Source organism: Streptomyces xantholiticus (assembly GCF_014651015.1).
GTDB lineage: Bacteria > Actinomycetota > Actinomycetes > Streptomycetales > Streptomycetaceae > Streptomyces > Streptomyces xantholiticus.
In genome coordinates, this window is record NZ_BMWB01000019.1 from 71,793 (window position 1) to 169,643 (window position 97,851).

89 protein-coding genes and 3 pseudogenes are annotated in these 97,851 nt (G+C 71.6%); 40 read left to right on the plus strand and 52 right to left on the minus strand.

Annotated elements, in window-relative coordinates; genetic code table 11:
- Positions 1–30: 30 nt before the first annotated feature.
- Positions 31–2,784 (minus strand): FG-GAP-like repeat-containing protein, encoded by a 2,754-nt coding sequence (locus tag IE198_RS24660; RefSeq protein WP_189890223.1) that lies wholly within the window; start codon positions 2,782–2,784, stop codon positions 31–33.
- A gap of 430 nt (positions 2,785–3,214) precedes the next feature.
- On the opposite strand from IE198_RS24660, the gene IE198_RS24665 reads away from it, so the two are divergent.
- On the plus strand, positions 3,215–3,820 hold the full coding sequence (locus IE198_RS24665) for a hypothetical protein (RefSeq protein WP_189890226.1): 606 nt from the start codon (positions 3,215–3,217) through the stop codon (positions 3,818–3,820).
- 58 nt (positions 3,821–3,878) lie between these two features.
- Here the strand turns inward: IE198_RS24665 and IE198_RS24670 are convergent, their stop codons facing one another.
- Positions 3,879–5,000 carry an acyl-CoA dehydrogenase family protein gene (locus tag IE198_RS24670; RefSeq protein ID WP_189890228.1) on the minus strand — a complete coding sequence of 374 codons (1,122 nt, stop codon included), beginning with the start codon at positions 4,998–5,000 and terminating at the stop codon, positions 3,879–3,881.
- A gap of 134 nt (positions 5,001–5,134) precedes the next feature.
- Between IE198_RS24670 and IE198_RS24675 the strand changes: the two genes are divergently transcribed.
- On the plus strand, positions 5,135–6,304 hold the full coding sequence (locus IE198_RS24675; RefSeq protein WP_189890229.1) for a thiolase C-terminal domain-containing protein: 1,170 nt from the start codon (positions 5,135–5,137) through the stop codon (positions 6,302–6,304).
- A 37-nt stretch (positions 6,305–6,341) separates the two neighbouring features.
- On the plus strand, positions 6,342–7,022 hold the full coding sequence (locus tag IE198_RS24680; protein WP_189890232.1) for a pyridoxine/pyridoxamine 5'-phosphate oxidase: 681 nt from the start codon (positions 6,342–6,344) through the stop codon (positions 7,020–7,022).
- On the opposite strand, the gene IE198_RS24685 is transcribed toward IE198_RS24680, so the two are convergent.
- A complete protein-coding gene (locus IE198_RS24685; RefSeq protein ID WP_229834295.1) occupies positions 6,971–7,435 on the minus strand; it encodes a Zn-ribbon domain-containing OB-fold protein in 465 nt (154 codons plus the stop codon). The genes IE198_RS24680 and IE198_RS24685 overlap by 52 nt on opposite strands.
- Positions 7,432–7,884, minus strand: a complete 453-nt coding sequence (locus IE198_RS24690) for a DoxX family membrane protein (RefSeq protein ID WP_189890235.1) — start codon at positions 7,882–7,884, stop codon at positions 7,432–7,434. The genes IE198_RS24685 and IE198_RS24690 overlap by 4 nt, the downstream gene beginning before the upstream one ends.
- A 179-nt stretch (positions 7,885–8,063) precedes the next feature.
- On the opposite strand from IE198_RS24690, the gene IE198_RS24695 reads away from it, so the two are divergent.
- From IE198_RS24695 to IE198_RS24710, 4 genes are all read left to right on the plus strand, one after another.
- On the plus strand, positions 8,064–9,227 hold the full coding sequence (locus tag IE198_RS24695; RefSeq protein WP_189890236.1) for a flavin-containing monooxygenase: 1,164 nt from the start codon (positions 8,064–8,066) through the stop codon (positions 9,225–9,227).
- Between the two features lie 119 nt (positions 9,228–9,346).
- Positions 9,347–11,578: an acetate--CoA ligase family protein gene (locus tag IE198_RS24700; RefSeq protein WP_189890237.1), complete on the plus strand. Its 2,232-nt coding sequence runs from the start codon at positions 9,347–9,349 to the stop codon at positions 11,576–11,578.
- An 80-nt stretch (positions 11,579–11,658) separates the two neighbouring features.
- Entirely contained in the window at positions 11,659–12,375 is a 717-nt protein-coding gene (locus IE198_RS24705; RefSeq protein ID WP_308426851.1) for an enoyl-CoA hydratase/isomerase family protein, read from the plus strand.
- 58 nt (positions 12,376–12,433) lie between these two features.
- Positions 12,434–13,024, plus strand: coding sequence for a flavin reductase family protein (locus IE198_RS24710; protein WP_189890387.1), 591 nt, complete (start codon positions 12,434–12,436; stop codon positions 13,022–13,024).
- 99 nt (positions 13,025–13,123) lie between these two features.
- On the opposite strand, the pseudogene IE198_RS24715 reads toward IE198_RS24710, so the two are convergent.
- From IE198_RS24715 to IE198_RS24725, 3 genes and pseudogenes are all read right to left on the minus strand, one after another.
- Positions 13,124–13,264 (minus strand): annotated as a pseudogene (locus IE198_RS24715) (hypothetical protein); the annotation flags it as partial.
- 143 nt (positions 13,265–13,407) lie between these two features.
- The gene (locus IE198_RS24720; protein WP_189890239.1) at positions 13,408–14,457 is read right to left on the minus strand and encodes a Zn-dependent alcohol dehydrogenase; all 1,050 of its coding nucleotides are present in this window, start codon (positions 14,455–14,457) and stop codon (positions 13,408–13,410) included.
- A 108-nt stretch (positions 14,458–14,565) separates the two neighbouring features.
- Complete coding sequence (locus IE198_RS24725) at positions 14,566–15,477, minus strand: SDR family oxidoreductase (RefSeq protein WP_189890241.1); 912 nt, start codon at positions 15,475–15,477, stop codon at positions 14,566–14,568.
- 81 nt (positions 15,478–15,558) lie between these two features.
- Between IE198_RS24725 and IE198_RS24730 the strand changes: the two genes are divergently transcribed.
- Entirely contained in the window at positions 15,559–16,485 is a 927-nt protein-coding gene (locus IE198_RS24730; protein ID WP_189890243.1) for a cyclase family protein, read from the plus strand.
- 30 nt (positions 16,486–16,515) lie between these two features.
- On the opposite strand, the gene IE198_RS24735 is transcribed toward IE198_RS24730, so the two are convergent.
- The 4 genes from IE198_RS24735 to IE198_RS24750 all read right to left on the minus strand — a co-directional run bounded on the left by IE198_RS24735 (position 16,516) and on the right by IE198_RS24750 (position 20,598).
- Positions 16,516–16,971, minus strand: coding sequence for an ATP-binding protein (locus tag IE198_RS24735; RefSeq protein ID WP_189890245.1), 456 nt, complete (start codon positions 16,969–16,971; stop codon positions 16,516–16,518).
- Positions 16,972–17,348: 377 nt separating this feature from the next.
- Entirely contained in the window at positions 17,349–18,269 is a 921-nt protein-coding gene (locus tag IE198_RS24740; RefSeq protein ID WP_189890247.1) for an acyl-CoA dehydrogenase family protein, read from the minus strand.
- Positions 18,269–19,402: an acyl-CoA dehydrogenase family protein gene (locus IE198_RS24745; RefSeq protein WP_189890249.1), complete on the minus strand. Its 1,134-nt coding sequence runs from the start codon at positions 19,400–19,402 to the stop codon at positions 18,269–18,271. Before IE198_RS24745 ends, IE198_RS24740 begins: the two co-directional genes overlap by 1 nt.
- On the minus strand, positions 19,402–20,598 hold the full coding sequence (locus IE198_RS24750; protein WP_189890251.1) for an amidohydrolase family protein: 1,197 nt from the start codon (positions 20,596–20,598) through the stop codon (positions 19,402–19,404). Before IE198_RS24750 ends, IE198_RS24745 begins: the two co-directional genes overlap by 1 nt.
- Positions 20,599–20,729: 131 nt before the next feature.
- On the opposite strand from IE198_RS24750, the gene IE198_RS24755 reads away from it, so the two are divergent.
- Entirely contained in the window at positions 20,730–22,226 is a 1,497-nt protein-coding gene (locus IE198_RS24755) for a class I adenylate-forming enzyme family protein (RefSeq protein WP_189890253.1), read from the plus strand.
- A 93-nt stretch (positions 22,227–22,319) separates the two neighbouring features.
- On the opposite strand, the gene IE198_RS24760 is transcribed toward IE198_RS24755, so the two are convergent.
- Together IE198_RS24760 and IE198_RS24765 are read right to left on the minus strand one after the other, a co-directional pair.
- A complete protein-coding gene (locus IE198_RS24760) occupies positions 22,320–22,835 on the minus strand; it encodes an EF-hand domain-containing protein (RefSeq protein ID WP_189890255.1) in 516 nt (171 codons plus the stop codon).
- 157 nt (positions 22,836–22,992) lie between these two features.
- Positions 22,993–23,367, minus strand: coding sequence for an STAS domain-containing protein (locus IE198_RS24765; RefSeq protein WP_189890257.1), 375 nt, complete (start codon positions 23,365–23,367; stop codon positions 22,993–22,995).
- Between the two features lie 272 nt (positions 23,368–23,639).
- Here IE198_RS24765 and IE198_RS24770 point away from each other — a divergent pair, with 272 nt between their 5' ends.
- Both IE198_RS24770 and IE198_RS24775 read left to right on the plus strand, forming a co-directional pair.
- Positions 23,640–24,221 (plus strand): sigma-70 family RNA polymerase sigma factor, encoded by a 582-nt coding sequence (locus tag IE198_RS24770; protein WP_189890259.1) that lies wholly within the window; start codon positions 23,640–23,642, stop codon positions 24,219–24,221.
- Positions 24,218–25,591 (plus strand): maleylpyruvate isomerase N-terminal domain-containing protein, encoded by a 1,374-nt coding sequence (locus IE198_RS24775; RefSeq protein WP_373299959.1) that lies wholly within the window; start codon positions 24,218–24,220, stop codon positions 25,589–25,591. The genes IE198_RS24770 and IE198_RS24775 overlap by 4 nt, the downstream gene beginning before the upstream one ends.
- Positions 25,592–25,609: 18 nt before the next feature.
- Here IE198_RS24775 and IE198_RS24780 read toward each other — a convergent pair whose 3' ends face one another.
- Entirely contained in the window at positions 25,610–26,935 is a 1,326-nt protein-coding gene (locus tag IE198_RS24780) for an MFS transporter (protein ID WP_229834299.1), read from the minus strand.
- 55 nt (positions 26,936–26,990) lie between these two features.
- On the opposite strand from IE198_RS24780, the gene IE198_RS24785 reads away from it, so the two are divergent.
- The gene (locus IE198_RS24785; RefSeq protein ID WP_189890261.1) at positions 26,991–27,983 is read left to right on the plus strand and encodes an ArsR/SmtB family transcription factor; all 993 of its coding nucleotides are present in this window, start codon (positions 26,991–26,993) and stop codon (positions 27,981–27,983) included.
- Positions 27,984–28,008: 25 nt separating this feature from the next.
- Here the strand turns inward: IE198_RS24785 and IE198_RS24790 are convergent, their stop codons facing one another.
- Complete coding sequence (locus IE198_RS24790) at positions 28,009–28,305, minus strand: trypco2 family protein (protein ID WP_189890263.1); 297 nt, start codon at positions 28,303–28,305, stop codon at positions 28,009–28,011.
- A gap of 35 nt (positions 28,306–28,340) precedes the next feature.
- On the opposite strand from IE198_RS24790, the gene IE198_RS24795 reads away from it, so the two are divergent.
- From IE198_RS24795 to IE198_RS24805, 3 genes are all read left to right on the plus strand, one after another.
- Positions 28,341–32,015, plus strand: a complete 3,675-nt coding sequence (locus IE198_RS24795; protein WP_189890265.1) for a tetratricopeptide repeat protein — start codon at positions 28,341–28,343, stop codon at positions 32,013–32,015.
- 375 nt (positions 32,016–32,390) lie between these two features.
- A complete protein-coding gene (locus tag IE198_RS24800; RefSeq protein ID WP_189890267.1) occupies positions 32,391–33,515 on the plus strand; it encodes a hypothetical protein in 1,125 nt (374 codons plus the stop codon).
- Between the two features lie 7 nt (positions 33,516–33,522).
- Entirely contained in the window at positions 33,523–34,803 is a 1,281-nt protein-coding gene (locus IE198_RS24805) for an extracellular solute-binding protein (protein ID WP_189890269.1), read from the plus strand.
- 16 nt (positions 34,804–34,819) lie between these two features.
- On the opposite strand, the gene purU is transcribed toward IE198_RS24805, so the two are convergent.
- Positions 34,820–35,671: a formyltetrahydrofolate deformylase gene (purU, locus tag IE198_RS24810; RefSeq protein WP_189890271.1), complete on the minus strand. Its 852-nt coding sequence runs from the start codon at positions 35,669–35,671 to the stop codon at positions 34,820–34,822.
- Between the two features lie 45 nt (positions 35,672–35,716).
- A complete protein-coding gene (locus tag IE198_RS24815; RefSeq protein ID WP_189890393.1) occupies positions 35,717–36,163 on the minus strand; it encodes an SCO4402 family protein in 447 nt (148 codons plus the stop codon).
- 172 nt (positions 36,164–36,335) lie between these two features.
- Here IE198_RS24815 and IE198_RS24820 point away from each other — a divergent pair, with 172 nt between their 5' ends.
- Positions 36,336–37,649: an ABC transporter substrate-binding protein gene (locus IE198_RS24820; protein ID WP_189890273.1), complete on the plus strand. Its 1,314-nt coding sequence runs from the start codon at positions 36,336–36,338 to the stop codon at positions 37,647–37,649.
- Between the two features lie 80 nt (positions 37,650–37,729).
- Here IE198_RS24820 and IE198_RS24825 read toward each other — a convergent pair whose 3' ends face one another.
- Both IE198_RS24825 and IE198_RS24830 read right to left on the minus strand, forming a co-directional pair.
- Positions 37,730–39,562 carry a hypothetical protein gene (locus IE198_RS24825; RefSeq protein WP_189890274.1) on the minus strand — a complete coding sequence of 611 codons (1,833 nt, stop codon included), beginning with the start codon at positions 39,560–39,562 and terminating at the stop codon, positions 37,730–37,732.
- Between the two features lie 264 nt (positions 39,563–39,826).
- Positions 39,827–41,212, minus strand: a complete 1,386-nt coding sequence (locus IE198_RS24830; protein ID WP_189890276.1) for an NsdA family TPR-like regulatory protein — start codon at positions 41,210–41,212, stop codon at positions 39,827–39,829.
- A gap of 285 nt (positions 41,213–41,497) precedes the next feature.
- Here IE198_RS24830 and IE198_RS24835 point away from each other — a divergent pair, with 285 nt between their 5' ends.
- The 4 genes from IE198_RS24835 to IE198_RS24850 all read left to right on the plus strand — a co-directional run bounded on the left by IE198_RS24835 (position 41,498) and on the right by IE198_RS24850 (position 45,253).
- Positions 41,498–42,175, plus strand: a complete 678-nt coding sequence (locus tag IE198_RS24835) for a bifunctional DNA primase/polymerase (RefSeq protein ID WP_189890278.1) — start codon at positions 41,498–41,500, stop codon at positions 42,173–42,175.
- 90 nt (positions 42,176–42,265) lie between these two features.
- Positions 42,266–43,078, plus strand: a complete 813-nt coding sequence (locus IE198_RS24840; protein WP_189890280.1) for an ABC transporter ATP-binding protein — start codon at positions 42,266–42,268, stop codon at positions 43,076–43,078.
- On the plus strand, positions 43,075–44,673 hold the full coding sequence (locus IE198_RS24845; RefSeq protein ID WP_229834300.1) for a transporter: 1,599 nt from the start codon (positions 43,075–43,077) through the stop codon (positions 44,671–44,673). The genes IE198_RS24840 and IE198_RS24845 overlap by 4 nt, the downstream gene beginning before the upstream one ends.
- Before the next feature lie 49 nt (positions 44,674–44,722).
- On the plus strand, positions 44,723–45,253 hold the full coding sequence (locus tag IE198_RS24850; protein ID WP_189890283.1) for a hypothetical protein: 531 nt from the start codon (positions 44,723–44,725) through the stop codon (positions 45,251–45,253).
- Here IE198_RS24850 and IE198_RS24855 read toward each other — a convergent pair.
- From IE198_RS24855 to IE198_RS24865, 3 genes are all read right to left on the minus strand, one after another.
- Positions 45,243–45,653, minus strand: coding sequence for a resolvase (locus IE198_RS24855; RefSeq protein ID WP_189890285.1), 411 nt, complete (start codon positions 45,651–45,653; stop codon positions 45,243–45,245). The two genes, IE198_RS24850 and IE198_RS24855, sit on opposite strands and share 11 nt — an antisense overlap.
- Positions 45,654–45,959: 306 nt before the next feature.
- Positions 45,960–46,157, minus strand: coding sequence for a transposase (locus IE198_RS36680; protein WP_373299966.1), 198 nt, complete (start codon positions 46,155–46,157; stop codon positions 45,960–45,962).
- Between the two features lie 338 nt (positions 46,158–46,495).
- A complete protein-coding gene (locus IE198_RS24865; protein WP_189890289.1) occupies positions 46,496–47,191 on the minus strand; it encodes a hypothetical protein in 696 nt (231 codons plus the stop codon).
- A 1,466-nt stretch (positions 47,192–48,657) separates the two neighbouring features.
- Here IE198_RS24865 and IE198_RS24870 point away from each other — a divergent pair.
- Positions 48,658–49,521: a hypothetical protein gene (locus IE198_RS24870; protein WP_189890291.1), complete on the plus strand. Its 864-nt coding sequence runs from the start codon at positions 48,658–48,660 to the stop codon at positions 49,519–49,521.
- A gap of 40 nt (positions 49,522–49,561) precedes the next feature.
- On the opposite strand, the pseudogene IE198_RS24875 reads toward IE198_RS24870, so the two are convergent.
- The 4 genes and pseudogenes from IE198_RS24875 to IE198_RS24890 all read right to left on the minus strand — a co-directional run.
- Positions 49,562–50,244 (minus strand): annotated as a pseudogene (locus IE198_RS24875) (Tn3 family transposase); the annotation flags it as partial.
- Between the two features lie 135 nt (positions 50,245–50,379).
- Positions 50,380–51,240 (minus strand): hypothetical protein, encoded by an 861-nt coding sequence (locus tag IE198_RS36415; protein WP_308426850.1) that lies wholly within the window; start codon positions 51,238–51,240, stop codon positions 50,380–50,382.
- Entirely contained in the window at positions 51,237–52,100 is an 864-nt protein-coding gene (locus tag IE198_RS24885) for an alpha/beta fold hydrolase (RefSeq protein ID WP_189890397.1), read from the minus strand. Before IE198_RS24885 ends, IE198_RS36415 begins: the two co-directional genes overlap by 4 nt.
- Positions 52,101–52,721: 621 nt before the next feature.
- Entirely contained in the window at positions 52,722–53,414 is a 693-nt protein-coding gene (locus IE198_RS24890) for an iron-dependent transcriptional repressor DtxR (RefSeq protein WP_005316070.1), read from the minus strand.
- Between the two features lie 189 nt (positions 53,415–53,603).
- Here IE198_RS24890 and IE198_RS24895 point away from each other — a divergent pair, with 189 nt between their 5' ends.
- Positions 53,604–54,359 (plus strand): SIS domain-containing protein, encoded by a 756-nt coding sequence (locus IE198_RS24895; protein WP_189890292.1) that lies wholly within the window; start codon positions 53,604–53,606, stop codon positions 54,357–54,359.
- A 185-nt stretch (positions 54,360–54,544) separates the two neighbouring features.
- Here IE198_RS24895 and IE198_RS24900 read toward each other — a convergent pair whose 3' ends face one another.
- On the minus strand, positions 54,545–55,891 hold the full coding sequence (locus IE198_RS24900; RefSeq protein ID WP_189890294.1) for a PAS domain-containing protein: 1,347 nt from the start codon (positions 55,889–55,891) through the stop codon (positions 54,545–54,547).
- A gap of 399 nt (positions 55,892–56,290) precedes the next feature.
- Positions 56,291–56,914 carry a pyridoxamine 5'-phosphate oxidase gene (gene pdxH / locus IE198_RS24905; protein ID WP_229834309.1) on the minus strand — a complete coding sequence of 208 codons (624 nt, stop codon included), beginning with the start codon at positions 56,912–56,914 and terminating at the stop codon, positions 56,291–56,293.
- Positions 56,915–57,313: 399 nt separating this feature from the next.
- Between pdxH and IE198_RS24910 the strand changes: the two genes are divergently transcribed.
- Positions 57,314–58,414, plus strand: a complete 1,101-nt coding sequence (locus tag IE198_RS24910) for a citrate synthase 2 (protein ID WP_189890296.1) — start codon at positions 57,314–57,316, stop codon at positions 58,412–58,414.
- Between the two features lie 101 nt (positions 58,415–58,515).
- Here IE198_RS24910 and IE198_RS24915 read toward each other — a convergent pair whose 3' ends face one another.
- From IE198_RS24915 to IE198_RS24955, 9 genes are all read right to left on the minus strand, one after another.
- Positions 58,516–59,109, minus strand: coding sequence for a TetR/AcrR family transcriptional regulator (locus IE198_RS24915; RefSeq protein WP_189890298.1), 594 nt, complete (start codon positions 59,107–59,109; stop codon positions 58,516–58,518).
- On the minus strand, positions 59,097–59,828 hold the full coding sequence (locus IE198_RS24920) for an enoyl-CoA hydratase family protein (RefSeq protein WP_189890300.1): 732 nt from the start codon (positions 59,826–59,828) through the stop codon (positions 59,097–59,099). Before IE198_RS24920 ends, IE198_RS24915 begins: the two co-directional genes overlap by 13 nt.
- Positions 59,829–59,831: 3 nt before the next feature.
- Positions 59,832–61,469 carry a 4-coumarate--CoA ligase family protein gene (locus IE198_RS24925; RefSeq protein WP_189890302.1) on the minus strand — a complete coding sequence of 546 codons (1,638 nt, stop codon included), beginning with the start codon at positions 61,467–61,469 and terminating at the stop codon, positions 59,832–59,834.
- Between the two features lie 43 nt (positions 61,470–61,512).
- Positions 61,513–62,673, minus strand: coding sequence for an acyl-CoA dehydrogenase family protein (locus IE198_RS24930; protein ID WP_189890304.1), 1,161 nt, complete (start codon positions 62,671–62,673; stop codon positions 61,513–61,515).
- Positions 62,670–64,706, minus strand: a complete 2,037-nt coding sequence (locus IE198_RS24935; protein ID WP_189890306.1) for an acetyl/propionyl/methylcrotonyl-CoA carboxylase subunit alpha — start codon at positions 64,704–64,706, stop codon at positions 62,670–62,672. Before IE198_RS24935 ends, IE198_RS24930 begins: the two co-directional genes overlap by 4 nt.
- Positions 64,707–64,717: 11 nt before the next feature.
- Complete coding sequence (locus IE198_RS24940; RefSeq protein WP_189890308.1) at positions 64,718–66,316, minus strand: acyl-CoA carboxylase subunit beta; 1,599 nt, start codon at positions 66,314–66,316, stop codon at positions 64,718–64,720.
- Positions 66,313–67,938: an acyclic terpene utilization AtuA family protein gene (locus IE198_RS24945; RefSeq protein WP_229834313.1), complete on the minus strand. Its 1,626-nt coding sequence runs from the start codon at positions 67,936–67,938 to the stop codon at positions 66,313–66,315. Before IE198_RS24945 ends, IE198_RS24940 begins: the two co-directional genes overlap by 4 nt.
- Before the next feature lie 140 nt (positions 67,939–68,078).
- Entirely contained in the window at positions 68,079–68,948 is an 870-nt protein-coding gene (locus IE198_RS24950) for a TIGR03084 family metal-binding protein (RefSeq protein WP_189890312.1), read from the minus strand.
- A gap of 156 nt (positions 68,949–69,104) precedes the next feature.
- The gene (locus IE198_RS24955; RefSeq protein ID WP_373299962.1) at positions 69,105–70,112 is read right to left on the minus strand and encodes an EamA family transporter; all 1,008 of its coding nucleotides are present in this window, start codon (positions 70,110–70,112) and stop codon (positions 69,105–69,107) included.
- A gap of 104 nt (positions 70,113–70,216) precedes the next feature.
- Here IE198_RS24955 and IE198_RS24960 point away from each other — a divergent pair, with 104 nt between their 5' ends.
- Positions 70,217–71,074 carry a LysR family transcriptional regulator gene (locus tag IE198_RS24960; protein WP_189890314.1) on the plus strand — a complete coding sequence of 286 codons (858 nt, stop codon included), beginning with the start codon at positions 70,217–70,219 and terminating at the stop codon, positions 71,072–71,074.
- A 12-nt stretch (positions 71,075–71,086) separates the two neighbouring features.
- Here the strand turns inward: IE198_RS24960 and IE198_RS24965 are convergent, their stop codons facing one another.
- Complete coding sequence (locus IE198_RS24965) at positions 71,087–71,347, minus strand: hypothetical protein (RefSeq protein ID WP_189890317.1); 261 nt, start codon at positions 71,345–71,347, stop codon at positions 71,087–71,089.
- A gap of 45 nt (positions 71,348–71,392) precedes the next feature.
- Positions 71,393–74,275, minus strand: coding sequence for an FAD-binding and (Fe-S)-binding domain-containing protein (locus tag IE198_RS24970; protein WP_189890319.1), 2,883 nt, complete (start codon positions 74,273–74,275; stop codon positions 71,393–71,395).
- A gap of 231 nt (positions 74,276–74,506) precedes the next feature.
- Between IE198_RS24970 and IE198_RS24975 the strand changes: the two genes are divergently transcribed.
- Both IE198_RS24975 and serC read left to right on the plus strand, forming a co-directional pair.
- Positions 74,507–75,100, plus strand: coding sequence for a GTP-binding protein (locus IE198_RS24975; protein ID WP_189890321.1), 594 nt, complete (start codon positions 74,507–74,509; stop codon positions 75,098–75,100).
- A gap of 83 nt (positions 75,101–75,183) precedes the next feature.
- Complete coding sequence (gene serC / locus IE198_RS24980; protein WP_189890323.1) at positions 75,184–76,302, plus strand: phosphoserine transaminase; 1,119 nt, start codon at positions 75,184–75,186, stop codon at positions 76,300–76,302.
- A 75-nt stretch (positions 76,303–76,377) separates the two neighbouring features.
- On the opposite strand, the gene IE198_RS24985 is transcribed toward serC, so the two are convergent.
- Entirely contained in the window at positions 76,378–76,743 is a 366-nt protein-coding gene (locus tag IE198_RS24985; RefSeq protein WP_189890325.1) for a cupin domain-containing protein, read from the minus strand.
- 212 nt (positions 76,744–76,955) lie between these two features.
- On the opposite strand from IE198_RS24985, the gene IE198_RS24990 reads away from it, so the two are divergent.
- Entirely contained in the window at positions 76,956–77,579 is a 624-nt protein-coding gene (locus IE198_RS24990) for a Uma2 family endonuclease (RefSeq protein ID WP_189890327.1), read from the plus strand.
- On the opposite strand, the gene IE198_RS24995 is transcribed toward IE198_RS24990, so the two are convergent.
- Both IE198_RS24995 and IE198_RS25000 read right to left on the minus strand, forming a co-directional pair.
- Complete coding sequence (locus IE198_RS24995) at positions 77,569–78,438, minus strand: ABC transporter permease (RefSeq protein WP_229834302.1); 870 nt, start codon at positions 78,436–78,438, stop codon at positions 77,569–77,571. The genes IE198_RS24990 and IE198_RS24995 overlap by 11 nt on opposite strands.
- On the minus strand, positions 78,435–79,397 hold the full coding sequence (locus tag IE198_RS25000; protein ID WP_189890329.1) for an ATP-binding cassette domain-containing protein: 963 nt from the start codon (positions 79,395–79,397) through the stop codon (positions 78,435–78,437). Before IE198_RS25000 ends, IE198_RS24995 begins: the two co-directional genes overlap by 4 nt.
- Positions 79,398–79,488: 91 nt before the next feature.
- Here IE198_RS25000 and IE198_RS25005 point away from each other — a divergent pair, with 91 nt between their 5' ends.
- The gene (locus IE198_RS25005) at positions 79,489–80,256 is read left to right on the plus strand and encodes a TetR/AcrR family transcriptional regulator (RefSeq protein WP_189890331.1); all 768 of its coding nucleotides are present in this window, start codon (positions 79,489–79,491) and stop codon (positions 80,254–80,256) included.
- On the opposite strand, the gene IE198_RS25010 is transcribed toward IE198_RS25005, so the two are convergent.
- Complete coding sequence (locus IE198_RS25010; protein WP_189890332.1) at positions 80,253–81,230, minus strand: WD40 repeat domain-containing protein; 978 nt, start codon at positions 81,228–81,230, stop codon at positions 80,253–80,255. The two genes, IE198_RS25005 and IE198_RS25010, sit on opposite strands and share 4 nt — an antisense overlap.
- 30 nt (positions 81,231–81,260) lie before the next feature.
- Positions 81,261–82,103, minus strand: coding sequence for a class I SAM-dependent methyltransferase (locus IE198_RS25015; protein WP_189890333.1), 843 nt, complete (start codon positions 82,101–82,103; stop codon positions 81,261–81,263).
- 105 nt (positions 82,104–82,208) lie between these two features.
- Between IE198_RS25015 and IE198_RS25020 the strand changes: the two genes are divergently transcribed.
- The 4 genes and pseudogenes from IE198_RS25020 (at position 82,209) to IE198_RS25035 (ending at position 84,864) form a co-directional block, all read left to right on the plus strand.
- Positions 82,209–82,799, plus strand: a complete 591-nt coding sequence (locus IE198_RS25020; protein ID WP_189890403.1) for a TetR family transcriptional regulator — start codon at positions 82,209–82,211, stop codon at positions 82,797–82,799.
- A 79-nt stretch (positions 82,800–82,878) separates the two neighbouring features.
- On the plus strand, positions 82,879–83,562 hold the full coding sequence (locus tag IE198_RS25025; protein ID WP_373299964.1) for a GDSL-type esterase/lipase family protein: 684 nt from the start codon (positions 82,879–82,881) through the stop codon (positions 83,560–83,562).
- Positions 83,563–83,624: 62 nt separating this feature from the next.
- Positions 83,625–83,783: pseudogene (locus IE198_RS25030) on the plus strand (class I SAM-dependent methyltransferase); the annotation flags it as partial.
- A 73-nt stretch (positions 83,784–83,856) separates the two neighbouring features.
- On the plus strand, positions 83,857–84,864 hold the full coding sequence (locus IE198_RS25035) for a hypothetical protein (protein WP_189890337.1): 1,008 nt from the start codon (positions 83,857–83,859) through the stop codon (positions 84,862–84,864).
- Between the two features lie 120 nt (positions 84,865–84,984).
- On the opposite strand, the gene IE198_RS25040 is transcribed toward IE198_RS25035, so the two are convergent.
- Complete coding sequence (locus IE198_RS25040) at positions 84,985–85,401, minus strand: acyl-CoA thioesterase (protein ID WP_189890404.1); 417 nt, start codon at positions 85,399–85,401, stop codon at positions 84,985–84,987.
- Between the two features lie 161 nt (positions 85,402–85,562).
- On the opposite strand from IE198_RS25040, the gene IE198_RS25045 reads away from it, so the two are divergent.
- Complete coding sequence (locus tag IE198_RS25045) at positions 85,563–85,997, plus strand: CBS domain-containing protein (protein WP_189890340.1); 435 nt, start codon at positions 85,563–85,565, stop codon at positions 85,995–85,997.
- 42 nt (positions 85,998–86,039) lie between these two features.
- Here the strand turns inward: IE198_RS25045 and IE198_RS25050 are convergent, their stop codons facing one another.
- From IE198_RS25050 to IE198_RS25065, 4 genes are all read right to left on the minus strand, one after another.
- The gene (locus IE198_RS25050; protein ID WP_189890342.1) at positions 86,040–86,783 is read right to left on the minus strand and encodes an alpha/beta fold hydrolase; all 744 of its coding nucleotides are present in this window, start codon (positions 86,781–86,783) and stop codon (positions 86,040–86,042) included.
- A gap of 54 nt (positions 86,784–86,837) precedes the next feature.
- Positions 86,838–87,389: an HAD domain-containing protein gene (locus tag IE198_RS25055; RefSeq protein WP_189890344.1), complete on the minus strand. Its 552-nt coding sequence runs from the start codon at positions 87,387–87,389 to the stop codon at positions 86,838–86,840.
- A 65-nt stretch (positions 87,390–87,454) separates the two neighbouring features.
- Positions 87,455–87,916: a hypothetical protein gene (locus IE198_RS25060; protein WP_189890346.1), complete on the minus strand. Its 462-nt coding sequence runs from the start codon at positions 87,914–87,916 to the stop codon at positions 87,455–87,457.
- 141 nt (positions 87,917–88,057) lie between these two features.
- Entirely contained in the window at positions 88,058–88,567 is a 510-nt protein-coding gene (locus IE198_RS25065) for a carboxymuconolactone decarboxylase family protein (protein ID WP_189890347.1), read from the minus strand.
- A gap of 24 nt (positions 88,568–88,591) precedes the next feature.
- Here IE198_RS25065 and IE198_RS25070 point away from each other — a divergent pair, with 24 nt between their 5' ends.
- The 4 genes from IE198_RS25070 (at position 88,592) to IE198_RS25085 (ending at position 91,470) form a co-directional block, all read left to right on the plus strand.
- Entirely contained in the window at positions 88,592–89,134 is a 543-nt protein-coding gene (locus IE198_RS25070) for a MarR family winged helix-turn-helix transcriptional regulator (protein WP_229834304.1), read from the plus strand.
- A gap of 91 nt (positions 89,135–89,225) precedes the next feature.
- Complete coding sequence (locus IE198_RS25075; RefSeq protein ID WP_189890352.1) at positions 89,226–89,372, plus strand: hypothetical protein; 147 nt, start codon at positions 89,226–89,228, stop codon at positions 89,370–89,372.
- A 182-nt stretch (positions 89,373–89,554) separates the two neighbouring features.
- Positions 89,555–90,379, plus strand: a complete 825-nt coding sequence (locus tag IE198_RS25080; protein ID WP_189890354.1) for an endonuclease I family protein — start codon at positions 89,555–89,557, stop codon at positions 90,377–90,379.
- 101 nt (positions 90,380–90,480) lie between these two features.
- Entirely contained in the window at positions 90,481–91,470 is a 990-nt protein-coding gene (locus tag IE198_RS25085) for an aldo/keto reductase (protein ID WP_189890356.1), read from the plus strand.
- Between the two features lie 129 nt (positions 91,471–91,599).
- On the opposite strand, the gene thpR is transcribed toward IE198_RS25085, so the two are convergent.
- The 3 genes from thpR to IE198_RS25100 form a co-directional block, all read right to left on the minus strand.
- Complete coding sequence (gene thpR, locus IE198_RS25090; protein ID WP_189890359.1) at positions 91,600–92,172, minus strand: RNA 2',3'-cyclic phosphodiesterase; 573 nt, start codon at positions 92,170–92,172, stop codon at positions 91,600–91,602.
- Between the two features lie 446 nt (positions 92,173–92,618).
- Positions 92,619–93,968, minus strand: a complete 1,350-nt coding sequence (locus IE198_RS25095) for an MFS transporter (RefSeq protein WP_189890361.1) — start codon at positions 93,966–93,968, stop codon at positions 92,619–92,621.
- A gap of 27 nt (positions 93,969–93,995) precedes the next feature.
- Positions 93,996–94,445, minus strand: a complete 450-nt coding sequence (locus IE198_RS25100) for a MarR family winged helix-turn-helix transcriptional regulator (RefSeq protein WP_189890363.1) — start codon at positions 94,443–94,445, stop codon at positions 93,996–93,998.
- A gap of 132 nt (positions 94,446–94,577) precedes the next feature.
- Between IE198_RS25100 and IE198_RS25105 the strand changes: the two genes are divergently transcribed.
- The 3 genes from IE198_RS25105 (at position 94,578) to IE198_RS25115 (ending at position 97,721) form a co-directional block, all read left to right on the plus strand.
- Positions 94,578–94,760, plus strand: coding sequence for a ribbon-helix-helix protein, CopG family (locus tag IE198_RS25105; protein WP_189890365.1), 183 nt, complete (start codon positions 94,578–94,580; stop codon positions 94,758–94,760).
- 170 nt (positions 94,761–94,930) lie between these two features.
- Complete coding sequence (locus IE198_RS25110) at positions 94,931–95,212, plus strand: DUF2530 domain-containing protein (protein WP_189890367.1); 282 nt, start codon at positions 94,931–94,933, stop codon at positions 95,210–95,212.
- Positions 95,213–95,318: 106 nt separating this feature from the next.
- The gene (locus IE198_RS25115) at positions 95,319–97,721 is read left to right on the plus strand and encodes an HAD-IC family P-type ATPase (RefSeq protein WP_189890369.1); all 2,403 of its coding nucleotides are present in this window, start codon (positions 95,319–95,321) and stop codon (positions 97,719–97,721) included.
- Positions 97,722–97,851: the final 130 nt, after the last annotated feature.

Sequence of the window (97,851 nt, forward strand, 5' to 3'; positions counted from 1 at the left end):
CGGGCCGACGGCCCGGCCGGCTCCCCTGGGCTACGGCGTCAGCACCAGACCGATGCGGACACCCGTCGGCGTGCCCAGCGCCGACGTGCCGTAGAAGACGCCGGAGGCCGGCGTGATGCCGCTCGTGCTGCTGTTGTCCAGTTGCAGCACCGTGCCGTTGTTCGCGTCCTCGCCGTCCGCGCCGATCGCCACGTCCGCGCGCACGTAGCCGGACAGGTCGGCCAGCGTGACGGACGAGCCGAGGCGGTCGTTCGACTCCGTCGTGCCCGGCATGCCGGTCGTGTCCTGGTGGTACGCCACCGATCCCGTCGCCGTCGGCCCGGTCGAGGAACCGCGCAGCAGGATCACCATGCCGGCGTTCGTCTGTGCGACGCCGCCGCGGGTGATGTCCTCGCCGGGCAGGCCGGTGAGGATGTCGTCGTAGCCGTCGAGGTTCGCGTCGCCGACGGACACGGACGCACCCATGTCGTCGCCGGTCTCGCCCGTCTCCGGCACCCCGGTCGTGTCCTGGCCGAGCGACTTGCGGCCGGTCGACGTCAGACCCGTCGACGAACCGAACACGACGGTCACGGCACCGCCCTTGAGCGTGTGGCCCGACTCCGTGGTGCTCGGCTGGCCGACCGCGAGGTCCGCGTAACCGTCGCCGTTGATGTCGCCCGAGGCCAGCGAACGGCCGCCGCGCGCCTCCAGAATGCCGACGCGCTGCAGGCCGGTGGCCGAGCCCTTGAGCCACAGCAGACGGCCCACGCCGCCCGGGTCGCGGTACGAGATCGCCACGTCGCCGTAGCCGTCCTTGTTGAAGTCACCGGCCGCCGTGCTCGCGTACGCGACCGCTCCCGTGTACGCGGCGGTGTTCAGGTAACCGGAGCGTGCGACGCCGGTCGCACTGTCGAACACCCACCAGCGGCCGGGCTTGCCCGGCGCCACGGAGAACACGTCGGAGTTGCCGTCCGCGTTGAAGTCTCCGGTGGCCACGGCGGCGCCCAGCTTCTCGCCCGCCACGCGCGTCGTCTCGTTGGTCCAGTACGACTTGCCCGAGCTCAGGCCGGGACCGTGGAGCACGGTCACCTGGCCGGTGTCCGCCTGCGTGGAGGTGCCGTCCTCGCCGGGCGCGCCGACGAGCAGGTCGCCGTAGCCGTCGCCGTTGACGTCGCCCCACGCGCTGTCCGAGCCGAAGCCGTCACCGGCCTCGGAAGTGCCCGGCACGCCGGTGCTGTTCTGGTTGATCGTCCGGCGGGCCGCCGAGCTCGGGCCGTCGCCGTTGCCCGGGAGCACCACGACGCTGCCGTCGCTGCTGGAGACCCGGGGCAGGCCGACGACCAGGTCCGGCACGCCGTCCCGGTTGAAGTCGCTCGTCGGGATCGCGGAGTTGCGGCCGGCGCCGGCCGCGAAGTCGCGGATCGCGGTCATCTTCGCGTACAGGTTCTTGCCCGGGCAGGCCGTCGCGAACGCGTCCCGGTGACCGGAGATCACGCTCATGGTGGCCGACTGGCCCTCGGTGTACTTGCCGGTGTCGCCCTGGGCGACCAGCGTCACCGTGCCCTTGGGGTTGCCGCCGTACTGCCCTAGCTTCCATGCCGCGACGCGCGCGGTCGACTGCAGCGCGGCGGTCGTCGGACGGCCCGCCGCCTTACCGGTCGCCGTGTCGCCCTCGAAGTCACCGAGCAGGGCGATGCCGGTGGAGTAGCTGTTGAAGCCGTACGTGTGGGCGCCCTTGACCGGCAGGTCGGCGCCGCCGCCGCGGCCCTCGAAGATGCGGCCGCACTTGTCGACCAGGAAGTTGTAGCCCAGGTCGTTCCAGCCCTCGGTCGTGACGTGGTACGTCATGATGCCGCGGACCAGGGCGGCGGACTCGGCGCAGCTGTAGTTGTTGGAGCCGACGGTGTGGTGGACGTAGACGGCCTGCACCTTGTCGATGTACTCGGCCGGGTCGTCGACGATCGACTCGTCGGCGCCCCACTGGGCCCGCGGGATGATCGGCGGTCGCTTCACCGTCGACGGCGGCGCGGTCGGCCTGGTGGCGGTGGGGCTGGGGCTGGGACTCATACTCGGGCTCGGGCTCGCCGAGCCGCTCGGGGACGGCGGGACAGGGACCGAGTCCGCGGGCGTCGGCGTCGCGGAGTCCGTGGGGGTGCCGGTGTCCGACGGCGAAGCCGCGTCGGTGGGCGTGGCGGAGTCCGAGGGCAGCGCCGTCTCCGAGGCGAACGCGGCCGGTTCCATGTCCGTGCCGGCCGGGTTCTTCGCCTCGGCCCTGCTGACGCCCGGGTCGACCATGTGCAGCTTGAGGTTCTTGGGCAGCGCCTTGCTCGCCTTCACCCGCACCTGGACGGCGGTGGAGGGGCCGACCCACAGCGGCTCGGAGGCGCCGCGGGCCGTGCCCTCCGGGCTGTCGGGGCCGTGCGAGTCGAGCTCCAGGGCCTGCCAGGGCGACCACTTGCCCGACTTCTTCTCCCGCGTACGCACCTGCGCGGTGCCCTCGACCTCGGCCGACGGGCTGTCCCAGCCGATGCCGACGAGTGAGAACTGCTCGGTGTCGGTCGCCGGCAGCTCCCGGTCGGTGGCCGTTCCGCCGCCGAGCTGCATCGTGCGCAGGGCGGCGGCCCGCTCCTGCTGCTTCTGACCGCCGGGGGAGTCGGACGGGTTGGCCGTGGCGATCGTGACGATGCCGGCTCCGCCGAGAACGACGGCGCCGAGGGTCAACCACGCCCGGCGCTTCATGCTCAGTGGTCGGTACGCATGCGACGTACGCGGGCTCAAATGCCCCACCTCTCCAGAAATGTCCATGTGTGGCTCGCCTCCTGAGGCGGGCGGCCCACGCATCCCAGCGGCCCACGCCGCGCGGGCATCACGGGTTCGCACCGACTTGTGGCGCACCTCACACGGGGTGGCAGTCCCGGCAATGCCCGGAGCGCCCCGCCGGGCGGGGCACGGGCGCAGGGCGAAGCCCGAACGCCGGACGGAAAGCGGGACCGGGTCCGGCACGGAGCCCGGTCCGGGAAGGGCGGAGCCCCACCGCGCGGTGGAGCCGCAGATCGGTGCGGCAGCCAGGGGCCGGGCAGCGGACCGCGCCTTCGCGGCCGACCTCTCCCCCGCGGCGGGATGTGAGCGGAGGGGCACGTTCCGGATGGCGCTGGCGGGGTACCCGCCCCCGGCGTAGCGTCATGACACGAGAGTGCGTGTCACGACCCCGTGGGTGACACAAGGAGGCCCGGCGATGATCCGCAACGTCATCGGCTCGATCCTCGCTCTCGTCGGAGCGACGGCCGCCGTATGGAGCCCCTTCCGTGACTGGTACGACGGCCGTCACGGGCGCGATTACCGCATCCAGGACCTCTTCGGCGGAATCACGCCCAACGAGGGGGCGCTCTTCACTTCCCTCCTGCTCCCCATGGCTTTCGCCGCCGTGGTGACGCTGGTCGGCCTGCTGCTGCGCTCCCGCTTCATGGTGGCGCTGGCGGGCGTGATCGTGCTGGGGTTCACCGTGCTGTGGATGGTCCGCCAGGGTCAGGAGTCCGGCAGTCTCGCGGCGGGCGGTGACGGCGAGGGGCTCGGGCTCGGCGTGGGGCTCGCGTTCGGCGGCGGTGTGCTGCTCCTGCTGGCCGCCGCGGTGATGAGCGGCCGCCGCGCGCCGCGGCACAGGCGCGAGGAGCCGTACGAGGAGGAGCTGCCGGGCCAGTCGCCCGCGGACGACTGGGGGCCGTACGGGCAGGACCCGAACGCCCCTGCCCCCTACCGGGACAGGGACGCCGACACGGCGTCCTACCCTCCGTACGAAGAGCCCGAGGCCCCGCCGCGGCACTCGCGGTTCAGGCGCCACTGAGGCCGCGCCCGGCGGCCACAGGCGCAGGGCCGACCGCCGGAGCGGAGGGCGGTGGGCATCAGGCCGCCGTTCCCTGCGGATCCTCGACGGCGAAGAGCCCGGCCCGCTCGGCGGCGACGTCCCGCATCCGGTGCACGGGGCCGAGAAGCAGTTCGTCGGCCGCGGCACGTTCGCCGTACCGGCGCACCTGGGGGCCGGTACCGCCGGTGAGGCGGACCGCCTCGCCCGCGACGGTGCGCTGCGCCTCCAGGCCCGCCGCAAGCGCGAGGGCACCCGCGGCCGGGTCGCAGGCCGCGTAGTAGGCCGCGGCGCGGGCCGCCTGGACGTGGACGTACAGGTCGGCGAGCCGGTGCCCGAGAAGGGCCCCGCGGGCCCGCAGGTGCTCGACGGTCCGGGACAGTGCGCCGGCGGCCGCGCCCGCCGCTTCCGCAGCGAGCAGCGCGGCGGCCGCGCGGCCGGTGGCGGCGAGGACGCCAGGGACGCGGGCACCGTCTTCCGCACCGAGCAGCGCCGCGGGGCAGTGGCGGAGTTGGAGTGCGGCCCGAGGGCGGGTCCCGTCGGGCGTCGCGAGCCGGGCGCGGGTCAGGCCGGGGGTGTCCGCGTCGACGAGGAAGAGCAGGGCGCGGCTGCGCGGGAATCCGCCGGTGTGGGCGGCGACGATCAGCAGACCGGCGCTGTGGCCGTCGAGGACCTGTGGCGCCTCGCCGTACAGGGTCCAGCCGTCGCCGGTCCCCCGTGCCTGGATGCCGCCGGCCCGGCCGCCTCCCGCCCAGGCGCCCTTGGTGTTGTCGCCGGTCAGGGCCAGCGCGTCGGCGAGGCTGCCGGGGACGGCGAGCGTGCACGTGAGGGAGGCGTCCGCGATGCGCGGCAGGAGCCCGGAACGCTGTTCGGGGGTGCCGAGCGCGAGGATCAGGGGTGCGGCCAGGCCGGCCGTGGCGAGCAGCGGGGACGACAGCAGGGCCCGGCCGGTCTCCTCCTGGACGACTGCGAGGTCGGTGAGGGGACGGCCGGTGCCGCCGTACACGGCCGGAAGCGTGAGGCCGGGCAGGCCGAGCCGCCGGGCGAGACGGGCCCACAGGTCGCGGTCGTGTCCTTCGGGAGCGTCCGTGGCGACTCCGGTGAGCGCTTCGCGCAGGGCGCGGCGGAACTCGTCCTGCTCGGCGGTGAAGACGGCATCCATCCCGGGCTCCTCTCCACAGTGACCTGACGGACCGTCATATTAGGCCCCTGGCGCATGGATGCCCATGCCCATACGCCTTCGACGCTGCTTCGAGCAGCGCCCGGCCAACCGACATCTGATGTACCGTCAGGTGCATGCCCTCCACACCGCGCAAGGTCGCCGTCGTCGGCATATCCCTCTCGGACTGCGGCCGCCTCGACGGCCCCACCCCCTACGCACTGCACGCCCAGGCGGCCCGCCGGGCGCTCGCGGACTCCGGCCTGGACCGCTGCGTCGTCGACGGCCTCTGCTCGGCCGGTCTCGGCGTGCTCGCGCCGGTCGAGGTCGCCGAGTACCTGGGGCTGCGGCCGGTCTGGGTCGACTCCACCGCTGTCGGCGGGGCGACCTGGGAGGTAATGGCGGCCCACGCGGCCGACGCGATCGCCGCCGGTCACGCGAACGCGGTGCTGCTCGTCTACGGGTCGACGGCCCGCACGGACATCAAGGCGGGCCGCCGCACCTCCGACCTCTCCTTCGGCACCCGCGGCCCCCTCCAGTTCGAGGTGCCGTACGGCCACACGCTCGTCGCCAAGTACGCGATGGCCGCCCGCCGCCACATGCACGAGTACGGCACGACCCTGGAGCAGCTCGCCCAGGTGGCCGTACAGGCGCGGGCGAACGCCGCCGCAAACCCGGACGCCATGTTCCGCGACCCGATCACCGTCGACGACGTGCTCGGCGGACCGCTGATCGCGGACCCGTTCACCAAGCTGCACTGCTGCATCCGCAGCGACGGCGGCTGCGCGGTGCTGCTGGCGGCGGAGGAGTACGTACCGGACATCCCGAAGGCCCCGGTGTGGATCCTCGGCACCGGCGAGCACGTCTCCCACACCACCATGTCGGAGTGGGACGACTTCACCCTCTCCCCGGCGGCGGTCAGCGGCCGGCTCGCGTTCGAGCGGGCCGGGGTGCGGCCCCACGAGATCGACGTCGCGGAGGTCTACGACGCCTTCACCTACATGACCCTGGTCACTCTGGAGGACCTCGGGTTCTGTGCCAAGGGCGAGGGCGGCTCCTTCGTGGAGAAGGGGCGGCTGCTGCGGGACGGCGAGCTGCCCGTGAACACGGACGGCGGCGGCCTCTCCGCCTGCCACCCCGGCATGCGCGGGCTGTTCCTGCTGGTCGAGGCGGTACGGCAGCTACGGGGGGAGGCCGGCGGCCACCAGGTGCGGGGGGCGGGCGGCAAGCTGCCGGAGCTGGCGATCGCATCGGGGACCGGGGGCTGGTTCTGTTCGTCGGCGACGGTGGTGCTGGGCCGGGGGTGACGTGTCCGCACCAGGACCCGGGATGTTGAATGCGTCCATGGACCACGAAGAGCGCGACCCGCAGGTCGCCTTCCGCGCGCTGCTGCGCGCACAGCGGGTCTGGGACGTCCCGCTGCCCGTCTTCGACCCGGCCGGCGCTCCCGGCGAGCCGCTGCCGCTTTTCCACCGGTGGTTCGGCGAAGCCGTGGCGGCCGGGCAGCCCGAACCGCACACCATGACGCTGGCGACGGTCGACGCGCAGGGGTGCCCCGACGCGCGGATCGTGATGCTCCACGACGCGGACGAGCGCGGCTGGCACTTCGCCACCCATGCGACGAGCGCGAAGGGGCGGCAGCTGGCGGCCCGACCGGAGGCGTCGCTCGTCTTCTACTGGGCCGCTCAGGGCCGTCAGATCAGGGTGCGCGGCCAGGTGGTCCCCGCCTCGCCGGAGGAGAGCCGGGCCGATCTCGGCGCCCGTTCGACGGGGGCGCTGGCGGCGGCACTGACCGGGCGGCAGAGCGAAGTACTGGGCTCCGAAGAGGAGTTGTCACGAGCTTCGCAGGCTGCGTGGGAAAAGGCGCAGGCGGACCCGGACGCGCCGGCGCCGACATGGACGCTGTACGCGCTTCAGCCGCGCGAGGCCGAGTTCTTCCAGGGCGACGAGCGGCGCCGGCATGTGCGGCTGCGCTACCGGCGCTCTCCGGGCGGCGTGTGGCAGCGGGAGCTGCTCTGGCCCTGACCGGACCCTCCGGCGGGCCGGAAGAGGGGGACGGTGACGCCGTCCCCCTCCGCGCGGAAGACGGCCGTCAGCTCCATCCCGACGGCAAGGCGCTCCGGTGGGCAGTCCACCACCTCGGTCATCATCCGCGGCCCTTCCGCCAGCTCGACGAGCGCCGCCGTGTAGGGAACGCGGTCGCGATGGGGCGCCAGGTCGTTGCGGTGGACGACGGACCACGTGTAGAGCGTCGCGCGACCGCTCGCCCGTTCCCAGGCGACGTCCTCGCTCCAGCAGTGCGGGCAGAACTCGCGCGGATAGTGGTGCGGCTTCCGGCAGCCGCCGCAGCGGCGGATCAGCAGTTCGCCCGCGGCCGCCGCGTCCCAGTAGGGGCGGGTGAAGTCGTCGATCCCGGGGGTCGCCGGAGTGCCGGTCACAGGAAGAGTCCGATCGCGTTGTCGAGGGACCATGTCTGCCAGGACATGGCGAAGAGGGCGACGAGCGATATCAGGACCATCATGGCGTTCTGTCCCTGCTCGGCCCAGTCGTGGATCATGAGGACGAGATAGAGGAGATTGAGCAGCAGCCCGCCGACGAGTGCGATCGGCGTGAGGAAGCCGCTGATCAGACCCAGCCCGAGGGCGAGTTCGGCGTACACGACGATGCGGGCCGTCGCCCGGGGTCGCGGGGCCACGACCTTCTCGAAGCCGGTACGGACGGCCTGCCAGCGGTGCTCGGCGGCGACGCCTGCCGCCCAGGCGATGCCCGTGCCGCGCTCGAACCAGCCCTTCCTGTCCTTGTGGCGCCAGCTCTCCAGCCACCACAGGCCGAGGCCGATACGCAGGACGGCGGCCCATTCGGCGCCGGTGAGCCAGATCGTCTGCATGGCCCGGGACTCCCCTCACGCGCATTTCTGACGGTACGTCAGTTCAGCGGACGGAAGCGACCCGCGCAAGAGGCAGGGACATAGAGGGACGAGCAGGGCTGTCCGGTCGTGACCGATTCGCAACCGAACCCCCTCTTGACCGATACCCATCAATTCGGCCGGTCGTTACTCTCACGCTCATGACCGACGAAAAGGACAACGACAGATACCCGGGCATCGACCGGACGAACGACCGGCCCGTGTATGTCGTCGGCGGCGGCCCGGGCGGTCTCGCCGCAGCGGCCGCACTGCGGGAGCGGGGCGTACGGGCCGTCGTGCTCGAGAAGTCCGAGTCGGTCGGCGCCTCCTGGCGCCTCCACTACGACCGGCTCCATCTGCACACCACCCGCAGGCTCTCCGCTCTCCCCGGCCTGCCGATGCCGCGCTCGTTCGGCCGCTGGGTCTCGCGCGACGACCTCGTCCGCTACCTGGAGAAGTACGCGGAGTTCCATGAGCTGGAGGTCGTCACCGGCGTCGAGGTCTCCCGTATCGAACCGGCCGGGAGCGACTGGCTGCTGCACGCCACGGGCGGGCGCGAGCTGACCGGCCGGGCGGTCGTGGTGGCCACCGGCTACAACCACACCCCGCACCTGCCCGACTGGCCGGGCCGCGACACATACACGGGCGGACTGCTGCACGCGGGCGACTACCGCAACCCGGTGCCGTACGCGGGCAAGGACGTCCTTGTCGTCGGAGTGGGCAACACCGGCGCCGAGATAGCCGTCGACCTGGTCGAGGGAGGGGCCGCGCGAGTACGGCTCGCGGTGCGCACCGTCCCGCACATCGTGCGCCGCTCCACGGCGGGCTGGCCCGCACAGCGCACCGGCGTGCTGGTCCGCCGGCTGCCGGTGCCACTGGTGGACAAGGCCGGGGACCTCATGTGCAGGATCGCCGTGCCGGATCTGACCGAGCAGGGGCTGCCGCGCCCCGACACGGGCCTGTACTCCCGGGTCGAGCAGGGCGCGATCCCGGTCCAGGACGTGGGCCTGATCGACGCCGTCCGCACGGGCCGGGTGGAGCCCGTCGCAGCTCTTGACGCGTTCGACGACGGCAAGGCGGTGCTGGCGGACGGCACTCGGATCTCACCGGACGCCGTGATCGCCGCGACCGGATACCGGCGCGGGCTGGAAGGCGTCGTCGGGCATCTCGGCGTCCTCGACGAGCGCGGCCGGCCGGTGGTCCGTGGCGGCCGGACACCCGAGCAGGCACCCGGCCTCTACTTCACCGGCTTCACCAACCCGATCAGCGGCATGCTCCGCGAGATGGCGATCGACGCCCGGAAGATCGCGAAGGCGCTTTCCTAGAACCGGTCCGCCGCTTTGCGCGCACAACGGTTCCTGACTACCAGCCAGTTCGGTAATCTGACTATGCGTCAGTTACCTGGCCGGGCAGCTCGGCCATCGAGCAGGAGCGGAGACCAGCGATGCTCGGATCGACTCACGGCACACTCACCTCCGGCCTCCGCGCGCGCGTCGTCGCCTGCGGCGACCGGCCGAGAAACGCCGTCCACGAGGCGGCCGGACCCGCCGTCTCCGCCGGTGACCTCGATGTCGGCGGCCGTCCGCTGTACGCACCGGTGCCCGACCTGGACCGGTTCTTCCGCCCCTCCTCCGTCGCCGTCGTCGGCGCCTCGGACGCGGAGGGCCGGCCGCACACCGGCATCACCCGGCAGCTCGTCGACTGGGCGGCCCGCGTCGGCGCCCGTCTGCACCCCGTACACCCCACTCGCACGTCCGTCTTCGGCCTCGACTGCGTGCCTTCGGTTGCCGAACTCCCCGAACCGGTCGACCTCGCCGTACTGCTGGTCGGCGACCCGCTGCCGGTGATCGAGCAACTCGGCGAGGCAAAGGTGAAGTTCGCCGTCGCCTTCGCCTCAGGCTACGCGGAGACCGGCGACGAGGGCGCCGCCGCCCAGGCACGGCTGGCGTCCGCCGTGGAGCGCTCCGGCGTCCGGCTGCTCGGACCCAACACCAATCTGAACGCCTTCGAGAGGTTCCGCGACGACCTCGAAGGACCGGCCATCGCGCTGATCACCCAGTCCGGCCACCAGGGGCGGCCTGTCTTCACGATGCAGGAGCTGGGCGTACGGCTCTCCCACTGGGCACCCACCGGCAACGAGGCCGACCTCGAGACCGCCGACTTCATCTCGTACTTCGCCGAGCGCCCCGAGGTCGGAGCCATCGCCTGCTACGTGGAGGGCCTGAAGGACGGGCGCTCGTTCCTGCTCGCCGCCGACCGGGCGGCCCGCCGGGGTGTGCCGGTCGTCGCGGTCAAGGTCGGCCGCACCGACGCCGGGGCGCGCACGGCCGCTTCGCACACCGGCAAACTCACCGGCAGCGACCAGGTGGTGGACGCGGCGATGCGGCAGTTCGGCGTGATCCGCGTCGACGGCCTCGACGAACTCCAGGACACCGCGGCCCTGCTGGCCCGTGCCCGCCGACCGGTCGCCGACGGGGTGGCCGTCTACTCGATCTCCGGCGGTACGGGCGCCCACTTCGCGGACCTGGCCACCGCGGCCGGCCTGTGGCTGCCACGACTCGGCGACGCCCGGCAGAACGAACTGCACCAGTGGATACCGCCGTACCTGAACGTCTCGAACCCGATCGACAACGGCGGTCACCCCGTGGGCGACCGGCGCGGCCGCAAGATCATCGACTCGATCCTGGCCGACCCCGAGGTGGGCGTGCTGATCTGTCCGATCACCGGGCCCTTCCCGCCGATGAGCGACAGACTCGCCCAGGACCTGGTGGACGCGGCCGAGACCACCGACAAGCTGGTGTGCGTGGTGTGGGGCTCACCGGTCGGCACGGAGTCCGCCTACCGTGACACGCTGCTCGGCTCCTCCCGCGTCGCCACCTTCCGCACCTTCTCCAACTGCATCACGGCGGTTCGCGCCCATCTGTCCCACCACCGGTTCACCGCCCGCTACCGCTCCCCCTTCGACGAGGCCCCGCGCACCCCGTCCCCGTCCTTCCGTAAGGCCCAGGCGCTGATGCAGCCCGGCAGGCAGCTGAGCGAGCACGCGGCGAAGAGCCTGCTGCGCGCGTACGGGATCCGGGTGCCGCGTGAGCAGCTGGTGACCAGTGCGGCCGCGGCGGTACGGGCGGCAGCGCTGGTCGGCTACCCGGTCGTGATGAAGGCGTCGGCGCCGCAACTCGCGCACAAGACCGAGCTGGGCCTGGTCAAGATCGGCCTCACCTCCGCCAGCCAGGTACGTGACGTCTACCGCGAACTCACCGAGATCGCCCGCTACGAGGGCGTCGACCTCGACGGCGTGCTGGTGTGCCAGATGGTCGAGCGGGGCGTCGAGATGGTCGTCGGGGTCGCCCAGGACGAGCTGTTCGGCCCGACCGTGACGGTGGGGCTCGGGGGCGTACTGGTCGAGGTGCTCCACGACACCGCCGTGCGTGTCCCGCCCTTCGGCGAGGACCAGGCACGGGACATGCTCGGCGAACTGCGGGGCCGCGCACTGCTGGACGGCGTACGGGGCGGCCCGCCGGTGGACGTGGACGCGCTGGTGGAGGTGGTCCTGCGGGTCCAGCGCATGGCGCTGGAGCTCGGCGACCACCTCTCGGAACTGGACGTCAACCCGCTGATGGTGCTGCCCCGCGGGCAGGGCGCGGTGGCACTGGACGCGCTGGCGGTGTGCCGGTGACGGGCGAAGACGCCCCCGGCGACGTGCTCGGCGCCGTCACCGACGGCGTCTCCTGGATCACGCTCAACCGCCCCGAGGTGATGAACGCGGTGACATGGGCGCAACGGGAGCGGATCATCGGCCTGCTCGCCGCGGCCTCGTCCGACCCGGCGATCCGCGCGGTCGTCGTCACCGCGACCGGGCGTGGCTTCTGCGCGGGCGCCGACCTCGGCGACGCACCGGCGCGTGTCCCTGCCCCGGGCGACGTGGCCCGTACCATCCGGCTCGGCGCGCAGCGGCTGATCGGGGCCGTACTGGACTGCGAGAAGCCGGTGATCGCCGCGGTCAACGGCACCGCGGCGGGCATCGGCGCGCATCTGGCGTTCGCCTGCGATCTGGTCCTGGCGGCGGAGGGCGCGCGCTTCATCGAGGTGTTCGTACGGCGTGGCCTGGTGCCCGACGGCGGCGGAGCGTACCTCCTGCCCCGGCTGATCGGCCCGCAGCGCGCAAAGGAGCTGATGTTCTTCGGCGACGCCCTGCCCGCGCAAGAAGCCGCCCGCCTGGGCCTCGTCAACCGGGTCGTCCCCGCGGACGCCCTGGAGAAGACGGCCCGCGAGTGGTCCGGGCGCCTCGCCACGGGCCCGACCCGCGCGCTCGCCCTGACCAAGCACCTGATCAACACCTCGCTCGACGCCGACCGTGCGACATCCTTCGCCGCCGAGGCCACGTCCCAGGAGCTGAACATGGCGACGAGGGACGCCCGGGAAGGGGTGGCGAGCTTCCTCGAGCGCCGGACCCCACGGTTCGAGGGCGGCTAGCGGCTTCCCATCTGACGTACCGTCAGGTTCAATGGACGGCGTGATGGGACACGCAGCCATGGCCGCCACTGCCGTCCGCTACCTCCGGTCGGTCGGCGCGCCCGTCGGCGTCGAGAGGTACGAGGCGCTGCCGCCGCCCGTGCTGCGGGCGGTCGCCGAGGACGAGAGGCCGCCGGTCGCGGCCGGGGAGTTCCGGCGGGTGCTCGGGCACTTCGCGAGCGGGGTGACCGTCGTGACCGCGGTCGACGAGGACGGGCCGGCCGGGTTCGCGTGCCAGTCGTTCGCATCGCTGTCGCTGGAGCCGCCGCTCGTGGTCTTCATGGTGGGGCGTGCGTCCACGACCTGGCCGCGGATCGCCCGCGCCGGGCGCTTCTGCGTGAACGTGCTCGGCGAGGAGCAGGACGGATTGTGCCGGGGCTTCGCCGTGAGCGGGGCGGACAAGTTCGCCCGGGTGACCCACCGGCCGGCGCCCGCGACCGGGTCGCCGTTGCTGGACGGGGTGGTGGCCTGGATCGACTGCACGGTCCAGGCGGTGCACACCGGCGGCGACCACCTCATCGTGGTGGGACACGTCGAGGCGCTGGGCGCCGAAGAGGACCGCGTACCACTGCTGTTCCACCGAGGCCGGTTCGGACGGTTCGACGTCTGATTCCCTCCAGAGGCAGGGCGGACCGGCATCCGCCGGACAGCGGCCCGGGGTCTTTCATTCGACCAGGTCCGAACGAGAGACCCAGGCCTCTCGTTCGGATCACGCCCGGGTCGCGCGGCCCGATCCGGACGGCAGGCCCCTGACGGCGACCGGGGACGGCTTCGGCACCGGCTTGCGGCGGATGACCAGGGCCATCAGGGCCGCCGCCGCACACAGGGCGCCGGAGGTGTACCAGACCATGACATCCGGCGCTTCCCCAGCGCGCTCACCATGCCCGGCGCTCCCCCGGCGCGCTCACCATGCCCGGGCGCTGCCCTCAGGCCGGGCACGGCTTCGCGAAGGGGTGCCGATGCCCTCGACCGCTTGAACCGCGCCCGCGCCGCTCAGAAGGTGAGCACCCCGCGTGCCACCCGTCCGTGCTTCGCGTCGTCCGCCGCCTTCGCGAAATCCTCGACCGGATAGGTGGCGGTGACCAGTTCGTCGAGGAGGAGGCGGTCCTGCCGGTACAGGTCCGCGTAGAGGGCGATGTCGTGCTGCGGCCGGGAGGAGCCGTAGCGGCAGCCGAGGACGGACTTGTCCAGGAAGAGCGACGCCGGCAGGAACGACGCCTGCGCGGTCGGGGACGGCATGCCCAGCAGGACCGCCTGGCCACGGCGGTCGAGCAGTTCGATCGCCGCACGGATCAGCGCGGTGCTGCCCACGCACTCGAAGACATGGTCCGCGCCGGTGGGAAAGAGCCCCCGTACGCCGTCGACGGAGTCGAGGAAGTCCGTGGCGCCGAACTGCCGGGCCACCGCCTCCTTCGCCGGGTTCGTGTCGACGGCGACGATCGCCGAGGCGCCCGCGATCCTCGCTCCCTGCAGGACGTTGAGGCCGATGCCGCCGGTGCCGATGACGACGACGGTGTCGCCGCGGTCCACCCTGGCCCGGTTCAGTACGGCCCCGACGCCGGTCAGCACGCCGCAGCCGATCAGCGCGGCGGAGGTGAGGGGGATGTCGGCGGGGATCTTCACAGCCTGCACGGCCTTGACGATCGTCTGCTCGGCGAAGGCGGAGTTGGCGGCGAACTGGAACACCGGCCGGCCCGCACGGGAGAAAGGGCGGCCGGGGCGGCCGATGGTCCGCCGGCACATCGTGGGGCGGCCGCGGTCGCAGTCGGCGCAGGCACCGCAGTTGGCGAGGGTGGACAGCGACACATGGTCGCCGGGGGCGACATGGCCGACGCCGGGGCCGACCGCCGCGACGACGCCCGCGCCCTCATGGCCGAGGACGACCGGGACGGGGAACGGAATCGTCCCGTCGACGACGGACAGGTCGCTGTGGCACAGGCCGGCGGCGGCGATCTCCACCAGAACCTCGCCCGGACCGGGGTCGCGTATCTCCAGGTCGTCGACGACCCGGACCTGCTCCCCGTCGAACAGGACAGCCTTCACCGTGGCTCCTTCGGCAGGCCGAGCACCCGCTCGGCGGTGATGTGGGGCCGGCTCTCGTCCGGTGCACGCGCGCGCCGTTCACGCAGTGCGTGCTGTTCCCGGTGCCGTTCACGCATTGGGGCGGGCACCGCGCTGTGCCGCCGAGGACATCGCCTCCAACTGCGCCAGGAGCGGCATCGGGTCGGTGCCGACCGTGCCCGGAAGGAAGTCGGCTATCCGTTCCGGGGTCCAGGGGCCCTCGCCGTAGGCGGCGCGCAGTTCCCTCGGCTGGGCCCAGACCGCGATCTTGGGACCGGCGACCGTGTAGACCTGACCGGTGATCCCCTCGGCGCGTGCGCGCTCGGAGAGGAGGTAGACGACCAGCGCCGCGACGTCCTCGGGCTCGCCGATCTCCTTGAGTTCCATCGGGACGCCTGCCGACATGCGGGTACGGGCGACCGGGGCGACCGCGTTCGCCGTGACGCCGTACTTGTGCAGGCCGAGCGCCGCACTGCGCACCAGCGAGATGACGCCGCCCTTGGCCGCCGCGTAGTTGGCCTGGGACACGCTGCCCTGGTGGTTTCCGCTGGTGAAGCCGATGAGCGTGCCGGAGCCCTGCGCCCGCATCACCGCGGAGGCGGCGCGGAAGACGGTGAAGGTGCCTTTGAGGTGGGTGGCGAGGACGGGGTCCCACTCGTCCTCGGACATGTTGAACAGCATCCGTTCGCGCAGGATCCCGGCGACGCACACGACCCCGTCCAGGCGTCCGTACTCGGCGAGTGCCACGTCCACGAGCCGCTGCCCGCCCGCCATCGTGGCGATGTCGTCGGCCACGGCGACGGCCGTGCCGCCCGCCGCCTCGATCTCCTTGACGACGCCGTCCGCGATCTCCGACGTGGGTGAGGCCCCCTCGATCGAGACGCCGAGGTCGCCCACGACGACCCTCGCGCCCTCTGCGGCGCAGGCCAGCGCGACCGCCCGTCCGATGCCGCGGCCGGCCCCGGTCACGGCGACGGCCTTGCCTGCCAAGAAGTTCCCCACGACCGGCCCCTTCCCGCATTTTCTGACGGACCGTTAGATTCTCGGGAGTCGGATGCACGAACACAAGACCCGGGAGGCCCCATGTCACTGCCGGCCGCGTTCCACGACATCGCGAAACGCGTCAACAACTGGGGGCGCTGGGGTGATGACGACGAGATCGGCACCCTGAACCTGATCACCGAGGAGGCGGTAAGGGGCGCCGCCGCCGCGGTCCGCGGCGGACTGCGCATCCCCCTCGCACTCCCCCTCCGGCAGGACGGCGTGCAGACCGGCGTCATCCCGGGCCGGGTCAACCCGCTGCACACGATGGTCCAGATCAACCAGGAGCTGTTCGGTCCCGGCACCGTCGCCACCAGCGACGACACCGTGACGATGGGGCTCCAGTCGGCCACCCACTGGGACGCCCTGACCCACGCCTCGCACTCCGGCCGCCTCTACAACGGCCGCCCTGCCGACACCATCACGCCGCACGAGGGCGCCCGTTTCAGCGGTATCGACAAGGCCCCGCCCGTCGTCTCACGCGGCGTACTGCTGGACGTGGCGCGCGCCAAGGGCCTCGACCGGCTGCCCGGCGACCACGCCGTCACACCGGAGGACCTCGACGAGGCGGCGGAGTTCGGGCGTCTCACCGTCCGCGGCGGCGACATCGTCCTCGTACGGACGGGACAGATGCAGCTCTTCCTCGGCGGCGACCGGCACGGCTACGGATATCCGTCGCCAGGTCTGTCGGTGCGCACGCCCGAGTGGTTCCACGCCCGGAATGTCGCCGCCGTGGCGAACGACACGCTCACGTTCGAGATCTTCCCGCCGGAGATCGAGGACCTCTGGCTGCCGGTGCATGCGCTCCATCTGGTGGAGATGGGCATGCTGCAGGGCCAGAACTGGAATCTGGAGGCGCTGTCCGCAGCCTGTGCGCAGCAGCAGCGCCACGCCTTCCTGCTCTCCGCGATGCCGGAGCCCTTCGTGGGCGGCACCGGCACTCCGGTCGCCCCTGTGGCCGTGCTCTGACGCCCAAGGGCTCCGACACCCCAAGGACGGTCACGCCCCGCGTGCCACGACGGGCGCGCCGGTCAGCTGGGGCGTGGCCGTGGGCAGCCCACGGTCGACCTCGCACCAGATGGACTTGCCGGCGCCCTCGCGCTGCCAGCCCCAGCGGTCCGCGAGTCCGTCGACCAGTTCCAGGCCACGCCCACCGGTGTCCTCACTCCTGGAGTGCCGAGGTCTGGGCGGGCAGGCGCTGACGTCGGCGACCTCGACCCTGACCGTCCCTGCCTCCGCCACACCTCCGCCGAAGAGCATCCGCAGCACTGCCGGACAGCCGGTGTGCACCACGGCGTTGGTCACCAGCTCCGAGATCAGCAGGATCAGTGTCTCGGCCAGCGGCTCGTCGTCGCGCATCCCGGACTTCACGAGCCGCGCCCTGGCCCATCTTCGGGCCCGCCCCACCTCCGAAGGGTCGGACCCGATCTCCAACTGCACCTGAAGCACCTGCACCGCTCACACCACCCGAACCGGCGGACACATAGCCTCGCGCCTCACAGCCATAACGGAATGTGATTCCCTTACGGCCCAGCATGGTTGACTGTCAGTCACCGCAACAAGCGCTTCGGGCATATTCCAGCGCGAAGGAGTACGCATGGTGCATACTGTGCGACGCACCTCGCGGCGAGTCGAACACAGTGCCGCAGAACGCATTCGCACAGGCCGAACAGCGCGCGTCGACGAGCCCGGGACCGCCGTACCGGCGGCACCGTGAGACCCCGTCATCGCAGCGACTCGCATTGCACGGAGCGTACCGGAGTGCCACCCCGACTCCACCCTGTGACGAGTCGGCGTAAGGACACAACCCGATATCGACGCACAGTCACGGTTCACAGTGCTGAGGCCAACGCCTGTGCCTGAATCTCCTCCGCCTGCACCGTCGTGAGCCACATCTGCGCCCGCAGCAGGGACCGTTTGAGGTGGAGATGGACATCGGCCTCCCAGGTGAAGCCCATCCCGCCGAACACCTGCAGACAGTCCCTGGCACCCCGTACCGCCGCGTCGTCGGCCAGCAGTTTGGCCCCGGCGATCTCCGTGAGGTCCCCGGTGACGGCCGCCGCACGGACGGCGGCACGGGCCACCTCCGTGCGTACCAGCATCTCGGCACACAGGTGCTTGACGGCCTGGAAGCCGCCGACGGGTTGCCCGAACTGCACCCGGTCCCCGGCGTGGCGCACCGCATCCTCGGTGCTGCGGGCGGCGCTGCCCAGTTGTTCGGCGGCGGTGAGGAGAACGGCGGCACCCAGCAGCGGGCCCGACGCGGCGGGAGGCGGGTGCGGGAGCCGGTGCAGGGGCGTGAGCGGGTCGAGGGACCGTACGGCGGCCGCTTCCCCGGCCGCCACGACATGCGGAGCACCGGCCCCGATCGTGACGAGGACGTCTGCGTCGACCAAGTGCGCAACGAGGGAGGAAAGTTGTCCCGCGCAGGTGACGACCGCGGTGCCGTCCGCCGCCCCGGGCACGGACCCGGCCGCCAGCTGGGTCGCCACCAGCGGCCCCGGCAGCAGTGCCCGGCCCGCCTCCTCGAAGACCAGCGCCGCTTCGGGCAGGCCCAGTCCGGCGCCGCCGTCGCTCTCCGGCAGCCGCAGCGCGAAGAGCCCCGCCCTGCCCAGCTCGCGCCAGAGGTCCCGGTCGAGCCTGCCCTCACGGTCGACGGCGGCCCTCAGCGCCTCGCGTCCGAAGCGGCGGGTGAGCAACCTGCGCACACCGCTGCGCAGTGCCCGCTGGTCGTCGGTGAGCCGGAAGTCCATCAGCGCCCCTTCGGCAGGCCGAGGATGCGTTCGGCGACGATGTTCCGCTGGATCTGCGACGTGCCGGCGGCGATGGTGTACGAGAGGGAGGACAGCCGCTCGAGCGTCCACGGCCGGGACAGGTCGAGCGCGTCCGGCCCGAGGACCTCTGCGGCCGCGTCGTACAGCTCCTGGCGGGCGTGCGAGTAGCGGAGTTTGAAGACGGACCCGCCGGTGCCCGGGAGGCTGCCGTTCGAGGCCGCCGCGCTGACGTTCCACTGGATGAGCCGCCACAGCGCCGCGAACTCGGCGTACAGCCGGCCGAGCCTGCGGCGGACCGCCGGATCGTCCCAGCTGCCGTTGGCGCGCGCCTCGGCGGCCACTTCGGCGAGGGTGCGGCGGCAGGCGACGACCTCGCCGGCGAAGGCGGTGCCACGTTCGAACGACAGCGTGACCATGGTGACGCGCCAGCCGTCGTTCTCCTCCCCCACCCGGCACGCGACGGGCACCCGCACCTCGTCGAGGAACATCTCGGCGAACTCGGCCGATCCGGCGAGCGTGCGCAGTGGCCGTACGGTGATGCCGGGGGCGTCCATCGGCATCGCGAGCCAGGTGATGCCGCGGTGCCGGGGGGCGGCCGGGTCGGTGCGGACGAGGAGTTCGCACCAGTCGGCGACTTCGGCGTGCGAGGTCCAGATCTTGGAGCCCGTCACGACGTACGCGTCGCCGTCTCGGACCGCCTTGGTGCGCAGTGAGGCGAGGTCGGAGCCGGCGTCCGGCTCGCTGAAGCCCTGGCACCAGATCTCGTCGCCGCGCAGGACGGGCCCGAGCCAGCGTTCCCGCTGCTGCGGGGTGCCCTCGGCGGCGATCGTCGGCCCGGCGTGCAGCAGCCCGACGAAGTTGGCGCCGACGTAAGGCGCCCCGGCCCTCTCCGTCTCCTCGAGGAAGATCAGCCTGAGGGTCGGGGAGGCGTCCCAGTGCACCTCGCCGTATCCGGCGTCGTACAGCGCCCGCTGCCAGGCGGTGTCGTACGCCCGCCGCGCCGGCCAGTCGTCGGGCGGCGGCCGTGGGGGCAGTTCGGGCACGGCCACGGCCAGCCAGTCACGCAGCCGGGACCGGTACTCCTCTTCGGCGTCGGTGTACGCCAGATCCACTACGAGTCCAGGTCCAGGCCGAGCATGCGGATCGCGTTGCCGCGCATCAGCTTGTACACGGTCTCGTCGTCGAGGTCCTTCACATGGTCGAGGGCGACCTCCTTGGTGTGCGGGAAGGTCGAGTCGACGTGCGGGTAGTCGGTCTCGAAGGTGGCGTTGTCGCGGCCGACGACGTCGATGGAGTCGACGCCGTGCTTGTCGCGGAAGAAGCAGCAGAAGATCTGCCGGTAGTAGTAGGTGGAGGGCGGTTCGGGGATCAGGTCGCGCACCCCGCCCCAGGCCCGGTGCTCCTCCCACACGTCGTCGGCGCGCTCCAGGGCGTACGGGATCCACCCCATCTGGCCTTCGCTGTAGGCGAGTTTGAGGCGCGGGAAGCGGACGAGGACTCCGCTGAAGAGGAAGTCCGTCATCGAGGCCATGGCATTGTTGAACGACAGCGAGGCCTGCACCGCGGGCGGCGCGTCCGGCGAGGCTGCGGGCATCTGGGACGACGAGCCGATGTGCATGTTGACGACCGTTCCGGTCTCCTGGCAGACGGCGAAGAGCGGGTCCCAGTAGCCGGAGTGGATCGACGGCAGTCCGAGGTGGGTGGGGATCTCGGAGAAGGTGACGGCGCGCACGCCGCGCGTGGCGTTCCTGCGGATCTCCTCGACGGCGAGGCCGATGTCCCACAGCGGGACGATGCACAGCGGGACGAGCCGGCCGCCGCTGTCGCCGCACCACTCCTCGACCATCCAGTCGTTGTACGCCCGCACGCAGGCGAGTGCGACCTCCTTGTCGTGCGCCTCGGCGAAGGTCTGGCCGCAGAAGCGCGGGAAGGTGGGGAAGCAGAGCGAGGCCTCGACGTGGTTGAGATCCATGTCCTTGAGGCGTTCCACCGGGTCCCAGCAGCCGGGGCGCATCTCGGCGCGGGTGATGCCCTCGAGGGTCATGTCGTCGCGGTCGAAGCCGACGGCCGCGATGTTGCGTTTGTACGGGAACTTGAGGTCCTCGTAGATCCACCAGTCGGCCGGCGGGCCTTCGGGGTCCATGGTGATCCGGTACCTGCCGCCGACGTAGGCGAGCTCCCCGATGCCGGCGGTCAGCGGCTTGGGTCCGCGGTCGCGGTACTTGGCGGGGAGCCAGGTCTCGAAGAGGTGCGCCGGTTCGATCACGTGGTCGTCGACACTGACGATCCGGGGCAGTTCCTGTTGCATCGGGACCTTCCTCCGCTTCTGACGGTACGTCAGTTCTGATGTCAGGCTAGCCGCGCGCCTCTGGACCGACAAGGCGCGGAACCCTACGATCTGACGCATCGTCAGCTACTGCTGTTGCGGAGGTTCCGGCCATGAACGAGACCGCTCACGCACTGGGTGCCGCCGCCACCCTCTGGGAACTCGTCGAGCGCCGGGCCGCCCTCACGCCCCACCGGCCCGTGCTGCTCCAGGGCGAGCGCCGCCTCACCTTCGGCGAGCTGCGCGGGCACTCGGAACGGACCGCCGCAGGGCTGTACGCGATGGGCGTGCGTCCCGGCACGGTGGTCGCCTGGCAGCTCCCCACCCGGATCGAGACGGTCGTGCTGACGGTGGCCCTCGCCCGGCTCGGCGCCGTGCAGTCCCCGGTCATCCCCTTCTACCGGGACCGCGAGGTCGGTTTCGCGCTGCGCGAGTCCAAGGCCGCGTACTTCGCCGTACCCGGCGAGTGGCGGGGTTTCGACTTCACGGCCATGGCCGAGCGGGCCGGAGCGCGCGGCGTCTTCGAGGCGTACGACGCGCTGCCCGTCGGCGACCCGTCGGCCCTGCCGCCGCCGCCCGCATGCGGCACGGACGTGCGCTGGATCTACTGGACCTCCGGCACCACGTCCGACCCCAAGGGGGTGCTGCACACCGACCGTTCGCTGATCGCGGGCGGCTCGTGCCTGGCCCATGCGCTGCACCTGTCGGAGGACGACATCGGCTCGATCGCCTTCCCGTTCGGGCACATCGGCGGCCCGGACTATCTGGTGATGCTGCTGCTGTACGGGTTCCCCGCGGTCCTCTTCGAGAAGTTCACGCTGCCGGACGCGCTCGACGAGTACCGTCGGCACGGCGTGACCACCGCCGGCGGCTCGACCGCCTTCTACTCGATGTTCCTCGCCGAGCAGCGCAAGCGGCCCGGCCGCAGGCTCATCCCCACCCTGCGGCTGCTCGCGGGTGGCGGCGCGCCCAAGCCGCCCGAACTGCACCACGCCGTCGTCCGCGAGATGGGGTGCATGCTCACCCACGGCTACGGCATGACGGAAGTCCCGATGATCACCATGGGTTCGCCCGACGACACCGAGGACGACCTCACCCGCACCGAGGGCAGGCCGCCCGCCGGGATGGAGATACGGATCGTCGACGGCGAGGTCCGGTTGCGTGGCGAGGCCGTCTGCAAGGGCTATCTGGACCCGGCCGCGACGGCGGCCGCCTTCGACGCCGACGGCTTCCTGATCACCGGCGACCTCGGCCACCTCACCGACAGCGGGCACCTCGTGCTCACCGGGCGGGCCAAGGACGTCATCATCCGCAAAGGGGAGAACATCTCGGCCAAGGAGATCGAGGACCTGCTGCACGGCCACCCCGATGTGGGCGACGTGGCGGTCGTCGGCCTGCCGGACGACGAACGCGGCGAACGCGTCTGCGCGGTCGTCGAGCGCGCCGCCGATGCCGCGGACCCGACACTGACCGCGCTCACCGAGTACCTGCGCGCCCAGGGCCTGTCCGTCCACAAACTGCCGGAACAGCTCGAGGTGGTGGACGCGCTCCCCCGCAACGAGACCCTGCGCAAGGTGCTCAAGTACAAGCTGCGCGAACGGTACGCATGACGCGCCCTGCCGGCAGCCGGCGTCACCGGGCGAGGTCCGGGCAGGGGCCGCCCACGGGGGCGCGGGCCCCCGACCGGGCCCGGACCGGACCGGCTACTCGGGCTCCGGGGTGACGTAGTAGGCGGCGAAGGCCGTCAGGGCGTCCTCCTCGCCGATCCGGCCGTTCCCGTCCGTGTCCAGCGCCGCTCCGGCCGCCGCCGCGATGCCGTCGTCGACGCCGAGCGCGCGGAGCACGCGCCCCACGGCCGCGGGGGTCACGCCCCGGCCGTCCTCGTCGGCGACCCTGATCACGGCGTGCACGAACGGGCGGGCGATCTCACCGAACCGCTGCGGGTTGTCGCGGAGCCTCTTCACCGCGCTGGTCACGAACTCCTGACGGGTCACCCGCTGGTCACCGTCCACGTCGGCGATCCCGGCCATGCCCTGCCAGAACGCCTCCGCACCGCTGTACAGGTCCTGCCCCTTGTCGGAGCGTGCGGTCACGGAGAACTCGGCGAGCAGCTTGGCCGCGGCCGAACTGAAGTCCTCACGGTCGATGTAGCCGTTGCCGTCCTGATCGAAAGCGGCGAAGCGGGAAGCGATCTTCCGCTCGTACTCTGCGCTGTCCATGCGGGGAGCGTAGAGCCCCGGAGGCCGGGCTGTGTACGCACCCGGGCAATTGCACGGCGGCAACATCGGGGCGAAGTGCAGATGACGGGTGTGCGACGGGGCGTACAGGGGCGCGCGAAAGGGGCACGGGGGCACGGGGCCGGATGGTGCCGGCGGTTCACGCGGTGAGCGGCCGGGCGCCGTCGTCGGTGGCCGAGCCCGTGTCCGCGTAGACCTCGAAGAGGCGGCGAACGCCGAGGGCGCCCAGCACGCGGTTGACGTGGGAGCCGTCCTCCGCGCCGCGGGCCGGCAGTATCAGGCGCAGCCGGCCCCGGCACGAGCGCATCAACCGCCGGGCGGCGATCAGCACACCGACGCCGCTGGAGTCGCAGAAGAACACCCCGGAGAGGTCGAGCACGACATCGTGCTGTCCGGCCGCCACTGCGTCATGGACCCGCTGACGCACCACCGGCGAGGACACGAGGTCGAGCTCTCCGCGCACCTGCAGCACGGTCCACGAGCCATGCTGGGTCTCGGCCACATCGAGTATCACGTCTGGACCCCTCCTCGTACCGGTCACAGAAGACCGGAAGCTGCCCTTCCACTCCCGCTGCCCGACTGCCCGCCGCTGAAACGCGACATTCGTCACGGGTGCTTCCACGACTCCCCAGGGGGTCCTTCCCCGCGCCGGCCCCTACCATCCGCAATGCGGCAGAGGCGCACTTGACGCAAAGGCGCGTATGCAGTTCGCCCGGCGCACTACATTCGAATGAGCGACAGCACGAGGGCTTGGGCAGCAGCCACGGAGCGCAGCTTGGGGGCCGCATGGCGAGGGACGCACCACCGCGCTGGGACCGCAGGATGCAACAGCGGCTGGCGCGGGGCGAGGCCGCGGCGCTCGGTGAGCTGTACGACAGGTTCGCCGCGCTCGTACACAGCCAGGCCTACCGCGTGCTCGGAGACGAGGAGGCGGCCGACCAGGTCACCCGCGAGGTGTTCGGGTACATATGGGAAAATCCGGACGCCTACGACCCCAAGCAGGGCTCCATGCGGTCGTGGGTGGCGCGGCTCACCAACAGCCAGGCCGTGCACCGGCTGCGCCAGAGTGAGGCCGCGGCGCTCACCGAAGGGGACGGGGGCACGACGGAGGAACTGGAACAAAAGGTGCGCAGGGCCGCTGTCGCGGCCCGGGCCGACTACATCGTGACGTCCATGCCGGCGCCGCTGCGGGACGCACTGGAGCTGGCGTACTTCCAGCGCAGGGACTACCGTCAGACCGCCGCCGATCTCGGTGTCACGGAGGACGAGGCGAGGCGGCGGCTGCGGCTGGGTCTGCAACTGCTGTCCACCGCGAACCCCCGCGCCCTCGAGGACTTCTCCCCGCCCGACTACGGGCGCACCTTGTGAACGGGCCCCTGGACGGCGGCAGCAGCGACGGCCGTGGGCGCGACGACGGGTTCCGCGGAGTGCCGCGCATACCGTCCCCGCGCCCCGCCCCGGACGACCTCCACCCGCACGCGTACCGCCCGTCGGCGACGCAGCCGCCGACAGGAGACGAGCCCGGCCCCACACCGGACGCGAACGCGCCCGCATCGGACGGCGCGGACCGGGCCGAGGCGGACGGCGCGTACCCGGACCGGGCCGGGGCGGGCGCCCCGGAAACAGCGGACGGGGGCGACATGCGCTCACACCGGGTGTTGAAGTCGCTGCTCGGGGCGTGGGCGTTGGCCGCGTGTTCCGCCGAGGAGACCACGGCCGTCGAGGAGCATCTCGGCGAGTGCGCCCCGTGCGCGGAGGAGGCACTGCGGCTGCGGGACGCCGTCGGGCTGTTGCACACCGATCGTGACCTGGACCTCGACCCGCTGCTGCGCTTCCGGGTGCTGGAGAGCTGCCTGGGCCGGCGGCCCGCCCGTATCCCGGTGCCCGGCTGGGCCGACCCGTACGACGCGGAGACCGCCAGGCTGGACGCGCTGCTGCGGGACATAGGGGACTCGGAATGGCACGCGCCGGTGCGGCTCAAGTGGTTCGAAGGCAAGACCCAGGTGAACCGGCGTACGACCGTGGCCGGCGTGATCGGGCATCTGATGACCGTCGACGGTCTCGTCGCCGGTGCGCTCGGGCTCGACGACCCACTGGGTCCGCACGCGCCGTTGCCGCCGACCGCCCGTACCGAGTCGTTCTGGAACAGCGCGGACCTCCCGCCCACCGGCGCGATCCGTGAGCCGTGGCGCGACCAGAGCCACGCCCTCGTCCGTACCGTGTCCTTCGCGGGCCACGGGGTCGCCGAAATGCCCGTGTCTTACGGGACGTTCACGCTGCCGCTGCGGGACGCGCTGCTCGACCGGGCCTTCGAGTGCTGGATCCACGCGGACGACATCGCCGACGCCGTGGACTATCCGTACGCACCGCCGAGCGGTACCCATCTCAACCGCATGATCGACCTCGCGGCCAGGCTGCTGCCGGCGGCGCTCGCGGAGCGCAGGCGCGCCGGGCTCGCCGGGCCGCCACAGCACCTGGTGGCGGCGGGTGCGCCCGGACGCTCACTCCATCTGGAGGTCGAGGGCTCCGGCGGCGGTAGCTGGTACATCGCCCTGGACTCGCCGGCCGCCGCCGGGTCACCGGACCTGTCGATCGCCCAGGTCGCTCTGGACGGCGTGGAGTTCTGCAAGCTGGTGGCCGGGCACGTCTCCCCTGAGGAGGCCGCCGTCGGTCAGGACGGTGACCGGGAGGCGATCCGGGACGTGCTGTTCGCGGCCGCCGCGCTGAGCCGCCTGTAGCGACGAGGGGATGCCGGCCTACCGCGTGCTCTGCCGGGGCAGTTCCCGGCGGCGGCGGACCGGCGAGAGGAAGACGGGGAGGAAGGCGAGCGCGAGACAGCTCGCGCCCGTCCGGAGCGCGGCGTCCAGTCCCGCGAACTCGCCGAGCAGACCTGCCGTCGCGGAGCCGAGGGCGATCGCCCCGGTGAGCATGAAGCGGAAGGTCGCGTTCATCCGGCCGAGCAGCGGATCCGGCGTCAGCCGCTGACGCAGGCTCACGCCGAGGACGTTGTCGACGCCGACCTTGAACATGGTCAGCATCCATCCGGCCGCGGCGACCCACAGCCACACGCCCCGGTCGACGAGCGGCAGGAGCAGCGCCGCGGGCGCCATCCACAGGCCGGCGAGACCGAGTGTGCGGCCGTGTCCGAGGAACCGGCCGACGGGGCATGCGCAGCGGGCGCCGATGAGGACGCCGACGCCGCCGGCCGCCCAGTAGAGCCCGAGCGCACCCGCGGACAGACCCAGTTCCCGGACGAACAGCACGGGCAGCAGCGTATTGACGATCTGGGCACCGAAGTTGACGAGGGACGCCGTGAACGCCAGGGCCCGTAGCTCGGGATGGCGCAGGACGTGCCGCACCCCTTCCGCGATCTGCGCACCCAGCCGTCCGTCGGGCGCCTTCGGCACGGCGCCGGTGGCCTCGGCCGCCACGGAGCGGGGCGACACGGCCAGCCTGAGCGCCGATGCCAGGTACAGCAGGCCCACCCCGACGACGGCCACCGGCGCGGTGAACAGTTGCACGATCCCGCCGCCGGCGCCCCTGCCCGCGACATTGCTCGCGGCCTGCAGGCTCACCACCGCCGCGTTCGCCGGCACCAGCGCCTCACGGTCCACGAGCCGGGGAAGGACGCTCTGCGAACCCACGTCGAAGAAGACCGTCGCGCAGCCGTTCAGCAGCACGACGGCATAGAGCTGTCCCAGGGTGAGGGCGCCCAGCGCCCAGGCCAACGGCACCGAGACGAAGAGGACGGCCCGGGCCAGATCTGCGGCGATCAGCACCGGGCGGTGCCGCATCCGGTCCACCCAGGCCCCGGCCGGCAGGCCGATCAGAAGGAACGCCAACGTGCTCAGCGTGGCCAGCAGGCCGACCTCACCGGCGCTCGCGTCCAGCGCGGACACGGCGATCAACGGAACTGCCACATAACCGATGTTCGTGGCGAGGTGGCTGAAGACGGTGGCCGTGAACAGATTGCGGAACTCGCGGGACCGCCAGGGGCCGTCGCCGGACCCGGAGGTGGGGTCGGGCCCGGGCGCGGAGGTGGATCCGGGCGTGGACATGGGCGGCGGGGTGGGCGCGGACATGACCAGTACGCTGCCCCGACTCCGCCGCACGCTCCAATGATTTAGCCTCGGCCGAATGGTGCTCGAGAACCGCCCCGCGGGCGGCAGGCTGGAGATCGCCTTCTCGGCGGAGGACGTCGCCCGCACGCGCTTCGCCGTCTCCCCGCTGTGGGAGGTCGTCGCCAGCGTGCGGGTGCTCAAGGGCGCGGACACGCCGGGGACGCACCGCCGGTGGCTCGAGCGTGTACGCCCGCATCTCGCCGCGGCGAAACTGGACCTCACCCCGCTCTGCGCACTGATCGGCGCGCCGCCGGCCGGCGTCCCCGGCTTCCTCGTGGCGCCGCCCACCACCCCGCAGCCCTCGCTCGAGGTGGAGCTCGCGGCCCTGCGGTCCATGCCGCACACACTGCTCCGTACGACGACGCCCGCCGCCCGCGAAGGGGTCGCCGCACTGCGCGAGGACCCGGACCGCGGCCTCGACCGGCTGGTGGAGACGATCGCCACCTACTGGGAAGTGGCGATGGCCCCCTACTGGCCACGCATTCTGACCCTGGTCGAGGGCGACATCCTCTACCGGGCCAGACGGCTCGCGGAAGGCGGCGCCCGCCGCCTCTTCGACGATCTCGATCCGCGGGTCACCTGGGAGTCCGGCACCCTGCAGGTGATGCACCGCTGCGTGCGCGGTGCCCGCAGCCTGGACGGCCGGGGCCTGCTGCTGGTGCCATCCGTGTTCGGCGGGCAGCGGATCTTCTCCGACGTGGACAGCCCCGAGTGGCAGCCCACCCTGCGCTATCCGCCCCGGGGCACGGCCACGCTGTGGGAAGCACGGGCGGAGCCGCTGTCCGACGCCCTCGCGGGCGTCCTCGGGCGCACCCGCGCGCTGCTGCTGGCGGAGCTGTCGGCCCCCGCCTCCACCACGGATCTGGCGCGTCGCATCGGCCTGTCCGCGGGCGGAGTCTCGCAGCACCTGACGGCGCTGCGCGCGGCCGGCCTGGTCAGCGCGCACCGTACGGGACGTGTGGTCCTCTACGCCCGCACACGCGTGGGTGAGTCGCTGGTGGGCGGCTGACCCGCGGCAGGCCCGGGCGGGGCCGTCATTCGCCGCCGACGCTGAAGTTCGGTTGCCCCTGCGGCTTCAGCTCGACCTTGATGGTGTGGGTGGTGTCGCGCGCCGCGGTGGCACTGCCGCCGGCGGTCAGCACCCCGATCCGCAGCCCTGCCCGTCCACCGCCCTCCCGCCGTACCTGCACCGCGAACTCGAGGTTCACGCTCTCCACGCTGAACCGCAGATCCCTTCCCTCACCGGCCCGTTGGGCGGATTCCAGTTCGTCACGGATCTGTCCGATCACCTCCGCCAGGCCCACGACCGCGGTTTCGTCACGCTCAGCCATCGCGTCCCCCCTCTCCCGTAGTTATCGTGAGCAGTATGAGCGAGCCGATTCGCGCATCCAACTCCCCGGCACAGGAAGAAGGTTGGCGAGTACGACTGCTCCGTGGCCCGGACCGGACGGGCCGGCCGCTGGGTGCCGGGGTACTGCTCCCCGGCGGTCTGGTGCTCACCTGCGCGCATGTGATCCTTCTCCGCCCCGACTCCTCCGGTGTCCGGACCCCGTTGGAGGAGGTGTACGTCGACGTGCCGCGCATGTCCGTGGGCGGCGACGCGTCGCAGCCGCTGCGGGCCCGGCTGCTGAGGGAGTACCTGGTCATGCCGACAGGGCAGTTCGGCGGTGATCTGGCGCTGCTCAAGCTGGATCACGAGCCTGCGGTCCCGCACGCCGTCCTGCACCGCCAGATCCCGGCGCGCGGCGACATGGTGCACTTCACCGGGTATCCGGAGGACCTGCCCGGCGGTGAGCACCTGGACGCCCGGCTGATGGGGCGCGGCGGTCCCGCGCCGACGCCGGAGTGGGTGCAGCTCGACGCGCTCAACGCGCCGTACGTGGTGCGTCGCGGGTACAGCGGGTGCGCGGTCGTGCACAGCCGTTCGCGGCGGGTCATCGGCATCGTGGCGCACCAGTTCGGCACGCCGCAGGCGCGGGTGCGGCGGGACCACGCGTACATGATCCCGACGGAGACGGTGCTGAAGCATCTGCCGCTGGAGCGGCTGGGCCTGACGGTCACGGGAAAGCCGGCCGTCTCGCACGACGTCGCCGTGGCCCACGACAGGACCGCCTCCGGTCGCGTGCCCGGCCTGCACCTGCGGCTGACCCGGTGGCTCGACGGCGCGCCGGACACCGATCCGGTGGAGCCCGTGTTCGCCGGGGAGGGAGAGCACGAACTGCTGCACACGGTCAGGTCGGTGCTCACCCTCGCCGACCGCGAGCAGAGCCCGCCCGAGGCGCCGACGTCCCGGGCGAGCGGGGCGGGCGCGGCGGACGGGGCCGGCGCCCCCCAGGCGGGCAGCATCGACATCGCCGTCGACGCGACCAACCGGACCGTGGCGGAGCTGGCCAGGGACGCGGCGGACCGGATCGGGCTGGACCCGCTCGCGGACGGCCCCGACCGTTTGGACGGCGACGCCTCCCTTGGCGGTGACCTGATCTCGCGGATCGCAGCACACAGCCCGCCGCTGAGCGCCGCGTTCCTGTCCGTGGACCGGTCGGCCTCCACCGACGACGAGGTCCTGCGGCTCCTCTCCGCACTCCTCGCCCGCGGCCAGAGCCGGCTGCTGCTCGTCTTCAACGACCCGCGTTCACCGCTCCTCGCCCGGGTGCGCGAGGAACTCCTCGGCCCCGACTGGGCCGCCCGCCGCACCGAACGGCTCGGCACCCGGGTGAGCCGGCTCGAAGAGACCGAACAGCGGCTGCGCCGGCTCTCCGGCCGGCGGCCCGCGGCCCTGGCACCCCGGCTCCGGCAGACGCTCGAACAGCTCGGCCCCGACGGCCCGTTGCACGGAGTGGAGGACCAGCCGCACGCCCTGTTCCGCTGCGCCGTCGACATCGAGGCCGCGCTGCTGGACGCGGAGAGCGCAGTGCAGGAACTGACCGGCCCCGCCGGGCCCCGCGAGTTCGTCGTCGGCCCGCCGGGCGACGGGCTGACCGACCTGCCGTCCGTCGCCGTGCGCGACGCGGACGCGCTCGTCACCGAGCGGAGCGGGGACCGGCTCGCGGGAGGCGACCGGCTGCACCAGCAGTACGAGGTGGTGGGCCCCATCGGCCAGGGCAACCACGGCAAGGTCTACCTCGCCCGCGACCTGCTCCTGGAGAACCGCCCCGTCGCTCTCAAAGGCATCCTCGACCCGGGCGATCCGGCCGCCGTGCTCCAGGCCCACCAGGAACGACTACGGCTCGTCAGCCTCAACCACCCGTCGGTCATCCGCGTGGTCAACTACGCGCGGCACGAGCCGACGGCGTCCGAGTTCATCGTCATGGAGTTCGCCGACGGGGCGCCCCTGTCGTGGGTCGGCTCCCGGATCGCGAGACGGGTGGAGCCGTTCGCGGGGCCGCGGGTGCGTGAGTTCATCGTCGCGTACGGCCTGCTGATCCTGGAGGCGCTCGACCATCTGCACCAGGAGGAGCAGCTCGTCTACGGTGACCTGTCGCTGACCAACGTCCTCCACTGCGGCACCGGCATCAAACTCATCGACGTCGCGGGCGTACGCGAGCCGGGCGCGCCCGGGCCGGTCAGCCACCGGCCGCCGGAGAGCGGACCCACCGGTGGGATGACCACCGCGGGCGACCTCTACACGGTCGGCGCGGTCCTCGGGGAACTGCTCGCCAAGGACCCGTCGCCACCGTCCGACCTCGGCACCGAGTCGCTGCGGCGGGCACTGTCGCGCGCCACGGCCACCGACCCCCGGCGGCGCTATGCCTCCGCGCAGGAGATGGCCGTCCAGCTGCGCGGTGTGCTGCGGGAACTGCGGTCGCTGCGGCTGGACGAGGAGACCTTCGAACCCTCGCCGCTCTTCGACTCGGCCGCCATCGCGCTCGACGGCCGGCTCGGCAGACCCGCGCCCCTCGAACGCTGGCAGTCGGGCGGCACCGCCGACCGGCTCGGCGCGCACGTGCCGCAACCGGCGGAGGCCGCGGTGGCCCTGCCCGTTCCGAAGGCCGACGTGCAGGACCCCAACTGGAAGGAGCTGCAGCGCACCTCGCACGACGACCCTGCCGGTCTGCTGCAGCTCAGCAACGAGTGGCTGCCGTCGCCCGAGCTGCATCTGCTGCGCTGCCGGCTCCATCTGGAGCTCGCCGGCGCCCGGCGCCACGGCCGCGACAAGGAACTGGTGACCGCCGCGGTCGAGCTGGAGCGGGCCGGCCGGCTGCTCGGCGACCTGGCCCGGTACGACTGGCGCCTCGACTGGCACCAGGGCCTCGCCCAGCTCGCGCAGGGCCGGCTGCACCGGGCTCTGAGCTGTTTCGACACGGTGTACGCGGCGATACCGGGCGAGTACGCGCCCAAGCTGGTCCTCGGCTACTGCCACGAGAAGCTCGCCGACGAGTGGCGGACCGGCGAGCGGGCCGACGCGGCGGAGGCACCGGCGGCACGTGAGGCGCACGAGCAGCAGGCCATGCTCTTCTACGACGCGGTGTGGCGGCGCAACCACGCACTGGGCGCGGCCGCGTTCGGGCTGGCCCGTATCCATCTGGCACGGCACAGCCCGGACAGGGCGCTGGCCTCCCTCGACGGTGTCCCGCCGGACTCCCGGCACCGCACCGCCGCGCGTACGGCGATGGTCCGCATCCACGCCGGCACACCCACGGTCGCCTCCGCGATCCGCGCCCACGCCGCGCTGCACCGGCTCGCCGGCCACGAGGGGCTCACGGACCGGCAGGCGCAGGAACGGCTCACGGCGGAGCTGCGCGAGCAACTGCTGGAGCTGGTACGGGCGCAGGGCGCGGACGTGCTCGCGCTGTTGCGTACCGCGTTGCCGTCGATGGTGCCGCTGCCGTCGACGGAACGGGAACTGCGTGAGCAGTTGTCGACGAGTTACCGCCAACTGGCGAAGCAGGTACCGCGCACGGACCGCGCGGAGGGCGCGGCGCTGGCGGAGGCGCTGCTCGACAACGCGTACAGCACGCGTCCGCTCGGTCTGCGGCACGCCCGCGGACAGGCGGGCCGCGGGGCGTGGTTTCGGCGGCTGTCGCTGGGCGACCGCCGATGAGCGTCTGCGGCGCGCCCGTTCCCCCTCCCCGCCCCATCCCGCAACCGGAGCTCCGCGCAGTGTCCTCGATCTCTCCCTACGGCCTGTCGGCGGTGGACGGCGGTACTTCCCCCGCCGCCGGGCGCAGGGGGAGTACCCCCGGCAGGGCTGCCTGCGCAGCCTCGCCGTCGTTTGAGGCGTGGTGGTCCGATGAGGGGACGTCAGGCCTGGAAGCCCCGGCAGGACGGAGTCCCGGTTCCGGGACAAGGTGCCGCCCACGCCGCCAGGCGCAGGGGCAGCACGGGGAGGGGCGGGCCCGCCGCGGGCGTGGCAGGTGGCAGGGCTCGACGCCGGCCCGGGCGCCGCGCGGTCGGTCCGCAGACGGAAGGAGGCCGGATGAGACGCGCCAAGACGGCCGTGCGGCAGTGGGCCGCGACGTCGGCGCGATACGCCGCCGGGGCCGGGCCCGCCCTGTGGGCGCGGGCCGTGGGACGAGGGCCCGGCGGGCGACGGGCGACGGCCGCGTTCCTGCGGCGGCGCATGCTCCTCCTGCCCGCTCTCGCGTTCGTGGCGCTCGCGCTGTGCGCCGCCGCGTACGCCGATGTACACGACCGTTCCGAGCGGCTGCGCCACCGGTGCGTGCCCGCGCTGGAGGGGCTGGCGCAGGCGCGGACGTCGCTCGGACTGGCGCAGGCGCAGGCCGAGTTGCGACTGCTGACGGCGGTGCAGGCCGGGCAGGTCGAGCTGGGTGAGACGTACCGCTCGCGGTTGACCGAGGCGTCGCAGAGCCTGGGTCGGGTCGCCCGGTCCGGCGCCCTGAGCCGTGGGCAGGAGCAGGAGCTGCGGGTGGTCTCCGGGCTGGTCGTCGCGTACGGGGACAAGATCGCCTGGGCGGACCGCAACCGCGACAGCGACGTGCTGCGCGAGGCCGGCGTCGAGTACGCGGACGACCTGCTCAGCGGCCCCGTCACGAACTCGGCCGCGCCCGGCGAGCCGACCGCCGTGCTGGATCGGATCGAGGAGCTGGAGGTTCAGCTGCGCAAGGAGACCGGCGACCTCGCGGCCTGGAGCCCGCTGACCCTGACCGCCGCCGGTGCCGCCGTCCTGACGACCGCGCTGTTCGCATTCCTGGCCGTCGGCACGGCGGTGTTCCTGCGGGACCGGCTGCGGCTGGTCAGTGTGCAACTGGCGGCCGGCGCGCTGCCGGTGCTGCTGACGCCGGTGCTGCTGGCGTTCGGCGGCGCCCAGGAGCACGGTGCGCAGCAGGGGGCTCGTTCGGCCGTGGCCGAGCTGGCGGACGTCGGCGCGGTCCGGGCCGCCCCGCGTGCGATCGAGGACGCGACGGACACGGCGTATGCGCGTATCAGCGCGGCGAACCCGGACGGCTGGTCGCTCACGGCGGGAATCGTGGTGCCGGCCGCCGGGGTCGGGGCGCTCGCCTCGGGGGTCACGCTCTATCTCTACGGCAGGCCGTATCCGGCCGCCCGCACCACCCTCCGACGCAAGTACACCGAGGCGTGAGGAAGTCATGAGGAGACGCAGGGGTCTGCGGGTGCTGCTGGCCGGGTGCCTGATCGCCGTGGTCTCGGTCGTGGCCGGCTGCAGCGGCCCGCCCGAGGAGCGCACGCTGGTCGTGCTCGGGCCGTGGACGGACGGCGAAGAGACGCCGTTCGTGGCGGCGCTGGCCGCGATCGGGAAGCAGACCGGTCACCGTTACGTCTACAAGGGCACCCGTTCGCTGCGCGAGACCCTCGTCGCCCAGCTCCAGGCCGGCGCTCCGCCGGACGTGGCGATCCTCAACAGCCCCGGGGAGCTGGCCGAGTACGCGAGGGCCGGTGACCTGCACCCGTTGCCGGAGCAGGTGGTGGGCGCGGCCGTCCCGCCGTGGGCGCCCACGGTCACGGTCCAGGCGGCGGGCGGCGAGGCGCGGACCCGCGTCTACTGGGCGCCGATCCGGGTGGATCTCAAGTCGCTGGTGTGGAGCCGTACGGACGTGGCGGAGTCGGACCCCGTGTGGTGCGTGGGCCTCGGCTCGGGCGCCACGTCCGGCTGGCCGGGCACCGATTGGCTGGAGGACCTGATGCTGCAGCGCCGGGGCTCGGCCGCGTACGAGGACTGGGCGACGGGCCGGACGCCGTGGCAGCGGACGCGTCCGCTGTGGCAGGAGTGGGGCCGGATGCTCACCGCCGGGGGGCGTACCCCCGGCGCGCAGGAGCTGGCGGACTTCGAGCTGCTCGACGACGGCCGGTACGGGCTGCTGAACCGCGGCGACTGCACCCATGAGCACCAGGGTTCCTTCATCCGCCGGCACTACGGCGGCGGCGTACGGCCGACGCCGACGGCCCGCTATCTGGACGGGGTGCCGACGGCGGCGCAGGGCGGCGAGAACGCCTTCGAGGTGTCGGGCGACATGGCCGCGGTGTTCCGGGCGAGCGCCACTGCGTGGGACCTGCTCGGCCGGCTCACGTCCAAGGAGGCGCGCAGGAGCTGGGCGAACGAGGCGCTGCCGGATGAGCGGCCGTTCTTCCCCGGCGGCGCCACGGCGGCCTCCGTCCCTGCGTCGAGGGCCACGGCAGAGGTGCAGCGGCTGTTCGACGCGGCGGGCCGGATCTGTTTCGACGCCTCCGACGCGATGCCGCCCACGCTGCGCGACGCGTTCCACCGGGCGGTGCTGGAGTTCGTGGGCGACCCGCGCGACGAGGCGCTGCTGGACCGGCTGCTCGGGCAGTTGGAGGCGGAGCGTCTGCTGCAGCGCCAGGAGAAGACGTTCGTGCTGGACGACCTGTGCGACAACCCGCTCGCCGAGTAACCGGGCCGGGCTCGCGTCAGGCGAAGACGACCGTGCGGCGGCCGTTGAGCAGGATGCGGTGCTCGGCGTGCCACTTCACCGCGCGGGCCAGCGCCTGGCACTCCACGTCGCGGCCGATCGCCACCAGTTGTTCGGGGGTCACCTCGTGGCCGACCCGTTCGACCTCCTGCTCGATGATCGGTCCCTCGTCGAGGTCGGCAGTCACATAGTGCGCGGTCGCACCGATCAGTTTCACACCGCGGGCGTGCGCCTGGTGGTACGGCTTGGCGCCCTTGAAGCTCGGCAGGAAGGAGTGGTGGATGTTGATGATCCGGCCGCTGAGCTGCTTGCAGAGGTCGTCGGAGAGCACCTGCATGTAGCGGGCGAGGACGACCAGCTCCACGTTCTCCTCGTGCACCAGGTCCAGCAGCCGGGCCTCGGCGGCGCCCTTGGTGTCCTTGGTGACCGGAATGTGGTGGAACGGGATGCCGTACGAGGAGACGAGCTCCGCGAAGTCCGTGTGGTTGGAGACGACGCCCGCGATCTCGACGGGCAGGGCACCGGTGCGCGAGCGGAACAGCAGGTCGTTCAGGCAGTGCCCGAACTTGCTGACCATCAGGACGATCCGCATCCGCTCGTCGGCGAGATGGATCTGCCAGTCCATCTGGAAGGAGTCGCCGACGGCGGCGAAGCTCGCCCGCAGCTTGTCCACCGTGACCGGGGAGTCCGCGGAGAAGTGGACCCGCATGAAGAACAGACCAGTGTCCCTGTCACCGAACTGCTGGCTGTCCTCGATGTTGCAGCCGGTGATGAAGAGGTAGCTCGAGACTGCGTGCACAATGCCCTGTTTGTCCGGGCAGGAGAGCGTCAGGACGTACTGGTCGGTCATCCTCTCAGCCTGCCACATCCGCCAGGCGGGCCCGGCACGCGTCCGTCAGGCGGACCGCGTCATGATCCGCAGCACCTCGAGGGAGCGCGGCGGGGTGTCCGGGTCCTCGCCGTCGCTCGTCGCCAGCCGGACGTGCGCGTCGCGCGCCGCCCGTACGGCCTCCGGCCAGCCGTGGTGCTCCATGTACGCGGAGACCGGTGCGTCGGCACCGACCTGGTGCATGATCCGCAGCACTCGCAGCACGGCGACGTCCACGAGTGCGGCCTCACCGGAATCACGGAAGATCGTCCCGACGTACTTCTCCGCGGACCAGTTGTCCAGCCAGGTGTCCTCGACCAGGCGGTACACGGCATCGGTGACGTCGCCGTATCCCTCGCGTCCCGCCAGCCAGCACTCCTGATGGAAGACGGGGTCGGAAAGCATGTGCAGCGCCGAGCGCACGTTGCTGCGCCAGCGCCACCAGGGCATGTCATTGAGCGGCATGCCGCCCATGGTGGAGGAGCGACGGCCGCGACGGGAAGGGTTGACCGAACCTTGCTGCACGTCTTCGATCGTACGTTCCCTTTCCGCACACCTGGACCCACCCCTGCAATTCACCTCGACGTCACTTGGCGTTGATCCATGCTCACTGTGTCGTTACCTGGAACCGGAAACGTGCACAGTCATGACCGGTAGGCGTCGTACCTCCTTCCCTCGCCCCTCCAAGACCTTCTCAGTCCGTACCGCGTGTACGGCGGTGGTGGCGACCGGGGCGTCGCTGATCGCCGGATGTGGCGTACTCCCCGGAGATGCGGGGGGCTCCAAGGAGCCCGTCACCGTCATGACCTTCGCCCCTGAGGAGACCAAGGCCACCAACATGCCCGGTATGCCGGCGATGGCCGAGGCCTACGCCCGCTGGGCCGAGGCCAGGGGCGGCATCGACGGCCACGAGCTGCGCGTCATCACCTGCAACGAGCAGAACACCCCCAGGGGCGCGGCCACCTGCGCCCGGCAGGCCGTCGACAAGGGTGCCGACGCGGTGGTCGGCTCCTACAGCCAGTACGGCGACGCGTTCATGGCGCCGCTGGAGGCCGCCGGCATCCCCTTCATCGGCGGATTCGGGGTCTCCGACGAGGAGTTCACCAGCTATCTCTCCTACCCGGTCAACGGCGGCCAGGCCGCGCTGCTCGCCGGGAACGGCGAACAGCTGGCCGACGTCTGCGACAAGGTCGCACTCGTACGCCCGGACAGCCTCGCCGGCGACGACCTGCCCGACCTCCTCAACGCCGGCCTGGCCCGCGGCAAGGCGGGCGAATCGGCGGACATCCTCGCCGCCGACGACGCCACCGGCTACTCCGACGAGGCGCTGCGGGCGCGGGAGCGGGCGGCGGAGCCGACCTGGACGAAGACCGTGGCCGACGGCGAACTGCCGGGCTGCGTGACGGCCGCCCTCGGTGATCGCACGGAGACGTTCTTCGACTCGTACCGCCGGCTGCCCGAGGACGGCCGGCAGTTGCGGATCTCGTCGGTCATGGGCAGTGTCGGCCAGCCCCTCATCGACCGCACCGGCGGCCGCAACGGCCTCTACGAGGGCGCCTACATCACCGGCTGGTACCCGGACGCGGACGACGCCCGCTGGGACCGGATGCGCGACGTCATCCGCACCCACGCCTTCGGCGACGACAGCCTGGATCCGGCCGACGCCGGTGTGCAGACGACATGGATCGCGTACACCGTCCTCGACAAGATCATCCATGCGATCGGCACCGACGCCATCACCCCCGGCAAGATCTCGCACATCCTGGACCAGGGGCTGAAGGTGTCGACCGACGGTCTGACCCCGGACCTGCGGTGGGGTTACGAGGACATGCTCGGCGCCGCCCGCTATCCGCGGATCGTCAACAGCAGCGTCACCTTCCAAGTGGTGCGTGACGGACGGCTGGTGACGCAGCGCCAGGGATCCGTGGACGTCGGCCGCACCCTGGTGGACGCGTCGTAGACCCGGCGGGGCCGATCGGCCGCCGCCAGGACCTGCCGCCCCGGCTCCGGATCGATCCCGGCCGGGGCGGTCCGCCGCTCTCAGAGCTGACTGCTGCTGCGTTCCGTCAGACCGTACTTGCGGGCGATCACGTTCCACAGCTTCGACGCCTCGTTCTTGGCCGTGGTCGCCTCGCCGCTCGCCTGGTTGCCCTGGGCGGTCTGCTTGGTGACGCGTGCCTTGCCGTCCTTGCAGCCCTTCTTGCCCTTGGTCTGCAGCGCCCAGGCCGCGTAGTGGTCGTCGGCCGACGCCGACGCCTGCCACGCCTTGTTCAGCGACGCGGTCAGCGCGGCGTTGTCCGGCAACTTGTCCACGGACAGCGTGCCCAGCCGGGTCACCAGGTCGCGGCGCTGCTGGGCGGCGCCCTTCAGGTCGGTGGCAGCCTGGTCCAGGTTCTTGCACACCCTGATGTTCTCGACCGAACGGATCACCGCGGCACGGCTGTTGTTGCTGTCCGCGAGGAGCTTGTCGAGCTCCTGGGCCTGGGGCTCCGCCGGGTCGGCGGCCTTCGCGCTGGGACTCGCCTCGCCGGGCGCCGGGGAGTCGGCCGCAACGTTCCTGTCCGGGACCGGGTCCTTGTCGTCGTCACCTCCGCCGAACATCACGGCACCCAGGCCCAGGCCCAGTACGGCGCACCCGACGACCAGCGCGGCGATAACCGGCGCGGTGGAACGGCGGCCCGGCTCGGGCTCGGGGTCGTACCGCGGCTCCTGACGGCCCGGCTGCTGGTAGGACGACCGGGCCGCCTGCTGATGCGCGGGCGGCGACCCTTCGAAGCGGGGCATCTGCTGGGTGGCGTCGGCCGGTTCGGCCCCGCCGTGGCCCTCCGAACGGAAGAGGCTGTCGAACTCCGCGGGCGGCTGCCGGTCCCCGGGAGCGCCGGGCCTGATGCCGAACGGCGCCCCGTTGGGAGCGGGCGGCACGGGAGCGATGTACTGGGTGGCATCCGCGTCGGCTCCCTGCGGGCCGCCGGCGGCCAGGCGCCCCGTCCCGAGGAACGTCGTCGACTCCGCGGGCATCTCCGGCGGCAACGCGCCGGGCCCGACGGGCGCGATGTACTGCGTGGCATCGGAGTCGGCCCCTGGCGCGGGGGCGCCGCCTCGGGCGTCCGCCGCGTGCCGGCCCGGCGCCTGGCCGTGGTCGGCCTGCGGATACCGGCTTTGCGGGCCGGCGCCTTGCGCCGACTGCGGCGGCAGCGTGCCCGGCGCATCGAACTGCCCTTGCGAGGCAGCTTGCGCGTATCCGCCCTGCGCCGCCTGCGGGGGCAGCGCGCTTCCGGGGGCGCCCGGTGCCGCGAAGTCGCCATGGGGGCCTGCCCCCTGGGCCGTCTGCGGCGGCAGCGCACCTGCAGACGCGCCCGGCGAAGTGAACTGCCCCTGCGCAGCGCCGCCTTGGGGCGCCGCCTGCGCATATCCGCCCTGCGGGCCGGCACCTGCGGGTGCGCCCGGTGCGTCGAACTGCTGGGAGCCGCCCTGCGGCGCAGGCGCGTAACCGCCCTGTGGGCCCGCGGGCGTACCCGGAACGGGGAACTGGGCCGGCGCCCCCGGCTGCGGGGGTGACGACGTCGCGACCTGGCCGGCGTGCGCAGCCGGCTGCGCGGGGTAGCCGTAGCCACCGGCCTGGGCCGGGGCCGCGGCCGGGTAGCCGTAACCACCGACGGGCGCCGGGTAGCCGTACCCGGGCGGCGCCGCCTCCGGCGACTGCGGCGGTGGCTGCTGGGGACCCCACGGCTCACCCCAGGGCTGGCCACCCGCGGGAGCCGCCTGCGCGCCGGGTATGAGGGGCTCGCTTCCGTCGGCGGGCAGCACGACGCCTTCGTGCGCGGGCCGCGCGGCCGGCAGCCGCTGCTCGTCACCCTGTCCGCTGTGCGTCACCGGGACTCCTACGTGTGGACCTACGGAATCGTCGGTTCACGCTACCGGGTGCCCCCAGCGGTCCGCACACACGTGCCGAAGCGGTAACAAGATGCGGACACAACTCGCTGTTGAAGCCCGCCGGAAAGCCCTTGCCCCCGCGCCCCCTTGCCCCGCTCTGTGCCCTTCACCACAGGGCGGGTCCACGAAATGGTCACCGTCCGCGCGGAGGACGGGCCCGCTGCGGCCTGTGCCGGAGCGGGCCGGGCCGGACTTTACGGGGATCTACGCCGCCGTCCGCTGCTCCAGCCGCGTCGCGAACTCCCGCACCGGTGGCTCCTGCGCGTACGGCTCGAGCCGCAGCTGGAGATCGTCCAGATACTCCGCGCCCCTGCTCGAGCGCAGCGTATCCAGCAGCTCCACCGCCCGCGTGCCGGTGCAGCAGGCCTGTTCCACCTCGCGCTGCTGGACCTGCGCGGATGCCAGCAGGACCAGGCCGATCGCCCGGCGGCGGGCCCGCGACTCGGGCAGGCCCTCCAGCGCGTCGCTCGCGTACCGCGCCGCGGTTTCGGCCCGGCCGAGGTCTCGGTAGCAGTGCGCCAGCTCGTCGGCGAGATACGCGTGATCGAAGTGGGCGATCCAGTCAGGATCATCCCCTTTCTCCGGATCTGTCCGTTCCAGCGCGGCGACCGCCTCGGCCGCCACCTCGTCACAGGTGCGGCCGTCCCCCAGCAGGGCGTGCCCGCGGGCCTCCGCCGCGAGGAACATGGCCTGCACGCGGGGCGTGACCCGCCCCCGCGCGCCTTCCTGTGCGGCCCGGGCGAGCTGAGCGATCTCGCGAGGGGTGCCCAGTTCGGCGGCCAGGTGGCTCATGGAGGCGGCCAGCACATAGCCGCCGTAGGCGCGGTCGCCCGCGGCCTGCGCGAGGCGCAGGGCCTGGATGTAGTACCGCTGGGCGAGCCCGGGCTGGCCGGTGTCCACGGCCATGTAGCCGGCGAGCTCCGTCAGCCGCGCGACGGCCGCGAACAGCTCCCGGCCGACGGCCTCCCGGTACGAGCCGGACAGCAGCCCGGAGACCACACTGTTCAGGTAGTGCGCGACGACCGGCCGCACATGGCCGCTGCCGAAGCGGTGGTCCATCTCCGTCAGCGCCGCGGTCATCGCACGGACCGCTTCGACGTCCGAGAGGCCGACCCGCGCCCCGGCGGTGCGCGCCACCTGCGCGTCCGCGCCGGTGATCAGCCAGTCCCTGCTCGGTTCGACGAGGGCGGAGGCGGCGACCGCCGAGCCGGAGAGGAAGTCGCGCCGGCCCACGTCGCTGCGCCACAGCTCACAGACCTGCTCGATCGCGCCGGGGACCGTCGGCGCGAACTGCAGGCCGACGCCGGTGGCGAGGTTCTTGCCGCCCGCCATGCCGATCTCGTCGATCGTGACCGTACGGCCGAGTTTGCGGCCCAGCGCCTCCGCGATGACTCCCGGGGCCCGGCCCCGCGGCTGCTGCCCGCGCAGCCAGCGGGCCACGGAGGTCTTGTCGTAGCGCAGGTCGAGGCCGCGCTCCACGCCGACCATGTTGACGCGCCGGGCCAGCCCGGCGTTCGAGCATCCGGCTTCCTGGATGAGTGCCTGAAGCCGTTCGTTAGGCCGGCGGACGACGAGAGGCCTGGCTGCCATGAACTACCCCCTGATGCCGCGTTGATCAATGAGCTGATCAATGCCCGGCTGATATACGGAGAATGCAGAGTTGGTCTGGTTGGTTCCTTTTGCCGTCGCGCCCCGTTGTTTGCCTTTCCGTACGCGTCCCCGCACTGCCTACCCGCCCCAGCGGCCCGCGGCCCGTGCGCGCCCCCGGCCGTGCACCCGTGCGCCCCACATGCAGGATCGATGCTCCACCGCCCACCGCATCACGCCCCGTAACCCGGGGTTGCGGCGGCAGTTGAGTGTGTCGTGGAAGAGACCATGGGAGTCACGGAAGCCGCACGGATCCCCCAGCAGCGAGGCGAGCAACTGCTGGACAGCGCCGTGCGGTACGCGGAAGAGCGGCACTGGGACGTGTTCCCCGGCACCTGGCTGGAGGCGGTCGAAGGCACGCAGCGCTGCTCGTGCGGCGATCTCCGCTGTTCTCTGCCGGGCGCCCACGCGGCGCGGCCGGACTGGGCGAACCAGGCGACCGGCAGCGCCACGGCCGCCCGCCGGCTGTGGTCGATGCAGCCGACGGCCTCGATCCTGCTGCCCACCGGCCGCACCTTCGACGCCATCGACGTCTCGGAATCCTCCGGGTTCCTTGCGCTCGCGCGCATGGAGCGGATGGGCCTCCCCCTCGGCCCGGTGACCTGCACCCCCGACCGCCGGATGCTGTTCTTCGTCCTGCCTGGCGCCGCCCTCAAGGTCCCCGACCTGATCAGCAAGCTGGGCTGGGCCCCGAGCTCCCTCGATCTCGTCGCCCGCGGCGAAGGCCATTACGTCGCCGCTCCACCGACGAGGGTCGGCGGCCACGGCGCCGTGCAGTGGGCCCGCCGCCCCACGCCCGCCAACCGCTGGCTACCGGACGCCGACGAGTTGATCAGCCCGCTCGCGTACGCGTGCGCCAGGGACCCGGCGGCGGCGCGGATGCGCCAGGGCCGGGGCGGGGGCTGAGACTGCACACCCTTCACCCGCGTCCGTAGGCTGGACCCGGACATCGGTGCCTTCGGCACTCACGGGGACGGGTGAAGGGCGTACAAGCAGATGCCGGACCAGACGGTTGACCGGGCGGGCGGGGCGCGTACGGCCCCGCCCGCCGTACATGTCGAGGGCCTGTGGAAGCGGTTCGGCGAGCAGATCGCCGTCGCCGGCATCGACCTGACACTGCCGGCCGGCAGCTTCATCGGGCTGGTCGGGCCGAACGGCGCGGGCAAGACCACGACCCTGTCGATGGTCACGGGCCTGCTCCGCCCCGATCAGGGCCGGGTGCAGGTCGCCGGCCACGACGTGTGGCTCGACCCGGTCGAGGTCAAGTCGCGGATCGGCGTGCTGCCGGAAGGGCTGCGGCTCTTCGAACGCCTGTCGGGACGTGAACTGCTCGCCTACAACGGTCGGTTGCGCGGCCTGCCGGGCGACGAGGTCGACAAGCGGGCCGGGCAGCTGCTGGACGTACTCGATCTCGCGGGGGCGCAGCACAAGCTGGTCGTCGACTACTCGACCGGGATGCGCAAGAAGATCGGCCTCGCGGCGGCGCTGCTGCACAACCCTGAAGTGCTGTTCCTCGACGAACCGTTCGAAGGCGTCGACCCGGTGTCCGCGCAGACGATCCGCGGGGTGCTCGAGCGGTACACCGCCTCCGGGGCGACCGTCGTCTTCTCCAGCCATGTGATGGAGCTGGTCGAGTCGCTGTGCGACTGGGTCGCGGTGATGGCGGCGGGCACGATCCGGGCACAAGGCCCGCTGGCAGAGGTCCTCGGCGATGCGCCGTCGCTGCAGGCCGCGTTCCTGGAACTGGTCGGAGCGCAGGGCCGGGACAACGGGAAGTCGCTGGACTGGCTCGGCGGCGGTGCCCGTTGAGCACGGCATCCCTGACGTCCGTCTTCGTACGGCTGAAGCTGTCGCTTCTGCGCAACGGGCTGCGCCAGTCGTCGGGACGCAGGGCCGCGTTCATCGTCTCGATGGTGGTGGTGCTGCTGTTCGCCGCGCTCCAACTGCTCGGACTGCTCCTGCTGCGCGGCAACGAACACGCCCTGTCGCTCGTCGTCCTGCTCACCGGTCTGCTCGCGCTCGGCTGGGCGGTGCTGCCGCTCTTCTTCCCGAGCGGCGACGAGACACTGGACCCGACGCGCCTGGTGATGCTGCCGCTGCGGCCCGGGCCGCTGGTGGCCTCGCTGCTCGTCGCGTCGCTGGTCGGCATCGGCCCGCTGTTCACGCTCTGCATGGTCGTCGGCTCGGCCGTCGCGCTCTCGCACGGCGCCGTCGCGCTGCTCGTGTCGATCGTCGCCGTGCCGCTGACGCTGCTGGTCTGCCTGGCGCTGGCCCGTACCGTCGCGGCCGCCAACATCCGGCTGCTCACCTCCCGCCGGGGGCGCGATCTGGCGGTGCTCAGCGGCCTGGTGATCGCGGTGGGCATCCAGTTCGTGAACTTCGGTGTGCAGCGCCTCGGTGACGCGGGCGGTCTCGCCGCGCTGGAGCCGGCCGCGGCGATCGTACGGTGGGTACCGCCCGCGTCCGCGATCGGCGCGGTGGACTCCGCGAGCGACGGCGCGTACGGCGCCGCGCTCGCCCAACTCGCCCTGTCCGCGCTGGCTCTCGTCCTCCTGCTGCGGGCCTGGCGGCGGAGCCTGACGAAACTGATGACGACCCCGGACGGTTCGACGCTCGCCGCGGCGTCGGAGCCCACCCGGGGACCGTCCTCCGCAGGCAGGCTGCACGGGCTGCTGCCGGAGGGCCGCACCGGAACGGTCATGCAGCGCAGCTTCAAATACATCTGGCGCGACCCCAAGACCAAGGGCGCCTGGGTGTCGTCGCTGGCGATCGGGTTGATCGTGCCGATCTTCAACGCCCTGCAGGGCACCGGCTCGATCTACTTCGCCTGCTTCGCCGCCGGGATGCTCGGCATCATGATGTACAACCAGTTCGGCCAGGACACCTCGGCCTTCTGGATGGTCGCCATGACGATCTCCTCCACGCGCGACGCGTACGAGGAACTACGGGCCCGGGCCCTGGCGATGCTCGTCATCACCCTCCCGTACATGACGCTGGTGTCCCTGCTCACCGCGGCGGCGCTCGGCCGGTGGCACGACCTGCCGGAGGTGCTGGGCCTGTCGTTCGCCCTGCTCGGCGCGATGCTGGCGACGGGCGCGGTCTCGTCGGCCCGTTTCCCGTATTCGATCCCGCAGGACAGCGCGTACAAGAACGTGGCGCCGGGGCAGGGCGGCCTCGCCTGGCTCTCGCTCCTCGGCGGCATGGTCATGGCGGCGCTGCTGTGCGCCCCGGTGATCGTCCTCACGGTCCTGCTGAACGCCTCGGCCGGCTCCGGCACGCAGGGGCTCCTGCTGCCGGTCGGCGCGGCCTACGGGGCACTGATCGCATGGGCGGGCGTGCGGATCGCGGCCCCGCAGACGGCGAGGCGGCTGCCGGAGATCCTCACGGCGGTCAGCAAGGGGTGACGGGCCCGGTGCGCAGGGTGCCGCCGTCGGTTTGAGTAGCGTCATGGCCATGTCGATGCCGCAGAACCCGTACGGGCAGCAGCCGAATCCGTACGGCCAACCGCAGTACCCGCAGCAGCCGGGGCACCCGCAGCCCGGCTACGGGCAGCAGCCCCACCCGGCGGCGGGCGGCTGGGGCGGCCCGCCGCCGTACGGCCCGCCGCCGGTGCCGCCGAGGAAGAACCGTACCGGCCTGACCCTCACCCTGGCGCTCGGGGCGATCCCGCTGATCCTCCTCCTCGTCTGGTTCGGCAACAGCGTCGACCTGCACCCGGACGACGCGGGCGGCGGCAGCGAATTCCCCGTTGCCGAATACGAACTGACGACACCGAAGACGCTGCTCGACGGGAAGTACGAGCTCGCCGACGACCAGTCCGCCCAGCGGCAGCAGCAGCTCGAGTCGTCCCCCGTCGACGAGTCCAGCATCCGGGATCCGCAGGCCACGGTGGCCCAGTACACGTCCACCTCGGAGGGCCGTGTTCGGCCTCGGGGAACATCGGTACAGCGGTTGGCGCTGAGAACGATCACGGTCAGGGCGTGAGCGCGCTGACCCGGTTCTCGTACTCTCGGCGGGCCTTGCGCTGGGCCGGGACTGCGGGGAGGCCCTGGCCGCCGTCGAGCGGCTGGCAGCGGGCGAGGAGTTGGTGGTGTACGGCGGGGACGGCGCCGACGCGCAGGGTGTAGCCCTGACCGCGCCGTACGGTCGCCCCCTGGTCGAGCGCGGCGCGCTCGGCGGGCTCCAGCTCGGTGGTGCGGAGGTAGTCGGCGACCTTGCCCGGCATGTCGAGGGTGACCGGCAGCTCCGGGGCGGGCGCGTCCTCCTCGCTGACGGTGTGGTCGGGCAGGAGGTCGGCGACGGCGGTACGGATCGCACCGCGGCTGACGCCGTGGTCACGGGCGAGGGCGGCGATGGACCGGCCTTCCAGGTACGCGGTGCGCACGGCGTCGGTCTGGTCGGCCGGGATGGAAGAAACCCGCCCGCCGCATCGATGATCTCCTGTCCGCGTTCCATGACGCGCTCGGAGGAGCTGCTCCCACGCCATCACCGCAGCGGCGGCCCCTCATTGCCCCGATCCAAGCCATCACGCACTGACCGGTACATAGGGACGCCGGTCGGGCGCTGCGCAGGGCGTGGTCGCAGTCCCCGAGGATGAGTGACCGCTTGAGGGCGGGTGGTGGGGTGTGGACCCACAGTCGTAGCTCCAGGGACAGGCAGCCGCTTCCCTCCGGTGATCGAGCAGCCGACTCTAGTCGGCGCCTCGATCACTCGTCACGTCCGGGCGCGTCCCGAGTTCGTCGAGGACGACCCGGAGGAGCCGGGCCCATACGCGGGCCCGGCTCCACTGGGCGAAGCATCGGTAAACCGGCTGCCGGCACGGACCGAACGCAGGTGGGAGCTGCCGCCAGGTGCATCCCGAGGTGGCCACGAAGATGATCGCGGCCAGTGCTCGCGGTCACCGGCTCGGAGCCGGCCCCGCCCTGCGAACGCTTCAGCTCCGTCGGCGGACCCTCCGAAGCAGCACAAACAACTCGTGAGGCTCCAGCCGTTCAACCAGATGCGTCATGCTCCTCACGGGGCGACGGCTGTCGGACACCTAGCGGCTGAGCTTCCTTGTCGCGACTGTCTGGGCGCTGCTGGACGGGCATCTCATCACTCTGGCCCTGACGGTGCGCCTAGTGGGCGCCCCGGAAGCGCTGCTGTGGCACTCCACGTCCGTGCCGGCCAAGGTGCGGCAACTGCTGCCGCCCGGCAGGCATCCCGGACCAGCGTGCGGTCTCTTTCTCAAATCACTGCGCCGACAGTCTCAAGGTGGTAGTGCACGGTGCATGACGAGTTGGATTCCCCGCCGGAGGAGGCTTTGTCCGACAGTGAAAGGCCAGGCAGTGTGGAGTAAGTGAGATTCCCAATGAAGAGATTACCTTCACACAGCACGTCATCCCCCGAGGAACTGTCCTTGTCCATGAACTTGTAGGAGATCTTCAGCTGATCGCCCGCATATACGGACATCTCGACCTTGTTGTTGTTCTTAATCCGGGGGTGGCTTGAATCGCAACTCTTGTAAGTGCCGCTTGCGCAGAGGAATGTATCTGAGAATTTGTACTGAGTGCCTGAGTAAACCCCTCTGGGGCAACTGGCCAGGTCTTGATTGTTGCTATTCCATGGCGCATTGGACCACTCAGTCCCGTTGTACGAGCAATCCCGATCTTCTTCGCGCCACGCCGCGAGGTTAAGGGCGCCATTGCGCCTTACGGTGGCGGCACCGGGGGCCTGAGATCCGGCCGATAGGGTTCCGTAGACCTCAGCCCGATCGCAACCCTCGAAGAATTCGCAATCGTTGAAGGTCGAGGAGAATCCGTCAAATGTGACCTCCACGATGTAGTAGTCTGGGAGTGCGGCCGCCTGAGCTGAAGTTCCGGGAATCAAAAATCCCGCAGTCACAGCCACGAGAGCAGCTGCAGATGACAGAAGCTTCTTCATGAGATCCCCATCCTAGAAACTACTCGCTAGCTTATTCATTGATCCGGGCATTCCTGCACCTTGATTCGAGTTGCGAAAGCCCTGTGGAGCGTCTCAGGCACCCCTACCGAATTGTCATGCGCCCCGTATGTATTTCGCGTAGATGATTTCCGATGGCACGTTCCAGACGGCCGGGCGAGGCGGTCAGAGCCACGGTGCCGGTCCTGTTGTCATAGGCGCTGGATCTCTTCGACGGTGTGGCCGTCATTTCGGTGACGGCCGGGCGCAGGGCTCCGCCAAGGTTTCGATCGCCAAACGAAGGCGGCGGCGCCGACTACAAGATCGCGCTGGCCGGACTCAGCACAGGCTGTATCGGCGCCACCGCTCAAATCCGTCTTCGGTACCTAGCACCGGGCGCGGCTTCGCTGGGAAGTCTCAATTGCTCCACAGCACGGCCGCATGTCGCGGCAGCGCTCAGAACGCTGGCGACACCGTGGTGAAGAACATCCCATACGTGCTTGTCGCAGTGTCAGCCCAGGTGGGGGTCTGGTCGAGCGTCCACGGGGTGCTGCAGGAGAAACTCTGTCCCGGTGCGACGGCGCGGGAAGGGCATGTACGCCCGGTGGTGCCGAAGTCCGCGCTGTTCCTCACCTCAAGGCCGGCGGTGTTGGTGATGCCTCCCGTATTGGTCACGATCCCATGGGCGTAGCTGTGGCTACCGTCTTTGACGAGGCACGCCTTCTGCCAGAACCCCGACAGGTGGGGGACTGCCTGCCACGCGCTGCAGCTTTGAACCTGAGCCGCACTGGCCTCCGCCGCGGAGAATCCGACAATCGCTGCACTCGCTAGTGCAGTCGCCGACAAGATTCCCGCTAGTCGCTTCAGGCGCTTCATTGAAACATCTCTCTCTGGAGGTCTGCGAATCACTCGGACTCGGCTGCCTATCTACCAACCAGTGACGGTCGGGTTTTGATTCATGACTGCCCCATTAAGGCGCTGTGTCAGCCAGGTTCCGCTGCAGCGTTTGCCGAGAATTTCATGCATTATTGGAACACCCGCCCGACTCCATGCGTAGAGTAATGACTACTCACAAAAAGTGACGCCGGTACAGAAGCGGCTGCGTCGCCCCCAAGATGGACGCGTTTCCCGACACCGGACACCAGCCGGCAGCAAGGCCAGAGCAGACGGAAAGATGCCCAGCAGTAACTGCGATAAGCATCCATCTGCCGCTGGATGTAGCGGAGGGTAGCGGGCCTTACGTACAGCTACTTGTCGCTTCACGGCAGCTTCGGGAGCGCAGGGCCTTTACGATCACGCCTGGGCCAGCTCACCTTGCGAAAGCCCGCGTGAGACACGTTGCCCCTGTCAACTGCGAAGCAGCAGACAGCCTCTCCCTCCGGCCAGGGGGCTGAGGTAAGGATTGCGGGTTCACGGCCTTGCCGTGCCCCTGTGCCTAAACTCGCGGCAGTCGATCTTTGAAGGTTGTAATGAGCGCGATACATGTACTGGATGGCAAGGCGTTTATGAACAGGGACTTCGAGGCGGTGACACTCCCCACTCCGTGGCAGATGTACAGCGACTGGGGAAGCTTCATCCACGCCGATCCTGAAGTCCAGGTCTTCCGCAAAACTGCGCCTGTCCGAGCTCGCGGAGACTACGAGCTCCACGTCAGCTGCCTGAAACGAGAAGACATCCCCGATGTAAGCTTCGAGCATTTCATCGCACATGATCTGCGCGAGTGGCTGGACCTGAATTACAGAGAGGAGCCCAAGAACGCCCCGAAGCGGTTCCACTTCCGCGAACGGCATCACGCGGGACGACTGACGGTCATGCCGGTGGCGGAACAGGCGGCTTCCTACGTCAAGTCACTTCCCTATTACCGTGCTCCAGTCGAAGTGCTGTGGGATTTCTCGAACTTCGGCGATCTGCGGTGGGACAGAGTGGAGAGGTCAGTTCAGCTTCCGGGCCGCCCCGTCCCGAGGACGGACGGTGCTGACGCCCCAGCGGTGGACGGCTCGATGCTGCTTCCCACGATTTACGCCGATGTCGAACCCGACTTGATGCATCAGGACATCGAGGCCATCCGCGAAAAACAGCTGGACAGGCTGAACCACATACCCCAGATGCGTCGTGGCAGCTTGCTGCGCCACGCCATGGCGGAGGAGATTGACGAAGAACTCCAGCCGCTGTCCGCGCTGTGCCGCAAGCACGGCACTTTCGGCGAAGCCGTTCTGCCAGGAGCATTCGACTCCATCACCGGCTTCTTCCTCAAAGCGTACGACGGAAACTTTGAAGCGACGCTCATCGAGACAGAGATACACTTTTACTCCATCTCACTGGCCACCTCCTGACCGGAACATCAGCCCAGAAGGGCCAAGAAGCGCGGGCGCTTCAGTCGGCGGGCGTCTCGTCTTCGTTCTCGTCAAGCTCTGGAGCGTCTGGGTCACGCAGCGGGCGCAGGGCGCCGGCGGCCGGGGTAGAGGCGGTGAAGCTGTAACGGCCGAGCAGGTTCAGGTTGCGGTGCTTGACCGGGGACAGTCGGGCGATGTCCTCGTCACGGATTTCGTGGCCTTCGGCGCGGAGCTGTTCGACGGCAGCGTCGATGTACTTCGTGGTCCACAGCACGATGGCGTTGAGGACCAGGCCGAGCGCGCCAAGCTGGTCCTCCATCCCGTCCCGGTACGCCTGGTGGATGGTGCCGCGCTTGCCGTGGCACACGTCCCGGGCGAGCTTGTGGCGGGACTCCTGCACGGTGAGCTGCCGGTTCATCTGACGGCGGTAGGTGTCGTCCACCGGGTCGACCACGCGCAGCAAGTGCTCGGTCTTGGCGATCCGCCCGTACTCCGCGAACGCCGCCCCAGCGGCGTCGGGCGCCCGTCACGTCCGAACATCCGCAGCAGGTCGTAGGCGCGGACGTGGTTGGTGACCAGGGAATCGGCGACCTTCAGCATGTCCGGCCAGTGCGTGATCACCTTGTTCAGGTTCACGCGGTTGCGGGCCAGGTCCTCCACCACGCCGTACGTTCCGGTCTCGACGCCGGGCATCGTGGCCCGCCAGAACCGCTGGTCGTCCAGGCCCCCGGGTCCGCGCCCAGGACGGCGGCGGCAGCAGCCCGCTTCCCATCTGCGCGTGGGCCGACGAGAACACGAACGCCTCGGTGTCGGTGATCACGGCTGCCGGGGCGACGCAGTCCCCAAAGGAGGTCGACCTCAGTGCCGCGGCGGAGGCCACGGCTCAGGTCCGCGAGGAGATCCGCCGGCCGATCGGCTGAGACCGCCGGCGTCCGTCGCCGCCGGAAGGTCGCTGCGGCAGAAGACGCACACGAAGTCCCCCTCGCGCACGATGTTGAGCTCGCCGCACCCCGGGCAGTGGCGGAAGACGATGTCGTGCGTGAACCGCTTTGGCCGCACGATCCCGGCCCGGTCCAGTGCGGCGGCAACGGACGGCCAGCAGTCGGGGTCGGGGCAGTAGCCGGTGGACTGGTTGCTGACCTCGGCCACCGCCGGGCGGCCGCCGTCCCACCGGAAGGCGACCTCACCGGCCGCACGGACACTGTCCCGCCCGGCGCAGGCGACATGCTCGCTGCGCCGGGCGGCCAGCCGCAGGAAGCCGGCGGAGTCGACGACGTACGTGAACGGTTCCGCGAACTCCCCGGCCTCACGCTCCGCGGCCCACGCCCTGAACTCCTCGGGACTTCGGACGACCCGGCCCTCCGGCGCATCCTCGGCGGCCCGCCAGATCTCCCGTGGGCCGACATACCCATAACGCCGGGGGCCGTGCGTGCAGAGGATCGTCCGCTCACGGATCTCCACCGCACACACGCCGGAGAGGCGCACCTTCGCGCTGTGCGGCGCATCCACCCGCTCCACCCGCTGTCCGTACCGGTCGATCCACTCGACCACCAGGCGCCCGTCCTCGTACGCCTGCCCGACCCGGACGACGCCGCCCACGCAGCGCACGACGCACACGGCGCCACGCCCGTCCCTCGCCCGGACTTCGGCGATCTGAAGCTCCGCGTGAGGGCCTGGGCCCTGCGCGAGCGGCGGCGCGGGCGGACGTGGCACTGTCACGGCGTCAGGACACCTTCCAGGAAGGGCTCGATCGCCGTGCGCCAGCCGGAAGGGCAGTCGTAGTGGACCAGGTGGCCGGCGTCGGCGACCTCGCCGTACTGGCCGCGGGGCAGCACGCGGACCATCTCCTGGGCCTCGGCGCGGCCCAGTTCGCCGTCGAGGCCGCGGACGACCAGGGTGGGGCAGCGGACCTGGGCCAGCTCCTCCCAGTGGGCGTCGTGGACCCATGTCTCACGTGAGGTGAGCATCTGGCGGCGGGAGAACACCGGGCGCCAGCCGTCGGCCCGTTCGGCCATGACCTCGGCGAAGAACTCGCCACGGGCCGGGTTCGGCCGCTCGACCCAGGGGTCGTCCTCACCGAACCACTTGCGGACGTCCGCCAGGGTCGCGAACGGCACGGGCCACGAGCGGAACCAGTTCTCCCACTCGCGCTGAGTCGCGGCGCCGAGCGCCGAGGCCCGCATGTCGCAGATGATCAGCGCCTGGACCAGATCGGGCCGTTTGGCTGCCAGTTGCCACGCGGTGAGGGCCCCCATCGCATGGCCGATCAAGGTCACCGGCGCGAGGCCGAGCTGTTCCACCGCGGCCTCGACGTCCGCAACATACGCCTCGCGGGTGTAGGGCCCCTCAGCCGGCTTGTCGCTGCGGCCGTGGCCCCGCTGGTCGAGCGCGACCGCGCGATGGCGCTCGGTGAGCCATCGGGCCGTGGACGCCCAGTGCGAGGCGCGGCCCATCAGGCCGTGAAGCAGTAAAACACCCGGGGCGTGCTCGCCCTCGCCGCATCCCTTCGGCGGGTCGGCGAACTCCCAGGCAGCCAGGCGTACGCCACCTGTTCCGGTCACGTCGATGCGCCGCACCATCGGTCCTGGCACCCCCTTCTCTCCCCCGAGTCGGACTGGCTCGTCGCGAGCCCCGTGTCGAACCCTGCAACACTATCGAACCTGTATTCGAAAACGCGGTTCTGCCGCGCAACACCCCTCATTCGAGTGACCATGCTCGGGGATTGACCCGCGCCTCGGAGGGGAGATCTTCTGCGGGAGGCGGGCCGCTCGGGGAAACCGGTCCGTGGGGAGTGACCCTGGGAGCTCGGGGCTCCGGGTCAGCACAGGGGAGGACAGGTCCCGGCGCCCTCGGGCGCCGGGACTCCTTCCTGTCGCGAGGCCCGAGCGGACCGGGCGGCGCGACACCGGACGCGTGCGTTCCTGCCCGCATCCACACCGGCTTCCGGGCCGGTTCCGACGCGCGGCGTACGACAGGCGCATCACCGTGAGATCCCCTCCCCTGCCCTCGGCGGGATCCCCATCCCCGACCGTGGTCATATGCCTCAGCCACAGGGTGGCACGCGATTCGCCCGGCCGCTGCCATTCCGGACGGAAACCGGATATGCACGCCCCGACACTGAGCGAGCGCCGCCACGGAACGGGACCGGCCCCGCACCCGGAAAGGGGCGGGGCCGGTGCTGCCGTCGGGCGCGGCCGGCGTCAGCGCTTCGCGACGAAGACGTGCGACGCCACCTCCGCGTCCAGCTCCGCAGCCTCACCGCTGCTGCCGACGAGCACCCCGCCCGCCGACTCGGTCACGCTCACCACGGAACCGGGCTGCACGCCCGCACGCCGCAGCGTGTACATAAGCTGCGCGTCGGTCTGGATCGGCTCGCCGATCCGCCGCACCACCACCGTCTTGCCGTCCGCACCCGGATCCAGCTCGGCCAGCGAGACCATGCTGTCGTCCAGGAACGGGTCGGCCTCGGCCTTCTCGCCCAGCTCCTCGAGCCCCGGGATCGGGTTCCCGTAGGGCGACTCCGTCGGGTGGCGCAGCAGCTCCAGCACCCGGCGCTCCACCGCCTCGCTCATCACGTGCTCCCAGCGGCACGCCTCGGCGTGCACCTGCTCCCACTCCAGCCCGATGACGTCGACGAGCAGACACTCGGCGAGCCGGTGCTTGCGCATCACGCGCGTGGCCAGCTGGCGGCCTTCGCCGGTCAGTTCCAGGTGCCGGTCCCCGGCCACCGTCACCAGACCGTCGCGCTCCATGCGCGCCACGGTCTGGCTGACCGTCGGACCGCTCTGGTCGAGCCGCTCCGCGATCCGGGCCCGCATGGGCACCACACCCTCCTCTTCGAGCTCGAGGATGGTGCGGAGATACATCTCCGTCGTGTCGATCAGTCCGGACATACGTGCCCCTCGATGCTGTGACTTGAAATCAGTCGTCCGCTGGCCCCGCCTCAATTCTTGCGCATCCGGCCGACAACCGTGCCGCTCCCCGGTCCGGACCGTATTGACAGGGCAATGGTCCAGACCGCAACGTGATCCGCGACACGGGTACCGCCCGTACTGACTCACCCCTGCGGAAAGGGCTCGTCGATGAGCGAGAGCAAGCTGGCCGGTCAGTTCTTCGACGCCGCGATCGGTCTGCTGCAGCGCGTACGGGACGAGGAGTCCTCGAGCATCACGGCCGCAGGGACCGCCGTCGCCGACACCGTGGCCGCGGGCGGCCGGCTCTTCGCGTTCGGCGCCGGGCACTCCTCCCTCGCCGCCCAGGACGTCGTCTACCGTGCCGGCGGCCTTGCCCTCATGAACCTGCTCGCCGTCCCCGGCGTCGTCGGCGTCGACGTCATGCCGGCCACGCTCGGGTCCGCGCTGGAGCGCGTCGATGGCCTCGCGGGCGCGGTCCTGGACTCCAGCCCGGCCCGGGCCGGCGACCTGCTCGTGATCATCTCCCTCTCCGGCCGCAACGCGCTGCCCGTCGAGATGGCGATGAACGCCCACGCGCTCGGCCTCACTGTGATCGGTGTCACATCGGTCGCGTACGCGCAGCAGACCGAGTCCCGGCACGCCTCCGGGACCTTCCTCAAGGACCACTGCGACATCGTGCTCGACTCGCACATCGCCATCGGCGACGCCGAACTGACCCACCCGGGCATCGAGGCACCCTTCGCCCCGGCCTCGACGGTCGTGACCAGCGCCCTGATGCAGGCGACGATGGCGGCCGCGGCCGAACAGCTCGCCGACCGAGGGATCGAGCCGCCGCTGCTGCGCTCGGGAAACGTGGACGGGGGCCACGAGTGGAACGGCCGCGTGATGAGCGAGTACGCCGACCGCATCTTCTTCCGACACTGAGCCGCGCGGGCGGTGCGGGAGCAGGTGGCCGCCGCGCGGGCCGCCCGAAGCGTGGGACCGGGGCCGTGCCCTGCCCCCACGCGGCGGATCCGCGCATCAACACGCCGCACACCGATACGCCGCACACCGATACAGCGGGGAGGGGCGGGGTGGGGGAACAGGCCCGCGCAAGGCGCACCCGCCCCTCACTCGGTCGCCGTCTGCGCCAGATCCAGTGCCGCCGCCGCGAGCACCGCGACGCTCTCCGCATAAACCGCGTCCGGGCGCTCGAAGGCGGGGCGGGCCGCGCCCCGCAGGAAGGTGAGAACCCCCACCGTCCGCCCACGGCTGCGGAGCGCCGTGCACAGAGCGTGCGCCGCGTCCGCCGGCCACTGACGCCGCTCCGCCCACTCTCCGGGAAGGCCGCTCGCCCGCACGGAGCCGGACCGCTCCACTGCCTGGAACGCCGGATGCCCCGGCTCGTACCGCACCGGCAGCCCGCCGCCCGACACCCCCGCGCAGGGCCCCGGCGCCCCTGCAGGTGACGCGGCAGCCCGCACCAGACGTTCGCCGTCGTCCTCCGCCACGTCGAGCAGCACATGGTCGGCGAAGCCCGCCAGCGCGAAGTCCAGATACGCGCTCGCCGCCTCCAGCGGGTCCTCGCACTCGGAGGCCGCCCGCCCCGCACGATGCAGCTGACCGGCCCGGAACCGCAGCCGGTTCGCCTCCTGCTCCGCCAGCTTGACGTCCGTCACGTCGTGGAACAGCCATCCCACCCCCAGCGGAACCGGCTCCTCCGCAAGCGGCGAGGCCAGCCGCAGGAACCCGCTGCGCCAGCAGCGCCGCTGCTCCTGCCCGCCCGCCCCGGCGACGACCACCCACAAGTCCACAAGTCCACGAGGCGCGCCCTCGGCCAGCACATGGTGCAGCGCGCCCTCCAACTCCTCCACGCCCTGCACCAGCAACTCCCCGAGCGGCCGCCCCAGCGGGGACGCACGACCCGCCCCGAGCGCACGGGCCGCCTCCCCGTTGACCACGGCGGGCCGCAGATCGACGTCGACCAGTACGACACCCCACGACGCCTCTTCGAACAGCGCCTCGCTCAGCGCGATGGACCGCTCCAGGTCGATCTGGGCGTGCACCTCACTGAACGCGCAGTACACCCCGGCGGGCCTGCCGTCCGCACCGAGCACCCGCGCCGACTGCGTCCGTACGAGCACCCGCCCGCCGTCCTTCCGCAGCAGCGCGAACTCGTGCACCTGCCGCCCCGGCGTCTCCATCGCGGCCATCAGCCGCCCCTGCACCTCGCCGGCGTCGGCACTGCGCACGGCCCACCCGGCGAAGCCCCGCCGCCCGACGGCCTCCCTCGCCGACCAGCCGAGGATCCGCTCCGCCTCGCGGTTCCAGTGCGTCACGGTCCCGGCGGCGTCGAAGGCGCAGAGCGCCGCGTCCATCCCGTCGAGCAGCGCCGCGAGCAGCTCGGCCCCGCCCGGCTCCGGCTCGCCTCCTCCGGCGCCGGGCGCGTCGGTGATCTCACTTCTGGAAGCACTCATCCCGGGACCCCCTGCAGGACTGTCCACGTGCACCGATGCCTGCCCCCATTCAACTTCAACGTGACCCACGACACACAGCGTTCCCGGAAATCCCCCATGCCCTGAGTCGACCCTGCCGCCCGCGAGAAACGGGAGCCCTAAATCACTTGAACCGTTCCGCAGCGGTTCTTAGGGTGTGGGCACACGCGAAAGGAGGTGATCCGAAAACATGGTTTCTTTTCGGACTCGTGAGGTGACTGCGGGCTAACGGCCTGCCGTCGCACTCTGTGCACCTCGGCAGGTCGTCCTGCCGAAACCCAAGCAGTCACCCGACCCGTGGGCCGCCGGTAAGTCCGGCCGGCTCCCTCCGTCCGGACGGAGGGACCAAGGCCCACGGGTCGTCTGCGTCTGCGGGCCCTGCTACGGCGCCAGACGCTCGACCCGCCAGCCGCCGTCCGTGCGGACGTAGCGAAGGCGGTCGTGGAGGCGGTTCTCGTGGCCCTGCCAGAACTCCACCGTGTCGGGTACCACGCGGATGCCGCCCCAGTGGGTGGGGGCGGGGATCTGTTCGCCCTCCGGGTGGCGGGCGCTCAGCTCCTCGTAGCGCCGCAGCAGTTCCTCGCGTGAGGCGATCACCGTGGACTGGTCGCTCGCCCAGGCGCCGAGCTGGGAGCCGTACGGGCGGGTGCGGAAGTAGGCGACGGTCTCGTCCCGGCCGATGCGGGACGCCGTGCCGGTAACGATGATCTGGCGTTCGAGCGGATGCCACGGGAAGAGCAGCGAGACGTACGGATTGGCGTCGATCTCGCGGCCCTTGCGGGACTCGTAGTTGGTGAAGAAGACGAAGCCTCGGGCGTCGTACTGCTTCAGCAGGACCGTGCGCGAGGAGGGCCGGCCGTCGGGCGTGGCCGTCGAGACGATCATCGCATTGGGTTCCAGCAGGGCGGCCGCGGCGGCCTCCGAGAACCACTGGGCGAACTGTTCCATGGGGCCCGCGGCGAGCGCGCTCTCGTCGAGGGGGGTCGAGCGGTACTGCTCACGCATGACGGCGGGGTCGGGGACGACGAGTTCTGTCTCTGCCGGGTCGGGCGCGGGCAGGCCCGCGACGGTCACGTCCGAGGGGCCGGGTTCGGGGGCGGCGGCGTGGTCGGTCACGACGCACATCCTGCCGCAGTGGCCAAGTCTGCCCGGCACGGAGTGCCGCCAACCCTCGCTGCGCGAAATGGGGCACTGTGCCGGATGTCACGCTTCCCCGCACCAGACGGACCGGCCAAAATCTTGGGTCGGGCCACTGTGGCCTCCCTACAGCAGGGGATATCGTGCCTGCCTCCGGCGACCCCGTGACCACGGGCCGTACGGGGCATCACCGGGGTGACCGACCCACGACCGTCGGCCGCCGCATGCCGCACACGTCTGGTCGCACACGTCTTGAGGAGCCGCCTGATGTCCGACTTCGTACCTGGACTCGAGGGAGTCGTCGCGTTCGAGACGGAGATCGCCGAACCGGACAAGGAGGGCGGCTCGCTCCGCTACCGGGGCGTCGACATCGAAGAACTGGTCGGACACGTCTCGTTCGGGAACGTCTGGGGCCTGCTCGTGGACGGCGCGTTCAACCCGGGCCTGCCGCCCGCGGAGCCCTTCCCGATCCCGGTGCACTCCGGTGACATCCGGGTCGACGTGCAGTCGGCGCTGGCGATGCTCGCCCCGGTCTGGGGTCTGAAACCGCTTCTCGACATCGACGCGGCGCAGGCCAGGAACGACCTGGCACGGGCGGCCGTGATGGCGCTGTCGTACGTGGCACAGAGTGCCCGCGGCCAGGGTCTGCCGATGGTGCCGCAGAGCGAGATCGACAAGGCGGAGTCCATCGTCGAGCGCTTCATGATCCGCTGGCGCGGCGAGCCCGACCCGCGGCACGTCAAGGCCGTCGACGCGTACTGGACGTCGGCCGCCGAGCACGGGATGAACGCCTCCACGTTCACGGCCCGGGTCATCGCCTCGACCGGCGCGGACGTGGCGGCGGCGCTGTCCGGCGCGGTCGGCGCGATGTCCGGTCCACTGCACGGCGGCGCGCCGTCCCGGGTTCTCGGCATGATCGAGGAGATCGAGCGCACCGGTGACGCGACCGCGTATGTGAAGCGTGCCCTGGACAAGGGCGAGCGTTTGATGGGCTTCGGCCACCGGGTCTACCGCGCGGAGGACCCGCGGGCCCGTGTGCTGCGCCGTACGGCGAAGGAGTTGGCCGCTCCGCGCTTCGAGGTGGCGGAGGCGCTGGAGAAAGCAGCGCTGGAGGAGCTGCACAACCGCCGCCCGGACCGGGTGCTGGCGACGAACGTCGAGTTCTGGGCCGCGATCATGCTGGACTTCGCGGAGGTGCCTGCGCACATGTTCACGTCGATGTTCACCTGCGCCCGTACGGCCGGCTGGTCGGCACACATCCTGGAGCAGAAGCGCACCGGCCGCCTGGTGCGCCCGTCCGCCCTCTATGTGGGTCCCGGCTCGCGCAGCCCGCGCGAGATCTCGGGCTACGAGGACATCGTCGGCTGAGCGCGTCTTCGCAACCGCCGAGCGGCGCCCGACGGTTGCGAGGCCGGGGCCCTGGGTGTACCGCCCATCACCAGGTCGACCAACCTCCCTGGGCGGTACACCTAGGCCAGCGCCTCCGCCACCAGCTCCGCCCACTGCGTCACGACCCTTTTACGGCGGGCCGCGTCGTCCGTGAGGAGGTTGGCGAGGCCCAGGCCGCGGGCCATGTCGAGCAGGCCCTGGACGGTTTCGCGCACGCCGGGGCGGGACTCGTCCGCGCCCAGCAGGCGGACCGCGATGCGATGCGTCTCACGGCCGACCTTCGCCTCGAGTTCGGTGACCCTCGGGCGCAGTTGCTCCTCGTTGGACGCCGCCACCCACAGGTGCAGCGCGGCGCGGAAGAGCGGCCCGGTGTAGAGGTCGACGAGGGCGGCGACGACGGCCTGACGGTCCTGGGAGGGGAGCTCCCGCAGCGCCTGGGAGCGTTCCTCGGCCACGTATTCGACCGCGGCTGTGAACAGGTCCTCCCTGGTCGGGAAGTGGTGCTGGGCCGCCCCGCGCGAGACGCCGGCGCGTTCGGCCACCACCGAGACCGTGGAGCCGGCCCAGCCGACCTCGGCCAGGCACGCCACCGCGGCCTCCAGCAGCCGCTGCCGGGTCGCCCGGCTGCGGTCCTGCTTGGGGGCCTTGGCGGTCGGTGGCGTCACAACACCCATGCGGGGTCCCGTCGTTCGAGGAAGGCCGTCATCCCTTCGCGAGCCTCGGACGATGCGAACAGCGACGCCGAGCGCTGGACCAGGTCTTCCGCGTCCCGGTCGAAGGTCTCCAGCACCCTAGCGGTGACCAGCTGCTTCGATGCCGCCAGCCCTTGCGGCGACGCCCTGCGCAGCCCGTCGAGGAGCGGCGCAAGCGCCTCGTCCACGTCGTCGGCGGCGAGGGTGAGCAGCCCGGTGCGCGCCGCCTCGGCCGCGCCGAAGCGTTCCCCGGTGAGGTAGTAGCGCTCGGTGGCCCGCGTCTGCATGCGGGGAAGCAGCGGCAGCGAGATGACCGCGGGTGCCACCCCGATGCGGACCTCGGTGAACGCGAAGTCGGAGCCCGCCGTCGCCGCCGCGATGTCGCACGCCCCGACCAGACCGAGGCCGCCGGCCCGCACATGACCGGCGACCCTCGCCACCACCGGTTTGGGCAGTGCCACGATCTGCCGCAGCAGCGCGACGAACGTGTAGGGGCTGGGCGGCGCCTTGAGGTCCGCGCCCGCGCTGAAGGTCGATCCCGTGTGGGTGAGGACCACCGCCCGTACGGACGGGTCGCCGGCGCACCTGGTGAGTGCGTCGGCGAGTTCGCCGACCAGTGCCGACGACAGGGCGTTGCGGTTCGCCGGGGCGTCGAGGGTAAGGGTGGTGATGCCCCGGTCGTGGGCGGTGACGACGGTCATGCGCTACTCCTTCGTACCGGTCGTGCGCTGCTCCTTCGTACCGTTCTCACGGTCCCGCAGCTCCCGCCGGAGGATCTTCCCCGACGCGGCGCGTGGAACACCGTCGATGAACTCGACCCGGCGGACCTTCTTGTACGGGGCGACGCGCTCGGCGACGAAGGCGAGGACGTCGTTTTCGGTGAGTCCCCCGGAGCCTTCGGCCCGGGAGGTGCCCCCATGGGCGCCCGGCTGCCGGACGACGTAGGCCTTGGGGATCTCGTTGCCGTCGTCGTCGAGCACGCCGATCACCGCGGCGTCGGCGATCGACTCATGGGTGAGCAGCAGGGCTTCCAGCTCGGCCGGGGCGACCTGGAAGCCCTTGTACTTGATGAGTTCCTTGACCCGGTCGACGATGTACAGCCAGCCGTCGTCGTCCACCCGCCCGATGTCGCCGGTGTGGACCCAGCCGTCCGTGTCGATCATGGCGGCGGTGGCGTCGGGCCGGCCCAGGTAGCCCTTCATCACCTGCGGGCCGCGGATCACGATCTCGCCGTCCTCTCCGGTCCCCAGTTCTCTGCCGGAGCCGTCGAGGTCGAGGATGCGCATCTCGGTGCCCGGCAGCAACTGTCCCACCGAGCCGGGCGGAGGGTTCTCGACGTCCAGCGGCACGACATGGGTGCCGGGCGACAGCTCCGTCATGCCGTACGCCTGCCTCACGGGCGGCAGCCCGAGCCGCTCGGAGCACGCCTGGGCCAGGTGCGCGTCGAGCGGGGCGGCGGCGCTGACGATGTACTCCAGCGACGACAGGTCGTACGTGGTGACCGCCGGGTGTTTGGCGAGGGCGAGGACGATCGGCGGGGCGACGTACAGGCCGTTGATGCGGTGCTCCTGGATCGCGCCGAGGAACGTGTCGAGCTCGAAGCGCGGCAGCACGACGACCGTCGCGCCCTGCCGGAGCGGGGCGTTCATGAGAGCAGTGAGCCCGTAGATGTGGAAGAACGGCAGCACGGCGAGGATGCGGTGTCCGACGCCCGCGGGGGCGACCGGTGCGAGCTGCTCCAGGTTGGTGGCGATGGAGCGGTGGGTGAGCATCACGCCCTTGGGGCCGCCGGTGGTGCCCGAGGAGTACGGCAGGGCCGCCACGTCCTCGGACGGATCGATGTCGACGACCGGTTCGGCCGCGGTGGAGCCGAACATGTCGAGGACGCTGACGTGCCCGTCGGCCCGGTCGCAGACGAAGATCTCCTCGATCCCGGCGGCGAGTTCCGCCGCCCGGCGGGCGATTTCCAGCAGCGGGGAGACGGTGACGATCCAGCGGGCCGAGGAGTCGCGCAGCTGCTTCGCGAACTCCTCGGCCGTGGACAGCGGATGGACGGTGGTGACCGTCGCGCCGGCGCGGGTGGCCCCGTAGAAGACGGCCGGGTAGGCGATCGTGTTGGGACTGTGCAGCGCCAGCACATCACCCTTGCGCAGGCCGGCTTCGGCGAGCGCTGCGGCGATCCGCCGGTGGAACAGGTCGAGCTGTCGGTAGGTGACGGTGGTGCCCTTCACCCCGTCGAGCAGGGCGACGGTGTCGCCGTACTCGGCGGCGCGGGCGAGCACGGTCTCGTGGATGGGTTCGACGACGGCCGGGACATCTGCGTAGCTGCTGCGGAACACCATGACAGCCCCCTCGGCGTTGGTTGAACGGCCAGAATGTCGCCTGTCAGTACGACTTGGGGAGACCCAGGGACTGATGGGACACGTAGTTCAGGATCATTTCCCTGCTGACCGGGGCGATCCTGGCCACGCGGGCGGCCGTGACGAGCTTGGCGAGGCCGTACTCCCGGGTGAGTCCGTTCCCGCCGAGGGTGTGCACGGCCTGGTCGACGGCCCTGACGCACGCCTCACCGGCCGCGTACTTGGCCATGTTCGCGGCCTCGCCCGCGCCTGTGTCGTCGCCCGCGTCGTAGAGTGCCGCCGCCTTCTGCATCATCAGGCGGGCCAGTTCGAGCTCGATGTGCGCCTGTGCGAGGGGGTGGGCTACGGCCTGGTGGGCGCCGATGGGGGTCTTCCAGACCTGGCGGGTCTTCGCGTACTCGACGGCCCGTGTGAGCGCATAGCGGCCCATGCCGATGGCGAACGCGGCGGTCATGATGCGTTCGGGGTTGAGCCCGGCGAACAGCTGGAGCAGACCGGCGTCCTCTCCCCCACAGCCGTCGGCGTGGGAGGTGCCCCCGCCGACGAGCGCGTCCGCGGGCAGTCGTACGTCGTCGAGGACGAGCTCGAACTGCTTCTCCTGCGCCTGCAGTTCCATGTCGATCGCGGACCACCGGAAGCCCTCCGCATCGCGGGGGACGACGAACAGGCACGGCTTCAGTTTCCCGGTGCGGGCGTCCTCGGTGCGGCCGACGATCAGCGTCGCGTCGGCGATGTCGACGCCGGAGACGAAGACCTTGCGGCCGGACAGTGTCCATCCGTCGCCGTCGCGGCGGGCGGTGGTGGTGATGCGGTGGGAGTTCGAGCCGGCGTCGGGCTCGGTGATGCCGAAGGCCATGGTGAGGCTGCCGTCGGCGAGGCCGGGCAGCCACTGCCGCTTCTGCTCGTCGGTGCCGAAGCGGGCGATGACGGTGGCGCAGATGGCGGGCGAGACGATCATCATCAGCAGCGGGCAGCCGCCGGCGCCGGACTCCTCGAGGACGATGGCCAGTTCGCTGATGCCGCCGCCTCCGCCACCGTACTCCTCGGGAAGGTTCACCCCGAGGTAGCCCAGCTTGCCCGCCTCCGCCCACAGGGCGGCGCGGTCGAAGTCCTTGCCGTGCCGACGTGCCAGCGCGGCGACGGCCTCCCGCAGGTCCTTGTGCTCCTGGCTCTCCATGGCGTTCATGACGCGGTGTCCTCCTGTGCTTCCTCGTTGACGACGGCGAGCAGTGCACCGACCTCGACCTGGCGGCCGGGGGCGGCGTGGAGCGCGGTGAGCGTGCCGGAGGCCGGCGAGAGGATGCGGTGCTCCATCTTCATGGCCTCCAGCCAGATGAGCGGTTGCCCCTGTTCGACCCGGGCGCCCTCGACGACTTCTTCGCCGACGCGGACGACGGTCCCGGGCATGGGCGCGAGCAGCGACCCGGGCACGGCCCGGTCCTGCGGGTCGGTGAAGCGGGGCCGGGCGGTGAGGGCGTGTGCGCCGGCGGACGAGTCGACGTACGCGGTGTCCCCGTGGACGGCGACGTCGTAGTTCCTCACGACGCCGTCGACCTCGAGCGCGACCCGGTCCGGCCGCGCGGACACCACTCGCACACCGGGCCGGTCCACGAGCTCGAACCCGCCGTCGCGGGTGGGCCGGTAGCGGACCTCGTGGTCACCGTAGATCTTGACCTGCGCCTGCGACGCGAGGTTGCGCCAGGCACCGCCGAACCGGCCCGCGCGCCCGGCGGCGTCCGCGATCGCGGCGGCGACGGCGGCGTGCGCCTCGCCGGGGGCCGGCCGCGTCAGTGCGTCGAGGTTCCGTTCGTAGAACCCGGTGTCGAGCCGCCCGCCGGTGAAGTCGGGGTGCTCCAGCGATGCGACGAGCAGTTCCCGGTTGGTCCGCGGGCCGTGGATCCGCGCCCGGCGCAGGCTGTGTGCCAGCCTCCGCACGGCTTCGGCCCGGGTCGGCGCCCAGGCGACGACCTTGGCGATCATGGGGTCGTAGTGCACCCCGATGACGTCGCCGCCCTGGTAACCGGTGTCCACCCGAACCGAGGGGCCGCGCCCCCCGACGTCGGCGGCGTGGGGGCCGCTGCCCGTTCCGGCCACGGGCACCGCCCCGCCCGGCAGGGCGGTGCCCGTGTGGAGTGCCCAACCGGAGGCGGTGCGGAGGGTGCCACTGCCCGCGTGCGAGGGCGGGTGGGTGGGAAAGCTCAGCGCATGCAGCGGCCCGGTCTGCGGCGCCCAGTTCGACGCCGGGTCCTCCGCGTACAGGCGGGCCTCGATCGCGTGACCCGCCGCCGGCGGGTCGGCCGGCAGGCGCGCGCCCTCGGCGACGGCCAGTTGGAGGGCGACCAGGTCCACGCCGAACACGGCTTCCGTCACCGGGTGCTCCACCTGGAGGCGGGTGTTCATCTCCAGGAAGTGGGCCCGGCCTTCGGGGTCGACGAGGAACTCGACGGTGCCCGCGCCCCGGTAGTCGACGGCGCGCGCGGCGCCCGTCGCCAGCGAGTGCAGCGTGTCGACGAGCTCCGGGGCGAGGCCCGGCGCGGGCGACTCCTCGATCACCTTCTGGTGGCGGCGCTGCAGTGAACAGTCCCGGGTGCCGAGCGCCCACACCGTGCCGTGCGCGTCGGCCATGATCTGGACCTCGACGTGGCGGCCGTTCTCCACGTACGGCTCGACGAAGACCTCCCCGTCGCCGAACGCCGACGCGGCTTCCGATCGAGCGGCCTCCAGGTCGCCCGGAAGGTCCGCCAGGGACCGGACGACGCGCATTCCGCGCCCGCCGCCGCCCGCCGCCGCCTTCACCAGCACGGGCAGGTCGGCCGCGCCGACCGACGCGGGGTCCAGGGGCGCGAGACCCATGAGTTTCTTGGCCCGGGTCTTGGAGGCCATCGCCTCGATGGCCTCGGGCGGCGGCCCGATCCAGGTCAGCCCGGCGTCCTGCACGGCCCGTGCGAAGTCCGCGTTCTCGGAGAGGAATCCGTACCCGGGGTGCACCGCGTCCGCGCCGGCCGCCAGGGCCGCTTTCACGATCAGCTCGCCACGCAGATATGTCTCCGCGGGCGCCGACCCCGGCAACCGTACGGCCGCGTCCGCCTCCCGTACGTGCAGGGCAACGGTGTCCGCGTCGGAATGCACGGCAACCGTCGCGATGCCCAGTTCACGGCACGTGCGGAAGACCCGGCACGCGATCTCGCCGCGGTTCGCGACAAGGACAGTGGAAATCACAGCAGGGCCCCTCACATTCGGAAGACGCCGAAGCCGCCGCGCGCGCCCTCGACCGGTGCCGTGTGGATCGCGGACAGACACAGACCGAGGACGGTCCGGGTGTCACGGGGGTCGATGATCCCGTCGTCGTACAGCCGCCCGGACAGGAACATCGGCAGGGACTCGGACTCGATCTGCGCCTCGACCATCGCGCGCAGACCGGCATCCGCCTCGTCGTCGTACGGCTGCCCCTTGGCCGCCGCCGATGCCCGCGCGACGATCGACAGGACGCCGGCGAGCTGCTGTGGGCCCATGACCGCGGACTTGGCGCCGGGCCACGCGAACAGGAAGCGCGGGTCGTACGCCCGGCCGCACATGCCGTAGTGCCCGGCGCCGTACGACGCGCCCATGAGCACCGAAATGTGCGGCACCCGGCTGTTGGACACCGCGTTGATCATCATGGCGCCGTGTTTGATGATGCCGCCCTGCTCGTACTCCTTGCCGACCATGTAGCCGGTGGTGTTGTGCAGGAACAGCAGCGGTACGTCGCGCTGGTTGGCAAGCTGGATGAACTGGGCCGCCTTCTGCGACTCGGCGGAGAACAGCACGCCCTGGGCGTTGGCGAGGATGCCGACCGGGTAGCCGTGCAGGGACGCCCAGCCGGTCACCAGGCTGGCGCCGTACAGCGGCTTGAACTCGTCGAAGTCCGAGCCGTCCACGATCCGCGCGATCACCTCGCGCGGATCGAACGGCGTCTTCAGGTCCCTGGGCAAGATGCCGAGCAGTTCGTCCGCCGCATACTTCGGGGACTCGGCCGGTGCGGGACGGGCGTGCGCCTTGCGCCGGTTGAGCCGGGCGACGACACGTCGGGCCTGCCGCAGCGCGTCGGGCTCGTCGAGCGCGAAGTGGTCGGCGAGCCCGGAGGTGCGGGCGTGCATCTCCGCTCCGCCGAGCGACTCGTCGTCGCTCTCCTCACCCGTCGCCATCTTCACCAGCGGTGGACCGCCGAGGAAGACCTTCGACCTGTCCTTGATCATGATGGTGTGGTCGGACATGCCGGGCACATACGCACCGCCCGCCGTCGAGTTGCCGAAGACGACCGCGATCGTGGGGACACCGGCCGCGGACAACCGGGTCAGGTCACGGAAGAGCGCCCCGCCCGGGATGAAGATCTCCTTCTGGGAGGGCAGGTCCGCGCCGCCGGACTCGACGAGGGAGATCACCGGCAGCCGGTTGGCGTACGCGATCTCGTTCGCGCGCAGCGCCTTCTTCAGGGTCCACGGGTTGGACGCGCCGCCGCGCACGGTCGGGTCGTTCGCGGTGATCAGGCACTCGACGCCCTCCACGACGCCGATGCCGGTCACGATGGACGCGCCGACGGGGTAGTCGCTGCCCCACGCGGCGAGCGGGGAGAGCTCCAGGAACGGCGTGTCCGCATCGAGCAGCAGCTCGATGCGTTCGCGGGCGAGCAGTTTGCCGCGCGCCCGGTGCCGGGCCACGTACTTCTCGCCGCCGCCCGCGAGCGCCTTGGCGTGCTCGCCGTCCAGCTCGGCCAGCTTGTCGAGCATCGCGGCACGGTGGGCGGCGTATTCGGGGCTCGTCACATCGACGGCCGAGCCGAGAACGGTCACAACAAAGCCTCCGGGATGTCGACGTGCCGGGCGCGCAGCCACTCGCCCAGCGCCTTGCCCTGCGGGTCGAAACGGGCCTGCGCGGCGACCCCTTCGCCGAGGATCCCGGCGACGGTGAAGTTCAGGGCGCGCAGATTCGGCAGCACGTGCCGTACGACGGTCAGCTCCGCGGTCTCCGGGAGCAGTTCGCCCAGCCGGTCCGCGGTCAGTTCGTGCGCGAGCCAGCGCCAGGCCTCGTCGGTGCGGGCCCAGACGCCGATGTTCGCGTCGCCGCCCTTGTCGCCGCTGCGGGCGCCCGCGACGAGACCGAGCGGCGCGCGGCGGGTCGGCCCGGGCTCGGGCGGCTCGGGCAGCGGGCCCGGCTCGGTGTCCTGGACGGCCCGGGTGTGCCGCGGGGGCGGGACGGCGACCCGCTCGCCGTCGGGCAGCACGGCCGTGTGCGGGACGTCACCGGCGTCGACGTACACGGCCTCGAACACGCCGTACGGTGCTCCCTTGCCGGGCGGGGCGGTGACGTGGAAGCCGGGGTAGCTCCCGAGCGCCAGTTCGATCGCTGCGCTGCTGACGACTCGTCCGACCTTCTCGGCGTCCTGGTCGCGGACGACGAGCCGCAGGAGTGCGGCGGCCCGCTCCTCGGTGTCGGCGTCCTGGTGTTCCGTGCGCGCGAGTTCCCAGCGCATCTCGGCGGGAGGCTCCTTGCCGAGCGCGTCCTCGAGCTGCTCGCGCACGAGCCGGGCCTTGGCCTCGATGTCGAGGCCGGTGAGCACGAACACGACCTCGTTGCGCCAGCCGCCGAGCCGGTTCAGGCCGACCTTGAGCGTGGGCGGCGGCGCCTCGCCGCGCACCCCGGAGATCCGTACGCGATCGGGGCCGTCCTGTTCGAGGCGTACGGTGTCGAGCCGGGCGGTCACGTCCGGTCCGGCGTACCGGACCCCGCCCGTCTCGTACAGCAGCTGGGCGGTGACGGTACCGATGTCGACGAGGCCGCCGGTGCCGTCGTGCTTGGTGACGACCGAAGTGCCGTCGGGGTGGATCTCTGCGACCGGGAAGCCGGGGCGGCGCACATCGCGGCCCGCCTCGGCGAAGAACGCGTAGTTCCCGCCGGTGGCCTGGGTGCCGCATTCGAGGACGTGACCGGCGACGACGGCCCCCGCGAGCTCGTCGTACGCCTCGGGGCCCCAGCCGAACCGCCAGGCCGCCGTCCCGGTGACGAGGGCCGCGTCGGTGACGCGTCCGGTGACGACGACATCCGCGCCGGCACCCAGGCAGGTGGTGATCCCGGCGCCGCCGAGATAGGCGTTGGCGGTCAGCGCTCCGGGGAAGCGGTGGGTGAGGTCGTCGCCCTCGACGTGCGCGACCTTGACGGGGACGCCGACGCGGTCGGCCAGTTCCCTTACGGCGGCGGCGAGTCCGGCGGGGTTGAGACCGCCGGCGTTGGCGACGATGCGGACGCCGCGGTCGTGGGCGAGTCCGAGGGTGTCCTCCAGCTGGCGCAGGAACGTCCTGGCGTAGCCGAGGCGGGGGTCCTTCAGGCGGTCACGGCCGAGGATGAGCATGGTGAGTTCGGCGAGATAGTCCCCGGTGACGACGTCCAGCGGCCCTCCGGTCAGCATCTCGCGCATCGCCGCGAACCGGTCCCCGTAGAACCCGGAGGCGTTCCCGATGCGGAGCACCCCCGGGTTCGCGGGGCAGTCCCGACCGTGGGCGTCCGGCGCGGGACGGGGGGCCGGACTCGAACCTGCCGGGTCGGCCGGGTGGCCGGTCACGCCCTGCCGCCTTCGGGCCTCCCGGGTGCGGCCGGGCCCGCATCGGAGCCCCGCCCGGTGCCGGACGGACCGGTGCCCGCATCCACACCCGGCGTACGCCCCTTGCCGGGCGGGCCGGCGAAGGCCTGGGCGATGTCCAGCCAGCGGTCGGCGTCCGGGCCCTCGGCCAGCAGGGCCAGGTCGTCGCGGTGGGCACGCTGGGTCACCAGCAAGCAGAAGTCGAGCGCCGGGCCGGTCACGCGCTGCGCCGCGCCCTCGGGACCATAGGTCCACAACTCACCGTTCGGCCCCGCCAGTTCCACTCGGAAGGGCTCGGCCGGCGGCGTCAGCCCGTGCACGCCGAACGCGAAGTCCCGCGTACGGACACCGAGCCAGGCCACGTGCACGAGGCGCGTGGTCAGCGGCTTCACGACGCCGAGCGCGTCGGCGACGTCCTGGCCGTGCGCCCAGGTCTCCATCAGCCGGGCGGTCGCCATCGACGCGCCACTCATCGGCGGCCCGTACCAGGGGAAACGCACGCCGGCGGGCGCGGAGCGCAGGGCTCGCTGGAGCTGTTCGCGGCCCTCGCGCCAGCGGGCCAGCAGCTCGGCGGGCGGCAGCGCGGCACCGGCCTGCGCGCCGTCGTCGACGAACGAGTACGGGGCGGCGAGCGCCTTTTCCGCCTCTGCCGCGAAGGCGTCGGCGTCCGTGACGGCGGTCAGCGCGGCCGAGTCCGTCCAGGCGAGGTGGGCGATCTGATGGGCGATGCTCCAGCCCGCGGCGGGTGTCGCGGCCGCCCATTCGCGGGGGCCCAGCTCACCCACCATCCGGTCGAGTTCATCGCTTTCGCTGCGCAAGTCGTCGAGTACGACGGCCAGGTCGGACACGGAACGCTCCCCTGTGGGCACGACGGTCTGTGGCTCGGAGCATGGCAGCACCCACAGAAACAAGCAAGCATGCTTGCTTTGATTTTTTCCCGCAGCAGCCGACGTCGCACGCGGAACGGAGCAGCCCGCCCGGGCACCGGCGGGCTGCTCCGCCCCTCACGCGGACTGCGCAGGCCTCGGCACCTGCTTGCCCGCCGCCTGCGTACGTACCGCACCCATGCTCGCCGCGACGACCAGCACGATCGCCAGACCCTCCGCCGGCGAGAGTGCCTGGTTGAGCAGGAGGAAACCGGCTGTCGCGGCGATCGCCGGCTCCAGGCTCATCAGCACGGCGAACGTCGCCGCGGGCAGCCTGCGCAGCGCCAGCAGCTCCAGGGTGTACGGCAGGACCGACGACATCAGCGCCACCGCGAGCCCCAGTCCCAGCGTCGAGGGCACGAACAGCCGCGACCCCGCCTCCACCAGGCCGAACGGCAGGCTCAGCAACGCGCCGACGCCCATCGCCAGCGCCAGCCCGTCCGCCTGCGGGAAACGCCGTCCGGTGCGGGCGCTGAAGATGATGTACGCCGCCCACATGCCGCCCGCGGCCAGGGCGAAGGCGGCCCCGACCGGGTCGAGCCGATCGAAGCCGCCGCCGCTGAGCAGCACGACGCCGCCGAGTGCGAGCCCCGCCCACAGCAGGTTCACCAGCCTCCGGGAGGCGATCACGGACAGGGCGAGCGGGCCGAGCACCTCGAGCGTGACGGCCGCGCCGAGCGGGATACGGTCCACGGCCTGATAGAAGAGCATGTTCATGCCGCCCATCGCGGCGCCGAAGGTGATCACGGTCGCCCAGTCGGCCCGCGAGTGCCCCCGCAGCCGCGGCCGGCAGATCACGAAGAGCACGGCGGCCGCGAGCACCAGTCGCAGGGTGACGACGCCGAGCGCTCCGGCCCTCGGCATCAGCAGCACGGCGACGGCCGCCCCGAACTGCACGGACAGACCGCCCGCGACGACCAGCGCAACAGGCTCGAGGGAGCGCCGGATCCCGGAGGACGGTGCGGTCCCGCCTGCGGGTGCTCCGGCCGCCGCGCCCGCGGCCTCCGGCAGCACGACCGCCGCGGTACCCGCCTGCGTGCCGGTCCTTGCCTGCGCGCCGGTGCCCGCGGACCGCGCGTCCTTCACCTCAGCCTCCCTGAACCGACCGTCACGCCGTGAGTCCCTCCCACGCTACGGACCCGGGCGTCGCGCGTGAAATGCGATTCTCGCTGCGGTTATGCTCCGGACGCATGAGCATCGAGCTGCGCCATCTCCGCTGCTTCCTCGCCGTCGCCGAGGAGTCGAGCGTGACCAGGGCCGCGGCCCGGCTCGGCCTCACCCAGCCCAGCGTCTCCCGTGCGCTCGCCGCCCTCGAACAGCACCTCGCCGTCCGTCTGGTCGACCGCTCCACCCACCACCTCGAACTCACCGTGGAGGGCCGGGCCTTCCGCGACAAGGCCGCAGTCGCCGTCTCCGCCTTCGACGAGGCGCTCGACGCCGGACGGCTGCCGCACCGGCCACTGCGGCTCGGCCACGCCTGGTCGGCCCTCGGCCCGTACACCACCCCGCTGCTGCGCCGCTGGCGGAGCGAGCACCCCGACACGCCCCTCGAGCTGCTGAGGATCGACGACCGTACGGCGGGGCTCGCCCGCGGCGAGGTCGACGCCGCCGTGCTGCGCGGCCCGGTGGACACCCCCGGGCTGGCCACCGAGCTGCTGTTCACGGAGCCCCGGATCGCGGCCGTGCCGTCGGACGACCCGCTCGCGGCCCGCGCCTCACTGACCCTGGCGGACCTCGCCGCCTGCCCTCTGGTCCTCAACACCGTCTCCGGACTGACCGCCCTGGACCTGTGGCCGCCGGAGAGCCGCCCCACGGCCACGGTGACGGTGGCCAACACGGACGACTGGCTCACCGCGATCGCCGCGGGCCGCGGCGTAGGGGCGTCCGTCGCCTCCACCGCCCAGATGCACGCCCACCGCGGCGTCACCTACCGGCCGCTGTCCGACGCCCCGCACGCCCCCGTCTTCCTGGCCTGGCGCAGCACGTCCCCGCATCCGGCCGTCCGCCGACTGGTCGCGCTGGCCCGGGCGGTGGCCCGGACCGGGTGACCCGGGAGTGCCTCAGGGTGCCTGACAGCGGCGTCCCAGGAGCCGCCAGACGAGCCGGGCTCCCCGCACCGCCACGATCAGCAACAGCACCGCCGCGACACACGCCGCAGCGCCGAGCGCACCCGTGGAGGTGCCCCGTAGCAGCGAGACCACGAACGAACCCAGGCCCTTGTCCGCCGAGTCCACCGGGTCCACCGCGATCGCGGACACCAGCAGCTGCCCCACGAGGGCGGTGACGAGCAGGGCCGCGCCCGCCTGCGCGAGCAGACTCACGATGCCCCTCCGCCCGACGCTCCCCCGCATGCCGTCCGCCCCTTCTCACATGGTCGGCCGCCCATCCTGCCGGATGCCGTACGTCACCCCGCGCCCCGGCCCACCCGGAGGCGGCGGCAGGTGTTCCGCCAGCACCTCCGCCAGATGCCGGGCCCGGAGGCCGGCGAGCTGGTCGAGCTGGGTGCGGCAGGAGAAACCGTCCGCCAGCAGCTCGGCGCCCTCGGTGGCGGACCGTACGGCGGGCAGCAACTGGTCCTCGGCGCAGGCCACCGAGACCTCGTGGTGGCCGCGCTCGAAACCGAAGTTCCCCGCGAGGCCGCAGCATCCCCCGCTCAGATCGCCTGAGAGTCCGGCGCGCTGCCGCAGCCGGCGCTCGGCCGCCTCGCCGAGCACCGCGTGCTGGTGGCAGTGGGTCTGGCCCACCACCGGGCGGTCGATCCGCGGCGGCTCCCAGTCGGGCGCGCACTCCTCCATCGTCTGCGCGAAGGTCCGCACCAACGCCGCGAGCCGGTGCGACCTGGGGTCCTCACCCAGCAGTTCGGGCAGGTCGGTCCTCAGGGTGGCGGCGCAGCTCGGCTCCAGAACGGTCACGGGCACACCGAGTTCGAGCAGCGGCTCGACGGTGTCGAGGGTGCGCCGCATGACCCGCCGCGCCCCGTCGAGCTGGCCCGTCGACACGTAGGTGAGCCCGCAGCAGACCCGGCCCGGCGGCAGCACGATCCCGATGCCGGCCGCCTCCATGACCCGGACGGCCGCCCGCCCGACGGACGGCGAGAGGTGGTCGGTGAACGTGTCGGGCCACAGCACGGCGCTGCGGCCCGCGTCCAGGACCTGCGCCCGCCCGCCCATGTGCCCGCGCAGCCAGCGGCGGAACGTCTCCGGGGCCAGGCGCGGCAGGTCCCGCTGCGGCGCGATGCCACCGAGCCGTTTGGCGAGCGCGGCCAGCGGCCGCACGCGGGCGAGGGCGTTGACCGCGGGCGCCCAGGGCGCGGCGGCGCGCAACCACTGCGGGAGGCGGCCCATGGCGTAGTGGGCGGCGGGCCGTGGCCGGCCCGCGTAGTGGTGGTGCAGGAACTCGGCCTTGTACGTGGCCATGTCGACGCCGACCGGGCAGTCGCTGCGGCAGCCCTTGCAGGCCAGGCACAGGTCGAGTGCGTCGCGGACCTCGGTCGAGCGCCAGCCGCCGGTGACGACCTCACCGGCGAGCATCTCGTGCAGCAGCCGTGCCCGGCCTCGGGTGGAGTGCTGTTCCTCGCCGGTCGCCCGGTACGAGGGGCACATCACGCCGCCGCCCGCGGCGGCCTGCTCCGTACGGCACTTGGCGACGCCCACGCAGCGGCGGACCGCGCCGGCGAAGTCGCCGCCGTCGTGCGGATAGCCGAAGGCGACATCGACGGGCCTGCCGGGGAGTACGGCGAAGCGGAGATTGGCGTCCAGCGGGTCCGGCCGCACCAGCATGCCCGGGTTCATACCGCCCGCCGGGTCCCACAGGTCCTTGAAGCGCCCGAAGAGGGCGACCAGTTCGTCGCCGTACATCTTCGGCAGCAGTTCGGCGCGGGCCTGCCCGTCGCCGTGTTCACCGGACAGCGAGCCGCCGTGCGCGACGACGAGGGAGGCGACCTGCTCGGAGAACGCGCGGAAGCGGCGGATGCCCTCCGTGCTCAGCAGGTCGAAGTCGATACGGACGTGGATGCAGCCGTCCCCGAAGTGGCCGTACGGGGTGCCGTGCAGGCCGTGCTCCGCGAGCAGGGCGCGGAAGTCGCGCAGATAGGGGCCGAGGCGGGCGGGCGGCACGGCACAGTCCTCCCAGCCGGGCCACGCCTCGCCGCCGTCGAGCATCCGGGTCGCGGTGCCGGAGGCGTCCTCCCGCACCCGCCACAGGGCCCGCACTGCGGCCGGGTCGTCGACGACCGTACCGTCCAGGGCGTCGGCCGCCCGTACGATGCGCTCCGCCCGGTCCCCGGCCTCCGCGGCGGTGGTGCCGCCGGTCTCGACGAACAGCCACGCCCCGCCGCGCGGCAGCCCGTGCCCGGCGGGCACCAGGTCCTCCGCCATTCCTTCCACGGTCAGTGGCCCGTGGAGCAGCAGGCCCGCGGCGGCTTCGGCGGCCGCGCTCTCGTCGGGGTAGCCGAGGACGGCGAGCGCCCGGGCGGCCGGCGCCGCCACCAGCCGCACGGTCGCCTCGGTCAGCACGGCGAGGGTGCCTTCGCTGCCGCAGAAGGCGCGGGCGAGGTCGGCGCCCTTCTCCGGCAGCAGGGCGTCGAGCGCGTAACCGGAGATACGGCGCGGCAGGCCGTCGGGGAAGCCGGTGCGCAGCAGGGCGAGGTGGTGGTCGACGAGGTCGTCCAGGCCGGGCGGGCCGCTGCCGGGTCCGAGGCCCTGCGCGAGGTGGTGGCGTGCGCCCGCGTAGGTGACGACCGACAGATCACGGATGTTGTCGGCCGTCGTCCCCCAGGCCACCGAGTGCGCCCCGCAGGAGTTGTTGCCGATCATCCCGCCCAGGGTGCACCGGCTGTGGGTCGAGGGGTCGGGCCCGAAGACCAGACCGTGCGGCCGTACGGCCTGCTGGAGCCGGTCCAGTACGACACCGGGCTGCACCCGCGCGGTGCGGGCGTCCGGGTCGACGGACACGATCTTGTTCATATGGCGGGTGAAGTCCAGTACGACACCGGTGCCGGTGGCCTGTCCGGCGATGGAGGTGCCGCCGCCGCGCGGCACGACCGGGACACCGTGCCGTCGGCAGACCTCGAGGGCCGCGGCGACGTCGTCGGCGTCACGGGGAGCGACGACACCGACCGGAACGCGCCGGTAGTTGGAGGCGTCCATGGTCGTCAGGGCCCGGGCGGCGGCGGAGAAATCCACGTCACCACCCACGGCGGCCTTGAGCGCGCGGGCCAGTTCGCTCGTATCCCTGGTGTGTGGGGCCATACGTTCAAGGATGACGGCTGCGCCGGTCACTGCACCGGCAGGAAACGTGCCACTTGCACACGTTGTGCGCCGGTGCCGGACCCCGCGGCCGAGTGGGAAGTGCCACGACCATCCCCAACTGATCGTCAGCACTCCTATAGTGTCGACGACTTCGCCGAAGAGCAGCGGCTCCAGTTGCGCCCCCTGCACCCCCGGAAGGCACCACTCGATGACCGGCACCGCCAGGAAACGATGACCCGCGCCACCACCCGGGCGACCCCGGGGTCCGGCAGCGACCCCGGCGCGCTGAAGATCGCCGTGGTCGGCGGTTTCGGCGTCGGCCGCTCCACGATGGTGCGCTCCGTCAGCGAGATCCGTCCGCTGCACACGGAGGAGGCGATGAGCGCCGAGGCACTGGTGGACGACGCCTGCGTCCGGGTCCCGGCCAAGACGGCGACCACGGTCGCCCTGGACTTCGGCCGTATCACGATCGACGAGCACCGGGTGCTGTATCTCTTCGGCACACCCGGACAGGAACGTTTCCGCTTCCTCTGGGACCGCCTGCTCACCGGCACCATCGGCGCGGTGGTCCTCATCGACACCCGCGCCGTCGCCGACGCCTGGTACGCGATCGACCGGCTCCGCCGGCACGGCACGCCGTTCATCGTCGCCGTCAACGACTTCGGCGGCCCCTTCCGCTCCCCGGACGAGATCCGCGACGCGCTCGCTCTGCCGTCCGGCGTGCCGCTGGTCGAGTTCGACGCCCGGGACCACTCGTCAAGCAAGTTCGTGCTGATCGCCCTGGTGGACCATCTGCGCACGCTCGGCCTCGGCCACGGCGGCTGACCTGCCGGTCGGCTGCCGTGGCGCCGTCTCATCGGCCGGACCGTGTCACCGCCCGGCGGGCCGGGCGGTATACGCTCCGGAACGTGGCTGATATCCAGATTCCCGCTGACATCAAGCCCGCCGACGGCCGTTTCGGCGCGGGCCCCTCCAAGGTGCGTACGGAGGCGCTGGACGCCCTGGCCGCCACCGGCACCTCTCTCCTCGGCACGTCCCACCGCCAGGCCCCGGTCAAGAACCTGGTCGGCGAGGTCCGCGACGGCGTGCGCGAGCTGTTCTCCCTCCCCGAGGGCTACGAGGTGATCCTCGGCAACGGCGGATCCACCGCCTTCTGGGACGTGGCGACGCACGGCCTGATCGAGAACAAGTCCCAGCACCTGTCGTTCGGCGAGTTCTCGTCCAAGTTCGCCAAGGCCGCCAAGCTGGCGCCGTGGCTGGCCGAGCCGACCGTCATCTCCTCGGACCCGGGCACCCACCCGGACCCGCAGGCGGAGTCGGGCGTCGACGTCTACGCCCTCACCCACAACGAGACCTCCACCGGTGTCGCCACCCCGATCCAGCGGGTCGCCGGCGCGGACGACGGCGCGCTGGTCCTGGTGGACGCCACCTCCGGCGCGGGCGGCCTGCCGGTCGACATCACGCAGACGGACGTCTACTACTTCGCCCCGCAGAAGTCCTTCGCCTCCGACGGCGGCCTGTGGATCGGCGTCTTCTCCCCCGCCGCCCTGGAGCGCGCGGCCCGCGTCCACGGCTCGGGCCGGCACGTGCCGGAGTTCTTCTCGCTGCCGACGGCGATCGACAACTCGCTGAAGAACCAGACGTACAACACCCCGGCCCTCGCGACCCTCTTCCTGCTGAACGAGCAGCTGAAGTGGATCAACGGCCAGGGCGGCCTCGACTGGTCCGTGCGCCGCACCGCCGCCTCCTCGCGCACCCTCTACGGCTGGGCCGAGGCGTCCAAGTACGCGACCCCGTTCGTCGTCGACCCGGCGAAGCGCTCGCAGGTCATCGGCACGATCGACTTCGCCGACGAGATCGACGCGTCCGCGGTCGCGAAGGCACTGCGCGCGAACGGCATCGTCGACACCGAGCCGTACCGCAAGCTGGGCCGCAACCAGCTGCGCGTGGCGATGTTCCCGGCGATCGACCCGGCGGACGTCGAGGCGCTGACGGCATGCATCGACTACGTGATCGAGAAGCTGTAGCAGCGGATCGTACGGCGAAGGGCCCGGCGGTTCCAGCCGCCGGGCCCTTCGCCGTACCCGCGCCCCTACAGGCCCTCAACCCATCTGCGCCTTGACGTGGTCGATCACCTCGGCGAACCCCGCTGTCGGCGAGAACTCGATCGCCTCGGTGTCCTCGACGGCCTCGGGCGCATGGCCGGGCGCCCAGTGGTACGCCTGTCCGGCCTCGTAGGTCTCCTCACCCGAAGCGGTCCGCATCCGGATGCGACCACTCACCAGGAATCCCCAGTGCGGGCACTGGCACATGTCCCCGGGCATCCCCTTGAGCGCGGGCGCCATGTCCGTGCCCTTGGGGAGGCGGAGGAAGGCGACCGTCATGTCGCCGCCGATCTCCTTCATCCTCAGCTCGACACCGCCGCCCTCGAGTACGACGGGCGTGTCCTCACGTGTGGTCGCCGTCATGATCGCCTCCACGGTCGATCCGGTTCCGCTGCGTTGATCCACTGCCTCTTCCAGTCTCGACCCGACCGGCCACGCGGTCGATCGCGGGCGGATCCGCCGCTGCTCAGGCCCCGGCCCTTGATCACTCAACGGGGTGACGATCCGCCTCACGGACGCCGGGCGGCTCCGCGTCCTACGATGATGCTCTCGACACCGGCCACCAGGAGGCCCGCATGTCTGCCGCAGCAGTCGAGCACCTCTGTGACGGCGACGCCCGAAAGCTGCTCAAGGAGGCTGACCGCCTCATGGAGCAACTGCCGGGCCACCGCGTCGAGATCATCGGCGGCGTCATCACCGTGGCCCCACCCCCGGACAGCAACCACGCCGTCGTGCTGACGAATCTGATGCTGCCGTTGCTGTCCGCCGGCCTTCATGGCGACGAAACGAACGTCCTTCAGGGCATCGGTCTGTGGCTGCCGGACGGCGAGGACTACGCCATCCCCGATCTGGCCGTCGTGGACGCCGACGCCGACGAGCACCTGATCGAGTTCAATTGCTACGACCCTCGCGTTTTCCGGCTCGTGCTGAAGGTGACCTCCAGCAACTACCGCAACGACCTGCGGAACAAGGTCACGGCCTACGCGAAGGCGCAGATCCCGGTCTACGTGATCGTCGATCGCCACCACACTCGCGTCCACGTCCCGACGGATCCGCTGACGGACGGATACGACCGTCACGAGGTCTACGCCCCGGGCCAGCAGGCCGTGCTGCCCGACTCCATCGGCGCCGAGGTGAAGCTGGACGTCGCCGAACTGCTGAAGGCAGGCGGGTCCGGGACCGGAACCGTCAGCGGCTGAGCCGCTGGAAGCGCCGGACCGCGAGCGGCGCGAAGACCGCCGTGACGGCGATCGGCCACACGACCGCCATCAGCAGCGAGTGCTCCTGGATCCAGCTGCCGTCGCTCGCCACGGGGTTGCCGAACAGCTCACGGGCGGCGGCGGCCGTGGAGGAGATCGGGTTCCATGCGGCGATGGTGCCGAGCCAGTCCGGCATCGTCGACGGGGGTACGAAGACGCTGGAGATCATGGTGAGCGGGAAGGCCACCACGTAGAGGCCTCCGGCCGCTTCCGCGTTGGGGACCAGCAGGCCGAGCAGGATGCCGACCCAGATCAGGCAGAACCGCAGGAGCAGCAGCAGTCCGAACGCGGCCAGTGACGCGACGATGCCCGTGTCGGTGCGCCAGCCCATCGCGAAGGCGGTCGCCGCCAGGATCGCCAGCTCGGAGCAGGCGATGATCAGGTCGTTGACCCCGCGGCCGGTGACGACGGCGGACGGTGCCATCGGCATCGAGCGGAAGCGGTCGATGACTCCCTTGGACGCGTCGGTGACCACCGCGATCGCCGTGTTCATGAATCCGAAGGCCATGGTCATGGCGAACATTCCGGGCATCAGGAAGTCGCGGACGCTGCCTCCGTCGGGCGACTTCATCGCTCCGCCGAAGACGTATCCGTAAAGCAGAACGGAGATGATCGGGAAGCCGAGCTGCCAGGCGATCATGACGGGTCGGCGCTGGTAGTGGGTCAGTCCGCGCCGGACCACGTTCCAGCAGTCGGCCACCGCCCAGTAGGCGCGGCCGTGCCGGTCGCCCGGGGTCAGGTCCGTCAGGTCCGCCACGTCGGTGACGTCCGCCCGGGTCACAGTGTCGGTCCTGCTCATGCGGCTTCCTCCGTCGTCTGCGTGCCGTGTCCGGTCAGGCGCAGGAACACGTCGTCCAGGCTCGGCCTGCGCAGTCCGATGTCCTCCACCCCGATCCGTTCCTCCTGGAGGGTCCGCGCCACGTCGGTGAGTGCCGCCACCCGGTCGGTCACCGGCGCGTGGACCCGGCGTTCGAGGGCGTCGGTCGTAGGGTCGGTGTCGGCGACCCGGGCCACGGCCTTGGCGACGGCCGGAAGGTCGGCCGCGTCACGGGCGACGACCTCGATGCGGTCGCCGCCGACCCGGTCCTTCAGCCCGTCGGGGGTGTCGTCGGCGATGGCGCGCCCCTGGTCGATGACGGTGATGCGGGAGGCAAGCCGGTCGGCCTCCTCCAGGTACTGGGTGGTGAGCAGCACGGTCGTACCGCCCGCCACGAGCCGCCGCACCGCCTCCCACACCTCGCCGCGCGAGCGCGGGTCGAGCCCGGTCGTCGGCTCGTCCAGGAAGAGCACGTCGGGCGCGAGGATCATCGACGCGGCGAGGTCGAGCCGACGGCGCATGCCGCCGCTGTATGTGCCGACGCCCTTGTCGCCCGCCCCGACCAGGTCGAACTGCTCGAGGAGTTCGGTGGCGCGGCGTACGGCGCGTCGGCCGCCGAGGTGGAAGAGGCGGCCGAACATCTCCAGGTTCTGGCGGCCGGTGAGCACCTCGTCGACCGCCGCGTACTGGCCGGTGAGCCCGATACGGCGGCGCACCTGCCGGGGCTCGCACCGGACGTCGACCCCGGCGACCCGGGCCCGACCGCCGTCGAACCGCAGCAGGGTCGCCAGGACCCGCACGGCGGTGGTCTTCCCGGCGCCGTTCGGCCCGAGCAGGCCGTGCACGCTGCCCTGCTGCACGGCGAGGTCGAAGCCGGCGAGGGCGTGCTTGTCCCCGTACCGCTTCTCGAGTCCTTCGGCCACGACTGCGTATCCGTCCACGTCCGTCCCTCCACACCGATCAACCGGGTACACCGTACTCAGATGAGAGTACACCGTACTCAGTTACTGGGTGCGGGATTATGGTGAAGCCATGACGACGACGGAGACCAGCGGCAGCGGGGACGTCCTGCGCAGCCTCGAACTGCTCTGGGGTACCGGTGAACGGCCCTCGCGCGGCCCCAAACCAGGGCTCACCCTCGACCGGATCGTCACCGCCGCCCTGGAGATCGCCGACACGGAGGGCCTCGCCGCGGTCTCGATGCGCCGCCTCGCCACCGAGCTGGGCACCGGCACGATGTCCCTCTACCGGTACGTCCCGGGCAAGAGCGAGCTGCTCGACCTGATGCTCGACCGGGTGAACGGCGAGCCGATCGACAATCAGGAGCACGCACCCGAGGGCGCCGACTGGCGCGACGCGGTCCGGGCCATGGCCGACGTATACCTGGCGCAGCACCGCGCGCACCCGTGGCTGCTGAAGGTCAACCAGTCCCGCACGGTCCTCGGCCCCAACGCCGTTCGCGGCTTGGAGATGTCACTGGCCGCCCTGCACGGCATGGGCCTGCGGGACCCGGAAATGATCTCGGTCATCCTCGCCGTGCAGAGCTTCGTATCCGGCATCGCGCGGATGGAGCTGGAAGCCGCGGAGGCAGCGAAGCAGACGGGACAGAGCGACACGGATTTCTGGAAGAGCCAGGAGCCCTTCCTCGTCCGGGCCATGGCGACCGGCGACTACCCGCGGCTCGCGAACCTGTCCGAGGACGCGTTCGGCTCGGACTTCGACCACTTCGCCTTCGGCCTCGACCGCCTGATCGACGGCTTCGAGAAGCTGGTGAGCGAAAGGGCCGCGGACAAGGCCTAGTTGCGGCGCCGGCGCAGCGCCAGCACCAGCACCCCCGCGCCGCCGAGGACGAGCAGCCCGTACGTGGTGGCACCGCCCTTGCCGTCACCGCCGGCGGCCGGGTCCCCGCTCGAACCGCCGGAAGTCGCACCGCCCTTGGGCCCGTCGGAACCGCCGTCGTCGCCGCTCTCGACCGCCACCGGCTCGACGCGGCTCTGCTCCCCCTCCGTGCCGAACAGCAGCGTCGTACCGTCGAGCGTGTACGTCACCGACTCCGACTGCCCCTGGATCGGCGCGCGAACCCTGTGGTCGGCACCGAGGCGGCCGTCCTTCCACTCGTAGCCGCGGGCGCTGAAGTACGAGCGGAGCACCAGCTCCTTCCCGTCCGGCGAGAAGGCGCCGTCGGTGACCCACGGCACCTCCCCGATCCGCCGGAAGACATTGGCCTGCCCCGTACTGAGCGTGGCAGGGCCTTCGTAGAGGCCCCCGCCGTCCTCGTGCTTGGAGGCGATGTAGACGCGCCCGGTCTTCGGATGCACCATCAGCGCCTCGGCGTTGCGCGGCCCGTCGGCGTACTTCACGTCGAACTGGGTGGCGTTCACGGTTCGGTCGCGCAACTGCTCCGGCTCGGGGAAGCGGTAGATCCAGACGTGGTCCCAGCTGCCGTCGAGGTTGTCCCCTATGTCGCCGACGTAGATGTTGCCGTCGGGTCCTACGGAGATCGCCTCCATGTCCCTGGGCTCGCCGACCCCCCGCAGGGTGATCGTCGCCACCGTCTCGCCCGTCTTCGAGTCGACGGCGAAGATCCGCGGCTGGTCCTGGTCGTTGTGCGTCCAGTAGATGCCCGGGTGCGCCCGGCTCGCGGCGAGCCCGCTGGACTCGGTGATCCGCGGGTCCTTGACGGTGAACCCGGAGCCGTCGTCGGCGGCCGCGGGCACGGCGGCGGCCAGCACGAGGGCGGCCGCGAGGCCGGTGACGTACGAGAGCGAACGCATGCCCCAAGCCTGCCACCTCAGCCGTTCGGTTCACGGCCGCTCTGCGGTGACCAGCCACGCCACGCTGCGCAGCCGGACCGCCCCGTCCTTCTCGTACCGGCGCAGGATGTCCGCCAGCTCGGTCCGGGCCCGCTCGCCGGTCACCTCGTCGACCTGGTGCAGCAGATGGCGGCCGGGCCCGGACCCCAGGAGGAAGTCGGTGGCGTCCTCGGCGTCATGCCCCCATCTGCCGTACGCCTCGACCCGCTCGACCACGATGCGGGTGAACCCGCCTGCTGTCAGGGCCTCGCGGATGCGGTCGGGGTCGGCCAGGGAGAACATGCCGGGGCCGCCGGTCACGCCGAAGCCGCCCATGGGCAACACCCCTCGCAGACCGGTCAGGGCCTGGATCCATTCGTTGCCCTCGCCGTCGGCGGCGACGACGAACGCCGCTCGGCCTCCGGCGCGCAGCCCGCTGCCGATGTTGGCGAACGCGGCCCCCGGGTCGCCGAAGAACATCACGCCGAAGCGGCTGACGGCCACGTCGAAACCGCGGCCCGCGAGCGGGTGGACCTGGGCGTCGCCGTGCTCGAAGGTCACATTGCCGAGGTGCTCGGCGTGCGCGCTCGCCCGGGCGCGTTCCAGCATCGGGCGGGACAGGTCCAACCCGGTGGCACGGCCTTCCTCTGCGCGGCGGGCGGCGAGCCGGGTGGTGGCGCCGGCACCGCAGCCGATGTCGAGCACCGCGTCCGTGCGGACGATGGCGGCGGCGGTGAGAAGGATGTCGTTGAATCCCTCGTTGACGGCGTCCCAGCGGTGCTGGTGATGGGCCCAGTGGGCGCCCTCGTAACCGTTCCACGCCTGCTCCTGCTCCGTGTTCACGATGTGCGCCATGACGGTGCCTCCTCAGGTTCCGGCTAGAATGGGCATACGCCCAAACAGTATGGGCGCTTGCCCATACTGTCCATCGCGACACAGCAGAAGACCGGAAGGTCCCGGATGTCACCCCGTGGAGTAGCCGTCCCCGATGCCCGCGAACGCCTTTTCGCGGCAGCCGAACGAGTCGTGGCCCAGGGCGGCCCCGGAGCCCTGACCAGTCGGGCCGTCACCGACGAGGCGGACTGCTCCAAGGGTTTGCTGCACGCCCATTTCCCGGGCGGTCTGGACGAGTTCGTCGCGGAACTGATCCTGGACCGGCTCGCCCGTACCGCCACGCTGGCGGCAGAACTCCCCGGCCGGGCGGGCCGGGACACCGTCGCCGCCAACCTGACCGGCATCGCCTCCATCCTGCTGGACTCGGGCGGCCCGGCCATGTCCGGCCTCGCACTCACCCGGCCCGGCGCCGCACTCCGGTTCCGCGAAGCGATGGCGGGCGGAGCACCCGGATTCACCGCCGTCCAGGGGTCGGTCGCCGAGTACCTGCGCGCCGAGCAGCGCGCCGGCCGGGTCGCCGACGACACGGACGCGGAGGCCGTCGCCCTCGCGCTCGTCGGCACGGTCCACCATCTGCTGATGACGACCTGGTCGTCCGCCGACCCCGACCCGCGCGAGCAGATCGGGCGGCTCGTCCGGGCCCTCACCGGTCACTGATCCGCTGCGCCCCGTCGTGTCCAGCCTCACATCACGGATCACTGCCGGGTTACTCGCGGGTTCGGCCATGATGGCGGCCATGCGCTTTCTGTTCGTCGGCGATTCCATGACCATCGGGAGCGCCGGCGGCTACAGCTGGCGCTACCGGATGTGGCAGCACCTCGTCTCCACCGGCGAGCCGTTCGAGATCGTGGGTCCGCGCTGCGCGCTGTACGACATCGAGACGAACGCCCCGGTGTCCCACGCCTACGCCGACCCGGCCTTCCCGGCGGACGCCCGCCGGCACCTGGCCGGATGGGGCGAGGGCTGGCTGCACATGGCACCCGTGATCCGCGAGGCGGTCGCCTCGGAGCGGGCCGACGTGCTCCTGATCTCCCTCGGCCTGATAGACCTCGGCTTCTATACGAACAGCGACCAGACCGCGGCGAACGCCCGGGAGTTCATCGCCCAGGCCCGCCTCGCCAACCCGCACGTGCGGATGGTCCTGCTCCCCGTCATCCCGAACATCCGCGCCGAGTCCGACGCGCCCTTCGCCGCCGAGTGCAACCGCTTCAACGTGCTGCTCGCCAAGGCGGTCGCCGACCTGGACACACCGGCGTCCCCGATCCTGCTGGCCTCCCGGCCGGATTCGTACGACATCCACAGCGACACCTACGACGGCACCCATCCCGGCCCGACGGGCGAGATCAAACTGGCCGGCGCCTTCGCGACCGCGATGCACCAGGCGTGGGGGCTCGGCGGCGCGTACGCCGTCGCGGCCTGACCGGCTCTCCCGGCCGAAATCCGCGGTGCCGGCCACCCGCCCTGCCTGCGATCCTCTCGTCCGTGTCCACGTTCGAAGACCTCCACGCCGAAGGCCGGGCCGTGAACACCGAGGGCTGGGACTTCTCCCGGTTCACCGGACGCGCCACCGAGCAGCGCCCGTCCTGGGGCTGCGCCGGGCTGCTCGCCGGCCGTATGGCGAAGGCCGAGGCCGCGCTCGAGGCCCGTCCGCGCGACTGACATCCGGCGGCTCGCGATACGGTGCCGCGGGACGCCGAACAGGGAGAGCAGGCAGATGACGGTCATACGCCGCCTGGCGCTGTACGTGGCACTGCCGCTGACACTCGCCGCCGTCACGGCCTACGGCTGGTACCAGTTCAGCGACACGGGCAGGCGCTGGCGCTACGAGGACAAGCTGGCGACCTACTGCCAGGGACTGATCCCGCCGAAGGAGTCGGCGGTCTTCACCGACTACGACACGGACAAGGCCCTGCCGCACGACGAGCACGTCGGCGGGTTGGACGGCTACGAGTTCTGCTGGGTCGGGAAGACCATGCTCACGATCGCCCGCATCCCCGCCTCGGCCCGGGACGACGACGGCCCCCGCGGCGTGTTCGACGAACTGCGCCCGGACCGGACGGGAACTCTGCCGATGGCGCTGGGCGGGGGCTGGCACGGCTACACCAACCTCGAGAGCGCCGCCGTCGTGCTGGACTGCGGCAACCAGGACGCCTCCGTCGTCGCGAGCGCGGCCACCGTCAGTCGCGCGGGGACAGGCCGCACCACCGCCGAACTCCTCGCGGCCACAGCGGTCCGGGCGGCCGAGCACTGGGACTGCGAGGCCGAGGCCGGCGGCCCGATCCCGCGCGTCCCCGCAGAGCCGGAGCAGAAGTCCCGCTTCGAGGCGAAGGGAACCTGCGCGGGCTTCCCGATGCACGACATGGACAGCATCCACTGGATCAAGGAGACGCCGGCGACGGCATCCTCCCTGCTGGAGGCCTGCGTCCTGGGCGAGACCAAGGCGCGGTCCGAGGAGCTGTTCCAGGTCCGCGCCTACTTCGGCCCCTTCGCGCAGGCCCAGTATCCGGATGACGAGTCCACCCGGGACGCGGGTCGGCACGGACAGCGCTTCTCCTGGGCCACCGCAAGGTGCCCCGGCACCAGCGCCCGCGCGCTCTTCACGATCTCCACCACTGAATACGCGCACGAGGACGTCGGTGACTTCGCCCGGTCCGCCCTCACCGCGTTCGCCAAGCGCTCGGCCGCGCAACACGGCTGCACGGACCTCGAACTCCCCCGCTGACGCCCGGCGGCGGTCGGCGGCTTCCCCTTCGGATCTCGGACCGGCGCTTGCGCCGGCGAATCCGTGCAGTCACGGTTCCGCTGCGACGCGGCAGGAAGGACGGACGGCAGCCGACGGGTGTCAGCCGCTGAGCAGGTCCGGGTTGTCGGCAAGGGCCGCCAGGTGGGAGCGGGGGTCGGTGATCAGTCTGCGGGTCGTGAGGTCGAGCATGCCTGCCACGCCGGAGATCTCCGCGGCGACCGTTCCGTCGTCCTTGACGATCTGCTGAACGACCTTGAACATCTTGCCCTCTCCGTAGACGAACCGGCAGGTCACCCGCACCTCGTCGCCGCCGCGCAGCTCGCTCAGGTACCTCACCGTCACTTCGAGGGCGACCGGGCCGACGCCGCTGGCCAGCAGCTTCTCCTGGGGCAGGCCTGCGGCCCGCAGCAGTTCCCAGCGTGCGTGCTCGGCGTACTGGAGATAGACGGACTGGTTCAGGTGGCCCTGTGTGTCGAGCTCGTAGCCACGTACGGTCACAACGACGGAGAAGGTCATGAACATCGCAACAGCTCGGCCCATGACCACATTCCCGGGCCCCCCGGCTCCGCGGTTCGGCGGCACCGACTTCCGGGGACGGTCCGGGCTTTTGGAACGTCCGAATGCGGGCACTCGTGGGGGCGTCGGATGCATGCCACATTCCCGCGAAGGGAGGACTCATGGCTGGAGAGCTGCGAGCCAAGGACATCATGACCAGCGGTGCACAGTGCGTGGGCGCGCATCAGTCGCTCCACGACGCGGCCAAGATGATGCGTGACCTGGGTGTCGGGGCGCTGCCCATCTGCGGCGACAACAACAGGCTCACGGGCCTGGTCACCGACCGGGACATCGTCATCACCTGCTGCGCCGAGGGCGTGGACCCGGCGGAGGTGCAGGCGGGTTCCCTGGGCGGCGAGCTGCACTGGATCGACTCGGATGCGGACGCCTCCGAGGTCCTGGAAACCATGGAGAACAACCACATCAAGCGCCTGCCGGTGATCGACGTGAAGGGCGGCCACCGTCTGGTGGGCATGATCACCGAGGCGAACGTCGCCAAGAACCTGAGCGACGAGCAGATCGCGGAGTTCGCGACCCGCGTGTACGCGGAGGCGTAGCAGCCCCCGCGCCCGTCCCGGACCGCGTGTGCGGCCACGGCGTCACCGCGCCCCCTCGCCGGGGCGCGGTGGCACCGATGCCCGTGGCTGGTTCTCGGCCGCGGCAAGGAGGATCCGGGAGAGTTCGTCGGGCTGGGAGAACATGGGCCAGTGGCCGGTGTCCATCTCGACCAGCCGCCAGTTTTCGCCGGTCAGCAGCCGGGCCACGACGTCCGTCGGTTCGGGGCCGTCGAGCAGGCACTTGATGTACGTCGCCGGAAGCTCGCCGAGCGGACGGGTCAGCACGGCCGGCTCGGTGAGGCTGGCGCCCGGGTGTGGCGTGGCGCCGCCCACGATGCGGGCGATCTGCTCGTCGGTGAGGCCCTGCCCCTCGCAGTCGGCGGTGGTCAGCGGTGCCCAGAAGCCGCCGTTGTCTGCGATCGAGGCCTTGAACCTCTCCGGACCCTGCCACCAGTTGGACGCGAACGATTCGCCGTCGGCCGGAACGTCGGAGTCGACGAAGACCACGCGCGACAGCCGGTCACCGATCCGCTCGGCGGCCTGGCCGACCGGGATGCCCGAATAGCTGTGGCCGACCAGGACGACGTCCCGCAGGTCCAGACGCTCGACCTCGTCGACGATGGCCCGCACATGCGTCTGCTGCCCGGCGGAGGCACCCTGCTTGTCCGCGAGACCGGAGAGCGTGACCGGGTGCGCACCGTGCCCCGCCCCCCGCAGCCGCGGCACCACGCCGTCCCACGCCCACGCTCCGAGCCAGGCGCCTGCCACGAGCACGAAATCCGTCATGGCGGCAACGTAGCGGAGGGGTCGGACAGTCGACCCGGAGACGTGATGCGAAGGTCAGCTTCCGCTGTTTCCGGGTGCGGTCGCCGGGAGGGCGTGGAGCCATTCGCCGACGGCGGCGAAGTCCGCTTCCGTCAGCCCGCGGCGTGCGTCGACACGGCGGAGCAGCGCCTGTCCTCGATGGTGGGCGGCGGTCCAGGCCCGGTCGACGTCGGTGATCTCGTCGTCGATCCAGACGAAGGGCCGCCCCGCTGCCCGGTCGACGAGGGTCCGGGTCTTCCAGTGCAGTCCGCCGCGTTCGTCCTGCTCCTCGGTATCGGACGGCCCCGGCCAGTCCACCAGGGGCAATGGTGGCAGGCCGAGCCGCGGTGCGACGCAATCGTTCGCGTCGTCCGTCCATGTCGTGGCCCAGACCAGTTCGCACGGCAGGGCCGCCAGGCGGGGCCCGTGCGCGGGGTCGATCCGCGACAGCAGGGGGTTCCGGCCGGACCCGCAAGGCTCGGAGCACGTCCCTTCGTGGGCCGGGTACTCCTGCGGCGTCCCGCCGAACGGGATGAGCGGTCCGTCGATGTCGAGGAAGAGCAGGGGGCGCGGCCCGGAACTGGTCACGCCTGCAGGCTAGCGGGCGTGGGCCCGGCCCTCCGTCGGGGACGAGGGCCGGGCCGGGACGGGTGTCAGAAGACGAACGGGCCCGGGTTCTGCGGTGACGTCGCCGTGCACTCGACCGTGATGCCGAAGACGACGACCGTGAGCGTCTTCGCCTCGAGGCTGTCCTGGGACGCGACGGTGCCGGCGAGCGGACCGGTGGAGACCGCACCGCCGGCCGGGATCGCCGGATTGGAGTTTCCGGTGAACGTCGCCGTGTCCGTGCCGTTCTTGGACAGCGTCAGCGTGGACTCGATGGAGTTCGCCCCGATGGGGAGGGGGGCGGTGATGGCCTGCGTGGAGACATCGACGGTCGCTGCCGTGCCGTCCTGCGTGGCCTTGAGCGTGGCCGTTCCGGAGCCGTACGAGCCGCAGTCGAACGACAACGTTGCCGTCTCCGGCGTCACCGCGTGGGCGGCGGGCGCCATGGCGAGGGTGGTCGCGGCCAGGGCGCCGAGGACGTAGAGGGTGCTGTGCTTCAGGGTCTTCATGGGGGCTCTCATGGGGGTATTCATGGGGGGATCCGCCTTCGTGTGGGGTCACAGGCCGACGGGGGCATTGCGGCACGTGGGAGCCGGGAAGGGAAGAGCGACACGGCGAGAGCCGCCCACTACGGCCGGATCCCGTCCCCCTCAGAGCCCTGCCCGCGTCAGTCGGTTGGCGAGTGTGGACATCGTGTACGTACCGATGCCCATGACGACCTCCAACGCGTTCTGCGAGGTGAAGCCGTGCGCGAGAAAGGCGCGCAGTTCCGGGTCACCGACCGCGCCGGAGGTACGGAAAACATCCAGGGTGAACTGCCGTACGGCCTCGAGCCGTTCGTCGCAAAGCGCACGCTGCTCGCCCAGTGCGGCGATCAGCTCCTCGTCCGCGCCGAGCGCCCGCAGCTTGCCGGTGTGCATGGTCACGCACACATGGCACTCGTTTCGCGCGGCGACCGTCATCACGACCACCTCCCGGGCCACCGGATCGAGCGTCGTCGTCTCGAAGGCGGCGCTCAGCTTGAGGAACCCGTCCAGGAGATGGGGAGACGTGGCCAGCCTCGCGACGGCGGGCGGCAGATGACCGAGGCGCTTGACGGTCGACTCCATGGCGCGCCGGGACGCGGGCGGCGCCGATTCCAGGGTGTGCTCGGTGAACATGGGGCAGCTCCTACAATGGACAACATGGTTGACGAACCCGTTCCGCAAAACGTAAACCAGGTTGTCGAATCGCGCAAGGCGCTTTCCGAGCCGCCCGCCGCACCCGAACCGCCCGGATATGAGCTGCCACTGCTCCTCTTCGCCGGTTTCCGCTCGCTCATCGACAAGCTGCACGCCGAACTGGCCCGGCAGGGCCACGCCGATGTCCGCCCCGCCCACGGCTTCGCCATGCAGGCCATCGGCATGGACGGGGCCACCGCCAGCGACCTCGGCCGCCGCCTCGGCGTCTCCAAGCAGGCCGCCGGCAAGACCGCCGACCGCCTGCTCGCCCTCGGATACGCGGAACGCGCCGACGACCCCGCGGACGCCCGCCGCAAACTGATCCGCCTCACGCCGCACGGCCTGGACGCCCTGAGCCGCTCGGCCGCGATCTTCGACGCACTTCGGGCCGAGTGGGCGCAGGTGATCGGCCCCGACCGCCTGCGCGACCTGGAATCCGCCCTCCGCACGGTCACCCCCCAGGAGAGCTTCCGCCTGGACGCGGCGGGCTGGCTGGGCGGCGCGTGATGTCGTTCCTCCAGCGTGACCCGGTCCCTGCGCCTGTCGCGGTACCGCGCGGCTGCACGCGTGTCTGCGGCAGCCGGGCAGGAGCGCCACGATGACCGCCTTGGCCGAGCGCATCCACACCCAGCCACGGGACGGCGACCACGCGTCGGAGACGATCGGCGCCTTCAGTGCGGACGTCGACCTCACCGAGACCCCCGTCGGCCTCACCCTCACCACCGGCGACTTCCCTCACGAGTGACCTGGGGCCGGCCCCGCGACTGCATGACGATGTACACACAACGGTCTTGGCATGTTCACCCCATCTCCGTAGGGCGCTGAAATGCTTTTCGATGTCCTCATCGATCGCCACCCGCGCTGCCGGGCAGTCCTCCTGCCGATCCCCTTGGGCGCGGGTGCGCCTCAGGAGCAGGGAACCCCCACATGCCTCGACTCCGAACCCCCGCCCCCAGGGCCGCACTTCTCGCGCTCGCCGCCGGCCTGGCTCTGACCTGCGTGGCGACCACCGCACCCGCCGCCACCTCCGAGTCCTCCGCGCCGGCGAATCGTTCCGCCACCGCCCTGGACGACACCTACTACCAGGACGCACTGGGCAAGACCGGCCCGGCGCTCAAGGACGCACTGCACACGATCATCAGCGACCAGTCCAAACTGTCCTACTCCCAGGTCTGGGACGCCCTGAAGGACACGGACGAAGACCCGGCCAACCCCTCCAACGTCGTACTGCTCTACGCGGGTCGATCGCAGAGCAAGTCCTCCAACGGCGGGGACACGGACGACTGGAACCGCGAGCATGTCTGGGCCAAGTCCCACGGGGACTTCGGCACCGCCACCGGCCCCGGCACCGACATCCACCACCTGCGCCCGGAGGACGTGTCGGTCAACTCCGTACGCGGCAACAAGGACTTCGACAACGGGGGCAGCCCCGTCGGCGAAGCACCTCAGAACACCACCGACTCGGACTCCTTCGAGCCCCGTGACTCCGTCAAGGGCGATGTCGCCCGAATGATCTTCTACATGGCCGTGCGCTACGAGGGCGAGGACGGATTCGCCGACCTCGAGCCGAACGACCGCGTGGACAACGGCTCCCAGCCGTACATCGGCCGGCTGTCCGTACTCAAGCAATGGAACGAGCAGGACCCGCCGGACGCCTTCGAGCAGCGTCGCAACCAGGTCATATTCGACCGCTACCAGCACAACCGGAACCCGTTCATAGACCACCCGGAGTGGGCCGAAGCCATCTGGTAGGCCGGCGTCTCCCCCTCCCGCGGCCGCGCGCCGCGGGAGGCGCACGCCGCGACCCTGATGCCCTTGCTTCGAGCGGACTCGAAGGCGTTGGCTATGGACTCATGAAGTACACGCAGCTCGGACGCACGGGACTCAAGGTCAGCCGCATCGTCCTCGGGACGATGAACTTCGGGCCTCAGACCGACGAGGCCGCAAGCCACACCATCATGGACGCCGCGCTCGGCGCGGGCATCAACTTCTTCGACACCGCCAACGTCTACGGCTGGGGCGAGAACAAGGGCCGCACCGAGGAGATCATCGGTTCCTGGTTCGCCGGTGACCGGAGCCGCCGTGACAAGGTCGTCCTCGCGACCAAGGTCTACGGCAACATGGCCGGCGACGGCGACCCCTGGCCCAACCACGACCGGCTCTCCGCCCTCAACATCCGCCGCGCGGTGGACGCTTCGCTCAAGCGGCTGCAGACCGACTACATCGACCTCTACCAGTTCCACCACATCGACCGCCGCACTCCGTTCGAGGAGATCTGGCAGGCGATCGACGTCCTCGTCCAGCAGGGCAAGATCCTCTACGCGGGCTCCTCCAACTTCCCCGGCTGGGCAATCGCCAAGGCCAACGAGACGGCCCGTCGCCTCGGCTCGTACGGCCTGGTCAGCGAGCAGTGCCTCTACAACCTCGCCGAGCGCCGCGCCGAGATGGAGGTCATCCCGGCCGCGCAGGACTACGGCCTCGGGGTCATCCCGTGGTCACCGCTGCACGGCGGCCTGCTCGGCGGAGTGATCAAGAAGGAGAACGAAGGCAAGCGCCGGGCGTCCGGCCGCTCCGCCGACGCGCTCGCCAACAGCTCCGTCCGGGAGCAGGTACAGGCGTACGAGAACCTGCTCGACAAGCACGGTCTCGCGCCGGGCGAAACGGCGCTGGCGTGGCTGCTGACGCGACCGGGGGTCACCGGCCCGATCGTCGGCCCGCGTACCGCCGACCAGCTCGCGTCCGCGCTGCGGGCGGTCGAACTGGAGCTCTCGCAGGAAGTGCTCACGGGCCTGGACGAGATCTTCCCGGGACCCGGTCCGTCACCGGAGGCCTTCGCCTGGTGATCGCGCACGCGGCGGTGGCCGCGGCAGGCCCTACCGGCCGACCGCGGCCGCCACGGCGACGATCACGAACATGAGCACCAGCGCGGCGGCCATGATCTGGTTTCTGGTCTTGGGATTCACCCGACGAGGTTAACCCGCGCCCTCGAGCGACCAGGAACCGACCACTTCGTACCGCGGCTGCTCGCCCCGGACGCCGCCGACCGGCAGGTTGCTGCGGACGAGAGCGAGCTCGCCCACCTGCCAGGGTGTGCCCTCGAAGGCGCCGAGCGCCTCGACGTACGGACGGAGGTCGCCGCCCGCGTCGCGGGTACGGGCGATCGTGAGGTGCGCCTGGTAGCGGCGGTGCTCCTCCATGGCGACACCGGCCCGCCGGGCCGCGGCGTCCGCACGCTCGGCGAGCAGCCTCATCTGCTCGATCCCACCGGCCGCCCCGATCCACAGCGCCCGGTGCCCGAACCGCCCCCCGCGGTGCAGCCGCAACGGGAACGACGCGGTCCGGTGCGCGGCCCGAGCCAGCCGCGCCTGCAGATCGGGAACCCGCTCGTCGTCGACCTCCCCCATGAACGCGAGCGTGAAGTGCCACCCCGCGTGACCGGTCCACCGCAGGCTCTCGGCAGCGGGGAGCCGCTTCAAGGCGGCGACCTCGGTGGCGAGTTCGTCGGCGGCCGCAGTGGGTGGGAGGACGGCGGCGAAGAGTCTCATGGAGCCCAGTGTGACGTGACTGTGGCGGGGCTCGTGGCACACGACCGCTGCGCGGAACCGTTCCCCACCGCGCGCCTCCCTGAAACCGGGGGCGCCGCCCCCGGGCCACCGCGCCTCAATCGCCGGCGGGCTGAGTTTCGCTGCGCGAAATCAGCCGGTCGGCGACCCCGGACACCGCGCGGAGAGCAGTACCGGGGGTCCTGGGCGAAGTCCCGGTTCCGGGACGGGAGCACCACCCACGCCGCCAGGCGCAGGGGGAGGGCGGGTGGGGACAAGCCCGCCGCAGGCGCCCCCTGCCCCGCAACGCACGCGGGCCCGGCCCCGCCAAGGCCCGGCGCCGGCCGGGCCCGCACAGGGCCTCAAGTCACCCGCCGGGCGCGCCCCGCGCGGAGGGGACGCGCCCGGCCCGAGCCCGGCCCGCGACAGCAGCGGCGCGCCGCCGCGCACTACGCCGCCGTCACCAGCCCCTCACGGGGAACGAACCGGACCCGCGGGTGACCCCCGTGCCACCGCACGGACAGCCGCAGGCCGCCGACCCGCGCCAGCATCACGCCCACACCCGCCGCCGCGAGCGCGGCCACTGCGCCGCCCGCGGCGAAGCCGATGCGCGCGCCGTACGTGTCGGTGATCCAGCCGACGAGGGGCGCGCCCAGCGGGGTGCCGCCGGTGAAGACCATCATGAACAGGCTCATCACACGGCCCCGCATCAGCGGGTCCGTCGCCATCTGGACGCTGGAGTTGGCGGTGACGTTGACCGTCAGGCCGAACATTCCGATCGGGACCATCATCGCCGCGAAGATCCAGAAGGCCGGGGCGAAGGCCGTGACGATCTCCAGCACTCCGAAGAGCACGGCCGCGCCGACCAGCAGCCGCAGCCGTGAGCTGCCGCGCCGGGCGGCCAGCAGGGCGCCGGCCAGGGAGCCGGCGGCCATCAGGGTGTTGAGCAGACCGTATGTGCCGGCGTCCCCGTGGAAGACGTCGTCGACGAACGCGGAGAGCCAGATCGGGAAGTTGAAGCCGAAGGTGCCGATGAAGCCGACGAGGACGATCGGCCAGATCAGCTCGGGCCGGCCCGCGACGTACTTGAGGCCCTCCCGAAGCTGGCCCTTGCCACGCGGGGCGCGCTCGACCTTGTGGAGTTCCGAGGCCCGCATCATCAGCAGGCCCGCGACGGGCGCGAGGAAGGACAGGCCGTTGAGCAGGAACGCGTAGCCGCTGCCGACGGCGGTGATCAGGACACCGGCGACCGCCGGTCCGACGAGCCGCGCGGACTGGAAGTTCGCGGAGTTGAGCGAGACGGCGTTGCGCAGCTGGTCGGGGCCCACCATCTCGGCGACGAAGGACTGCCGCGCCGGGTTGTCGACGACGGTGACGAGGCCGAGCAGGAACGCCGTCAGATAGACGTGCCAGACCTGGACGTGTCCGCTGAGCGTGAGCACGGCGAGCGCCAGGCCGGTGAGGCCCATCGCGGCCTGGGTGGCGAGCAGCAGCGGCCGCTTGGGCAGCCGGTCCGCGAGCACCCCGCCGTAGAGGCCGAAGAGAAGCATGGGGAGGAACTGCAGCGCGATGGTGATGCCGACGGCGGACGCGGATCCGGTCAGGCTGAGCACCAGCCAGTCCTGGGCGATGCGCTGCATCCAGGTGCCGGTGTTGGAGACGACCTGTCCCGTCGCGAAGAGCCGGTAGTTGCGGATCCCCAGCGAGCTGAACATGGACTGCTTGCGGGCAGGTCGGGCGGACAGGGTGTCGGGGTCGTTCGGTGCGGGGGCGGAGTCTGCTCCGGATCCCGTACTCAAAGGGGTTCGCCTCCTCGGCGTCGGCGGTTATTGCAGGTGCGCGAGCTTCTCCAGGACGGGGGCGGCTGCGCGCAGCTTTGCCCACTCCTCATCGTCCAGACCCTCGGCGAGCGTTGCCAGCCAGGCGTTCCGCTTGCGGCGGGACTCCTCGAGCATGGTCTCGGCCTGCTCGGTCTGGGTGACCACCTTCTGCCGGCGGTCGGCGGGGTGCGGCTCGAGCCGGACCAGTCCCTTGGCTTCGAGCAGTGCCACGATCCGGGTCATCGACGGCGGCTGCACGTGTTCCTTGCGGGCCAGCTCACCGGGGGTGGCGGAGCCGCAGGTGGCGAGGGTGCCGAGCACCGACATCTCGGTGGGGCTCAGCGTTTCGTCGACGCGCTGGTGCTTCAGACGGCGACCCAGCCGCATGACGGCCGAGCGCAGGGAGTTCACGGCGGCGACGTCTGCGTCGGTGGCACCGTGGGACAGGTCAGGCATGTTCGTTAGCGTAACTCATTACTCTAGCTAAAGACCAGCGGGTTACGACGAAGGTGGCGCTGTCACCCGTATGAGTGAGATGTATTCGGAAAGTGACGCCCGGGTGGACGGGATGCGGCGAACCTGGCACGCATGGGATCGACAGTGCTCAGCCTGCGGATGGACGGTGAGTTGCTCGACCGGATCCGGCAGCATGCGGCGAAACGGCAGATGAGCGTCCAGGACTATGTGGTCCGGACGCTCATTCGCGACGACTTCGACGAGCGCTTCAAGGCGGCCGTCGACGAGACGGGGAAGTTCTACGACGTCACCTGACGGACCAGGGGTCTACCCGAGCCCCACCGCCGGCATCGCGTAGTAGAAGACGAAGACCGCCGACACGGCGTACATCGCCGCCGGTACCTCGCGCCCACGCCCGGCCGAAATGATTCCGGGCCGCCGCCGGCCACCTCCGGGCCCTGACCGCCCCCGCCTACACTGTCCGCATGGCGAAGTGGACCCCCCGGCACGAGGCACCCGAACCCCTTGAGGGGCCGATCGTCGCCACCATCACCGGCGGCACGATCCTCTGGTTCGTGATGTTCCTCGTCCAGGTCCCCTTCTACGCCTGGTTCGAGGACCGCGACCTCACCTGGTGGGTGTGGACCTGCCTGGCCGGCGCCGGCCTCGGGCTGATCGGCATCTGGTACGTACGCGGCCGCGACGCGGCGATCAAGCGCGCGAAGGGGGCGGACACCGAGCCCCGGGAGCCGGGCGCACCCGCCTGACCCGCCTCGCAGACCCGTAGTGCCACGGGACCATTCGCGTCCTACCCCGGTCTGATCTTCCGCCTGTCAGGCGCGATCCGGCGCTCCCGGCCGTAACGTCGGAACCATGACTCAGCGGGCGGACACAGAAGCCGACGGCCCCGAGCCGGGCCCTCTCCCGGACAAGAGCGCCACCCGGCGGTCCACCGGCCTGACGTCCGCCGAGGTCGCGGCGCGCGTCGCGCGCGGCGAGGTCAACGACGTCCCCGTACGCAGCTCCCGCTCCGCCGTCGACATCGTCCGCGCCAACGTCCTCACCCGCTTCAACGCCATCATCGGCGTGCTGTGGGTGATCATGTTCTTCGTCGCGCCCATCCAGGACAGCCTCTTCGGCTTCGTGATCATCGCCAACACCGGCATCGGCATCATCCAGGAACTGCGCGCCAAGAAGACGCTCGACTCGCTCGCGGTCCTCGGCGAGGCGAAGCCGAGAGTCCGGCGGGACGGCGTCACCGCCGCGATCTCCACCTCCGAGATCGTCCTCGGCGACCTCGTCGAGCTCGGCCCCGGTGACAAGGTCGTCGTCGACGGCGAGATCGCGGAGGCGGACAGCATCGAGGTCGACGAGTCGCTGCTGACCGGCGAGGCCGACCCGGTGCCGAAGCAGCCCGGCGACCTGGTGATGTCCGGGAGCTTCGTCGTCGCGGGCGGCGGCGCGTTCACCGCCACGAAGGTCGGGCGCGAGGCGTACGCGGTGCAGCTCGCCGAGGAGGCGTCCCGCTTCACGCTCGTCCACTCCGAGCTGCGCTCCGGAATCTCGACGATCCTCAAGTACGTGACGTGGATGATGGTCCCGACCGCGATCGGACTGGTCATCAGCCAGCTGGTGGTGAAGCAGAGCAACTTCAAGGACTCGGTCGCCCGGACCGTCGGCGGGATCGTGCCGATGATCCCGGAGGGTCTGGTCCTGCTGACCTCGGTCGCCTTCGCGATCGGCGTGATCCGCCTCGGCCGCAAGCAGTGCCTGGTGCAGGAACTTCCCGCCATCGAGGGCCTGGCCCGGGTCGACGTCGTCTGCCTGGACAAGACCGGCACCCTCACCGAGGGCGGCATGGACGTCACCGAGCTGCGCCCGCTGAACGGTGCGGACGAGGCGCAGGTGCGGACGGTCCTGGGCGCGCTCGGCGCCTCCGATCCACGGCCGAACGCCTCGTTGCAGGCCGTCGTCGCGGCCTACCCGGACGGCGGCGACCACCGCTGCACCGCGTCCCTGCCCTTCTCCTCGGCCCGCAAGTACAGCGGGGCGACCTTCGCGTACGGCGACGGCGCGAGTGCGACCTGGCTGCTCGGCGCACCCGACGTCCTGCTCCCCGTCGGCGACCCCTCCCTCGAGGAGATCGACGAACTCAACCGGCGGGGCCTGCGGGTGCTGCTGCTGGCACGGTCCAAGGGCCCGCTGGAGGCACCCGCCGAGAAGACGGCGGCCGCCCTGGTCGTCCTCGAACAGCGCCTGCGCCCCGACGCCTCCGAGACCCTCCGCTACTTCGCCGACCAGGACGTCGCGGCGAAGGTCATCTCGGGTGACAACGCGGTCGCGGTCGGCGCGGTCGCGGCCAAGCTCGGCCTGCCGGGCGCCGACTCCACGCTCGACGCGCGCAAGCTGCCGGCTGCGCGCGAGGCGATGGGCGCGGAACTGGACGGGGCCGCGGTCTTCGGCCGCGTCAGTCCGCAGCAGAAGCGCGACATGGTCGGTGCGCTCCAGTCCCGCGGACACACGGTCGCCATGACGGGCGACGGCGTCAACGACGTCCTGGCGCTCAAGGACGCGGACATCGGCGTGGCGATGGGCTCGGGATCGGAGGCGACCAAGGCCGTCGCGCAGATCGTGCTGCTGAACAACAGCTTCGCGACGCTGCCGTCGGTGGTCGCGGAGGGCCGCCGGGTCATCGGCAACATCACCCGCGTCGCCACCCTCTTCCTGACAAAGACGGTCTACTCCGTGTTGCTGGCGATCCTCGTGGTCTGCAGCCAGGTCGAGTACCCCTTCCTCCCCCGCCACCTCACCCTGCTCTCCACCCTCACCATCGGCGTCCCGGCCTTCTTCCTGGCACTGGCCCCCAACAAGGAGCGCGCCAGGCCGCACTTCGTACGGAGGGTGATGCGGTACGCGATGCCCGCGGGCCTGATCGCGGCGGCGGCGACCTTCTCCGCCTACCTGCTGGCCCGCTCGCACTACACGGGCACCGGGTCGCTGGCCGCAGAGACGAGCGTGGCGACGCTGACACTGTTCCTGGTCGCGATGTGGGTCCTCGCGATCATCGCCCGGCCGTACACATGGTGGCGGATCGGCCTGGTGGCGGCGATGGGGCTGGGCTTCCTGCTGGTGCTGACGGTGCCGTGGCTCCAGCACTTCTTCGCTCTGAGACTGGTGGGCGCGACGATGCCGTGGACGGCGGTCGCCATCGCGGCGGCGGGCGCGGCGCTGCTGGAGCTGTCGTGGCGGGTGGTGGGGCGGCGCTTCCCGGCATGACGAAGGCTCCGCCGCACGCCGTGTCCCCGCGTGCGGCGGAGCCTTTGCGGGGTGGCCGTTACTTCACGTAGTAGCCGGCGACGTCGGCGATCAGGTTCACCGAGCCGGCGTTGTTGTAGAAGCTGACCTT

Excerpts from the sequence above, each read along its gene's own strand:
- IE198_RS24660 (WP_189890223.1), bottom strand. The coding sequence starts at position 2,784 with ATGGACATTTCTGGAGAGGTGGGGCATTTGAGCCCGCGTACGTCGCAT.
- IE198_RS24665 (WP_189890226.1), top strand. The coding sequence starts at position 3,215 with ATGATCCGCAACGTCATCGGCTCGATCCTCGCTCTCGTCGGAGCGACG.
- IE198_RS24670 (WP_189890228.1), bottom strand. The coding sequence starts at position 5,000 with ATGGATGCCGTCTTCACCGCCGAGCAGGACGAGTTCCGCCGCGCCCTG.
- IE198_RS24675 (WP_189890229.1), top strand. The coding sequence starts at position 5,135 with ATGCCCTCCACACCGCGCAAGGTCGCCGTCGTCGGCATATCCCTCTCG.
- IE198_RS24680 (WP_189890232.1), top strand. The coding sequence starts at position 6,342 with ATGGACCACGAAGAGCGCGACCCGCAGGTCGCCTTCCGCGCGCTGCTG.
- IE198_RS24690 (WP_189890235.1), bottom strand. The coding sequence starts at position 7,884 with ATGCAGACGATCTGGCTCACCGGCGCCGAATGGGCCGCCGTCCTGCGT.
- IE198_RS24695 (WP_189890236.1), top strand. The coding sequence starts at position 8,064 with ATGACCGACGAAAAGGACAACGACAGATACCCGGGCATCGACCGGACG.
- IE198_RS24700 (WP_189890237.1), top strand. The coding sequence starts at position 9,347 with ATGCTCGGATCGACTCACGGCACACTCACCTCCGGCCTCCGCGCGCGC.
- IE198_RS24705 (WP_308426851.1), top strand. The coding sequence starts at position 11,659 with ATGAACGCGGTGACATGGGCGCAACGGGAGCGGATCATCGGCCTGCTC.
- IE198_RS24710 (WP_189890387.1), top strand. The coding sequence starts at position 12,434 with ATGGCCGCCACTGCCGTCCGCTACCTCCGGTCGGTCGGCGCGCCCGTC.
- IE198_RS24730 (WP_189890243.1), top strand. The coding sequence starts at position 15,559 with ATGTCACTGCCGGCCGCGTTCCACGACATCGCGAAACGCGTCAACAAC.
- IE198_RS24740 (WP_189890247.1), bottom strand. The coding sequence starts at position 18,269 with ATGGACTTCCGGCTCACCGACGACCAGCGGGCACTGCGCAGCGGTGTG.
- IE198_RS24750 (WP_189890251.1), bottom strand. The coding sequence starts at position 20,598 with ATGCAACAGGAACTGCCCCGGATCGTCAGTGTCGACGACCACGTGATC.
- IE198_RS24755 (WP_189890253.1), top strand. The coding sequence starts at position 20,730 with ATGAACGAGACCGCTCACGCACTGGGTGCCGCCGCCACCCTCTGGGAA.
- IE198_RS24760 (WP_189890255.1), bottom strand. The coding sequence starts at position 22,835 with ATGGACAGCGCAGAGTACGAGCGGAAGATCGCTTCCCGCTTCGCCGCT.
- IE198_RS24770 (WP_189890259.1), top strand. The coding sequence starts at position 23,640 with ATGGCGAGGGACGCACCACCGCGCTGGGACCGCAGGATGCAACAGCGG.
- IE198_RS24780 (WP_229834299.1), bottom strand. The coding sequence starts at position 26,935 with ATGTCCGCGCCCACCCCGCCGCCCATGTCCACGCCCGGATCCACCTCC.
- IE198_RS24785 (WP_189890261.1), top strand. The coding sequence starts at position 26,991 with ATGGTGCTCGAGAACCGCCCCGCGGGCGGCAGGCTGGAGATCGCCTTC.
- IE198_RS24790 (WP_189890263.1), bottom strand. The coding sequence starts at position 28,305 with ATGGCTGAGCGTGACGAAACCGCGGTCGTGGGCCTGGCGGAGGTGATC.
- IE198_RS24795 (WP_189890265.1), top strand. The coding sequence starts at position 28,341 with ATGAGCGAGCCGATTCGCGCATCCAACTCCCCGGCACAGGAAGAAGGT.
- IE198_RS24800 (WP_189890267.1), top strand. The coding sequence starts at position 32,391 with ATGAGACGCGCCAAGACGGCCGTGCGGCAGTGGGCCGCGACGTCGGCG.
- IE198_RS24805 (WP_189890269.1), top strand. The coding sequence starts at position 33,523 with ATGAGGAGACGCAGGGGTCTGCGGGTGCTGCTGGCCGGGTGCCTGATC.
- purU (WP_189890271.1), bottom strand. The coding sequence starts at position 35,671 with ATGACCGACCAGTACGTCCTGACGCTCTCCTGCCCGGACAAACAGGGC.
- IE198_RS24815 (WP_189890393.1), bottom strand. The coding sequence starts at position 36,163 with ATGGGCGGCATGCCGCTCAATGACATGCCCTGGTGGCGCTGGCGCAGC.
- IE198_RS24820 (WP_189890273.1), top strand. The coding sequence starts at position 36,336 with ATGACCGGTAGGCGTCGTACCTCCTTCCCTCGCCCCTCCAAGACCTTC.
- IE198_RS24830 (WP_189890276.1), bottom strand. The coding sequence starts at position 41,212 with ATGGCAGCCAGGCCTCTCGTCGTCCGCCGGCCTAACGAACGGCTTCAG.
- IE198_RS24835 (WP_189890278.1), top strand. The coding sequence starts at position 41,498 with ATGGGAGTCACGGAAGCCGCACGGATCCCCCAGCAGCGAGGCGAGCAA.
- IE198_RS24840 (WP_189890280.1), top strand. The coding sequence starts at position 42,266 with ATGCCGGACCAGACGGTTGACCGGGCGGGCGGGGCGCGTACGGCCCCG.
- IE198_RS24850 (WP_189890283.1), top strand. The coding sequence starts at position 44,723 with ATGTCGATGCCGCAGAACCCGTACGGGCAGCAGCCGAATCCGTACGGC.
- IE198_RS24865 (WP_189890289.1), bottom strand. The coding sequence starts at position 47,191 with ATGAAGAAGCTTCTGTCATCTGCAGCTGCTCTCGTGGCTGTGACTGCG.
- IE198_RS24870 (WP_189890291.1), top strand. The coding sequence starts at position 48,658 with ATGAGCGCGATACATGTACTGGATGGCAAGGCGTTTATGAACAGGGAC.
- IE198_RS24885 (WP_189890397.1), bottom strand. The coding sequence starts at position 52,100 with ATGGTGCGGCGCATCGACGTGACCGGAACAGGTGGCGTACGCCTGGCT.
- IE198_RS24890 (WP_005316070.1), bottom strand. The coding sequence starts at position 53,414 with ATGTCCGGACTGATCGACACGACGGAGATGTATCTCCGCACCATCCTC.
- IE198_RS24895 (WP_189890292.1), top strand. The coding sequence starts at position 53,604 with ATGAGCGAGAGCAAGCTGGCCGGTCAGTTCTTCGACGCCGCGATCGGT.
- IE198_RS24900 (WP_189890294.1), bottom strand. The coding sequence starts at position 55,891 with ATGAGTGCTTCCAGAAGTGAGATCACCGACGCGCCCGGCGCCGGAGGA.
- pdxH (WP_229834309.1), bottom strand. The coding sequence starts at position 56,914 with ATGCGTGAGCAGTACCGCTCGACCCCCCTCGACGAGAGCGCGCTCGCC.
- IE198_RS24910 (WP_189890296.1), top strand. The coding sequence starts at position 57,314 with ATGTCCGACTTCGTACCTGGACTCGAGGGAGTCGTCGCGTTCGAGACG.
- IE198_RS24915 (WP_189890298.1), bottom strand. The coding sequence starts at position 59,109 with ATGGGTGTTGTGACGCCACCGACCGCCAAGGCCCCCAAGCAGGACCGC.
- IE198_RS24920 (WP_189890300.1), bottom strand. The coding sequence starts at position 59,828 with ATGACCGTCGTCACCGCCCACGACCGGGGCATCACCACCCTTACCCTC.
- IE198_RS24925 (WP_189890302.1), bottom strand. The coding sequence starts at position 61,469 with ATGGTGTTCCGCAGCAGCTACGCAGATGTCCCGGCCGTCGTCGAACCC.
- IE198_RS24930 (WP_189890304.1), bottom strand. The coding sequence starts at position 62,673 with ATGAACGCCATGGAGAGCCAGGAGCACAAGGACCTGCGGGAGGCCGTC.
- IE198_RS24945 (WP_229834313.1), bottom strand. The coding sequence starts at position 67,938 with ATGCGCGAGATGCTGACCGGAGGGCCGCTGGACGTCGTCACCGGGGAC.
- IE198_RS24960 (WP_189890314.1), top strand. The coding sequence starts at position 70,217 with ATGAGCATCGAGCTGCGCCATCTCCGCTGCTTCCTCGCCGTCGCCGAG.
- IE198_RS24970 (WP_189890319.1), bottom strand. The coding sequence starts at position 74,275 with ATGGCCCCACACACCAGGGATACGAGCGAACTGGCCCGCGCGCTCAAG.
- IE198_RS24975 (WP_189890321.1), top strand. The coding sequence starts at position 74,507 with ATGACCCGCGCCACCACCCGGGCGACCCCGGGGTCCGGCAGCGACCCC.
- IE198_RS24985 (WP_189890325.1), bottom strand. The coding sequence starts at position 76,743 with ATGACGGCGACCACACGTGAGGACACGCCCGTCGTACTCGAGGGCGGC.
- IE198_RS24990 (WP_189890327.1), top strand. The coding sequence starts at position 76,956 with ATGTCTGCCGCAGCAGTCGAGCACCTCTGTGACGGCGACGCCCGAAAG.
- IE198_RS24995 (WP_229834302.1), bottom strand. The coding sequence starts at position 78,438 with ATGAGCAGGACCGACACTGTGACCCGGGCGGACGTCACCGACGTGGCG.
- IE198_RS25005 (WP_189890331.1), top strand. The coding sequence starts at position 79,489 with ATGACGACGACGGAGACCAGCGGCAGCGGGGACGTCCTGCGCAGCCTC.
- IE198_RS25010 (WP_189890332.1), bottom strand. The coding sequence starts at position 81,230 with ATGCGTTCGCTCTCGTACGTCACCGGCCTCGCGGCCGCCCTCGTGCTG.
- IE198_RS25015 (WP_189890333.1), bottom strand. The coding sequence starts at position 82,103 with ATGGCGCACATCGTGAACACGGAGCAGGAGCAGGCGTGGAACGGTTAC.
- IE198_RS25020 (WP_189890403.1), top strand. The coding sequence starts at position 82,209 with ATGTCACCCCGTGGAGTAGCCGTCCCCGATGCCCGCGAACGCCTTTTC.
- IE198_RS25025 (WP_373299964.1), top strand. The coding sequence starts at position 82,879 with ATGCGCTTTCTGTTCGTCGGCGATTCCATGACCATCGGGAGCGCCGGC.
- IE198_RS25035 (WP_189890337.1), top strand. The coding sequence starts at position 83,857 with ATGACGGTCATACGCCGCCTGGCGCTGTACGTGGCACTGCCGCTGACA.
- IE198_RS25040 (WP_189890404.1), bottom strand. The coding sequence starts at position 85,401 with ATGACCTTCTCCGTCGTTGTGACCGTACGTGGCTACGAGCTCGACACA.
- IE198_RS25045 (WP_189890340.1), top strand. The coding sequence starts at position 85,563 with ATGGCTGGAGAGCTGCGAGCCAAGGACATCATGACCAGCGGTGCACAG.
- IE198_RS25050 (WP_189890342.1), bottom strand. The coding sequence starts at position 86,783 with ATGACGGATTTCGTGCTCGTGGCAGGCGCCTGGCTCGGAGCGTGGGCG.
- IE198_RS25060 (WP_189890346.1), bottom strand. The coding sequence starts at position 87,916 with ATGAAGACCCTGAAGCACAGCACCCTCTACGTCCTCGGCGCCCTGGCC.
- IE198_RS25065 (WP_189890347.1), bottom strand. The coding sequence starts at position 88,567 with ATGTTCACCGAGCACACCCTGGAATCGGCGCCGCCCGCGTCCCGGCGC.
- IE198_RS25070 (WP_229834304.1), top strand. The coding sequence starts at position 88,592 with ATGGTTGACGAACCCGTTCCGCAAAACGTAAACCAGGTTGTCGAATCG.
- IE198_RS25075 (WP_189890352.1), top strand. The coding sequence starts at position 89,226 with ATGACCGCCTTGGCCGAGCGCATCCACACCCAGCCACGGGACGGCGAC.
- IE198_RS25080 (WP_189890354.1), top strand. The coding sequence starts at position 89,555 with ATGCCTCGACTCCGAACCCCCGCCCCCAGGGCCGCACTTCTCGCGCTC.
- IE198_RS25085 (WP_189890356.1), top strand. The coding sequence starts at position 90,481 with ATGAAGTACACGCAGCTCGGACGCACGGGACTCAAGGTCAGCCGCATC.
- thpR (WP_189890359.1), bottom strand. The coding sequence starts at position 92,172 with ATGAGACTCTTCGCCGCCGTCCTCCCACCCACTGCGGCCGCCGACGAA.
- IE198_RS25100 (WP_189890363.1), bottom strand. The coding sequence starts at position 94,445 with ATGCCTGACCTGTCCCACGGTGCCACCGACGCAGACGTCGCCGCCGTG.
- IE198_RS25105 (WP_189890365.1), top strand. The coding sequence starts at position 94,578 with ATGGGATCGACAGTGCTCAGCCTGCGGATGGACGGTGAGTTGCTCGAC.
- IE198_RS25110 (WP_189890367.1), top strand. The coding sequence starts at position 94,931 with ATGGCGAAGTGGACCCCCCGGCACGAGGCACCCGAACCCCTTGAGGGG.
- IE198_RS25115 (WP_189890369.1), top strand. The coding sequence starts at position 95,319 with ATGACTCAGCGGGCGGACACAGAAGCCGACGGCCCCGAGCCGGGCCCT.